Raw genomic sequence first — 115343 nt, 5'->3', positions numbered from 1 at the left:
TTTTTCTGGAAACCAATGAAATCCAATTCGCTTAAAGAGAAGTAAGCATAAATTTCACTGATGTCTGATAACATCGTCAACGGATTGGCATCTGTTCTTGAGATCAGACTTCCTTTTTTGTAAGGAATTCTTCCGATGTAACCGCTTACTGGTGCTGTGATTGTTGTAAATCCTACATTGATTCTGGCTCCGCCAACTGAAGCTTTTGCCTGTGATCCTGCTGCAACAGCTGCTGCATAATTAGCTTTTGCAGTTCTTAATTGTACATCAGAAACTACTTTTGCAGCAACTAACGGCTGAAGTCTGTCAACCTCAACTTTCGCTTTTTGGATGTTGGCATTGGCAACCTGTAAATTAGCGTTTGCCATATTCATTTGCTCTCCGTAAGCTCTTGAATCTATTTTGAATAATGCTTGTCCGGCTCTCACATAAGCACCTTCTTCTACATAAATTCTATCTAAATATCCATCAACCTGTGAACGGATTTCTACATTATTTTTTCCTTCCAATGCGGTTGGGAATTCTTGGTAAATAGTTGCTGGTGAAGTAGTAACGGTAAATACCGGTAATTCTGGAGCGGGTGGAGCAGCATTAGTGCCTTCTGCCGCTTTTGTGCAACTTTGTAAAAAAATGATACTCGATATAAGTACGATTAATTTTGCTTTTGCGGTTGTTTTCATTTTAAGTTTTATTTTTTTAATGAAGTGTTAGATTAAGTAATGTTGTTTTAATTTTAAATTATGTTATCTTTTCTAACGGTGTTAATTAACAGAGCAAAAAAATAACATCATTTGAGTGGCAGATTATTTTGCTATTTCCATAATTACATTTTTAATGTTGATTTTAAATATAAATGAGGTTTTCGGTGTTATTTTTCTTAACGGTGTTAATGATAAGGAAAAAAAATTGCCAGAAATAATGTAAAAAAGTTATGTTTCATATTAATCGGTTTTTTCTTTTTTAATTTATAATAATTGAATAATGTTAATTATTCCGTGTTACTTTTCCTAACGGTGTTAATTTTTAGTTCAAAAAAAATTTACAATGATTTAATAAAAGCCGAAACCGTTTCGTCTAATGTTGTTTTATTCATTGTTGAAGGGATGTCATCATTTCTCATCATCATAATCGAAATCAATCCGTGAACTGCTGAAAACAGAGCATGAGAAGAGTGACAAGCATTGTTCTCATTTGAACCTTTCTTCTTTATAATTTCAAAAGTACAGTCGTAAAGCATATCCTGGAAAGACGAAAATTCTTCTTTCATCAAACCTTTTCCGCTACACTGCATTCCAAGACCGAACATCAATTGATAATATTCTTTATTCTTAAAAGCAAAATTCCAGTAAGCATCTACAATTGCTGTCAATTGATCTTCGGGAGTTTCGTGTTTTTTCTGAGCTTTCAGTAATTCTATCTGCAAACAGTGAAACCCATTGATAGAGATTTCATATAAAATCGCTTCTTTGTTTTCAAAGTGATCGTAAACAACCGGAGCGCTATACTCAATTGCATCAGCTATTTTACGGATAGAAAGCGAAGCCCAACCGTCAGCTTTAGCCAAAGTGAATGCAGCCTGCAAAATATTTGCACGGATAGATTCTTTTTCTCTTTGACGACGTTCATGTAAACCCATGATTTTTATTTTACTAACAGTGTTAGCAAAACTACAAACATTTAACCATACCAACCAAATGATTTTGACATTTAACTTCTAACGAAAGACTTTGAAGAACTTTTATAATTGGCAGATGCTGACAGAATGGGAGTTGGAGTAAGTAATTTTTTAATTATTGTAAAAATTAATAGATTAAATAGCCTAACTCAATTAGATTATTGTTTTAGCAACTACTAAAAGAAATCTTTATCTTTGTAGACAAATAAAAAGATATGAATACTCCCTCAAATATGTTGGCATTAGGCACAAAAGCCCCGTTTTTTGAACTTCCTAATCCTTCAAAAAGCAATGAAATTCAGTCATTAGATGATTTGAAAGGTGAAAAAGGTACATTGGTAATTTTTATGTGCAACCATTGTCCGTTTGTGCTTCATGTTATCGATAAGTTGACAGAATTGTATGAAGATTATAATGAGGCGGGAATTGAATTTATTGCGATCAACTCAAATAATGTTGAAAAGTATCCTGCAGATTCTCCGGAGAAAATGATTGAATTCCAAATTGAGAGAAATTTTGATTTTCCTTATTTATATGACGAAAGTCAAGCGATTGCGAAAGCTTATGATGCAGCTTGTACTCCGGATTTCTTTTTCTTTGATGATAAATTAGATCTTGTTTACAGAGGTCAGATGGATGATTCAAGACCAGGAAATCATAAAGAAGTGACTGGTGAAGATTTGATTATTGCTTTTGAAAACCTTTTGATTGGCGAGCCACAGGAAGAAATTCAACGTCCAAGCATGGGTTGTAATATTAAATGGAAATAATTAAAGTTGATGGTTGCAGGTTGTCAGTTGATGATTTGCAATTCAATAATATATAAGCTGTTCTTTTGAACGGCTTTTTTTCTTTTATATTCTCGAAGATTTGACATAATACAGATTTTTATTTACCAGAGAAACTATTAAAACGAAGCTTTAACCTCAGCTTCAATCTTCAAATCTACATTGACTTTATTGTGCGAGAAATTCTTCATAAACTCTGAAGGTGTTTTTTCTGTATATTTTTTAAACATTCGATTGAAGTAAGTTACATTGTTAAAGCCACAACTGTAGCTGCATTCTGAAATGCTTTTATCCTGCGCCATTAATAAACAAGCTTTGTTAATGCGGTATCGATTTACGAATTCTGTAAACGTGATTTGTGTTGCTTTTTAAAAAAATTACAGAAAGCGGGAAGCGTAAGATTTGCCAATTTTGCTACATCTTCAATATTAATTTCTTTGTCGTAGTTGTGTTCTACAAACGTGAAAATATTTTCCAGTCTTGTTTTGTTTTTTGAAATGATGGTGTAAGGCATAATTTCGTTATTCAAAAGCTCATAATCTTTAGATTTTGAAAGTTCAAAAAGGATTTCAAGCAGCAGTAAATATCTTTTATAACCTTCAGATTCCAGCATCAGCCTTAGTTTTGGAATCATGATTTTTTTTATTTTTCTGTGAAATTTTATGCCATATTTCGAAAGTTCTAATAAATCTTTAATAGATTTTGCTTCAACTTCCTGATCCGGAAACTGCAAAATTTCCTGCTTGAATTGTAAAACAATTTCTTCATGTGGATCAATCGAATTCAAACCAAATCCTGAATGTGGAATATTTGAGCCGATTAATACCAAATCACCACTCGTATAATTGCTTTTATGATAACCAACGTGTCGCGTCCCGCTCCCGGAAATTACACACACGAGCTCAATTTCCGGGTGATAATGATATTCCCATTTGAATTCGGAGATGGGCGAGTTGTTGTGAATCGTGCGAAAAGAGCTCTTTTCATCGGGGATTACTCGTTCAAATGTAACTTTCATTTAATTAATGGTATTTCGTTGTCTAAAATAGGAATTATATTAATATAGTTCAAATATTCATTTACTATGTTAAATTAACGTTAACCGAAATGCTTCTATCTTAGCCACCAAGAAATTAATTAATGAAAAATTTCAACATCAAGGCGGTTCTATTTTTAAACTATTTCGTTTTTGCGATTCTTTTGAATTCGGTAGGAACGGTGATTTTACAAATGCAGCAAAATTTCGGAATTTCAAAATCTTCTGCAAGTGTTTTGGAAGGTTTTAAAGATTTACCGATTGCAATTTGCTCATTTATCTTAGCATCATTTTTACCAAAAATAGGAATTAAAAAATCGATGTTAATTGCATTGTTTCTGGTAAGCTGTATGTGTTTTGTGATGCCGTTTGCTAATGACTTCTGGTTTTTCAAATTATTATTTACCATTGTTGGGATTTCTTTTGCTTTAATTAAGATTTCGGTTTTCACCTCTATCGGATTGGTCACAAATACAGATAAAGAGCACTCAAGCTTTATGGGCTATCTGGAAGGCTTTTTTATGATTGGAGTTTTAGTGGGAAATGTTTTGTTCAGTCTGTTTATTGACGATATTAATCCAAAATCTACGCATTGGCTCAAGGTATATTGGGTTTTAGGTGGACTTTCAACCTTGTCTTTTTTGTTTTTATTCTTCACAAAACTGAATGAAACTGAAGCAAAAAGTGAGAAAACAGACTTGCTGGGAGATTTAAAAAACAGCATTAGTTTATTCAGTTACAAAAAAGTATTGTTCTTTTTACTGTGTGCTTTTCTTTTTGTTTTGGTAGAGCAGAGTTTCCAGACCTGGACTCCGACTTTTTATAAAGAAATTTTAAAAGTTCCGACTTCAATGTCTATTCAGGCGGGAGCTGTTTTGGCGGGAGCTTTTGCGTTGGGAAGATTTTTATCAGGCTTTTTCTCTAAGAAATTCAGCTGGATTTATGTGGTTTCTTTCTGTGTGGTTGGCTTCGCAATAAGTATCCTATTGGTTTTACCACTAACTCATAATATTCATATTACCACCAATACCAATTGGTTAAAAGCTCCGCTTGTGGTATATCTATTTCCATTAATGGGCGGATTGTTGGCACCGATTTATCCGAGTATCAACTCTGTAATTTTAGCATCAATTCCTAAATATTTACACAGTGCAATGGCTGGTTTGATAGTAGTTTTTTCTGCAATCGGAGGAACAGTAGGTTCTATCATAACTGGTTTTGTATTTCAGGAATTCAGCGGGCAGCAGGCGTTTTACCTTTCATTAATACCGCTTTCGTTATTGATTGTTTCCGCAATGATCATGAATAAATTAAAAATAAATCCTAAAAAATAAAGATGAATAATCAACTATATATCAACGAAATTCAGACTCTTTTTGATGAGGTTCAAAGGTCTCAGATTTTTGAAGACCAAAAAACAATGACGGATGCTGTTCCATTATTTTCTATTGTTGAAATTAATTCTAAATATGAAAATGAAAAAAATGAAGAAGGCTTTGATTTAAAACAATTTGTACTATCAAATTTCGATTTTTTAGGAGCTAAAATTTCAATTACTAGAGAAACTCAATTGCCAATTGATGATCATATCGAAAAACTTTGGGATGAATTGACAAGAACAGCTTATGAAGAAAAAGGAACTTTATTGAAACTTCCAAAACCGTATGTCGTTCCAGGAGGTCGTTTTAACGAATTTTTCTATTGGGACAGCTATTTTATCATGTTGGGTCTGCAGGTTTCAGGAAGGGTGGAAATGATGGAAAATATTATTGAAAACTGTTCTTATTTAATTCAAACTGTTGGATTTGTGCCGAATGCGAGCAGAACTCATTTCCTAAGCCGTTCTCAACCGCCCTATTTTTCATTAATGGTTGATTTGCTTTTTGAAACAACAAAAGACGAAAATATTTACATCAAATATCACGACACTTTAGAAAAAGAATATATTTTTTGGATGAATGGCGAAGCAGATTTAGAGAATGGTTCAAGTATAAAAAGAGTAGTAAAAACCAATAATGGAGATATTTTAAACAGATATTACGACGCAGAAAACGAACCACGTCCTGAAAGTTATTTAATTGATATTGAGGACAGTGAAAATGCTGGCGAAGAATTTTACAGAAATATAAGAAGCGCCTGCGAATCAGGGTGGGATTTTTCCAGCAGATGGTTTGCAGACGGAGATACAATTCAGACAATTGAAACTTTAAATCTTGCTCAGGTTGATTTGAATTGTCTTTTATGGCATTTAGAAAACACTTTAGCAAAATCTTCATCACTTCAAAATTTAGCTGAAAAAGAAGCCTATTATTCAGGAAGTGCAGCAAACAGAAAAGAGATGATCGACAAATATTTCTGGGACGAAAATTCAGGAACTTATAAAGATTATCACACGAAAAAAAATGCACAAACATCGTCCGAACATATTGCGGCTCTTTATCCTTTATTTCTTGGTTTAGCGAGCGAAAATCAGGCAAAATCGGTTGCTAAAAATATAGAAGAAAAATTTCTTTATCAAGGCGGATTGGTTACTACGACCAAAAAATCAGGTCAGCAATGGGATTTTCCAAACGCTTGGGCACCTTATCAATGGTTAGGTTTTAAATCAATGAAAAATTACGGTTTTGATGATTTAGCCGAAAAAATTAAAAAGAATTGGTCTTCAAATGTTGAAAGAGTCTATAGAAACACCGGAAAATTGATGGAGAAATACAACGCTTTAGATATAGAAATTGTCGCAGGAGGAGGGGAATATCCTAATCAGGACGGCTTTGGGTGGACGAATGGTGTTTATCTAAAATTAAAAAATAATTAAACAAACTATATAAAAACAATTTGGCTATGAAAAACAAATCAATCTTTTTGCTTGCCGGAATTGCTACGCTTTATTTCAATAATACGTATGCACAAGAAACTCCACAGGATTCTACAAGAACTGCATCTATTGACCAGGTGGTCATCACAGGTAACTCCAGACCGAAACCAAAAATCGAATCGAGTACGGCGATTTCTACGTTCAGTGCAAAGGAAATTCAGAAACAAAACCCGATCAGTGCTGCTGCTTTATTGCAGAGAGTTCCCGGTTTTGCGGTTGAAACTTCAGGTGGTGAAGTAGGAAATAACCTTTTCGCAAGAGGTATTCCTTCTGCCGGAGCTTATGAATTTGTACAGGTTCAGGAAGATGGTCTTCCGGTTTTTGAAGACGGAGCTTTGCAGTTTGCGAATGCAGATAATTTCTTCAGAGTAGATAATTCTGTGAGCAGATTAGAAGCTTTGAGAGGAGGTTCAGGATCTATTTTTGCGACCAATTCTCCGGGAGGTTTAATCAACTTTATTACAAAAGAAGGTGGAAACGATTTCAAAGGAACTGCAAAATTAGAAACAAGTACTTACGGTTTGATGCGTACAGACGTCAATGTTGGCGGAGCTTTGGTTCAGGATAAATTATTCTTTAACGTTGGTGGTTTTTACAGAACGGATGACGGAATCAGAAAAACTGGTTTTAAAGCAAATCAGGGCGGACAGATCAGAATGAATCTGAAATATGTTTTCGATAAAGGTTATGCTAAAGTTTATTATAAAAAACTTGATGACAGAAATACTTTTTACCTTCCGATTCCTTTGGTGCAAAATGGAAATGATTTAAAAGAATTTAACGGATTTGATGCTAATTACGGAACGTACAGCTACAGAAATATCAGTCAGTTAAACATTCCACAAGCGGGTGGAGGGTTTTTCAGCAGAAATTTAGAAGACGGAATTCATCCGAAAGTTGATGTTTTGGGGGCTGAATTTAAATATGATTTAGGTGGAAATTTCTCTGTTTTAAATAAAACAAGGTATACTAATATCGACATGAATTACACCGGAATTTTCCCGGCAGGAGGACCGCAAACAGCAGCAGAGTTTGCTAATTCCAATGGAATTACAGGTAATAATTTCCAGTATTCATCAGTAAGTTCTGGTGCAATTATGAATCCGGCGTATGTTCAGAAATTAGGTTTCTGGGCAATCGACAAGCAGATGAATAATTTTGTGAATGACTTACAGTTCAGTTATAAATTTGATAAAGGAAATGTAACGGCAGGTTTCTACAAATCAAACTGGAAATCTCATCAAAACTGGAACTGGAGCAATATTTTAGCAACGGCTTCAGATAAACCTGAGTTATTAAATTTAGTTGATACTTCTCTTGCGCCAACAAGTACAGGTTATTCTAAAACTTACAATGGAGTTACGGAAATGTCTTTCTTGTTGAGAGATTCTCAGGTTCAGGGAAGTTTGAATGATCTTTATGCAAATTTAGACTTCAATATTACAGATGATTTAAGCTTCAACGGAGGAATTCGTTACAGCCGTGATTTCTACAAAGGGTATGGTGTAAACACAACTTCCGGAAACTTAAATAATTCTGGCCTGACAACAGACGGAACACACAGTTTCTTAACGACAACTGCGGATGATAATATGTCTGTTTTGGGGAATAAATTCACTTATTGGAAATACGATGTCAACAGAGTATCTTTCACTACGGCCTTAAATTATAAAATTAATTCAGAAAATGCAGTCTATGCACGTTTTTCTAATGGTTTCAGATCTCCGAATGAAGAAGCGTATTACAATAATATGATGGATCTTTCAGCAATAAAACCTGTTACGACTAATCAGTTGGAAGTTGGATATAAATATTACTCAAGAACTTTTGATATAGCAGTGATTCCGTTCTATTCAACATTGAAAAACTTATCTTTTACCGATGTTTTCTCTGACGGAACCTCGGAAAATAAATTTGCCAACACGACCAATTTTGGGGTAGAGTTAGAGGGTTATGCGAGATTATTTAATAATTTATTGGAAGTAACTTTCAACGGAACCATTCAAAATCCTAAATACAAAGATTTTACAGGAAATAATGCGGACGGATCTACATTTAATTATGATGACAACACCGTAAGAAGAATGCCTAAGTTTTACTTCAATATCGCTCCGGCTGTGAATATCACAAAACAATGGAGAGCGTATGCAAGTGTGAATTATTACGGAAAACGTTTCCAGGACGAGAAAAATGCACAGACATTGCCGTCATTCTCAGAGGTAGGAGCGGGGACTTCTTATCAGTTGGGGAAAATTAGATTTGCAGTTGACGGAACTAATATCTTCAATACCATCGGAATTACAGAAGGTGACCCAAGAGCAGGATCTCCATCTGGAGACGGAACGATTATGGCAAGACCAATTATGGGTGCAGCTGTAAGAGCTTCGATTACTTTAGATTTCTAAACAATTAGTCGTTATATTAAATTGAAAACCGTCGGAATTTTTTCTGACGGTTTTTATTTTTATTTAAAGAAAGTTTTTTGAATTTTTTTTCTAATCTAAATTTCAATCCGAGGGATTAATAACTGAAGTTTCAGTTATAATGTTTTTTTCTACAGACTTATGGGGGATTTTAGTTCCGAAATTCTTTTTGTAACTGTTATTTTCAACTGTTATTTTAGTATCCTCAATTTTCTTCATTGTTTCAGATGCCGTCAATTCTTTCTGTTTAATGTATCTATCAACACCAATATAATAACCGTTACTATATTTTGTGAGCTTTAAGGTCACAGGTTGTAGAATAGAATCTATATTTTCTATGATATAATAGTAATTATACTTTTTATCCATTGGAAATGTATAACTGACAGCATCGAAAGGATAGCTAATTTCATATTTTACTTTATTTTTATCATAAGGGATACTAAATGTAAGCCAATTATACTCTTCATTTTTTTTCGTAATTACATAATTATTTTCTCTTAATTTTTCATCAACATTAAAAACAGGCTGAAATTTTTTCGAAAAAATAAGGTCTTTTGAAAAGTTGATGAAAGCATAGGTTTTAAGAAAGCCACCCAAATAACTCACTAAATTGACTGTAATTTCCTTTATATTTTGATCAAATTTTCCATAAATCTCAATAGGGATGTTTTCAGTTTTAATTTCAGTTAACTGTATGTTGTCTTTGTCAACTTCATTCCATTTTCCGGTTTTCCAGCTACCAGATTCGAAAAAATAAAATTTATTGTCAGGTAATATGAATAATGAATAAGTTGGAATGTCTAAACCTTCGTCGTCTAACTTATAATATCCTACAAACTGTGCATTTACTTTTGTTATGAAAAAAACGAAGAGGAAAAGTAAATAATATACTTTTTTTGATGTCATTTTAATACTTATGAGTTTTTTTATGATTAAGGCTAAAGGTATCTATTTTATAATGTGGTAAATTTTTGGTATTATTTCCAAATTAACCAACTTTAGGATATATTTTAGTTTTTTTTATTGCACTTTTCAACTTTTCTAATTCATATATCCCATATTTTTGCCTACCAGATAAGTTTATTTCTTTTAAATTATTAGGAAATAACTCTGAATTCAGATATGTTAAATCCGTGTCACTAAGCCCTAAAATTCTTAAGTTTTGCATTTGATTCAATGTTGTAGGTAATTTATTCAGCCTACAGTTTTCAACACGCAGCGTTTTTAAATTGTCTAATTGACATATTGAATCAGGAATTGAATCTATTTCATTTCCTCTAATCATTAAATATTTTAATGATTTTATATTAGTTATCCATTCAGGAAAGGTTTTGAACGGAAGGTTTAGAAGTGAAATCTTTTTTAATTTTTTTAAGCTGGCAATTTCTTTCGGGAGTTCAAAATCATTCAAATCATAAATGGTTGGATCAGCTTGAATCTCTAATATTTTTAAGTTTATGAATTTTGAAAAGATAACACCTTCATCCTTTAAGTTACGATCAATAAATGATAGGCTTAATTTTTTACAATTCTTTGGATTTTGAATTGCATCACTTAATGATGAAAATTTAGTTTCTTTAAAGAGATACATCTTTCTGGAAATATTGGTCGTAATTTTACTTCAAGAACGGATTATACTGCTTCTCAAAACCAATCGTTGTAGGATTTCCGTGCCCAGAGAAAACCTGCGTTTCATCATCCAGAACAAAAAGTTTAGTTTTAATTCCTTCAATCAATTGCTCGTAATTTCCCTTGTATAAATCTGTTCTTCCAATGCTTCCTTCAAATAAAACATCACCGGAAATGATGAATTTCTGAGTTTCATTATGGTAAACTACACTTCCCGGAGAATGTCCCGGAACGTGATAGATTTTAAATTTCTCGCCGTCGAAATCCAATTCGTCACCTTCGTTTACATATTCTATATCAACATTTACTGCAGGAATCTGAAAACCAAATCTTATTCCGCTTGCCTGAAGCATATCCAAAACTTCTTTATCATCTTCATGCATTGTTACAGGAATTTTATACGTGTCAAATGCCCATTGCAAACCCAAAACATGATCAATGTGAGCATGAGTTAAAATGATTTTTTCAATCTTTAATCCATTTTCTATGATGAAACCTTCAATTGCTTTGGTTTCCTGCTCGTTCATATTTCCTGGGTCAATCAACCATGCATTTTTGTTTTCATTAAAAAGAACGTAAGTATTTTCACTTGCAAAATTGAACACGAAGGCCTGTATTTGAAACATATTCTGAATATTTTTTTATCAAAAATACAATATTCTTTATAGATTCGTTATCTTCGTCATAATGAAAACGTTGCAGATATTTTTACTCAGTTTAGGTTCTTTAGCTTTCGGGCAGAACATTCAAAGTATTCAGTTGTTTAATCCTCAGACGAATGACGAAACGCCGGTCATCAATATGAATCAGCAATTGGTGTTGAGCTTTGATGATTTGACTAATTCAAGTACAATTTACAGATACACCATCAAGCATTACGACAGAAACTGGCAGGATGATAATCTTTTCTTCACGGAAATTGCCAATGGAAGCATAAATGCGTTGCTAGATCAATTTGAATATTCTTTCAATACAATACAACCTTACACGCATTATAAACTGAATTTTCCAAACGATAAGATCAGACCGAAAATATCCGGAAATTTTGAAATCGTCGTTTACAAAGACTCTGCAGACAAACCACTTTTTACCAAAAGATTTTCTTTGGTGGAAGATCAGGCGAATTTAGCTCTGAATATTTCAAGAATTGCAGATGCCAGAAATCCGAATATCAATCAAAGGGTAGAGGTGCAGGTGACTTCAAAAGGTGGAGATCTGTCAGGAAATGTGAATTCTATGACATTGAATGTGATGCAGAATAACAATCAGAATATGACGATTACTAATCTTAAACCGAGTTCTACTTTGGGAAGTCAGATTTTGTTTCAGCAGATGAGTATTGTATTTCCTGGAAACAACGAATTTTATTATTTCGATAATAAAAACATGAATATGCCTGCAGATATGGTGCAGGAAACGGGTTTGAAAGATGGCGTCAATCAGACTTATCTTCATCCGGTTTGGGCATATCCTTTAAATTATCAATATCAGCCAGATGTCAACGGAGCATTTTATTACAGAAGAAATGATTTAGGTTTAGAAAGAAATGCAGAAAGAGAAGCGGATTACGCTTGGGTTCATTTTTCGCTAGATTCTGATCCGATGGATAAGGAACTTTATATTGTGGGAGGTTTTAATAATTTTAAAGCAAACAAAGAATCCCAAATGATTTATAATGCAGAAAAGAAACAGTATGTCGCAAAAATTTTCCTGAAACAAGGTTTTTATAATTATATTCTCGCAACCAAAGAAGCCAACGGTTCTTTGAATTTGGGGGAAATCAACGGAAATTTCTGGCAGACAGAAAATCTTTATCAGGCATTTTTGTACTATAAACCTTTCGGAAGAAATTATGACGGATTGTTGGGGTATGGGGAATTTAGAACGCCTGTGAGATAATTTGAAATTTCACAAATGACAAAAATTCTTTGAAATAAAAAACCTTACAAATTTCCATTTGTAAGGTTGCTGTTTTAAGGTGTACAAGACCTTTACAGATAAAATCAAACTATATAATAATGTCAAAAAAAGTCGTCAATTAAATATCTTTTTTTTAATTCTTAAAAATGGCAGTGATAAAAAGGCTGTCGTTGTCTTCAAACAAATAATGAATGTCGACAGGAAAATTTTCGGTTTTGTAAACCTGAATTTCTTTGCTTTTTATATCTAATTTCTCGTAGTTACTCAAAATTGTATTGATGGATTCTTTTAAATCATCCAAAAAATACTTGTCTTTATTGTGTTCCTCGGCATTAAAAACCCTCATCAGCATCCGAATGTCATTCTTTGCAATTGATGACAATAAAACTTTCATTACGCACAGATTTTTTCTAATTCTGAAATGCTTTCAAAGAAATCAAGTTTAGTCTTGTTATTTTCAGAATGAAACTGAATTCTTTGAGAAACTTCCTCCAATTGAAACTGCGGAACATTAGATTTTGGAGTTGTATCTAAATTTTCCACGATTCTAATGAACGCTTCTGCAAGTTCCGGAGTGAAACTTTCAATTTTTCTTTTTAGAATTTCTATACTTGAGTCCATTATTTCTAAATTTTTAAATTGTCCTTATCTTTTGATAGGGTAAAAGTACAAAAAAATATTAAAAAACAAAACTTACCCCTATTAAATTTTAAATTATTTTAAAATAAATGTATTTTTAATTAAAAGGGGTATCTTTTTTAGGGGGTGTTGCTGAAATAAATAAAAAAAGGACATCTGATTGCTCAAATGTCCCATATATTTTTTAAATTAAATTTAAACGAAATAAAACTCGTTCAGTTTTTCGTCGCAGAGCGTTTTTACCACGTCAATCCATCGGTCTTCGTCATTTAAACAAGGAATGTAATGGAAATTTTCACCGCCACCATGCTCAAATTGATGTTTTCCTTCGACTGAAATCTCTTCCAAAGTTTCAAGACAGTCAGAAACGAAAGCCGGGCAAACAATCGCAAGGTTTTTAATTCCTTTTTTGCCGATGGTTTCCAAAGTTTCATCGGTATAAGGTTCCATCCATTTATCTTTACCCAATCTTGATTGAAAAGTCACCATTACTTTTTCTTTTGGTAAACCTAATTTTTTAATCACAGAATTGGTCACATCAAAACATTGGTGACGATAACAAAACTGGTGACTTGGATTATTCTCACGAGAACAGCAATCGTTCAGATTACAGGTGTTTGTAGGGTCTGTCTTATATATATGTCTCTCAGGAACTCCGTGATAAGAAAATTGTAACGCATCGAAATTTTCAGGAAGCTTTTCTCTGATGCTTTCTGCAAGACAGTCGATGTAAATTTCTCTGTTGTAAAAAGGCTGGATGTAATTGATTTTAATTCCCGGAAATTTCTTTTTTCTTACTTCTTCTGCTTTTTCAATCACCGTTTCAGTTGTACTCATCGCATATTGCGGGTACAATGGAAATAAAACAATTTCCGTTACACCTTGGTCAACTAACTTCTGAATTCCGGCTTCAATGCTCGGCTGAGCATATCTCATCCCGATTTCTACCGGAACATCGACTAGCTTCTGAAGTTTTTTTTGAATTTTCTGAGTGATGACAATCAAAGGCGAACCTTCATCTGTCCATACTGTTTTGTAAGCTTCCGCAGATTTTGCAGGTCTTGTATTTAAAATAATTCCCTGAACCAAAAGTGCACGGAAAAACCATCGGTAATCAATCACTTTTTCGTCCATCAAAAATTCATCAAGATATTCTCGTACATCAGGTACAGAGGTTGATCTTGGTGAACCAAGATTGACTAATAATATTCCTTTCATTCTAAATAGGTAATAATTAATGGGTAATGAGTAATATGATTTAGGTAAAATATATTACTCATATTTATCCGTTTACTGCCTCTACTCGTTCTACTAAATCCGGTAAAAATTGTTTCAGAATATTTTCTATACCGCCTTTCAGTGTAGCTGTAGAACTTGGGCATCCAGAACAAGCACCCTGTAAAAGCATTTTTGCTGTTTTTGAAGATTCGTCATATTCCATTAAAGATATTTTCCCTCCGTCATTTTCTACTGCAGGAGCAACATATTCATTTAAAATATCAGAAATTTTCTGTTCGTTGTCTGTATAATCTCTGTTGATGATATTCTCAACCGGACTTTCATGTTTCTGAGCGACAATATTTGAAATTTCTCCACCACTTTGAAGATATTCAGCGATAAAACCACGTACAGCCATCATTACCTGATGCCATTCCACAGAATTGTCTCTTGTGACAGCCACAAAATTGTCTGAAATGAAAACTTCTTTAGCAAAATCAAAATCTTTGAAAATCGCCTGAGCCAAGGGAACTCCCTCTGAAGTTTCTCTTGATTTTACTTCCACAAAACCTTCCATCAGCACTTTGCTGGAAACGAACTTCATCACATTAGGATTTGGAGTCATTTCAGCATAAATCTGAATCATTTCTTTTTTCTTTTGAAGGTAAATTCTTGGGTTAGCTAAAAGTTCGTCCTCAATTACATTTTTTAAGTTTTCGGCAATGTGTTCCCATTCTACAGTATCTTGTTTTGCAATCGCAACAAAATTAGCAGTAATGAAAATTCTTTCCACAAAAGGATAATTGAAAACTTCCTGTGCTAAAGGTATTTCTGATATATCTGAATTTCTGTCCAATTCTAAAGACCCTGGAATCAAATTGTAATCAGCTACAAATTTCATCACTTTTGGGTTTTCTGTTGGCTCTATAAGAATAGTATGCATTTTTTCTTTAAATTTGAGATACAAAAATACGGATTTAGAAGTTAGAAGCCAGAAGATGGGAGTTAGATTTTAGCTATCAGTTTAATTTAGGTATTATGGGATTGAATTATTCTTTTGGAATTACTTTTACTGATAATGAAGATGCAGAATTGTGTCGCAAAGATTTCGTCAATCAAAAAATTATACTGTCTCCAGAGAAAAATGTAAATCTTGGCTCTTTTGTATGTGAGCACGCAGATAATAAAATCTTGGAAGAAAAACTTTATGTTTTATCGGTTTCTATTGATAATTTAGGTATTTCATGTAAAGATTTGAGTTTATTTGAAAGATCAAATTTTTATACAATCAGGGATTTTTTCTACGAATATTTGAGAGACATGAAAGTGGGTTTTGAATTTGCACATTTTGAGCTTGAAGCGGCAGATTATTTAATGTGTGCGACAGATATGACAGATGATATCGGTTGGCTTCTAAAAAATAAATCTGAAGGAGATGAAAACGCTGCAAAAGCTTCTGGGATTGATAAATTTTATTTTTTATCTAAAAGATACATAGATGGAATTGTGGTGTCTTCAAAAAAACTCAAAAAAATTTCTAAGTACAACGTAGAATTTCAACCTTTTAAGCCTGAATATTATTGGCTTCCAGTTACAGAATTTAAATTATCAAAATAAAAATATGGCACTTGTAAAAGAACTTTTAGGAAAAGCACCGCAAATCGGAGAAAATACTTTTTTGGCAGAAACCGCAACGATCATTGGAGATGTTGTCATGGGAAAAGACTGTAGTATCTGGTATAATGCGGTCATCAGAGGTGATGTGAATTACATCAAAATGGGAGACAAAGTCAATGTACAGGATAACGCCATGCTACATTGCACTTTCGAAAAATTTCCTTTGGAAATCGGAAATAATGTTTCTATCGGTCATAACGCCATCGTTCACGGATGCAGAATTAAAGACAATGTTTTAATCGGAATGGGTTCTATCGTGATGGATGACTGTCTGGTTGAGGAAAACTCTATCGTTGGAGCAGGTTCTGTAGTGACGCAAGGAACACATATCAAATCCGGTGAAGTTTGGGGCGGAGTTCCGGCAAGAAAGATAAAAGATATTTCTTCAGCTTTATTAGAAGGAGAAGTGAATAGGATTGCAGATAATTATGTGAAGTATTCTTCTTGGTATAAAGAATAATTTATTCAATTCTTATAAATAAATACAAAAGCTCTGAACTAAATTTTAGTCAGAGCTTTTATTGTATTTAAAACTAATTAGTTACGGATAAATCAAAACCGCTTTTTCGGCTTGGCATTTCACGCCCGTAGGTTCTGCAGCCAGCATACAATCTGAAGTAATGCTGTATTTCTTATTAAATTCAGACATCTTCTGGGTGTATTCTTCAATTTTAGGAAGAATGGTTGCTTCATTTTTCTTTGGATAAGCAATATATGAAACCGGTCCGCCACAAGCTTTTGTTCCTAAGGGTGAGAAAGCCCAATCTGCAGCATTCGTACATTTTTCCTTAGTAACCATTGATTCTATAGAAGCTTTTAATTTATCTAATTGCGCTTCATCATATTTCTGAGAACTCTCATCTGCAGGTCTTTCTGAAATATCTTTAGGCATTTCCGCTGGATCATTATTTTGTGCAGATTTACACGAAAAGATCGTAAGACTTGCAAACAATACAAGTGTAGGGATTTTGATTAACCAGTTTTTCATAGTTAGATTTTTATTTTTTTAAGGTCATCAAATTTCGTTCCTTATTTTCATTTTTCGTAATTTTGCAGCGATGAATAATCATTTTTTTGACTTAATAGAACATACCAACCGAAGCGTTTTTCTTACCGGAAAAGCAGGAACGGGAAAGACAACATTCCTTAACGAATTTGTAAAAAAAACCAGAAAAAAACACATTGTCGTAGCTCCTACCGGGATTGCTGCAATCAATGCTGGTGGCGTAACCATTCATTCAATGTTTGGTTTGCCATTGCGTACTTTTTTGCCTACAACAGACAGAATTGATGGAAGTTTGGGAAATAATATTGCTGACCTTCAACAACATTTTAAATACAGAAAAGATAAACTTAAGCTTTTGCGTGAGGTAGAGGTTCTGATTATTGATGAGGTTTCGATGTTGCGTGCTGATGTTTTGGATATGATGGATTTTTCGCTTCGTTTTATCCGACGAAATAATCAGCGTTTTGGAGGTGTTCAGATGTTATTTATCGGAGATTTGTATCAGCTTCCGCCGGTGGTGAGAGATGAGCACATTTTAAAAATGTTCTATAATTCTCCTTTCTTTTTTGACAGTCTTGCGATAAAAGATATTCCTTTGCTTACAATTGAACTGACGAAAGTTTACCGTCAGACTGATGAAAATTTTCTTGAAATTTTAAATTCAATCCGTGACGGAGATGTTGCGAATATCGATTTTGAACATTTAAATGAAAGATATAACCCTGATTTTAATGCAGGTGAAGATTCTTACATTTATCTCTGTTCGCACAACAAATTGGCGGACGACATTAATCAGCAGAAATTGGCTGAAATTAAAGTGAGTCCTGCTACTTTTGAAGCGAAACTTTTTGGTGAGTTTAAAGAAAACCAATATCCGAACGAGCAGTTTTTAGAATTAAAAATTGGTGCTCAGGTCATGTTTATCAGGAATGATATTTCCGGTGAAAAGAAGTATTTTAACGGAAAAATTGGTGAAATTTCTGCCTTAGACGAAAAGGAAATTAAGGTTGTTCTTGAAGGGAGTGAAAGAGAAATTACCGTAAAAAGAGAGGTCTGGGAACAGAAAAAGTATTCTTTAGACGGCGAAAAAAATATCAAAGAAGAAGTTTTAGGCAGCTTCGAGCAGTTTCCAATTAAATTGGCTTGGGCGGTCACGATTCATAAAAGTCAGGGTTTGACGTTTGATAAAGTAATTATTGATGCCGGAAAAAGTTTCACAGCGGGTCAGGTGTATGTAGCTTTATCACGTTGTCGAACTTTAGAAGGAATTGTTTTAAAATCTAAAATTACTCCCGAAGTTATCTTTAAAGACAACAGAATTCTGCAGTTTCAGGGTGATACTTTTGCCAATGACAATGTTGAGGAAATTCTGAATAGAGAAAAATATGATTACAGCATCAGAAAAGTGCTTCGTTCGGTAGATTCTCAGTGGCTTTTAAAAGAAGTAGAACTGTGGAATAACCTTTCAATTACTACAAAAAGTATCGACCACGCAAAATCCAAACAATTGTATCTCCAATTGAAGCGTGATGTTCTTAATTTGGGTAAAATTTTTGAAAAACTTGAAAGAATTATTTTCCAGAAAGTCAATAATTTCATCAACCAAACGGAAGAATGGAGCGAGATTGAAAGTAAAACCAAAGGTGCCGTTAATTTCTTTTTCAGCGAAGTGAAAGACAAAATTTTCAGTCCGTTGAAAGAATTTTATTCTGAAATAAAAGGAGTAAAAGGTCTGAAAAATTATAATGAAGAATTGAGAAGCTGGCTGGAAGATATTGAAGAATATCTGAATAGTTTAAAAACCGCTCATCTTTTGGAAACGAAACTTTTAGACGAAAAAAACGATAAGGAAGTCAGCATGAAAATTGCGAAAGTTCCTTCTCAGGTTCTGACTTTTCAATTGTTTGAACAGGGAAAAACCATTTCGGAAATCGCTTTGGAAAGGGGTTTGGTCAAAGAAACGGTTTTAGGTCATTTGGCAAGATTTGCCGAACAGGGTTTGCTTGATTTGTCGAGAGTGATTACTTCTGATAAAATTAAAACGTTCGAAAAAGCTTTTAAAACTGATCCCAAAGAAACTTTAAACGAATGGAAAACTGCGTTGCCTAATGATTTTGATTTTAATGAAATCAGGATTTTGATTAATCATTATAATTTTTTGAAGGAAAAAGGGAAATAATTTATTGGAACTCTTTAGCTTTGAGTCATTTTTTCAAAATACGATTAATTCGATAACCTACAATCTTTATAATTCCATTTTCTTTATGCATAGAAAATATTTCTTCTGTTTTGCCGGATTCTCTGGTAACTTCATAGACTAAGAGATATTGGCTTTTTTCATCTGAACCCTTTACAACCAAAGTCTCCCAATGTTTTATGTTATATTCTTTGATTACGCCATTTTCCTGCTGTGCAGTAAGTATCAATTCATCTAATTGATCTTTGTTTGTGATTTCGAAAAACACATCGCTGAATAAGTCGTAGATTTTGTCTTTATTTGAACCATATAATATTTCCCAATATAATTTGCTGGTAATTTCTTGTGCATCATTTTTATCTGATTCTCTGTTTGAGAATGTTTGATTAAAAGAGCAACTTACTAATGTTGCTAAAATAAAAAATAGTAGAATTTTTTTCATAAAGTATTTTTAAGATTTCAAGCTTTTCTTAGGGTAATTAAAGTTCCTCACTAAGATAATCATAATCTTCAAAATTCAATAATAATTCAGATTCTGCTTCATTAGTAATTACTTGATTGGAATAACAAGATGTGCAAACTTTTATAACCTTGAGGATTTTATTTTGTTGTTTAAAAATAATAAGATCTCTAAAAACTTTTTTGCAGGCAGTTTCATAATTGTTTACACCTTCCTTTTTTGTGGTTAAAAACATTGAGATTTCTAAAATTCTGTCATTCTCCAAGTTGATTTTTTTATATCCTGCCTTTTTTAGTTTTAAAATAAATTCTGGATTAATTTCAGAACTTTTAGTTTGTCCAAAAATTAGGTGATGCTCAAAATCCGAAGTTTTTCTATTATTTGATTTTTTATTCTTTTTTAGTTTATAAATCTCAACGATAACAGGAGTTTGAATTTTATCAGTCTTATCAAAATTTAAGAAAACCGCGGAAACAATTGCCAAGAGAATTTTAAGCTTAAAAAACTTCATTGAATTAAGATTTAAATAGATTGGTTAAATTAAGAAATTAAAATGATGATATTTCTATTATAAATAGAGAAATCATTCTTCAATAGCTTTTTCCCTAGCACGCTCATAATTCCTATCAATTACAAAAAGTAACTAATACGACTTAATAGCTTTAAATTTGTATTTCATTTTCCTAAAAGAAAAATGTTTAAATATGAAAAACTTTGAAATATCTGTTTTAGACCTTGCTCCCGTAAAGCAAGGAAAAAGTATTCACGATACTTTTCAGGACAGTCTGTCTTTAGCAAACTTTGCTGAAAATTTAAATTATAAAAGATTCTGGCTTGCCGAACATCATAACATGGAAAGCATTGCCAGTTCTGCAACCTCAGTTCTGATTGGTTTTATTGCCAACGGAACGAAAAAAATCAGAGTAGGCTCCGGTGGAATTATGCTTCCGAATCACAGTTCATTAATTATCGCCGAACAATTCGGAACTTTAGAATCACTTTTCCCTGGAAGAATAGATTTAGGTTTAGGAAGAGCTCCGGGAACAGATGGCTTAACGGCTCAAGCTTTGGGAAGAAATCCAGCCATCATCAATGAACAGTTTCCGAGACAGATTTTAGAATTACAAAAATATTTTTCTAAAGAAAACTCAAATGCTTTGGTTCGTGCGATTCCTGGTGAGGGTTTAGATATTCCGATGTATATGTTGGGTTCAAGTACAGACAGCGCTTGGTTGGCTGCAGAATTAGGATTGCCTTATGCTTTTGCAGGACATTTTGCTCCCGAACAAATGGAAATGGCTTTTAAAATTTACAGAGAACATTTTGAGCCTTCAAAACATTTAGACAAACCTTACATTATTGCCTGTGTGAATGGAGTAGCCGCAGAAACTTCTGAAGAAGCGCATTTACTTTCCACGACATTGTTTCAGGCATTTATCAACATCATCAGAAACGACAGAAAACCTTTTCCAGCTCCCGTAGAAGATATGGATACAATCTGGTCAGCAATGGAAAAATCGATGGTTTTACAAAAACTGAAATTCAGTTTTATCGGTAATCAGGATGAAATTGCTGCACAGCTTAAAACCTTTCAGGAAAGGTATCAGGTGGATGAATTAATGATCAATTCTCACATCTACGATCACTCAAAAAGGCTAGAATCTTATGAGATTATTAAAAGAGCGGTAGACTCGTTATTCTAAGCTTAACAAACCATCCATATTAATTGTTGATGCTTATTTTTATGAGTATCTTTGCGAAAATTAAAGTAAAAATGTCAGATTTGAAGTTAAATACTATTCCAGAGGCTATTGAAGACCTTAAAAATGGTAAAATAATTATAGTGGTAGACGATGAAGACAGAGAAAATGAAGGAGATTTTCTTTGTGCTGCCGAATTGACGACTCCTGAGCTCATCAATTTTATGGCGTACCACGGCAGAGGGCTGATCTGTATGCCACTTCCTGAAAAAAGATGTGACGAACTTGGTTTGGATATCATGGTAAGCAGAAGCAGCGACCCTAAAGAGACTGCGTTTACGGTATCTGTTGACCTTTTAGGTGACGGTACTTCTACCGGAATCTCTGCAGGTGACAGAGCTAAAACAATTTTGGCTTTGATGGATGAAAAGGCTAAACCAACAGATTTCATGCGTCCAGGACATATTTTCCCGCTTCGTGCAAAGAAGGGTGGAGTTTTGAAAAGAGCAGGACACACAGAAGCTGCAATTGATCTGACTTGCCTTGCAGGTTTGAAAGAGGGCGGTGTGATCTGTGAGATTATGAATGAGGATGGAAGCATGTCTCGTTTACCGGAATTGTATGCTTTTGCACAAAAGCATGATATGAAAATTGTTTCTATTGAAGACTTGATTCATTACCAGCTTAAAAAAGGAAACCTTATCGAAAGAATCGAGGAAAGAGAAGTGAAAACCGCTTATGGTGATTTTGATTTCTTAGCTTTCAGAGAAACTTCTAACGACCAGATCCATTTTGCTTTGACGAAAGGTTCTTGGACCGTTGATGAGCCTGTTTTGGTAAGAGTACAATCTTCAGATTCTTATTTTGACGTTTTGACGAGATTGAATAACGGTGAAAAACCTCAATTGGAGAAAGTAACCAGCATGATCAATGAAGCTGGTAAAGGAGCGATTATTTTCATTAATAACGTATCTAATTCTGAAAATACACTGAGAAAATTGCAACAGTTCTTAAACTATCAGGATGGTCAGCAAAAACATCCGACTGCCGCTTTCAATTATAGAGATTACGGTATAGGAACTCAGATTTTAAAGAATTTAGGAATCAATAAATTTAAAGTGATTACTCAGAATCCTAACGTAAAACCTCAGGTTGGAGGTTATGATGTTGAGGTGACAGAGATGGTTCAGCTTTAAAAATGAATTGACTTCGAATAAAATTCACAATTAAAACATATAAAAAATGGCTTGAGTACATCAAGCCATTTTTATTTCGTCGAAATTCCTAAATCCGTTGAGGAAATCTTTGACGTTCATTCTTTTCTTTCCTTCTAACTGGAGTTCTGAAGGATAATAAATTCCGTCTTTTGTGTAAATTTTAAATTCACTTTTAGAAATATCTGAAGTTCCGGAAGTTTTCCCATGATCAACAATTTCAAATTTCCCACCGTAAATTTTTAGGCCTTTTTCTTCTTCTCCGATTTTCAAAGTAGTGAAAGCTGCTGGATAAGGTGACATTCCTAAAATAAACTGATGAACTTCCTTTGAATTTTTACTAAAGTCAATTCTTGTATCTTCTTTAAAAATTTTAAAGGCATTTTTAGGCTGTTCAACGTGGGGTTGAGGTTTTTCTGTGATTGAATTTTCAGATAAACCGTCTAGCGTTTTTACAATTAATTTTGCGCCCATTTCCATGAGTCTATCGTGGAGATTTCCAGCGTTTTCATCTGGCAAAATTTCAATCTCCTCTTGTAAAAGAATATTTCCTTCATCAATTTTTTCGTTGATGAAAAATGTAGTTGCTCCTGTTTTTTCTTCTCCGTTAATTACAGCATAATTGATGGGTGCAGCACCACGATAATCAGGGAGTAATGAAGCATGAAGATTGAAAGTTCCCAGTTCAGGCATTTCAAACAAGATTTTCGGCATCATTCTGAACGCAACGACAACGAAAACATCCGCATTTAAACATTTAATTTCTTCTAAAAATTCAGGATTTCTTAATTTTTCGGGCTGCAAAACATGCAGATTATTTTCGACAGCGTAAATTTTTACTGCAGATTGATTGATTTTCTGTCCACGCCCGCTCGCTTTGTCAGCAACGGTCACTACGCCTATAACTTCATGATTTGATTGATGAATGGCTGCCAAAGCAGTTTTTGCAAACTCAGGTGTACCAAAAAAAACGACTTTCAATGATTTCATAATGCAAAGATAAAGGTCTTTGATTTATTTAAAAAATTAAAAGGTTTAAAGATTAAAAATGAGAAGTCTTTAATTTTACCTATTACCTATTACCTATTACCTATTTAAGGGCGTACGTTCTAAAGTTCAGCATTTTTACTTTTCCTGAATCGAGAAGAAATATGAGGTTTTCTAAAATATCTTCCTTTGAATGAAAATTTAACTGAATCGAAAGTTCTTCGATTGTAGCTGGTTTTTTAGCCAATAAGCCTGTGATTTCTGAAGATATACTTTTCCCAAATATGGAACGTTTATTTTTTTCGCAAACCGTGCACTGTCCACAGTTTTTTGAATTTTTCTCTCCAAAATAGGCAAGAATCAGTTTCATTTTACAGTAGGTAGAATCTTCGATGTAGAATTTCATCTCTTCCCACTTCTGAATTTTATTTTTTTGAATTTGTTCAAAAAGTTTCCAATAGATACTGTTAGTCACTCTTTCATCTCTTGGCTTAAGAAATTTAACACTTGCCAAGGCTCCGTCGATATATTCAAGATAATTTTTCTGTTGGAGCTCTTTCAATCGTTCTTTGATTAAATGAATACTTACTCCGATTTTATCGCTCACTTTTTGTTCGCTGAACATTACTTTGTGCGTTGTAATTCCTGAGATTGAGCGAAGGAGAAGTTCAATAAAATAAGCATCTTTTTGAGGTATCTGATCAATTTCTTCAGCTTTTATTGAAAGTTCTAACGATGATAAACTCTTGTTGCTGTTGTAATAAATAATCTCCTGAGTATGAAGGAAATTTAAAACGTTTTTAATTTTAGCTGTTGAAAGTTTTGTAAAATTTTGAATACCTGAAATATTTAATTGAAAAACTTTTTCGGGAAGTTCAAATTCAGCCACCTGAAACTTAGAATATAGAAAGGAAATAATTTTCAAAAACTCAGCTTTATTCGGAATTTGATTTCTTAAAATCTGATCAAAATTTAAAATTTCCTGTTGATCCCAAAGCATGAACGCAAAACTTTTCTTGCCATCTCTTCCGGCACGTCCAATTTCCTGATAATAATTTTCTATCGACTGAGAAGGGGAAAAGTGAATAACGAAGCGCACATTGTCTTTATCAATTCCCATCCCGAATGCGTTGGTGGATATCAGTACATTTTGATCACTATTATTCCAGGAATTTTGTCTTTCGTTTTTTTCTTTCGTCGTTAATCCCGCATGGTAGTAATCTACGTTGCTTATTTTATTTCTGTGAAGATATTCTGTGAGGAGCTCAGCATCTTTTCTGGTTCTTACATAGATAATTCCAGATTCTTTAGCATATTTTAGTATGTTAAAAATCCTTTGATATTTATCTGAAATTTCTTCCGAAAAAATTTTAATATTATCTCTTTTAAAACTTTTCTGAAAAACGTTCGGTTTTTTTAATTCAAGCTTATTTTTTATCTCTTCTAAAACTTTTGGAGTTGCTGTCGCTGTTAAAGCAAGACAAGCTATCTCAGGATTGTTTTTTCTGAAATCTTTAATGTTTTGATAACTAGGTCTGAAATCTTGTCCCCATTCTGAAATACAGTGTGCCTCATCTACTGCAATAAATGAAAGCTGTATCTCTTCTATTTGCTGAATAAAATGAAAGTTAGTCAATCTTTCCGGTGAAACGTAAAGGAGTTTCGTTAAACCGTCTTTACAGCGGTTATAAATAACTTCCGCATCAAAATCATCGAGTTCTGAAGAAAGATATTCAGCTTCAATTCCTCTAAATTTTAACTGATTGACCTGATCTTTCATCAAAGCTAATAATGGGGAAATCACCAAACAGACACCTTCTCTCAATAAAGCAGGAAGCTGGTAACAAAGAGATTTTCCTGCACCGGTAGGTAAAAGAACCAAGGTGTCATTTCCAGTAATCACAGAATCGATGATTTCACCTTGAGAATCTCTAAAGGTATTGTAACCCCAAAAATGCTTAAGGGTTTTATTTTTCAGTTCCTGAAAATCGTGAGAAGAAATCATACTGTAAAAATATAGAAACTAATTTAACAAAAAAAGTCACGCAATGCGTGACTTTTAAAATATATAAGAAGTTTATTATTTAGCTTCGAAATAAACTCTTCTGTTTGCTCTGTTTTTCCATTCAGGACATTTAGTAGCAGGATCACACTCAGGGTATTTAAGGTCTTTTTCACCTCTACCTACAGCGTTGATCTTAGAAGAATCTACACCATTTTTAATCAAATAGTTTTTCACACTGTTTGCTCTTCTTTCAGATAACTTTTGGTTATAAGCATCAGTAGCTCTTGTATCAGTTGCTCCAATTACAGTATAAGCACCGTTAGAAGAATTGATATAGCTAACAGCATTGTTAAGGATTGGTGTGTTTGAAGGTAAAATTCTGTCAGAATTTAAATCAAACTCAATTCCGGTCATTTCTCTTTCTTCTACAACTACTTTTCCTGGTACTTCTGTAGGAGTAAGAGGACATCCGTCGTTTTCAACAGGTCCAGGTACTGTAACACACTTATCGTGAAGATCAATAACACCATCTAAATCTGCATCAAGAGCAACACCTGCACCATCTACTCTTGCACCGGCAGGAGTATCAAGTTGTCTGTCCCAATCGTCACAAACTCCGTCGTTATCTGCATCACCTTTCTTACAAACTTCGATATCTTGGTTTTTATCAGCCAACACATCTAATTTATAATAAATCTCTTGCAATGGGTCATGCCACATTAAGTGAGATTCGTGTTTTCCTAATTTTAAAGATAAACCTACAGTAGCATTGAAGAAGTTGTCTGAGATCTGATCTTCTCTTTTGTTGATAGTGCTGTACTGTGCACCTCCACCGTCGAATTCATCATCACCTGTGTAAACATACATCAATCTTGTTTCAAGATCTAATCTTCTGTTTACTTTAAATTTAAGTCCTGCACCGGCTTGACCGAAGAATGAACCAAATTTAAAAGGCTTAACCTCTGTCATTAATCTCTGACCAGATAAATCTTTTTGATAAGCTCTGTATGCTAATGTACCAACACCAGCATAACCGTGTAATGCCCATCTGAAAGTAGATTTGTTATCAACTCTTCTTAAAAGATTTGAGAAATTAATATCTCCCAATATTGAGATTGCATCGTATTGAGTTCTGGCACCTACTTGCTGATATGTTGAACCTGCAGGAGCAGAATCTTTAGTATTGAACCAACCTTGTCTTGTTTCACCTCTATCATACTGTAAATTAAGACCAAAAGCATGAGTAATCGCTTTGTCAATACTTACATAAGCAGAATAACCAAAAAGGTTTTTTCCGTTACCATTTTTTATCGATGTTAAATCTGCAGCCTGTACTAATGGTACACCTGCACCAAATGAGATAGCCCAATCATTGAATCTTTTAGATTTTTGGGTAAATGGGGATACATTAGCAGACCCAGATGAGAATGTATTTGGATATCCTTCATTTGAAACTACCGCTATTGAATCTTGTGCAAACGCTACAGTAGGGACTGCAAACGCAAATGCAACAATTGCTAAACTTAATTTCATAGTGTATTTTTTATTTAGTTAATTAAATGATTTGTTATTATTTGATAATATGATTATTTAGGACAACCATTATTATCAGCAGGTCCTGCTACTGTAACACACTTATCGTATAAGTCGATTACACCATCAAGATCTAAATCTAATGCAACACCAGAACCGTCAACTCTCGCTCCGGCAGGTGTATTCAATTCTCTGTCCCAGTCATCACAAACACCGTCGTTGTCATTATCACCTTTTTCACATACTACAAGTTCATTTGAAGTGTTTTCTAACACATGAGTTCTGTAATATATTTCTTGTAAAGGATCATGCCACGATAAATGAGTTTGATGCTTACCTAATTTAAATGATAAACCTAAATTAAATGTCATCATAGCATCTGAATAAGAATCATTAATCAAGTTATAATTGATTCTGTCACCAGTTGGTGTTTCAAGCGCTCTACCTTCTCCACCGCCATCGAATTCTTCATCTCCACTGTTGATGTACATCATTCTCGCTTCGATGTCAATTAGTTTAGAAACATTATATTTCAAACCAAGACCAGCTTGTACGAAAAATGATTCAATTCCTAATTTCTGATCAATTGCAATTGGAATTCTTGGTGGGCTAGTGCTCCATCTGGAAGCATCGCTGTCTATCAATTCAGTTTTATATCCCATGAAACCAGCTCCCAAATATCCATGAAGAGCCCATCTATAAGGAGAATGATTGTCAACTCTTCTTAATAAATTAGATAAGTTAACATCTCCTAAAAGGGAAACCTGATTAAATTCAGTCCAAGCAGTACCAACTCCTGCAGCAGGATTGTTTGGTAATTTAGCTTGTTGGTTTGTTTTACCCATTGAGTATAACAAACTAAGACCAAAAGTATGCGAGATCTGTTTATTGATACTTGCATATCCATTCCATCCCCAATTTACTTTTCCATCATAAAAAGATGTAACGTCTGCAAATGTCATAAATGCAGGACCTCCACCGATTGATACAGACCAATCGTTGAACTTTCTTGCTTTATTGTCAAATTTTTGAATATTCGCAGAACCAGAAGAGAAAGTATTGGGATACTGGTCTGTGGTATTAACCGCGATACTGTCTTGAGCATAAGTAGCAATGGGCAATGTGGCCAATAGTAGTAAACCTAATTTCATACAATATGTTTTATGTTTTTTATTAAATAAATTTTTTTAATAATATTTTAGAAAATTCCCTTTCAAAAAGATGTTTCTTATGAGGGATTTCTAACCTTTCTGAAGTGAATTTTAACTCATTATATTTAATGATGTCAATATCGATAATTCTATCTGTGTAGCCTCCTGATATTTTCGAATCATTAAGTCTCCCCATTTCAATTTCAATTTTCTTTATCTTATTAAGTAATTGAATTGGTGAAAAATGAGTAAATATTATTGTTGCAATATTACAAAAATTATTGGAACTAACAAACTCTACAGCCTCGGATGTTAAATATTCACTATTTTGTAATATATCACCTACCTCTTTTAGCCTTTCTAAAGCAGTATCTAGATTATTTTTTTTATCACCAATGTTACTTCCCAGTAACAAAACGACCTTATGTTGCGACATATTGAAAAATGATTATTTATGAAGAGTTTCTTTAAAAATGTATTGGCAAATATAGTAGCAATTATGATACTATGTGCTGTGTTTTTCTTCTTTTTTATCATCATGATTGCCTTTGGATCGATGAGTAACGAGCAATCTGTGAGTGTAAAAAAGAATTCTGTTTTAACGATTAATCTTAAAACAGATATCATAGACAGTCCTACAGAAGAGCAGCAAAGTATTTTCAATATGAACAAAAAAAATACAAGCGTCCTTATATATGATGCATTGGAAGCGGTAAGAAAAGCGAAAGATGATGATAATATTAAAGGTATTAGTATAGAGGTTGATAATTTGAATGCAGGAATTACACAAATTGATGATCTGAGAGCTGCTATTCAGGATTTTAAAAAGAGTGGAAAATTTGTATATGCTTACGGTAATACAGTTTCACAGTCTTCTTATTATTTAGGGTCGGTTGCTGATCAGTATTATTTGAATCCATCTGGTGGAATTGAGCTTAAAGGTCTTGCTACTGAAGTAACATTCTTTAAAGATTTTGCTGAAAAATATGGAATCGGAATTGAAGTAATCCGTCACGGAAAATTCAAGTCTGCGGTTGAACCATTCTTAAGAAATGATATTTCACCCGAAAACAAAGAGCAACTGAGTACGCTTCTTAATGATATTTGGGATAATACTTCTTCCAAAATTGCAGCTTCAAGAAAAATGGATGTAAGCCAATTCAAAACTGTTGTCGATAGTTTATACGGAATGATTCCTGACTTAAGCTTGCAACATAAATTGGCCGACAAACTAATTCAGAAGGCTGAGTATGATGATATCATTAAAGGAAAATTAAGCTTAAAAGGAGATGATAAATTAAATAAGATCTCTTTAACAAAATATATCGATTCTTACTCTGATAAAGATAAATCAGGAGAAAAAATTGCAATATTATACGCATCTGGTTCTATCAATAATGGTGATGAATACAGTGATATTTATTCTGAAAAATATATTAAATACATTAAAGAACTTCAGGATGACGACAAAATCAAAGCAGTTGTTTTGAGAATTAATTCTCCTGGTGGAAGTGCAAATGCTTCAGACGAAATTTTATTTGAACTTCAACAATTAAAAAAGAAAAAGCCACTGATTGTGTCTTTCGGAGACTATGCGGCTTCGGGCGGATATTATATTGCAATGGCAGCTGATAAAATCTATTCAGAACCTAATACGCTTACAGGATCAATTGGGGTGTTTGGAGTGATGCCTTACTTTAAAGATTTGGCCAACAGAAACGGTGTGCGTTCTGATATTGTTGCAACCAATGCCAATTCTGCATATTATTCTTCATTAAACGGATTGACGCCTTACGGAGTAAACCTGATGACCAGAAGTGTAGAAGGAACTTACAAGAGATTTGTGCATTTTGTAACTCAAAACAGAAAAAAATCTTTTGAAGATATCGATGCAGTAGGAGGTGGTAGAGTGTGGAGTGGTACTCGTGCAAAGCAAATAGGGTTAGTGGACGAATTGGGAAGTTTGGAAGATGCTGTGAAATTTGCAGCACAAAAAGCAAATTTGAAATCATACAACGTTTCTTCTTATCCTAAAAGGATGACCGCATTTGAGCAGATTTTTTCAGATTTAAATGAAGATGACATCTCTGCAAGAGTAATTAAAAATAAAATTGGTAAAGCAAACTATGAAATTTTAGAGCAGATTACAGATAAGAAACTTAAGTCTGAGGTGAAAATGGAAATGCCTTATCAAATTAAAATAGACTAAATTATATTGTTCATAAAAAACCCCGATTTGAAATTTTCAAATCGGGGTTTTTGTTTTTTTTAATGAAAGTTTTATTTCTTAGTAGCCATTCCGTAAAGCCAAAGAACAAGGATTGCACCACCAATAGCTAATGCCCAGCTTCTGAAATCCCAAAAAGTTCCAATGTCTCCCCAATGTAAAATATAAACGCCGATAAGGCCCCCAACGAATGCGCCTACGATACCTAAAATAATCGTAATAAGCCATCCGCCACCTTGTTTGCCTGGCATAATCAATTTAGCAAGTGCTCCTGCTATCAGACCGAAAATAATCCATGTAATGAATCCCATAGTTTTAATTTTTTTTAATGTTAGTAAGTGTGTTTATTATTCAAAAGATATTAAATTATCTCTTCTTGAAAAATGAATCTACAAACTCTGTACCATTAAATAATTGAAGGTCCTGCATTTTTTCGCCAACACCAATGTATTTCACAGGAATCTGAAACTGATCAGAAATTCCGATTACTACACCTCCTTTTGCCGTTCCGTCTAATTTCGTTACTGCCAAAGCATTGACTTCAGTTGCAGCAGTAAACTGTTTTGCCTGCTCAAAGGCGTTCTGACCTGTAGAACCATCTAATACTAATAAAATCTCATGTGGAGCGTCAGGAATTACTTTCTGCATTACTCTTTTGATTTTAGAAAGCTCATTCATCAAATTGATTTTATTGTGAAGTCTTCCTGCGGTATCAATGATTACCACGTCTGCATCTTGAGCAACTGCACTTTGTACGGTATCAAAAGCAACAGACGCCGGGTCTGAACCCATTTCCTGCTTTACAATGGTTACTCCGGCTCTTTCACTCCAAATCGTAAGCTGATCTACGGCCGCAGCACGGAAGGTGTCTCCTGCACCCAAAATTACTTTTTTTCCGTCAGCTTTAAACTGATGGGCTAATTTACCGATTGTTGTGGTTTTTCCTACACCATTTACCCCGACAACCATGATGACATAAGGTTTTTTTGAAGTGTCGATGTTTCCGGTATTTGCCTGTGGATTTTCTAGAAGCAATCCTGAGATTTCCTCACGAAGAATACGATCCAATTCGCTTGTATTGACGTACTTGTCTCTTGCGATACGTTCTTCTATTCTCTGGATGATTTTGATGGTGGTAGACGCACCTACATCGGAAGCGATAAGTATTTCTTCAAGATCATCAAGTACCTCGTCATCTACTTTGCTTTTGCCGACTACGGCTTTAGTCATTTTTTCAAAGAACCCCTGATTAGATTTTTCTAAACCTTTATCTAAAGTTTCTTTTTCTTCTTTTTAAAAATATTTTTAAACCAACTCATCTTAGAATTTTGATTTTTATAAGCTTACTTTGTCTTGTACAAACAAAGATAACAAAAAAACTACCCAAAATATGAGTAGTTTTTGTATTGTAAATAAAGTAACTGATTATTTTTTCAAATAAGCATCAACTTCGTCTGCATTCATTACTTTTTCTTCGAAAACGTAAGCTTCTGATTTAGAAGACTTCACCATTTTCACAACTTTAGTCATTTTTTTTGACTGTCCGCTTTGTAGGGTTGCTACTACTTTCTTTGCCATGGTAAATTATATTTATAAATTACTTGATTTCTTTGTGAAGGGTAGATCTCTTAAGAACAGGATTGTATTTTTTCAATTCCAATCTTTCTGTAGTGTTCTTTTTATTTTTTGTAGAAATGTATCTAGACATTCCTGGCATACCACTTTCTTTGTGCTCTGTACATTCAAGAATTACTTGAACTCTATTTCCTTTTTTTGCCATGATTTAGTTCTTTTTAATCAATCCTTCTCTGATGCCTCTTTCGATAGCTTCTTCGATTCCAATCTTGTTAATGATTCTCAATCCATGAGCTGAAACTTTTAGCGTAACGTGCTTGTCTTGCTCTGGAAGGTAAAATTTCTTTTCCAATAAGTTAATTTCAAAACGACGCTTCGTTTTGTTATTAGCGTGGGAAACGTTGTTACCAACCATTGCACGCTTTCCTGTTATCTGGCAAATTCTTGACATATCTCGATGTTCTTATTTGTATAATATTTGAGGTTGCAAAATAACGAATAATTTTTTAGACAGACAAGTTTTATGCAAAACTTTTATAATAAATATTTGTCTTTTATTTTTATTTTGAGCCAAATTAAATTTAATAATTCCTTAATAAAGCACTTTTAACGCATTTCCAAAATAAATTGATATGAAAAATTAGGCGTTATAATTCTTATTTGAAGAGAGGTAAAAATAAAGCTTTAATTATATTGAATGAAATTCTTGGTTTGAACTTCGATTATATTACAAAAGATAATTATATACAATTTTACACTAATCCTGCAATCTTTATTATTATGACTCTGTCATTCTGAATGTAACGCAGTGAAATGAAGAATCTAAGCTATATATGAGATACTTCCTTCGTCAGAAGGACAATGGTATAAAATTGTATATAGTCGCCTTACTTTTTTTATCAATAGCATAAACCAACCATTGCGGGTTTGATTTTTTTCTGATGAAAAATCTCATTTCATCGAGCTCATAAGATTGATACTTACAAATGGTAGGTTGATTTATATTATCTGCAATCTTAGTAATTCTTCTAAGTAAAGTTGTGGTAGAAATGTTTAAAACTCTGGCTGTACTTCTGATTCCTAAACCTTCTTTTGTCAGTTGAATTATTTGTGAATTGATATTCTTATAATAAGCCTTATAACTATAAAACTCTATAAATCTTTTATTGCAGCTCTTACAAATGTATTGTTGTTTTTTAGTTTTTGTAGTTCCGTTTTTAATAATGTTTTTTGAATAACAATTTTTGCAAATTCCTGTATCACTAACTCTGATACATGAGGAATGATCTTCAGTCATTTAGATCTGTTTTTATCACCAAAAATAAACAAGAGTAGGGAATGCCTACTCTTGTTTTGATTATTTTATTTTTAATTGGTGTTGAAATTCAATGATTTAAATTTCTAAAAATTGTCATCACTAACTCTGATACATTACCAAATTGCGAGGTTTTTATTTATCCGCCACACGATAAAATCGTGCGGGAGCGAGGGAGATTTAATTATTATTCTATTCTACTAATGTCTATAGCACTATTAATATTATCTGGATATTTAGTCTTTATAAGAATATCTAATATATTTTGAGATAAATCTTTTAGAGTTAAAGGTTTCATAGGACTTGCTACTAAATGATAATCATAATCAAGAAAATTATTCAGGTTAGTTTTATCAAAAGAATATAAGCCTTTTTTTGTCATAGATACAAAATCTTGTAAATATCTTTCATCAGCACCACTTCCAAATATTTTAACTAACAAAGAATCTAATTCAGGATTAATTACCACATCTGATATTTCAGGTAAATCTCTAAAATAAGATATTAATTTTTCATTGTTTTCTGATGATTGAGCTACTGTTTCAGGCAATTTACCTGCTCCAGATGCTACAAAACCTATATGATTTTCATCTGTAAAAAACCAATCAATATCTAAAGTTTGCTGTTCTATTTCTGTATACATAATCATTTTTATTTTCCAAAAGTTGTTTTACAATTATCACACATTGGAACAACCTTGCCTGTTCTTGGTCTTATTGCATCAGTAAAATTAATTTGTGATGGAATAGCTGAAGGATTGTTCAATAATAAATTATTTCCGGCATTAAATTCAGCACAACATCCAACTGGATTCCCAGAAGCTGTTCTTGTTCCAAGGCCTCCTAATTCATTTACTACTCCTTCTAATTGTGGCGCAACAATAGACGGTGGAGCTCCACTTACACCAATAGATGTTTGTCCATTCAATTCTGCCCCAACTACAGCTGCAGGCGCCTTTTTAGAAGCGTGCATTTCAGCTGCAGTGCTTTTGACAGAGTTTGTTAGCTCACTCATATTCGCAGTTCCTTTTGAGCCTGCAATTTTATGGGTTAATATTGCTGCACCACCAAGAGCAACAGCAGACCCGATAGATTCCATATCTCCTTTTGCTACGCCTTTAGCTGTTTGTACTAAAGCTTTCGCACCACTTGTTTCATACAAAGAATTTACATATTGATTGCCTGCAGCTTTTGCTCCTCCTTTTTCATATGCATTATAAACCTTAGTCCATTCTTTTTTAGCATTAATCATTACTGAAGCTGTATTGGATTGAACCAAACCTGTTGCTAAACCTTTAGTTCCGCTCCACAGTCCTCTACCAAAACCCTTAACGTCATTCCAACTACAGCATCTTTCCGCTTCTCTACCATCAGGATCAACAAACATGATCGGATTATCAAGAGCATACGTATAAGTAGAAAATCTTGTTGATTTTTCTGCGAGTTCGTCCACCACACCCCATCGTCCAATATCGGGCATATAAAATCTTGCGCCGTAATCATACATACCAGACTCTTGCAGCTCCTTTCCGTTGTACTTATACTGATAAGTAATCTCGCAATTTGCGAGGGTTTTTTTATTATCTGCCACACGATAAAATCGTGCGGTAGCGAAGATAAAATCGTGCGGTAGCGAGGGTTTTTATAATTATATTTCAAAATCTTTTAATTGAGAATCATACTCTGTTATTTTAGCATAAATTAATTCTTCCATATTAATTTATAATATTTCCTTCCTCACCAACTTCACTTTCTAAATACCCGATAACTTTATCCCAATCTTCACTTAGATAAAATGTTCCATAGTATTTTTGACCTAATATACTTACAAATCTTAGTTGTTCTTTAGAATAATTTTCCAAGCCTACTATTAGAGTGTTTATTTGTTGTGATAATTTATTGTTACCCTCCCTTGTAGCGGTATATTGTCTAATCTTATACACTCCTATTAAGTTTTCCCTTTTAAAATTATTACTATGACTTATTTTAATTTTATATTCTTCAATATTGCCTAGAGAATTTCTTTCTTTTTTAATTAATTTAAAAATATTTTCTGATGTTAACATAATAGATTACTTTTTTATTTTGATCATGGTGAAACATATTGAACTTTAGCACCATATGTAATTCCTGGCACTAACCACTCTGATTCTGCCGGATTAAAAGGGTTTGGAGTGGCTTGTCCTGTCCTAAATGTTTTAGACATAATAATTCCAGGAACCCCGTTTGTATAAATTGCAGTACCTGTAGCAAAATCTCTTGCAGTATTTATATTACTTGTCCAACTAGTCCAAATGCTAAGATTATCTCCTCCAGCATGTAATTCCATGTCACTATGAGGTCCCCATGTAGCAGCAACCTGTCTAAAGCCATTTGGTATTGCAATTCCTTGCATTGCTTCAAAATACATTGAACCTTTTGCTTTTGATGATATACCTCTATACAAAGTTATTGTTTGTGGTTGACTAGTTGTTGTTATTGGTTCATCTATAGTAAGAGGTTTCGAATTGGGAGCAAAACCACTATCTCCCGTCAACAATAATGGCGCTCCCCAAAGACCTCTACCAAGTACACCTGCAGCAGCTGCAACTTCCTCCCAAGTCAAAGCTGCTTCCACACCTTCAGGAATAAATTCAGCAGAAGTTACCACCCATCTTCCCGTAGTACTCGCAGCTATTGGTAAGGTATTCGCATTTTTACTTTTTCCTCCAAAAAGATTTCGGAAGAAGTTTTTAACAGACTGCCAAGTTGAAGGACCCGGATTTCCGCTATTTCCTCCACCTTCGCCATCATTTCCTATGGCTTCGTTGACAATCATCATCCCGGCATCATCTCTGTAGAACATTGGTAAGTAATCATCACCAAATCCATTTTTATTTATAAAGTCCGCTACTGCGCTTCCCGGGTTATAGGTCGTAAGATTATCCCAAGATTGTCTTCCATCAGGATCAATAAATCTTACAGGATTATTGTTTCCGTAATGATAAGGTGTAAATCTTCTCGATGATTCTGCCAGTGGATCTACAACGCCCCATCTACCAATATCAGGCATATACATTCTCGCCCCATAATCATGCATTCCGGTCTCTTGAAGTTCCTTTCCGTTGTACTTATCTTTTATAAAATTAGGATATTGAGATTTCAATACCCTAATTTTTCAACGTTACTTCAATTTAGTAGTATAAGAAGTATAAACTTTTTGTCCTAAAAAAGATAGCAACTCCAACTAATTCTTGATCGGCTCCTTAATACATTTTAAGAACATATTTTTGTAATAAAAAAGCGGAGACAAAAAAGTTAATAATAATAAAAGCAATTATTGACCAAACTATTATTCCTCCTTTTTTATTTATATCTTTTGGCAGTTTATCAAATTCTCTATTATATTCTTTCCAAATATTTGTATGGACAAATGAAAAATAATTTAGAATGCAAAAAATAATAAGAAAAATTAATAAAATAGGGCTAATTGCGTCTATATTTAGTTTTTCATTATTAATAATAGAATAATAATTCAAAAAGGAGCCGATAATCCAAAGCTCAAGAGTCAGTAATACAATTCCAGCTTTAAAATCACTCCAAAATTCACCACCTAACATTTCAGAAGTATATATTATTGACTTATAAATCTTATAAAATAAATAATAATATACTCTTTTTATTTTTTCCATAATTATTTATTTGGGTTCATGAGCTCCAAAAACATTAATTCTATAGGGTCCTGCCTGATTAAATCCTTCATCAAGTTTTCCCTGAACCATATTACCATCATCAAAAAGTTGCGGCCAGCCTCCATTGTAAAAATTATCTACTCCGAAATAAACTGTACTAAGAGAAGCCCCAATTGATCCTCCCCAGTTTCCTGCGACTCCAAACCCTGTATTTAAAATAGCTTTTCCGAATGAAACTTTACCTGTCATTATCCCTCCCACATCAGTTATAACACCTAAGCCAAAAGAAAAATGCCCTGCTATTTTTGCACCTCTTGCGAGTTTAGAAATTGGTGCAGTTGCACTTGTCATCGGCATTTTACCAAACTGGCTAAGGTTTCTGCCTGTTAATTGATAATTTCCAGATAATCCTCTTCTATATCCTTGTGTATACATCGATTGAGATTGTACAATCCCTGCAAAACCCGTTAGAACTGCGCCTGTTCCATAGAACCAGTTACCTTTTCCAGCTAGTCCATACCAATTATCAGATAATCCTTGCGAAAGTTTTAAAGCATTAAATTGCCCATATTGCGCACCATCAGAATCTGTCCACCAGCTTACAGTTCCTCTTTTATAATTGGCAAATAGAAAATCAACAGAATCATTATTAATTCCGTTTTTATTAAAATAATTCATTAATGAACGAATGCTACCATTTGTCGCTGTTAATCCAGCGCCCCCGCCTTGTCCATCATCTCCAATGGCAGAAGTCATCATCATTCCGGCATCATCTCTGAATACCAACGGCATATAATCATCACCAAACCCATTTCTATTCATAAAAGAAGCTACTGCGCTTCCAGGGTTATAGGTCGTAAGATTATCCCAGGATTGTCTTCCATCCGGATCAGTAAATCTCACAGGATTATTATTGCCATAATGATAAGAAGATAAATGCGGTGTCATTTCCGCCAGCGGATCAACGACTCCCCATCTTCCAATATCGGGCATATAGAACCTTGCGCCGTAGTCATACATTCCTGTCTCCTGCAGCTCCTTCCCATTGTATTTGTTTTGGTATGCATTGTCGAAATTATTGTACTCATTATTGTGGATCATTCCAAAAGGGTAGTAGTTGGTAACCCCTTCTGCTTCGCCCGAGATAATATAATTATTGCAAAACTGTCCGTCGGGAGTATCGACACAATTGTTAACCACAATATCACCCGTCACTTCATTATTACCATCTCTGTCGCTGTAACTTAATCTTACATTCCCTAAATGATCGGTATAATTGTAAAAATAAGTATTCCTCAAAGCATCAAAATATCCTTCTGATGTCGGGATGATTCTCAGTTTCATCTCATCACTGGCCATCGTTCCAGAAGGAGCTTCCCATGTATGGGTAAATTTATACTGAAAACCGTCCAGATAATCTGTTTCTAAACCGTTAAAGAGCTTCTTCACTTTTACTCCGTCTGCTCTGTAGGTGTAATTGGTTACTACTGAGTTTTGGGTAATCTGTTTCGGTAAATTTAAATAATTGGATTAAAAATCAGAACAAAAAATTACATAAATTTTGTTATCACTAACTTTGATACATTACCCATTACCGACTTTGCGCAGCGGGGGTGATTATTTTTCATCTTCTCCGTATATTTTCTTAAGCTTTTCTATTTGCTTGGCTTTCTGCAAAGAATCTTCTCTTCTTTCTTGTGCTACTATTTCTGGTGCATAAGGTCCCGTTTGGTCTTTTCTTGCTTTCCAGTCTAGGCAATAAAATGAAAAAATAAAGTTCATAATTATTATTAAAACAATTCCAAATGCTATCCAACTCCCAATTATATTCTTTTTCTTGGGTAATTGATCAAACTCTTGATTATAGTTTTTCCATATGTCTAAATAATCTAAGGTGTAATAATTAAAACCAATAGTAAAAATTAAAGGAATATATACTACAGGTTTAAAAATAGATAAATCTACTTTACTTCCTGTTATCACTGTATAATAATTTATTATTGATAAAAAATCCAAATTTGTAAAACTATTAAAACTAAACCAGCCTTAAAACTACTTAAAAAATCTCCAAATGGAGCAGAAGTATATATGATTGCTTTGTATATTTTATAAAAAAAATAATAATATAATTTTTTAATTGACATAGTTTAAAATTTTTGAGAACCATAAGGCGCTGTTATAAATCCAGGAACAATGGCTGCGTTAGATCTTTGTAAATCGTCATAATCTTCTCCATAAGCTTCCCATCCTGTATGCCCATTCTGATTTTCAGGATAAAAAGCATCAACTCCAAAATATAAAATAGCAGGTATAGTACCGGCTCCTGTTAAACCATAAGCTCCCATTGCTGTATTTAACCCCGCTTTTGCTGGATGAACGATATTTTTAGAGGTTGGATTATTATAATAATTATAAACACCAACACCATCCATTGCAACACCAAATCCAAAACTTGCTTTTCCTGCAATACCCGCCCATCTTCCAACATTAGAAATAGGTACTGTAGCACTAGTCATCGGTGCAGTTCTAAATTGGCTAAGGTTTCTACCTGTTAAAACGTAGTTTCCTGATAGTCCTCTTCTAATACCTTCTCCATACATTCTTTCAGAATTTAATGTACCTTTTACACCAGATAATGCTGCTCCAGCTCCAAATAGCCAGTTGGCTTGCCCTCCAGGTCCATACCAATTTCCTGAAAGTTTTAAAGTATTAAATTGCCCATATTGCGCACCCTCAGAATCTGTCCACCAGCTTACAGTTCCCCTCTTATAATTGGCAAAAAGAAAATCAATAGAATTACTGTTAATTCCGTTTCTATCAAAATAATTCCTTAATGCACGAATACTGCCATTTGTAGCTGTTAATCCACCACCGCCTTGACCATCATTTCCAAGAGCAGAAGTCATCATCATTCCGGCATCATCTCTGAATACCATCGGCATATAATCATCACCAAACCCATTTCTATTCATAAAAGAAGCTACTGCACTTCCAGGGTTATAGGTCGTAAGATTATCCCAGGATTGTCTTCCATCAGGATCAGTAAACCTCACAGGATTATTATTTCCGTAATGATAAGGTGTAAATCTTCTCGATGATTCTGCCAGTGGATCTACAACTCCCCATCTACCAATATCCGACATATACATCCTTGCTCCATAGTCATACATTCCGGTCTCTTGCAGCTCTTTTCCGTTGTACTTGTTCTGATAAGCATTCTCTGTAGTACCGCTGTAATTATGCAGTAAACCAAAAGGGTAATAGGTATTATTAGATACAATCTCTCCCGGCATAAACTCGTCATAACATGCCTGATTACCATTTCCCATGTCCGTACAATGTTTAATCATCATATCCTTTGCTCGTATATTTCCGTTATGATCAGAATCTGCATAGCTTATACGCACATTGCCTAAATGATCCGTATAATTATATACATAGATATTAAGTAACGAATCATAATAACCTTCTGAAGTAGGAATGATTCTTAATTTCATCCCGTGATTCGTAATCGTTCCCGAAGGAGCTTCCCAGGTGTAAGTAAATTTATACTGAAAACCGTCCAGATAATCTGTTTCTAAACCATTAAAGAGCTTCTTCACTTTTACTCCGTCTGCTCTGTAGGTATATCCGGTAACTTCAGAATTTTGGGTAATCTGTTTCGGTAAATTTAAATATTTGGATTAAAAATCAAGACAAAAAATTACATAAATTTTCTCATCACTAACCTCTGATACATTACCTACTTCAGGTACTAATTGTTTAAACACATTTATCTTATTTTGATTTATTTAAATAAATATACTCCTAATAAATCAGCAATATCTTCGTCTTCAATATCAAAATAGATATCATCCAATTCTTCTAATGGATCAAACAAATCATCTTCAATAAACAATTTCTTAAGGGTTTTATTCATTAATACTTTTCTAAATTCTTCATCAGCCATATTTTTGTCTTGCACAATTTTTAAAGCTTTATCTAAGAGATTTGATTTTTAAAAGCACCTATTTCAATTAAAGCATCTATTGTTTCCTTTGCAAACTGTCCGTAAGAATTTGCAAAGTATTGATGAAACCCACCATTTAATACTTGATTTTCCAATACCACAGTTAAATATGTTACTTGAAGATGTTTAGATAGGTTTACTACATAACTGTACCAATATGGTATATCACTGAAAAACCAATCTTCTTTTATTCCTTTCGTTGCTTCTAAATATGTTTTTTCTATTAATTCTTGATTATTCATAAGATTATTTTATAAAAGCTCCTGGGTACATTGTTTTATTCATTTGGATTAATTCTTGAAGAGCACTATTGGGTATTCCATCAATACCATAAACTCTTCTCAATTCAAAAATATCTCTCGCCAATACTTGACGTGCGCTGGTAAATCCCTTTGTTGATCGAGAGACAATTCCAGTACCTCCAGTATGTCCTAGTTTTGGAACTAGAATAGATGGAGCGGTACTGCGTTTGTAACCTTCCACAAGTTTACTCATAATAGCAGTTTGTCCAACATGATGCGCATCCAATCCTCTCTCTAGTCCTTGTATTTCTTTATAAGCTCCTACTTTCCATAAGCTACTTTCTTCTTTAAGAGCTAATCCTGGTTTTTTCAACGTTATAGCAGCAATAATACCAGCCGCCATTGCCAAATGTTGATTTTCAGGCTCCCAGTTGCTTATAATTTGTCCTCCTACATCAAAAATTCCTGAAGGATCTCCCATTCCTCCAATCATCTTTACAGGTCCGTCATTTCTTACCCATGCCATCGAATCAAAACCTTGTTGCCAAATTCCTAAATGAGTAGAAAGATGCTGCTGGAATCCCATACTAAAGGAAATCATAGTTAGAGCTTTATTTCCTTTATAGCTTTCAGGTAGATTGATGACAAGCGGAGCTAATAATCTCTCACCGGCAACATCACCACCACCACTACCCATTGGTCCCAAACCTACACTCATCATAAGCATATCTGTATAGTCTGAACCCCAACTTATTTTGTTACCATCATAATCCATAGAGCCTCCTGCATCACTTGTAAAGCCGATTCCCGTATTGTACCATGTTGTTCCGGAAGCTGAACCCATCAGATTGTTTAATACAGACATTGAGAGCATTCCGGTAGGATCGTTAAACATCAACGGATTATTATTCCCGTAATGATAAGGAGATAAATGTGTTGCAGCTTCTGCCAATGGATCTACTACTCCCCATCTTCCAATATCAGACATATACATTCTTGCACCATAATCATACATTCCGGTCTCCTGCAATTCCTTACCATTGTACTTGTTTTGATAAGCATTGTCAGACGTGTTATACTCACTATTGTGCATCATTCCGAAAGGATAGTAGTTGGTAACCCCTTCTGCTTCTCCCGAGATAATGTAATTGTTGCAAAACTGTCCGTCGGGAGTATCGACACAATTGTTAACTACAATATCACCTGTCACTTCTCCGTTTTCGTCTCTATCGCTGTAGCTTAATCTTACATTCCCCAAATGATCGGTATAATTGTAAAAATAAGCATTCCTCAAAGCATCAAAATATCCTTCCGATGTGGGGATGATTCTCAGTTTTATCTCATCATTCGTCATTGTTCCCGAAGGAACTTCCCATGTATGGGTAAATTTATACTGAAAACCGTCCAGATAATCTGTTTCTAAACCATTAAAGAGCTTCTTCACTTTTACTCCGTCTGCTCTGTAAGTATAATTCGTTACTTCAGAGTTTTGGATAATATTTTTCGGCAAATCTAAATAATTATATTGAATGGAAGAAATCCCTTTATCAGGAAAAGTGGTTGTATTTCCGTTCGCATCATATCCTATATCGGTAGGCGCAGCCTGATAAGGATAACCATAATTTAGGGTCACGTTTTCAGATATTTTCTGAAGACGGTTGCTCGCACCGGAGTTTTCATACTGATAAGAAAGATTGTCAATCAATAAGGCAGTGCCACCCATTTTTTGGGCAGTTCTTTTCATCGTATTGATATTTCCATTGATATCATACGTTGCTTTCTCAAAATATTCCCTCAGTGAAGGATTGGTAGAATTCTGATAAAATCCTGCCGAAAGGCGGTTCATATTATCATACACATAGCCGTATCTTTTCAGGGATTCGTTGGCTGTAACCCCTGTTTTCCAGTCAACTTCCGCAATATTACCGTTGTACTTCGGGAGTACTTTCAGCGTAGGATCAGACGTGTCGGGTGTTTCAAGACCTTCTACCTGATTGTACTTGATTTTGTACCCGAAGAGATCACCGCCCAGATTTGCAGGATCATTGATCTGCGTCATCCAGCCTCTGATGTTGTAGGTATAATCTACATTTTGAAGACCGTTTCCTACAATTTTACCGCCCACTTTTTTGCTTCTCAACTGAGAAAGCTCATTATAATCATTCTGAGTAAGAATTTCTTCCGCATTGTTATCGACTTTGTGTTTATGTACCAACAATCTGTTCTGATGATCGTAGGTGAACGTTTGTGTAATGATCTTTTCTGCATCAGAGCCGAGCCTTTTATGAAAAGTTTTAGACTGAAGAAGCATCCCCGCAAAATCAAGATCAGATTCGGTACGGGTATAACCGCCCAAATGATTGATCGAATGACTTCCGATGGCTCTTGCCTGATTGTCGTAGTACACATAGCCTTTGGTCCAGCCATTGTCTTCAATATTTTTTACCAGTTTCATCACTGGTAAAGTGCGGGTGCTTACATTGGCAGAAGACTGATCGGTCAATACAGATTTGCCGTAAATAGCTGAAGGAAATGCAGGATTGAAGCTGTATGCAGGGTACGTGTCATAATAATTGACACTCATAATCGTCATACTGCCTGTAGGAAAAGCATTTTTGGTATAGTAAACATCCATACCATTTTGCGTGATCGCAGTAGTGCTTTTTTCTTCATTGTTTCCAAAGTTCGCAGTCATACTGTTAATTGCATTCTGCATCGCTGCTCTACTGCCGGTATTGGAGAAGAATCCTGTATACACCACTCTTCCGAAACGGTCATATTTGGTAAACATCCAGCCTTTGGCATTGAAGCTATTGTTGGTCGTTCTCAATATTGCATCCTGAGAAAGTACCAGTCTGTTTTGCTTATCGTAGACCATATATTCCCATCCTTTTCCGGGAAGCTTCTTTTCTACCAGTCTTGCTCTGTTATCATATTTGTATTGGTAGCAGAGATCATCCAGAATCTGCTGGGTTACCGTATTTCCACCGTTAGAGATCAGCATCTCTGCTTTCGGAGAGATCACATAGACCAGATTACCGTAATCGTTATAGATATAGTAAGTGTCTGCATTTTGAGAAGCAGTCATTACTTTTCTTACAAGAACGGTTTGTCCGAGACTGTTTTTAAACTCAATGGTCTTGTTTCCGTCTTCATCTGTTGCGGTATTTTTAGTCAGCACCTTTTCGCTGTACAACGAAACGGCAGAAAGAGAAGAAACGGCTGTAGCACTTTGCCACGAATGGGTAACGGCATATTTCTTTACCTGATCTGCATTTTTGTTGAGTGCGTAGTCGATTTTCTGGGTATGTCCGGATCCCATTGCCCATTCGGCTCCGGGATGGGCAACTTCAAGAGGTCTTGCGAGAGGAGAGGCTTCCAGCTTCTGCAAAGAATAAGCATTGGCTACTCCGTAATAGGTATTGGCTGTATTTTCGGATACTGCCTGTATTCCAAGATTTGCCGTAGGCATCGGGACAGGCAGAATGCTTTGCGTCTGCCTCCCCAATTGATCGTAGACAACAGGAACGACAAGATCCTGACCGAGAGGAGTGGCCTTTACCTGCACACTCTGTTTAGGTCTTCCCAACTCATCAAAATACTGTACCGATTCAGACTTTTTACTCCCGTCTTCAGACAGATAAATTTTGGTATAGGTATAATTTTCTGAAGGGGTAGGGGTTGTTTGGGCAGTTCCAAAAAACGGAAAGCCCAAGGCAAACATCAGAAGAAACCTGCTCACTTTCAGTTTTCCCGGTCTGATTATGTTTTTATATTTTTTCATCATTAGTTTTTATAATTGTATTTGTATTCTTTTACGGTAACTCCATTGGTATTGATCACTTTCTGCAGTCTGTTGAAAGAATCGTATCTGTATTTCTCGGTCAGTCCTCCCGGAGAGATCATGGTCGTCATTCCCACCAGTGGGTCATACGTATATCCAGTGATGATAAAGCTCTTCAATGCAGTATCATTTCTGAAAGTGTTCAGCGCAGCGATCAGATCATTCTCTTTTGCTGCTTCTGTTGCAGGCAATGCGTCGGCATCAGCATTCGATGCATTCACAATAGCATCAATAAGATATGAAGGGATATCTGAAAGCTTTGCTCCCTCTATTTTGGCAATCGGCATGGTTTTGTGATATCCCCAGATCATCGTCACCGGAAATCCTGCAGAGTCTGTTGCGTCCGGAAATGTTCTGTACTGTACCATATTTCCTTTGTCATCGTAGATGTCGTAAATGGTATTTTTAACAGTTTTGGTGAGATCATCCGGAAGATAGCCCAACTGTGAAGTAGGATAGTAATGGGCGGTATCATCATATAGAGTCTGGCTTTTGGAAAGGATTACTCCGTTTTTCTTAGTTTCGGTGGTCAACAGATGATCTTTGATTCCTACCATCCACAGTCTTATAGATCCGTCGCGTGGATACGTATATTTTTCTTCAATAATGTCTCCCTCTGCAGTAATATTTTTTTTGCTCATGATATTCAGATCCAGAGGACGGCGTACAGATTCTGTGGTAGCAGATATTGCATCAGATCCTATAAAAGATGTTGAAATATTGGTCTGTTTTGTAATCACCGAGTTTTTGTTGTAGCTTCCAATTGTAGATGCATCTATCTGATAAAGACCTCCTATCGGTTGAAACTCATATATATTTTCTTCTTTTGCGACCATGGTATTGGCAGCATCAAAAATTTCTTTTTTATCAAGTAACCCATTTCTCAGGAGATTGTAATGCATTTTGCTGATCAGATTTCCTTCTGCATCTAGATTATCAGGACTATCTTCAAATGTTTTAAAATAATATTTTACATATCCTTTATTCTGACCTATAGTTTCTTTTACATTCCTGTAAACAATGGGATCATTATCAATCAATCCGTGATAAATCCCGCTGGTTAAGGTATTATCGTTAAATTTCTGATACGAGTAAGAACGTGTTTCAGAATCTACCACAACATCATTCGCAAGAAATTCTATTTTTTTGATTCTTACCCCATTTCCTGTAGTATAATTAGGAAGTGGAAGAGATTTATAGCGGATTCTTTTTACATTCACAGTTCCTGCTCCGCCAGTTCCCAATACTTGAAATGTATTTGTACCGGGTACAAATATTTCATTCCCCCAATTGTCATATCCTCCGGAAATCAATTTCACATCAGCAGTAGGAGTTATCCCCGGACCCCATATAGGACCATCGGTATAAAGTACATCAACATTCACACAATACAGCAAATAGCTGTTGCCCTGTGCATCATCAGGATTGGCACTCAACTGGAAAGTACCGGTATTCGCATTATGACTGTCGAAGCTGAAAGTTCCTATATCCTCCAGAATTTGCGCATCGCGGTCTTCTAAAAGATAAGGTGTGATATAGGCATCTGTACTAAATGAGCCTAGGGAGGGTAATACATGCGTTTTTTTTACAAAATAAGCATTGGGTTCAAATTCATACCTTGTTTTTCCTCCTGTAGGATATTGAATGGTGTTTAGTAAGCCTATCCCCCAATATTTTGGATTGTCTGGTTCATTATACATACACTGACATTTTAAATATGCCCAGTAGTTCTCATCAAACGGGGTGGTTTTATACTCAAAAGAGGTCTGTTCAAAATCCGTAGAATTACCATATTTTCTGACAGAGCGGAGAACTCTTTTTTCATATAATGAATTGTCCCAGCTGTCCGGTCCGCATGATGAGATATTGGTGTCATGATAGGTATATGGCCACAATTCGTTTTGTAGCGTATATTTCTGGATTGTTTTCCCGGCTTTGCTTTTCAATTCTACAGTGTGAAGCTGAAAAGGATCTGACATCTTATTAAAAAGTGCAGTATTAAAATCATAGTTAAAATCTAAAGATCCGATATCTGGAGAAGTTACTTTAATAAGCTTAAAACTGGTGACATATTGATTACTTCCACCTGGGATCATATAGGTTTCTATACGGTAATTGAAAAGTAAGAGATCATTTTGAAGCACATCTTTCACTTTAGAAAGATAATAGCATGAGGTGTATCCAGTGTTATTATAAACAGCCATATCCTTGACGTCAAAAAAATAGGTATTTCCTGATTCGTCAATGATCTGAAAGCTATTCTCGGTTTCATTGTAGGATATCCTGAGTTTACTTTGCGTTAGAGGAATAATATATTTTCCTCCTGAATCACTTGTTTTTAATAAAAATTTACCGTTTTTACCCAGAAAATTATAGTTATAGAAATCTGTTGGCTGTCCAAAGGTCGCTGTTTCTCTGTAGATGATACATGTTGATCCATACAGTGACCATCCGGCTCCTACATCTGAAGCCCTTTGTTTTTTGCCGGAATTATTGGGATGGTAAGAGATCCCTATATTTAAGCCTACTTCAGAATTTCTTGTTGATAAGGAAAAGAAAGGTGCCGTAATATCTGGAACACCTGTAGATAAAGCAATCGGAGCATCAATAAAACTGGCTACCGATGATGCGGACGGTGCTGAAACATAACTTCCATCTGCGACTTGCGAAAACAGGGAGCCTGAAAAAAATGTCAGCAGGAATACGATAAGACAATTTAATTTATTCATATATTTTGTGTTTTATTTTTTAATGATTTTAGCATTCGCCGTTTTATTCGTATCAGTTTTTATAGTCACCAAATAAGCCCCTTGAATCAAATTCTGAGTATTGATTTTAGTCACCTTATTTTTGGTTTTAAGACTTTGTAGCTGCCTTCCGCCCATATCATACAACGTAATATCCGCTTCCTTGAATTCAAACCCAATCTCCACATAACAGTACTCAGAAACAGGATTCGGATAAATCTTAATGTCAAGTTTTTCAATCAATTGATCCAGTTGTTTGTCACCTAGCTTTACGATTTTCCAGTTCTCTTTTCCTAACTCTTCAGCACTCGTTCCTGCCAAAATAATCGAACCGTCTCTGTTTAATTTAATGTCAGATAATCTTTCCTCTTTTTTCTGGATTCACCCTTCACATGCTTTCTCCATTGCTCGTTGCCTTCAGAATTTAAATAAAGCATCCAAAATGTTTCATCATCAGATTCTATTCTCCCTTCTGCCTGAGTATAACCGCCAAGCAAAATTCCTTTCGAGCTTTTATCGTCTCCGGTTTTTATCACATTCATCCCCATCAGAACATCTCTGTTCTTAAAATTGTAAGATTTCTGCCAAAGTTCTTCACCTCGATCATTTAGAGAAATCAACCATATATCAGTACCTTCTTCAATGCCCACAGATTTATTTCCGGATCTCTCTGATCTCGATTCTCCGCCAACGATAAATCCTGTGGAAGTCATTGCAAGAGTTCTTAAGTGATCATCTCCTTTACCTCCAAAGTTCTTTTCCCATTCTACTTTTCCGTCTTTGCTCAGCTTCACCACCCAAAAATCTCCTTCCCCGAAGTTTTCGGTTTTCTTTGAACCGCCAACATTACTTCTAGAATAAATTCCGAGCAAAGCACCGCCATCAATAGTTGGAATCATCTTCTCCACTTCATCTAATCCTTTTCCTCCTAAAATAATCTGAGATAGTTCTTTTCCGTTCTTATCGATTCTTGAGATCAGGACATCTTTAGACCCAAAACCTTTCGGTGCATTCTGTACATTCCCTGCAACAAAAAATCCAAAGTCAGTAGTCTGAACCACCGCTCTGGCTTCCTCATCCTGTAAAGTTCCCAAAGTTTTCTGCCACAGCTCGTCACCAAACTCGTTGATTCTTACCAACCAGATATCTGAGCCGCCGTTAGCATCATCCTTTTTATCCAAACCTTTTCCGGAGTAAGAAGTTCCAGCCAACAGAAAACCACCTTCCTGAGTAGTGACCGTTGCCGAGAGAAAATCATGGTTTTGTCCCGAGAAATATTTTTCCCAGACTTCTTCACCTTGTTGATTCAATTTAACGATATGAAAATCGTAACCGTTATTTTGTTTGTTTTCGGAAGTAAGTTTTTTCGATTGAATAGAACTTCCTGTAATGAGGTATTGCTGATCGATTGTTGTGGTGACTTGCGAAAGAAAATCCTGAGTAGAAGATTTAATATCTTTTTGCCATACCACATCCTGAGCATACAACACTGTGACAGTGCATAGTAGAACTGCACTCGTGTAGAGTTTTTTCATGATTTATGTTTTTATTTTAAGTTATTTTTTGCTAAGATAAAAATATATTGAACTCCTGCTATAGGGAAAACCTTAAAAGAAGTAAATATTGATTATAATTTAATTTCTGATGTTTTTTCATATCATTTATTGTTTTTAAATTCTTTAGAGCAAATATCAATATCTAATGCGACAGAAGGTGACGTATTATTTTAATTGACTTTTACTAATTTCCGAAAATAAGAAAGGCGCAGAGCAGTAGCCAATCAGTTAAAGAGGTACCGCGAAGAACCCAAAGACCAGAAAGACTACGCCCGCGCCCATTTAGGAACATGGGCGTAAGCCTATCAAAATTTGGTCTTTTTAAGAAAGTTCGCGGTTTTCTTTAACCAATATGATAGCTTACGCTTTTATATTTTTTCGTTAAAATCTGATGCGAATATAAAAATATTTTTTAAAATCGTGAAATTTATTTTAATTTTCAGCCAAATAACTGTTTAAACTTACGCTTTCATCAGATAAATTTTAAGTACGCTTAATCTTATTAAATCTTATTATTTACTCACGAATTATAGCCTCTGTCATGTTGAGCGCAGCCGAAGCATCTCGTCCCTTAAAATTCTAAAATTTCTAAAATGCCTAATGTTTTAAAAATTAATTAGATAAAAAAACACGTAGTATAAAAACTGTCATGCTGAGCGTAGTCGAAGCATCTCCGTTTTAACACCTCAAGATCATTTATATGTAAAAACCAAAAGTAAATTATCCTAGAAATATCAGTTTCATGTAATTTTTATCCATTTATTTCGTTTATTTCAAATATTTTTTAAATTTGTTTTACAATTATAAATGAAACACAATATGACAACACCCATTAAAAAATCTGTCAGTGAAACTGGTCATGCTAAAAATGTAGCCAACTTTCAGTCACTTATTTCCTTTTGTACAGGCTTCGGAGAAGTTTACAATCCCTCCAAAGAATCCCTTAAAATTCCTCAGTTGCAAATGCTTTTACAGCAAGCACAGGAAAAAATGAATGCTACAATTACCCAAAAAACTTCATTTGACAATGCAACTAACAGCAGGAGAAATTCTTTTTCAGACCTTAAGCCTCTTTCTACAAAAATCTCAAACGCATTTTCTGTGGCGGGAGTAGAACAGCTAGGGATTAATAATTTGAAAAATATGAACAAAAAACTGCAGGGGACAACGGCAAAAAAGGCATCGGCTTCAGCAGAAGATTCACAGCCTGAGACAGCAAAAACAATCTCTACCTCTCAGCAGTCGTATGATAAAATGGTAGAACATTTTTCGTCGATCATTGAGATTTTGGTACAGAGCTCATCTTACAATCCTAATGAGAATCATTTGAAAGTAAAGTCACTGCAAGACAAACTTTCTGATATGCAGACCAAAAACCAGGAACTGATAGACTCTTACACACAGTACAGCAATGCAATGCTTGAAAGAAATCAGTTTTTGTACAATCCGCTTTCAGGATTGGTGCAAACTTCCAAAGAAATAAAGCAGTATGTGAAAAGTATCTTCGGTGCTTCAAGCCCGCAATACAAACAAATTAACGGGATCGAGTTTAAAGTAATCAAAGGTGGTTAATATTTAAGCGGTCTCTTTCATAAAACGACTGATGGTATTCATAAAATAACCGATTGCTTTGATAGAATTAGCAATGTGAGCGATAATATTGTCATTGTCTTTCATAATGTAAGAGATGTGACCGATAAAGTAAGCGATGTCTTTGATGAGATAGGCAATGCAAATGATAAAGTAAGCGATGTGAATAATGATATAAGCATTATATCTGTTAGAGCAAAAAAGACAAGTAGTAATGTCATAAAAAAACCTTCCACTTAATTGGAAGGTTTTATAGTATATAATGTAAATCTTATTTTATAATCCGAACTGTTTTGCAAACAAATCAGGGAAAACTCCTAAAGCAACCAACGATACGATAATCGCTACTGCAACGATATTATAAGTAACCGTTACTTTTTCTGAAGTTTTGAAAGTGGTTTCTTTAAAGAAGAACATCGCAATAATCAGTCTTAAATAATAAGCAATTGAAATTGCCGACCCTAAAACTGCTACGATTACCAGGAAGGTGTTGTCATCTTTTGTCAACGCCTGAGCAAACAATGAGAATTTACCCATAAACCCTGCCGTCAAAGGAATTCCCGCCATTGATAATAAAGAGATGGTTGCAACAACAGCCAGTAAAGGTTCTGTTTTTGCCAATCCTTTGAAAGCTCCGAAAGAAGTTTCTCTTTTCACTTTTTCTACCCAGATCAGACACATAAAAACTCCAACGGTAGAAAGAGAGTAGGCGAATAAGTAGAATGCTAAAGTATATGTAGAAAGCGCATTCATGCCGAAGAAAACCAAACCGATATATCCTGCATGAGAAACTGACGAGTATGCCAACATTCTTTTTGCATTGGTTTGTGCAAGTCCCATTACATTGGCAAGAACCAAAGTGATAATCAAGAAAACTCCAAGAATATTAATCCATTCAGCGGTTACGCCAGAGAATCCGATAGTCATTAATCTGAACAAAGCAAAGAAACCTGAGATTTTAACAACACTTGCCATGAAAGCCGTAATCAATGAAGGCGAACCAGCGTAAACATCAGGACTCCACATGTGGAACGGGGCCAAAGCAACTTTGAATGACATTGCACAAAGCATTAGGATCACTCCTAAAATCAACATGATATTTTTAGGATTCGTGATGGTGAATTCCTGAATTCTATATAAATCGAAAGTTCCTGTACTTCCGTAGATAAATGCAATACCAAACAACAGAAAACCTGTCGCAAATGCACCCATCAGGAAATATTTAATAGAAGCTTCGTTTGATCTTAAATCTGTCTTGTTCGCTCCCGCCATTACGTACAACGGAATAGAAAGAATCTCAACCCCTAAGAATAAAGTCACTAAGTTTTGGAAACCGAAAAGGATGATTCCGCCACAAAGCGCAAACAACATTAATGCATACAATTCTGACTGATGGCTTCTGTGATTGCTGAATGCAAAACCTCCCAGAAAGAATAACAGTAAAGTCGTTACAATAGAAATCTTTGTGAATAAAGCTGCATTTGCGCTGAATTCATACATGTGTCTGTACTGCTCAAAGAATGAAGCTTCCGGTAAAAAGCTCACATACAAGGCAATGATTAATCCAAAAATCCCAATGTATCTTGCGAATTTTCCATGCTCAAAAACTCCCGAAAATAACGCAGCAACTGCAGTTAGGAAAACAATAATTAAAACACTCATAATTTATATTTGAGATGAGAAGGTTTAAAGTTTTTTAGTTTAAAGTTTTCAGTTCAATGTTGAACTTTTTACCCTGCTCTTTTTACTTTTTACCTCTTAATTCTTTAATCTTTTACTATTTAAATTTTAGTTAATCATTGAAGTATAAATAAACTTCAGTGAACTACTTACCATATCAATGACCGGCTGAGGAAAAACTCCCAATACAATTACAAATACTGCAATACTTGCCAATACCGAAAATTCTACTGCTGATAAATCTTTTGCTGTGCTTAAGACTGCATCGTCTCCCTGTCCGAACATTGCTTTTCCGTAGAATCTCAACAGATACACTGCACAAAGAATAACGGTAAGACCAGCGATAACTGAAGCCAATACGTTAAAATCAAAAATCGATTTAATCAAAATAAATTCTCCGATAAAACCATTCGTCAATGGAACGCCCATTGAACCTAATATGATAATCAGAAACAAAACGGCAAACTTCGGAGCAACTTTCGCCAAACCTCCCATCTGTCTGATGTCTCTTGATTTAAATCTTTTGTATAAAATATCAGCACAGAAGAATAAACCTGCCACGTTAATACCGTGAGCAAATGTCTGTACCAAAGCTCCTTCCGCTCCTTCAATCGTAAATGTTCCTCTTAAAGTAAGCACTGCTGATGAGAAAATACCTGCCACCATCAATCCAACGTGAGAGAAAGAAGAATATGCAATGATTCTCTTCATATCAGTCTGGATAATCGCAATCAATGCTCCGTGAACAATTCCTACAATCGCTAAAATAATTACAATCTGTCCGGAAATTCCGAAGATTGCGGTTGGCGTAATTGGAAGAAGATAACGAAGTACACCATAGATCGCCATTTTAAGCATAATCCCTGATAACAACATCGATCCCTGAGTAGGAGAGTAGGTATAAGTATCCGGCTGCCAAGTATGGAAAGGGAAAACCGGAAGTTTTACTGCAAATGCAAAGAAAATAAACCAGAAAACAACAATTTGCTGAGTCTCGCCAAGGTCTGCATTATACAAATCCGTCAAAGCAAATGATGCTGAATGTGTGTAAACGTAGATTAAACCTGCCAACATAAACAATGATCCTACGAATGTATACACGAAGAATTTTGTTGTGAACTCCAGTCTTTTGTTTTCCTGACCCCAAAGTGCGGCGATAAACCAGATCGGAATCAAAGTTACTTCCCAGAAAATGTAGAACAACAATCCGTCTAAAGCGGTGAAAACACCAACCAATCCGAACTGCATCAGCAAAATCAGACCGTAGAAAGAATTTTTATAACTTACATTTTCGTTAAAAGATGATAAAATAATGATCGGCATCAAAATATTGGTCAGCAACAAAAGAAGCAAGCTCATCCCGTCAATTCCGAAATGAAGGTTACTTTTTATAAACTGTGACCAAGGATAGTTGATCTCGTACTGCAATACGCTGTCTACGGTTGGATTAAAATCAAAATCCGAAACAACGTAAAATGTAAGCAGCATTTGAACCAAAGCAATTCCTAATGCCAGGTATTTGCTGGAAGTATTCTTCCATGCAAAGACCAATCCCGAACCTACTAGAGGTAAAAGTAATAATGTTAATAGTAAATAAGACATTATTGTAATATAAAGTTAACAATCAGTATAATTCCCACAGCTAAAGACATGATCAGAATGTAGTTTTCTACATTTCCGTTCTGTATACGCTTCATCGATCTTCCGCTGTCTTCAGCGCCTTCTCCGATGTAGTCTACAAAACGATCCAGAACGCCTTTGTCAAACATTTTTCCGCCACGTCCCAGTCCTTCAACGGTTTTTACAATCAATGCATTGTAAAGTTCGTCAACGTACAGTTTCTTAGCAGAAAGTTTTTCCCATCCTGTATAATCGTCTTCAGCGATAGCTCTTTTTTTCTTATTTACATAAGTATTTTTCACGATAAGCCAAACGGCAAAAAACATTGCAACAGTTGCTCCTAAAAGAATAAATTCAGTGCTTTCTGCTACGCCTGTAAGGGTAGTTTCCATTTGCTTAAAGCTTTCCGGTGTTAATACCGGTTTCAGCCATTCCATTAATTTAGCATAATGACCGTGACCGATAAAGTGAGGAAGGTTAATGAAACCTCCAACCACTGAAAGGATTGCCAAAACAATTAATGGTAAAGTCATACTTGTAGGACTTTCGTGTAAATGATGTTTCTGCTCTTCTGTACCTCTGAAATCTCCATGGAAAGTTAAGTAGTATAGTCTGAACATATAGGTTGCAGTAACAGCTGCTAAGATAAATAGCATTACCCAGTAAATTGGGTTTTTAGCATAAGCTGCTACTAAAATTTCGTCTTTTGAAATCATCCCTGATAATAAAGGGAATCCCGAGATGGCTAAAGTTCCAATCAGGAAAGTTGCGTGAGTGATAGGAATGTATTTTTTCAAACCTCCCATGAAACGCATATCCTGTTCGTTGCTCATTGCGTGAATGACAGAACCTGCACCTAAGAATAACAAAGCTTTAAAGAAAGCGTGCGTCATTACGTGGAACATTGCTGTTGTATAAGCTCCCAAACCTAAAGCAATGAACATGAAACCAAGCTGTGAAACTGTAGAGTATGCCAATACTTTTTTGATGTCGTTCTGACGAAGTGCATAGAACCCTGCTAATGCTGCAGTTAAGAATCCGATTAATAAAATTCCGTCTTGTACGGTTGGAGCTAAAGTAAATAAGAAATTAGATCTCACTACCAAATAAATACCTGCCGTTACCATCGTCGCAGCGTGAATCAAGGCAGAAACGGGAGTCGGACCTGCCATTGCGTCTGGTAACCATGTATATAAAGGAACCTGAGCAGATTTTCCTGTAGCACCAATAAATAAACTCGCTGTGATAAATATAATGATGGTTCCGTCTAATTCAAATTTCCCTGCGTTTTGAGCAACCGTTAAGTAATCAACAGCATTTGTCTGAGAAGCAATCATAAAGATACCGATTAACAAAGCAAGGTCACCAATTCTATTCATGATGAAAGCTTTTCTTGCTGCTTTCCCATATTCTTCGTTCGTGTACCAGAAACCGATTAGTAAATAAGAACACAAACCTACACCTTCCCATCCGATGAATAAGATTAAGTAGTTGCTTCCCATTACCAAAAGTAACATTGAGAAGATAAATAAATTTAAATAAGTAAAAAACTTATAGAAACCTTTATCATGACTCATATATCCGATAGAGTAGAGGTGAATCAAAGATCCGATTCCTGTGATAATCATGACCATCATTAATGATAGCTGATCAATCTGGAAACCGAAGTTGATTTGAATTCCGTTGACTCTGAACCATTCAAAAGCTCTTACGATTACGGGCTGGCTTTCAGAATCGAAATTCATGAAAATGCTTACTGCAATACAGAACGGAATAAAAACCATTGCTGTAGCTAGAGAACCAACCACTATTTTTGGAAGATTTTTTCCGAATAAACCGTTAATAAGAAAACCTAAAAGTGGTAAAAGTATTATTGCATAGACTAAATTCTCCATTCTTTATCCTCTTAATTTATTAAATATACTTACATCTACAGAACGGGTATTTCTATATAGCATCGCAATAATTGCCAAACCTACAGCAACTTCTGCAGCAGCAACCACCATAATGAAGAAAACTAAAAGTTGTCCGTCACTGTTCCCGTTGTACGCTGAAAATGCAGCCAGCAAAAGGTTTACAGAATTAAGCATAAGCTCCACACAACCCAAAATTACAATCGCGTTTTTTCTAAGCAATACTCCCAAAACCCCAAGACAGAATAATACTGACGACAGGATGATGAAGTATTCCAAAGGGACGCTTTGCATAAAAGTATTTACTTCTCCCATAATTTATAAATCTTTTTACCGATTAATACCGCACCTACAATCCCTGCTAAAATCAGGATGGAAGCAAGCTCAAACGGCAAAACATATTCGTTGAATAAAAGTCTTCCCAGATTCTTTGTAAGACCAACACCTTTGTCTACGTTTTCTACGACTACATGTTGCTCCTGAACTCCTCTGAAAACACCTAAAACCCCAATTAATAAAAGACCTGCTGTAAAAACTCCAACAAACTTTAAAGTATTGTTCTTCTTACTTTCGTCTTCTTTATTAAGGTTAAGCATCATTAAGATATAAAGGAATAAAACCATGATTGCACCTGCGTAAACGATGATCTGTATGATGGCCAAAAACTGAGCATTCAGAAGAATGTACATTCCGGCAATTGAAAACATTGTAACAATTAATGACAGAATAGCGTAGAGAGGATTTCTCGCAAATACGAAGTAAACCGCACTTGACACTGCTAAAAACGCCACCAAGAAAAATAAAAACTGATCCATTATTTTACCGCATTTTTTTGTTTCTCGGACTGTCTTTCTGTGATGTCAATCCTTTCATTAATTTTTTCAACCAATTTATCTTTTCCATAAATGAAAGAACCTCTGTTGGTTTCTACATCTACCAAACGGTCTGTAAGATAAATTGCAGATTTCGGACAAGCCTCTTCACACATACCGCAGAAAATACATCTCAACATATTGATTTCATATACTGACGCATATTTTTCTTCTCTGTAAAGATCTTTTTCTTCTCTTGTTCTTTCTGAAGCCGTCATTGTAATTGCTTCGGCAGGACATGCCACCGCACACAAACCACAAGCTGTACATCTTTCTCTGCCTTCTTCATCTCTTTTCAGAACGTGCTGACCTCTCCAGATATCTGCTCTCGGTTTTTGTACTTCCGGATAAGAATAAACATTCGGAGCACGTTTTACAACGGTTCTCACAGCATGCTTAAAAGTAATCCCCATTCCCTTGAAAATCGCCGGAAGGTAGATTTTCTCAGAAAAGGTCATTTCTTTATTCGAAACAACTTTTGATCTGTTTGTAAGTTTCATTTATTTATAGATATTAGATGTTAGACATTAGATTTTAGACCAATCTTGCCCGTTATCTTAATTTATATTCAATTTATTTAATTTCCAAAAGCTAAAATTACAGCTCCTGTAATCATCAAGTTGACCAATGCCAACGGAATCAATGTTTTCCATCCTAAGTGCATCAATTGGTCGTATCTGAATCTTGGTAATGTCCATCTGATCCACATAAAGATCAAAATTCCGACTATAGTTTTCGTTAAAAATGCTACAATACTTAAAATTCCCGCTGCATTTTCTCCCCAGTTCTGAGTTACCCACTCAATTCCAGGATAATTGTAACCTCCGAAGAAAAGAACAACGATAAATGCATTTGAAATAAACATGTTTACATATTCACCAAACATATACAATCCTAACTTCATTGAAGAATATTCTGTTGAATATCCTGTTACCAATTCAGATTCACATTCTGGTAAATCGAAAGGGTGACGGTTGGTTTCTGCCAAAGCCGATACAAAGAAAATTAAAAATGCTAAAGGTTGGTAAAGTATATTCCAGTTTAATCCGTCTATCTCAAAAAGACCCCAGATTTTCCCTGAAGTCTGAGTCTCAGTAATTACTTTTAAATCTAAACTTCCTGACATCATGATGATAGAAAGTAACGCAAGACCCATCGCCAATTCGTAAGAAATCATCTGCGAAGAAGCACGGATTGCACCCAATAATGAATACTTATTGTTGGAAGCCCAGCCTCCAATCATAATTCCGTAAACTCCGATAGAAGCCATACCGATAATGAATAGTACACCTACATCAATATTAGCAACCTGTAAATCGAAAGATTCACCACCAATATTCAAAGTTTTACCCCAAGGAATCACCGCTCCGGTAATCAATGAAATAAACATCACCAATGCAGGTCCCAATACAAAAAGGAATCTTTCTGCATTTTGCGGAGTAAAATCTTCTTTAAAGAAAAATTTTCCACCATCTGCAAGAGGCTGCAGCAAACCGAATGGTCCAGATCTGTTAGGTCCGATTCTGTCCTGCATGATTGCCGCCACTTTTCTTTCTGCCCAGGTAGAGTAGGCGGCTATCGTCAATGATAACAGGAAAAGCGCTAGTACAAGTATTAATTTAAATGTAAGTAAATCCATTTTTTATTTTAGATATTAGAAATTAGATGTTAGAAATTAGAGGCTAGATTAAATCTGTTATCTAATATCTGAAATCTGATGTCTTTAAAATTATTTTTCGTCTTTTTCACTGATTTCTTTCGCCATCGGATTGTCTAAAACTCTCAATTCGTCTTTAGGTTTCTCGTAATGGTTCAATGAAATAACTGAATGTCTGTCAATATGTCTCGGACCTTCAATGTTCCAGTCGGATAAATTTTTTCTTTCAAAACGACAAGTGTCACAGATAAATTCTTCAACTTCTCCCCACTGATCTTTTCTTGCAGTAACTCTTACAATCTCGTCACCTTTCATGTAAACAGTAGCTTTTCCAGAACATTTATCACATTTACAAGAAGCATTCATTGGCTTTGTAAACCAAACTCTGCTTGCAAAACGTGCAGTTCTGTCAGTTAATGCTCCAACAGGACAAACGTCGATTACGTTTCCGATGAAGTCATTATCTAAAGCTTTATTTAAATAAGTAGAAATTTCAGCATGATCTCCTCTGAACAAAATTCCGTGCTCACGCTCACCAGTCAATTGATTCGCCGCCAAAACGCATCTTGCGCACAAGATACAACGGTTCATATTTAACTTGATGTGTGGGCCTAAATCGTCTGCTTCGTAAGTATTTCTCTTAAATTCCGTTCTTGTTTCAAGATTTCCGTGTTCGTAACCTAAATCCTGAAGATGACATTCTCCTGCCTGATCGCAAACCGGACAATCTAAAGGGTGATTCACCAACAAAAATTCAGTAACGGCTTTACGACCTTCCTGTGCTTTATCGGAAGAAAGATTTTTCACCTCCATTCCGTCCATTACATTCGTTCTGCAGCTTGCTACCAATTTCGGCATCGGTCGCGGATCTGCTTCCGAGCCTTTAGAAACCTCTACCAAACATGTTCTACATCTTCCTCCACTGGCTTCCAATTTGCTGTAATAGCACATTGCTGGTGGTACAGATTTTCCACCGATTTGTCTTGCTGCTTCCAAAATGGAAGTTCCAGGCAAAACTTCAGCAGTCTGTCCGTCTATCGTTATTTTAAATTTCTTAACCTCTTCGCTCATATTCTTTCGCTTTATAATGCGCTAAGCAATAGTTCTATTTATTAATTAAAATCAAATTACTTTGACTTTTTTGCTGTATTAAAAGTATATCCGATTCCAAAATTGACTTGTGCAAAAGTGAAATCCTGACTTGCTTTATCTGAAAATCCGCTTAATCTTGTTTTAACATCCGGAAGATTAATGTAGCCATATTTTACTTCTACTCTTGCTACAATGTGTCTCCACAAAATAAAATTAAGGTTGGTTCTTGCATCTAATCCGAAACCTGCTACATGAAATCTGTCGCTTCTTTCGTAACCAAATAATTTAGCATTGGTCTTCGGAAATAAAACTCCTGCACCTGCACCATAACCCCAATTGATATCAAAATTCTTCGTATGTAATAGATTTTTATATTTTTCTAAACCGAAGTTGATATAATTTAAACCATCGGTATGCTCATATGTTAAAAACTGCTCATCAGATAAATCAATCTGACCATTTTTTACCATTTTAGCAAATTCTGGGTTGTCTATACGTCCTGAAAAATCTACCGTCTGATCTTGATCCATCACATATTTCATGTGGTCTAATCCTCCCACAATTGCCAAATTATCTTTAATAAAATATGCAATTCTTACATTCGTCTGAGGAATTGTAATTCTTCCCGGATTAAAATAAGTTCCCCAATCAAACTTTGTCTGTCTGTCGTGAGCAACCACATTATTCAACTGAAAATCATATCCATCTCCTTTAAACCTAATGTCAGATTTGCTGTACTTAGCAAAATTCCAACCCCAAAAAACGAGCATTGCACCTTTTTGAAAGTTTCACTTTTAGTACCTACAATAAGCCCATCATCATGTTCTAGTGTTTCTATTGTGTCTTTTTCTATTCTTTGCCCAAAAACAAAATTCGACATCAATAATCCAACAATAATTATCTTCTTCAAAACTTCAATCTCTATTAATTACTTGCTGCAACTGGAATCGGGTCTGCATAATTGGCTAAACCGTAATTCTGAGTTTGACTTAATTCAGGATTTTTCACATGCCACTCAAATTCATCTCTGAAATGACGAATCGCTGCTGCTACAGGCCATGCTGCCGCATCACCCAACGGACAAATGGTGTTTCCTTCGATTTTTCTCTGGATATCCCAAAGCAAATCGATGTCTTCCATTTTTCCTTCTCCTTTTTCTATTTTCTTTAAAATCTTGTGCATCCATCCCGTTCCTTCGCGGCAAGGAGTACACTGTCCGCAACTTTCGTGGTGATAAAATCTCGCCAAAGTCATGGTATGTTCTACAACACACTGGTCTTCATCCAAAACAATAAAACCTCCTGAACCCATCATCGTTCCGGTAGCAAAACCACCGTCAGCAAGAGATTCATAGTTCATATATCTTGGTTCACCGTTTACGGTTTTCAATAATAAGTTTGCCGGAACAATCGGAACTGAACTTCCTCCAGGAATACAAGCTTTAAGCTTTTTCCCATTTGGAATTCCGCCACAATATTCGTCAGAATAAATGAATTCTTCAACCGTAATGGTCATGTCGATTTCGTAAACTCCCGGCTTATTGATATTTCCGCAAGCAGAAATTAATTTAGTACCTGTAGATCTTCCAACACCGATTTTAGCATATTCTGCTCCTGTAATATCGATGATCGGAACAATTGCTGCAATAGATTCAACGTTATTAACAACGGTTGGTCTTTCCCAAAGTCCTTTTACAGCCGGGAAAGGTGGTTTTAATCTTGGGTTTCCTCTTTTTCCTTCAAGAGATTCAAGTAAAGCCGTTTCTTCACCACAGATATAAGCTCCACCACCTCTCTGAACATAAATTTCACAATCGAAACCTGTTCCTAAGATGTTTTTACCTAAAAATCCTGCTGCTTTAGCTTCTTCAATTGCCTCTTCCAAAATATCCGGAATCCATGAATACTCTCCACGGATGTAGATATAAGAAACATTCGAACCTAAAGTGTAGGACGAAATCAACATTCCCTCAATCAAAAGATGAGGAAGAAATTCCATCAAATATCTGTCTTTGAAAGTTCCCGGTTCAGATTCGTCTGCATTCACTACCAAGTGTCTTGGTACACCTTCCGGTTTTGCCAGAAAGCTCCACTTCATTCCCGTGGGGAAACCTGCACCACCACGACCACGAAGACCTGAAACTTTTACTTCTTCAAGAATTTCTTCGGGTGTCATTTTCAAGGCTTTTTCTGCTGCAGTGTAACCTCCCTGTTTACGGTAAGTTTCATAATAGCGGATGCCTTCGATGTGTGCGTCTTTAAGTAAAAGTTTTTTACTCATTTTAATATGCTTATTGCAATTGGCTTTTGGCTTCTTGCATTTAATTGTTAAAAATGAAATTTATATTAGCCCAAATCAACTTGTCCTTCTCTGCAAAGATCAATGATTTCGTCAACTTTTTCTATGGTTAAATTTTCGTGATAGAACTTTCCTAACTGCAACATTGGAGCATATCCACAAGCACCCAAACATTCAGCTGGCTTTAATGTAAACATGCCGTCTGCGGTAGTTTCGCCGTCTTTAATGTTCAGCTTTGTTCTGATGTGGTCTAGTATTTTTTCGCTTCCACAAACCATACAAGGTCCGGTTCTGCATACTTCTAAAACATATTTACCCACCGGTTTCATATTGAACATGGTATAGAAAGTTGCCACTTCATACACTTCAATCGGCTTAATACTCAATAATTCAGCAACATAATCCATTACAGGAACGTCTAACCATCCTCCAAATTCTTTCTGTGCAATATGCAACACAGGAAGGAGAGCCGATTTTTGTTTTCCTTCAGGATATCTAGCGATAATTTTATCTACCTGCTGTAAACTTTCCGGTTTAAAAGCTATTGTTTCGCTCATTTCTTATCTAAGATTTCAGATGCCAGATTTCAGACATCAGATTTTAAATTTATATATAAAGCGAAGAGTCTAACATCTTAAGTCTGATGTCTGACGTCTTCTTTTTATGCGTCTAATTCTCCCGCAATGATATTCATACTACACATCGTAACGATGGCGTCTGAAATAACAGAACCTGTAATCATCTCAGGATAAGCCTGATAATAAATGAAACAAGGTCTTCTGAAGTGCAATCTGTAAGGTGTTCTACCACCGTCACTCACTAAATAGAATCCTAATTCTCCGTTTCCGCCTTCTACTGCATGGTAAACTTCTCCTTTCGGAACATCAGTTTCTCCCATTACAATTTTGAAGTGATAGATCAAAGCTTCCATTTTCTGATAAACATCCGCCTTTTCAGGAAGATAGAAATCAGGAACATCTGCGTGGAAAGGTCCTTCAGGAAGATTATCGTAAGCTTGATTAATTATTTTTAATGATTCCCAGATTTCCTGCTGACGAACCATAAATCTATCGTATGTGTCACCTGCAGTTCCTACAGGAATAATAAAGTCAAAATCTTCGTAAGAAGAGTAAGGTTCTGCAACTCTTACATCATAATCTACACCTGCTGCACGTAAGTTCGGACCTGTAAAACCATAGCTTAAAGCTCTTTCAGCAGAAATTGCTCCTGCACCAATGGTTCTGTCCATAAAAATTCTGTTTCTTTCTAACAACTGACCAAATTCGGCAAATCTTGCAGGGAAAGTTTTTAAGAAGTCTTTCAGCAATTCATGGAATTTTGGAGTGAAATCTCTTTCAAAACCTCCGATTCTTCCCATATTGGTCGTCATTCTGGCACCGCAAATCTGCTCGTACATATCATAAATACGTTCTCTTTCTATGAACATATAAGTCAATCCTGTAATTGCACCTGCATCCATTCCGGTTACCCCGTTACAAATCAAGTGGTCACCGATTCTTGCCAATTCCATCAAAATAACACGCATATAATCTACACGCTTTGGAACTTTGATACCGATTAGCTTTTCAACCGTCATGTGCCATCCTAAGTTATTGATAGGAGCTGAACAATAGTTCATACGGTCAGTAAGGGTAGTGATTTGAGAATAGTTTCTTCTTTCAGAAATTTTCTCAAAAGCTCTGTGAATATAACCAACCGTTTGCTCAGCATGAAGAATTCTCTCTCCATCCATTGTCAACACGTTCTGGAAAATTCCGTGTGTTGCAGGGTGTGTAGGACCAAGATTCAGGGTATAAAGCTGCCCGTCAATCTGTTCTTTACTTTCGTGTTGGTTAAGTATATTAGATAATGAGTTATCTTTCATAATATATAATTGATAATTGATAGGAGATAATTGATCATACATCAATCATCATTAATCATTTATATTTTTTTATCTTCCGAACATTGCATCGTCCTTGTCGGTTCTTGTCCCGTCTTCAAGACGATATTCTTTCAACATAGGGTGGTATCCAAGATCTTCCATATTTAAAATTGGTCTTAAATCCGGATGTCCTTTAAATTTAATTCCGTAGAAATCAAAAGTTTCTCTTTCCATCCAGTTAGCTCCAGCATATAATTCAGTCAAAGAATCTACTTCGATATTTTCTCTTGACATGAAAATCTTCAAACGCAGTCTGAAGTTGGTCATCATATTTTGTAAATGATACACTACACCAATTTCTTTCTCAGGAAATTCTGGGTAATGGATTCCACAAACATCGGTAAGGAAATTAATTTCTAAAGAAGAGTCTTTCAAATAATGAATGACTTTTTTAATGTCTTCCTTTTTAATTTCAATTGTCAGCATTCCGTAAGGTTCTGAACTTGAAATTACAGTTTCCGGAAATTCTCTCGTAATTGCTTCTAATACAAATTCGTTCGTCATTTCTCTTAGTTGCTAATGTTATAAGAGTCTAGTAAATGCTGATATTCCGGCGTATCTCTTCTTCTGATGCTTTCGCTTTCTGCCAAAGCCTGAACCTGCATTACGCCTTCAATAATCTGCTCCGGTCTTGGCGGGCATCCTGGAACATAAACGTCTACCGGAATAATTTTATCAATTCCCTGTAAAACAGAATAACTGTCAAAAATGCCACCACTTGACGCACATGCTCCAACAGCTACAACCCATTTTGGCTCAGCCATTTGAGTGTAAACTTCTTTTAAAACAGGTCCTAATTTTTTAGAGATAGTTCCGCAAACCATCAGCATATCTGCCTGTCTTGGTGAGAAAGAGTTTCTTTCCATACCAAATCTTGAAGCATCATATGTAGGGTTTAGCGTCGCCATAAATTCGATACCACAACAAGAAGTTGCAAAAGGTAGAGGCCAAAGTGAAAACTTTCTAGCCATACCGATTACGCTACTCAGTTTTGTTGCGAAAAAACCTTCTCCTTCAAATCCTTCGGGAGCTGGTGCATCTGTTCTTATAATTGGTTTTTGATCTGACATTTTGTTGATTTTAATATTCTAATTTAGATTCCAAATTACGGTTAATGTTAACCTTAGTTCGATTGTGCTTATCTAAATCTCTTATTTAAAATGATGATGAATTTATTTATCCCAGTCTAGCGCACCACGTTTCCAAACATAGAAAAATGCAAGGAAGAAAATCGCTACGAACATTAGCACTGCAAAAAAACCTTCAACTCCAAACTCTCTGAAGTTGACAGCATACGGATAAAAGAATACGATTTCGATATCAAACAATACGAAAAGTACTGCCGTTAAGAAATATTTAATGGAGAATGGAGTTCTTGCATTCCCTTCAACAGGAATACCACATTCCCAGCTTGAGTTCTTTACAGAATTCCCTTTTTTCTGCTGTGGACCCAAAAAATGAGCGCCTAATAAAGAAATGGCAACAAAACCAATGGCTACACCGGCTTGTATGAGTATTGGAATATAACTTTCAGGTAAATTCATTTTTACATTATTATCTCAAGTTGCAAATTTAGGCAATAAACAATAAAGCATGAAATTAATCAACTTAAAAGTCTGATGAAAATAGGAAAAACCGATAATTTAGAATCAATAAAAATAGCAGTTACTTCTTCAGTTTTTTGAGGAGAGAGAACGCCATAAATGAAATGTAACCAAAAAGCACACTCGCATATAAAATGTTGATGATGGTATTTGTGCGGTCATCTTCAGACTGTAAAAAGAGATTGTAAGAGACGAAACCGGCAATTAAAATAGCAAATAGGATGAGGTGTGTTTTCATATCAGAATTTTAAAGAATAAGTTCTTCTTCTTTTATGATTAACTGGGTTGTAATCTTGCCAAAGTACCTGCACGCTTTTGTTTTCTTCTAGTTCTGGGTTGGTTTCGGCGAAATCGATCCCCATGTTATTGAAACGAACAAAAATTTCTTTAAAAATAATTGCCGTCACGCCACGCCTTTGATATTCTGGATGAATTCCAATCAGATAAAAATTAGCACGATCATTTTTCTTTTGAGCCTGCATAAAATGCCACCAGCCAAATGGTAGAAGTTTTCCTTTAGCTTTCTGTAATGCTTTAGAATACGAAGGCATCGTCACTGCAAAAGAAACCAGTTCATCATGTTCATCAACTACACAAATCACATAGTTTTTAGCAATCATCGGGAAGAACTTTTCTTTGTAAGTCTTAATTTGTTCCTCGGAAATCGGGGTGTAGGTCGAAAGATGTTTGTAGGTTTCGTCAAGCAACTTAAACATAGGTTTCACATATGGTAAAATCTCTTCTTTGCTTTGGAAATCTAGAACTCTTAATTTATATTTTTCAGCAATCAGTTTGCTGAATTTCTCTACTTTCGGAGGAAGAATTTTCGGGAAGTTCATCTCGAATTCTACCCATTCCTTTTCTTTTACAAGTCCAAGATTTTCAATGTGCTGAGGGTAATATTCATGATTGTAAATTCCAATCATTGTGGCGATTTTCTCAAAACCGAAAGTCAGCATTCCTGCTTTGTCAAGATTGGTGAAACCCATAGGGCCTTCAATATTGTCAATCTGATGTGACTTGGCATAGTTGATCACGGTATCTATCAATGCTTTTGAAACTTCTTTATCATCAATAAAATCAATCCATCCGAAACGAACTTTTCTGATACCGAGTTCTTTTTCTTCTTTATGATTGATGATTACGGCAATTCTTCCAACTATTTTCTTGTCTTTCCATGCCAAAAACTGCTTTGCTTCAGAATACTGCAACGCAGGATTTTCCTGAGAATTCCACACGTTCAACTCGTCTTTCACAAAAGAAGGAACGTAATATGGGTTGTTTTTGTACAAGTCCATCGGGAATTTTACAAATTGTTTTAATTCGTTAGGTGTTTTTACTTCAAGAATTGAAACTTCTGACATAGTATTTTAGGGTAATTTCTACCACAAATATAATTAATAATTGTTAATACTTTGGCACAATTATTACATCTCATATTAGAATTATTATTTATTAAATATCAGAAAAAATGACAGGTTATTATCTTATTATAGGAATCTCAATGCTCTTAAGCTGGCTGGTTTCCTCAAGATTGAAATCTAAATTCGAGTATTACTCAAATGTACATCTTAGAAATGGACTTTCAGGAAAAGAAGTGGCAGAAAAAATGTTGAGAGATAACGGAATCAACGATGTTCAGGTAATATCGGTTCCGGGGCAACTCACAGATCATTATAATCCAGCAGACAAAACAGTGAACCTTTCAGAAGGTGTTTATATGCAGAGAAATGCAGCGGCAGCGGCGGTTGCAGCTCATGAATGTGGTCATGCGGTACAACATGCAGTTGGTTATTCGATGTTGCAGTTGAGATCCAAATTAGTTCCGGTAGTAAGTATCAGTTCTAATTTAATGCAATTTGTTCTGATGGGAGGCATCGTTGTAATGGCGATGAGCGGAAACAAAATAGTACTTCTGATTGGAGTCATTATGTTTGCATTGACAACACTTTTTGCATTCGTAACACTTCCGGTGGAATATGATGCAAGTAACAGAGCGATGAAATGGTTGAAAGATACAGGAACAGTAACTGCCGAAGAATTTGTTGGTGTGAAAGACAGTCTTACTTGGGCGGCGAGAACATACCTTGTTGCGGCTCTTGGTTCTTTAGCACAGCTTCTTTACTTTGCTTCCCTTTTGATGGGAGGCAGAAGAGATTAGAATTTAGTCTTTAAAATCAAAAGAAATATGTTGCATCTCAGAAAGTTTTTCTGAGATGCTTTCTTTTTGCGCTGTTTTTAAAGTAGCGGTAAGAATACAGTTTTCATCAGCATCAAAATTCAAAACTTTTGCGTCAAACTTTGAAAGTAAAGTGAAAATTACATTTTGCTGATTGAAGTTAAACTGAATTTCAATCTCGATTTCTAATTCTTTAGTGATGATTTTAGCTTCTTCTAAAGTGATTTTAGCAGATTCTTTATACGCTTTTACCAAGCCTGAAACTCCCAGTTTTGTACCACCATAATAACGCACGCTGATGACCAAAATATTGGTGATTTCATTTGCTAAAAGTTGATTGTAAATGGGTAGGCCTGCACTTCCAGAGGGTTCTCCATCATCATTTGCGCGATAATTTTCTCCATTCAAACCCATTCGGAAAGCATAACAATGATGAGTCGCTTTTGGATGTTCTGATTTTACTTTTTCTAAAGCATTTTTAAGTTCAGTTTCATTATTTACCGGAAAAGCAAAACCTATAAATTTGCTTCCCTTTTCTTTGAGAAGTATGTTTTCAATAGGTTTATCAATGGTTTTATATTCGTGTATCATTTCCTTAAAATTCTAATTTGAATTTTCATGAAATTCCATAAGATTATCTCTGAATTGTTTAATTTCAAAAGGTTCATGCTGAAATCTTGGTGCTTTAGTTCCGTTTTCAATCTGGAGATTTTCATTTTTAATAACAATGGTTTCGGCCCACAAATTAGCATCTATAAATTGTTGTAAAACTAAATTTCCACCTTCAACAATTACTGATTGAATCTGTAATTCATATAATTTTTTAATCAACTTTTCAATAAATCCTTCTCTCTCGGTTTTAATGAATTTAATATTTCCTTCATCGGAATTTTTTATAGAATTAAATACCAAAGTTTCCGCTTCATTGTTATAAATGTGATAATCACTCGGAACTTTGAGATCAATATCAATCAAGATTCTTATAGGATTTCTTCCCGTCATTTCTCTTGTGGTCAAACTGGGATTATCGCGCAGAGCTGTCATTGTTCCAATCAAAATGGCATGTTCGTTATTTCTTAATTCATGAACATATTGTTTCGTTAAAGAATTGCTGATCTGTGTGGGTTTAAAATCTTTATCTATAAATCCGTTTACTGATTGTGCCCATTTTAGAACGATAAAAGGACGCTTTTTCTCATGATAGGCGAAGAATCTTTTATTTAAATCAATACATTCTTTTTCCAAAACTCCGGATAGCACTTCAATCCCTGCATCCTGAATAATTTTTTTCCCTTTTCCGTTCACTTTATCATGAGAATCCATTGCGCCGATAACGACTTTTTTAAATCCTAATTCCACGATTTTTAAAGCACATGGCGGTGTTTTTCCAAAGTGAGCACAAGGCTCCAGTGAAACATAGATGGTAGATTCTGGGATTAGGCTTTTATCATCAACAGAATTGATGGCGTTGATTTCCGCATGGTTTTCTCCTGCTTTATGATGATAACCCTCACCAATAATCTTTCCGCTGTGAACAATCACGCTGCCTACCAAAGGATTTGGGTAGGTGTCTCCCGTAGCTTTTTTAGCTAGCTCGATGCATCTTTTTATATAAAATTCGTCTTGCATAATATGAAAAAGCGAAGACAAATTTCTTTGCTTCGCCTATGTAAATTGTATTAAATATTTTAATCTCCAGAAATGATATTGTGCAGATTCTGCTTCAAAGTTTCTAGGTGACCTTTTTTATTGTCAATCGTATTATATGTTTCTGTAAGCATCGGGTTTTCTCTCGATGGTTTTTTGAAGAAAGATAAATTATTTTCCAGTTTTACGATTTCAGCTTCAAGATCAGAAATCTGGCTCTTAATTTTTCTCGCTTTGTCTGTCAATTGGTTTTCAGATAAACCTTCTTCTTTCAGCTCCAATTCATTGATTTTATTCAGCTTTAATTTTTCTCTTAAAGTCTTATTGAATTCAGAGTTGATGCCAATTTTATCTCTTGGAACTTTTCCGATATTATTCCACGCAGTTTTGATGTTTTCAATTTTCTCAATGCTTCCTTCATCATCAGAAATGGTTTTAAGCTCTTCAAGAATCTCTTTTTTCTGCTTATAATTTTCTTTCCAATTGTCGGTAGAAGCACTGCTTTTTTCTCTGTAATTATTAAAAAATGTGTTACAAGCCTCACGGAACTCATCCCAGATTTTATTGGTCATGCTTTTTGGTACGTGACCGATTTTTTTCCAGTCTTCCTGAAGTTTTTTGAAAAGTGCAACGGCAATATCCCAATCTTCAGAAAGCATATTGTCTTTTGCAGTCTGAATTAGTTTTAATTTTTCATCTAAATTCTCTTGTTGAGAACCTTTCAATGATTTATAGTAATTGTTTTTTGTAGTATTAAAACTTCTCAGCGTAGATTTAAAATCATTCCAGTTGTTGTTGGATAATTTTCTAGGAACACTTCCTGTTTTTAGAAATTCTGAACGAAGCTCTTCTACTCTTTTGATAGAATTCTGCCAATAATTGTGGTTTGGAGTATCTTTGGGTTCAGATAATTTCTTGATTTCAGCAATGATTTCGTTTTTCTTCTCGAAATTGGCATTTTGCTCAGTTTCAATCGCTGCAGAAAGTTCAGATTTTCTTTCGTGAATTTTGTTTGAAATTTCTTTAAACTCATCCCAGGTTTTCTCACGGAATTCTTCAGCAACAGGCTCAGCTTCTTCTTTCCAAAGCTTATGAAGATATTGCAATTCATTTAAAGCTTTTTGTACAACAGGCTCGTTTTCCAACTCTTTTGCACGGGCAATAATGTGTTGTCTTTTTTCAAGATTGTGGCTGTATTCCTGCTCAAGAAATTCTTTATTAAGATCCAACATCTGATAAAACTGATTCAAATGATGGAAATAATTATTGTTGAGGATTTTAAATTCAGATTTTGCAACCTGTCCGGCTTTTGACCATTCTTCTTTAATCTCACGAATTGATTTGAAAAGATTAACTCCAGGCTCAGAATTGGTATATAGATTTTTTAATCTGTCAATTAAATTTTGACGGTGATCTAGGTTTTTTTTCTGTTCCTCTTCCTGACCTTTTTGAAAAGCGTCGTGCTTTTCTTTGTAAATATGAATCAGTGCAGAGAGTTTAGATTGCGCAGGATGCTCATAGCTGAAATTTTCAGGTGCATTTCCTGCATCTGCATATTCGTGCTTTTTGTCTTCAATCTCATCGTGAATGGCGTGATTTGCTTTTTCTTTCAATGCATTAAACTGTCTGAAGTTTTCTCCTGCAGTGGTAGAATTGATGATTTTTTCCATTTCTTTCAGGGCATCAGCCAGAGAAATATCTGCATCTACATGTTCTTCTGTATGTTCAGCTTCTTCTTCGTGGGGCGTTTCTTCAGAAGAAACTGTAATTTCAGATGTTTCCTGTTGAGTTTCCTCGGTAGAAATTTTATTTTCTTCGTTTTCAGAAAGGTTGTTTTCTGTAGTCATAGCAAATCTTTTATGTGAGTGGCGTTATTTCTCTATATGTAGTAAAAGCCTAATAAAGTACTAATTTATGTTATTTTTTTTTATTATTCCAAATTTCCCATGCTTTTTCTGCTTGTTGCTCAAGCATGTAATATCCGTTCACCGTTTTTGCTTCATTTTCAGCGGATTTAATGATGAATTTTGAATAATTTGGATTGTAAATTAAGTCAATCACCAAGTGATCTTTTGAAAGTCCGTCAAAAGGAAAATCCAGGCAATCTTCAATATTTGGAAATGTTCCGACAGGGGTGCATTGCACGATAATTTTATGATTTTCTACGGTTTCTTTATCTAAATTTTCAAAATTTAAATCTGAATTTCTCGAAACTATTTTTGATGAAATTCCATTTTTAGTTAAAACATATTGAATTGCTTTTGCAGCGCCGCCATTTCCTAAAATCAAAGCCGTATTTTGATGTGCTTTTCTGTGAATTTTTAATGTTTTTTCAAAACCAAATACATCGGTGTTGTAACCTGTTTTTTTTCCGTCATGAATCAAGACACAGTTCACTGCTCCAATTTCTCTGGCCTCATCACTTAAATCATCCAGATAATCAATGATTTTTTCTTTGTAAGGAATTGTTACGTTAAAGCCTAAAAGCTCAGAATCTTTCAATAAATTTTTAACCTCGTCAATTTCCTGAAGATCAAAAATCTGATATGAAAAATGAGTGAGCATCTGCTTTTGAAATTTTTCTTCAAAAAAATTCTTAGAAAAAGAATACGAAATGTTTCTCCCGATGAGACCTAGTTTTTTATTGGAATCCATAATTCAAAAATAAAAAAAAGACCGAAAAAATCGGTCTTTTAGTTGAATAATATTTAGTTTAATTAATCTACGATGAATTTTGAAGTACTGTTGTCTGTTTTCAGGATGTAAACTCCTTTGGTAATTCCGTGAAGATTGATTTTGTTTGAGTTTTTAAAAGGATTTTCAATCGACCTGATTAATTTTCCTGATAAGTCATAAATTTCAGCTTTTACAATTTTGTTTAAGTTTTCACCTTTTACAAAAACCTCATTGTTTTTTACCGGGTTAGGGTAGATGCTGAAAGATTTTTCTTTTGATGTTTCAGAAGTTGATAGTGCGCTAAAACACGTCCAGCTAAGATCGTCTAACGCAACTCTATTGCCATTATTACTGCTAGGCGGGTTAACTATTTTAATCACAACATTTCCTGAGATATTGATATTATTAATTGTGGCAATTGTCATGCTTTTATCTGCTGTATAAGGAATTGTCCCTACAAGGTTGCCATTTATTAAAACATTGAGTGTACCAGCAGTACTTCCGTATTTTAATTGTGTTTTTATTTGCAAGTTTTGAATTCCACCAGAAAGAGTAGTGCTTGTGAGTTCGCTATCTCTAAGTGTTATAGCCTTACCATTAATTACTTCATCTACTCTAGAATCAGTTGATGTCCATGTGATGCCGTTGTTAGTCCAAGTTCTGGTAGCATAAGCAGGATTTGTAGAGGTCGGAATGTTTGTAAAGTCTTCTGTTCCACAGCTGCTGCCTCCAGGTTGTCCTGCTAATGTAGTTTCATTTGCAATATTGCTTTGAGGAGATGGGTTTCCTGCTGCATCTTTAGCAATTACATAAAAGTTGTAAGCCGTTAAAGGAGCTAGCCCCTGAACAGTTGCTGTTGTTCCTGATACTGTAGCTTTAAATACTGAATTTGCATAGATGTCATATCCCGCTACTCCTACATTGTCGGTTGAAGCTGTCCAGCTCAATGCAACAGTGTTTGATGTCGGATTATTTGCAACTAAATTAGTTGGAGCGGTCGGAGCTTGTGTGTCAATAACAGGTGTTCCCCAGACAGCAGTTACGTATGATGGGTTGTCGATGTAAGGGTTTCTGTTTCCTTGATAAACATAAGATGCGTTGTTTCTGCTAATTTCTAGCTGAGATACTGGATCCTGCGTATGCCAAGCCAATAATTGGTTCAGTTGCCATTGTTGTAATCCCGGATAAGGAGAGTTCCCAAGCATATTTCCAGAACTAAAATTTGATAGTTGACTTTCATATCTTGTTACAAAATAAAAAATCATTCTTGCTACATCACCTTTAAATTCGTTGATAGGTTCAAATACAGTTCCGGTATATCCTGCAGATACAGAGCTTCCTCTTTTAGAACCGTTATCGGAAATGTAATTTGTAACACCTACCATACCAAAAGGTAAACTACCTCTAATATTGTTTACGTAACCATCTGTAGCACGGATGAAATGTATATCTGATACCATCGGTGATGCTTCGTTAAATAAACTTTGCGGAATGATATGCTCTCTGTTGTAGCAATCTCCTTCACCTCCGTAGCCATTGGATCCACATTGATTGGTGCTTCCTACTGTGTAATTGTATGGATCTGAATTGGTTGGATTTTCCGAATAAATATCAAGAACCGACCCGTCATTTTCGTAAAAATTATCGATATCAGTAGTTTGATAAGCTATCCATAAACCACCATAAGAACCGGGATTATGTCCGGCAGTTATAATTGTTTTAAGCTGAGTTTTCAAAGCTGCTCCGGTACCGGTTGCGTTGTCGTAATATCCAGTCGGAATTTGTGCAAAAGCATTAATAAAAAGAATACTTAATACAAAAGAAAATAAAATTCGCTTCATTTTTTTAAATTGGAAGGCAAATCTACGAAAAATATTAACCGTAATATGTTAATTTTTAGTAATGTAATCTTTACTGATCTTTGAGAAAAACCAAGAAATAGAAATTCCGAATATAGAAGCGGTTGCAGCAACTATTAAATAATTTTCTGCCACAATTTTCACAGGGAAAGGTAAGGTTTCAACAGCTTTGAAAAACTCAGTTTTCAATTGAAAAAAACATAATGCTGTTCCCAAAAGTAAGCCTGAAATAACGCCTAAGACAACAATTAAAATTCCCGTATAGAAATATGTTTTCCTTAAATGACTTAAAGGAAATCCTAAAGATATTAATGATTTTGCCTGTTGCTTTTTGTCGAGTTGTAAGATGATAATTGCTCCGGCCAAATTGAATGTTGTAATGAAAATTACCAAAGCGAATATTAAATAAATGAAAAGTTTTTCTGTATTAATCATCTTCCAGAAAGCTGCGTTCTCTTCTTGCTTGGTTTTAATTTCAACTCCTTTGCCGATTGATGAAAGTAAATCCTTTTTTACCTGATTAATTTTGTCAGGGTTTTTAAGTTTAATTACAATTTGGTAAGCCGAGTTTTTTGGAAGATCAAGAAGTTCTTCAGACAACTCAATCGGTGCAATGATGTAATTGTTTAATTGATCATTTCCCGGAAAAATACCGGTAACCAGAATATTCTTTTTGTTGTAAATATCTTCTTCTTTATTGATAATTCCGGTTCCGGATTTTGGCATAAAAACCGTAGCGAAATTATTCAAAGTATCAACAGGAATCGAAAGTCGCATTTCGAGACCGTGTTCCATAATAACTTCATTGGAATATTGAAAGCTGGGATATTTACCAAAAAAAATGGTATTGTCAATCGGGTTTACTTTAATATAAGAAGAATCTACACCTCGTAAATACCCAATGTCACCTTTTCCGTTATAATTGAGATAAACTTTTTCCTCAATCACACGCGAGAAATTCAGAATTTCTGTATTCTTTTTTAAAATACCTTTAATCTTATCAAAATCTTTTATGGTTTTCCCCGATGTACTTTTAATCGTTAAATCGGCATGAAGATTTGAAATCAAATTCTGATTAAATACCTCTAAACCTGAAAACACAGAGATAATGACAAACATTGCAGCGACGGCAACCGTCATAGCGCCCACCGCCAGCCACGTAATGAATGTGACTGCCGTACTTCCTTTTTTAGATAAAAGGTAGCGTGAAGCTATATAAAATGCAATGTTTTTCAAGATGGTTTACAATACAGGATTGTCGCCTTCGCCTCTCAGTTCTTTTTCTATTTTTTCTACATCATCAAGAGCGGTATCCAGATAAAAGCTGAGCTGAGGAATTACACGAACTTGCTTAGCCATCTTTTGACCCAAGAAATTTCTGTACTGTGCTTTGTTAGTTTCAATCTCTTTCATGATTGAAGCTCTGAATTCCTGCGGGAAAATGCTTAAATAAATTTTTGCAACCCCCAAATCCGGAGAAATTTTGACATCAGAAACCGAAACTAAAAAACTTTGTTTGCTTTCTGCTGACTGTTTGCGGAACAATTCTGCGAAATCTTCCTGTATAATTTGTGCTACTTTTCTTTGTCTGTTACTTTCCATAAGTTCTGCAAATTTACTATTTTTGTTTGAATTGCTTATTTGAAAATAAACGAAACCATCAAATTTTCGATTAATTAAGCCAAAACGGTCTTGAAATCATCTTCAGCTCAATTTTCTGTAAGTGAAAACTGATGATATGATGATTTCAGTAGACTTTAAAACAATATAAAATTTATGAAATTAGAACATATCGGTATTGCGGTAAAAACTTTAGGTTTTTCTGACGAGCTTTTTGAAAAGCTTTTAGGAAAAAAATCATATAAAAATGAAACGGTGGAAAGGGAAGGAGTGACCACCTCTTTTTATCAAACCGGTGAAAGTAAAATAGAGTTGTTGGAAGCTACCAATCCTGAAAGTCCGATTTCTAAATTCATCGAAAAAAAAGGCGAGGGGATTCATCATTTGGCTTTTGGAGTAGAAAACATCATTGAAGAAGTGGAAAGATTAAAAAAGAAGGTTTTCAATTTATCTCCGAAGAACCAAAAGAAGGTGCTGATAACAAATTAGTTGTCTTCCTTCATCCAAAATCTACGAACGGAGTATTGATAGAACTTTGCCAAGAAAAACCATAAAAAATTTTGTAGTGAAAGAAATTTTACTATTTTTGCAAACACAAAATTTAACCAAATTTTGAGGTCCTATAGCTCAGTTGGTTAGAGCACCTGACTCATAATCAGGTGGTCCCTGGTTCGAGCCCAGGTGGGACCACAGATGTGAAGAACGATTTTCTTCCAAATTTTTAAAAACCCCTATTTTAGGGGTTTTTTTATGGTTTACAACTAGGTTTTGTAGTCATTTATACCCATCGTTCACTAATTGAGTTTCCCCTCACGTTTCCCCCTTAGATTTTTTCGTCATTTTATAATAAAATTGAATACTACCTAATTTTGGTTAGATATGACTAGTGGTAAAAAAAATATTTTCAATAAATAATTTATTTAAATTACTGGTAATCAGGTAATTAATTTTTTTTATTCAGAAAGTTATTCTTAAATTAGCTGATTTTTCTCTTTCTAAATCACTACTATAGTTATTGAAAGTATAACCTAAAATTGTTATACAATGAATAAATGTTCAATAAAGATTGTCAGAAGAACTGATAAGAGAAATGTGAAAGGAGAGAACCCTTTAATTTTACAAGTGATAATTAATTCTCGCTCAAAAAAAATAAGCTTAAAAGAATCAATCGACCCAAATCATTGGGATGATAAAAATTCAAAGGCAATTGGAAAAGGATTTAAACTATTGAATGTTAAGCTTGATAAAATTAAATCTGATTTACAAACTTTCTGTAGTTTGAAAGAAGCTGGTGGAGTTTCTGTTACATTTGATTTAATTGATAGATTTTTGAAGGGAAAAAAAGATAATGATTTCTACCAGCTATTCGATGAAATTGTTATCGGAAAAGGGCTTAAAGAAGCTACTTTGTATAAGTACTCACTTTTAAGAAGGAGACTTAAAAGTTATAAATCAAATATATGCACGTCAGATATTAATTATAGTTTCGTGAAAGGGTTCGATTTATACTTGAGAAAGTTAAATCTAAAGGAAGGCGGTGCAATCTATAATATGCATAAGTGCCTTAAAGCTATTATCCAAGAAATTTATCTAAAGGAAATGATTAAATTTTCTCCTTACAATAATTTTAAATTTCAAGGTCCCAAAGAGAATGAAGATTTTTTAGATGAGGCGGAAGTAGTAAGTTTGAGAAATTTTAAACTAGATGTAGATCAAAGCAAAAAATATCAATTAACAAAGGATATGTTTCTTTTCGCTTGTTATACTGGATTGAGGTTTAGTGATTGTGAAAATTTATTAGTTAAAAACGTAGATCTTCAAACTTCTGTCCTTTCTTTTACGCAACAAAAAACTGATGATGATATAAAAATTCCGTTCACCTCAGAAGCTAGAGCGATTTTGAGCGGTTATATGGTAGGAAAGAAAAAAGATGAAAAAATTTTTCCTTTCATTACTAACCAGACTGTTAATAATAAATTGAAAGACTTAGCAACTTTGGCAAAGATTAATAAAAGAGTACATTTTCATCTTGCAAGGCATACTTTCGCAAGCAGCTTAGTATATAAGTTTAATATTCCTTTATCTATAGTAAGTAAATTGTTAGGGCACAAAAAGATTGCAAGTACATTAGTTTATACAAATTCTAATTTTTCTTTACTTCAGAATGCAGTAAAAGACTTTAATTATGGTAAAAAATCGTAATTTCGTAAAAGAATAAAATATAATTTTAATACAAAAGCGTAAGCTATCGTATTGGTTACTGAAAACTAGGAATCTTCAAGACAACCAAATCCGATCGATTTACGCTCACGCTAGGCGTGGGCTAAGTCTTTCTGGTTGTCAGGTATCCTAGTACCTCAGTAACGGATTGGCTTCAGTTCCACGCTTTTTCTATGAATTTAAGCGACTGTATGGAACTTTTACAGTCAAAAAATTAATCATGGGGAACTTTTCTTATATGGTTCAGAAAAAATATCGAGATCTAAATTCTGAACAACAACGTATTTTTATTGGAGAATTTGAAAGACGCAAAAAATCACTAGGAGTAGCTTATTTACTTTGGATTTTGGGCGGTTGGTATTACGCTTATCTTAAAAAATTAGGATGGCTTATATTATTTTTACTAACCGCAGGAGGATTATTTATTTGGGCAATAATTGATCTCTTCAGAATTCCGAAGCTCATAGAAGATTATAATAATGATCTTGCATTGGAAATATTAAGAGATATTTCAATTATGTTTCCTGCTCAGGAGAATCAAAACTTAGATCAAATTGTATCTAAAAAGAGTGTAAACGATCATTACATAACTCAAAAAACGCAATCAGGAGAAAGTTATTCTTTTTTTATTATCGTTGGTTTAATTATCTTGTTTAGTATTTCAGCATTCTATTTTAAACCTGATCGAAATCAAATGCAAAATAAAATTGTTGATGATGTGATGCTTCATCAACCTCAGCTTATTAAAATAATGAAAAATTTCTTTATTGGTGAAGAGCTGAACGAGAAATATTCTGAGACTTTTATTACATTTTTCTTGTCTCAGAACGGATATAAGAATGTAGGTATTTACGAGGAAGATCTTGTTTTAGTTAGGAAGCTAACTTTTAAAGATGAAAATTCAAAAGAGAATTTACTCACCGCTTATGGTTTTTTAGGTTTAACCAAAATTTCTTATGATAATAATGGTTTACAAGAGAAAAATATATTTGATCACCGAAAAAAAATAATAGCGTAGATATACGAAATACAAATTACGATGTAATTGAACCAGAAAAATATAATGGTGATAGTGAGATCGACGAAAGGGAATTTGATGGGGGTAATTCAGGCAATAGCTATCAAAACTCCAATGAAAAAAATAAACTTTCTGAACCTCAAGAAGATTCAATTAAAATTTGATTATGAGAAGAATATTATTCCTTATCTTGATTTCAATTTTCAGTTTTGCATGTTCACAGAATAAAACTGCTGGTTACAAAGATGAAGTTAAAGAATTACAAAAATTTGTGGATTATACTTACAAAAAAGATTCTACAAAGGTAGAAACTTATGCAAGGAAAAGCGAAAATGGAAAAATATTTCGCATAAAATCAAATGATATTCTTACAGAATTTAACTTTGAAGTATCTGATGTTTATTCATTTTTAAAAATTAATAGTAAAATAGTTTTTATCAGAAAAGAGCCAATTAGCCAAAGTGGTGATTCATTTTATTTTTACGAATATTATTTCAATGAAAACGGAAGATTGATTGGCGCTGAAAAATCTGTAAGCACTTTCTACGGTGAGGACAGTGATATTATCCGTTATAAAGTTGAATATTTATTAAATAGTAAAACGGATAAGCTAGAAAGAGTAAACGAATATTATTCCGATGTTGACGGAAAAAAGATTGATCCAAAATTAAAAAAATATAAAGAAGCTTTTGGAGGGGCGGGATTAATTGAAAATTATATTGAATATTTAGATAAAATTACTTTTAGAGATTTGGAAGGTTTTATGAGGGTTGAGAAAATTAAATATTATAAGTAAATTGGTTGATAAAAATAATAATCAATTGTCATGAAATTTAAACATTCGTTAATATTAGATAAATATGATGAGTACTATCTCGAAGAAGAAGGTATTATAAAATCTTTGGAGTATTTACCAAACATTAATAAAATTAATATTTTTATAGGTACTAATAATAGTGGTAAAAGCAAATTCATGAGAAGCTTAATGGTCTTAGATTCTCTATTAGTTTTAGATGAGCGAACTTTTGATTATGCGAATAAGAGGATAATAGAGTTTGCTAAAGAATATAGACCTAGTCCTCATAGACCATTAAAAAGACGATGAGTATTCAACGTGATTTTAATGCTATTGCTACAAGTGGTCACCTAGATGAATTCCAAGGTCATACAATCGCAAAGGAGTTTAAAAGTCCTAAATTTATTTATTTACCTACTTTAAGAACCGCTCATTCTTTGTATAAACAAATTGATCAGAAAACTGATTCTTCGGGAAATATTTCAGAATATATATACAATAAGATAGAGGATGATATTTTTGTAGATACAGTAAGAAAGAATTATGAGTTATACGAGGACATAGATATATTTACTGGGGTTCATCTTTATAATGAAATCTTAGATGCAAGAAATTCGAAGAAAGAAAAAAGAAGCCGATTTGAGACTTTTGAAAAATTTATAAGTCAATATTTTTTTGACGGAAAAGCCATTGAAATCATTGCAGAGTTTAATAAAGGAGCAAATAAAAAAGGTGATAATACAAGTGAAATTATTAGCATACACATTGAAGGAGAAAAACATTCACGCAATTTGTATCATTTAGGAGACGGTGTTCAAGCATTAATTCTTCTCATGTATAAGATTTTTATGGCTGATAATGATAGTCACATATTTATTGACGAACCTGAGATTAACCTTCATCCTGGTATGCAAAGGTTGTTCTTAGAGCAAATAACATCTAATCAGTATCTAATAGATAAAAATATCACTTATTTTATTTCAACTCATTCAAATCATTTTTTGGATCTAACTTTAGAAGAAGAGAATATTTCTATTTATTCATTTTATGCTGATTTAGATGAAGAAGGTGAAAAAAAACTTATAATAAAAAATGTAAATGCTGGGGATAATGAAGTTTTAAAGAGTATAGGAGTAAACAATTCTTCTGTATTTATGGCTAATTGTAGTATTTGGGTAGAAGGTATTTCAGATAGGCTATACATCCGTGCATTTTTAAAATCATATTGTTTTTTTATAGGTGAGAATTATCCAAAAGAGGATATTGACTTTGCTTTTTTGAATATGCAGGTAGCAATTTGGATCATTATCTTTTGATGATGGCATTGAAGAGAATGCAGAAGATGAAATTTTAAATGATATTAAAGCTATGTCTTTATCAAATAGAATTTTTTATTAGCAGATAGCGATAATAGTGTTGCTGATTCTGCAAAAGGTATAAGACTTTCAAAAATAGAAGCTGCAAGATCTAAAAATTTTATTCCCAAAATTATTAGATCACACCGAGAGGTTGAAAATTTATTAACTAATGTTGTTTGGGAAAAATTATTATTAGGATTATGTCATAAAACTTTGCTAACTACTAAAAAACCTGAAATCACAGAGAAAATTCGAATGTCATTAAATAAGATCGATAGTCAAACATTTAATGATCGTTATATTGGAGATTTTTTAAATGCCTTAAGAAACGATTTGGGAGAAATTGATCATAAGTACATTTTGAATAAATCAGAATACAAAAATAATAATGATGGTAGTTTCGGAACTTTGGAAAATAAAAGAGCATTAGCAGAAGCTTTTGCTAAAGAAGAGTTTTCTTGGGAAGTATTAAAAAGTAATCCACACATTGAAGAACTAACAATTGAGATTTATAAATTTATAAAAAACAAGTAATACCTGATTTAGGTATAGTATGACAAAGCGATCTTCTGATCGCTTTTTTTGTTTGAAATTTTTAAAGCTGAAAATCAATGCTTTCCATTTTAGGTATCATATTACTCCATGTAATAGTCAACACTTTTAATGTCACTATAGTTAATTAAAATAAATATTGTTAAACAAATAAATTAAAGCAATGAACAAGAAATTAGTATTATACATTATCAAAGAAACAGAAAACTAAGAAGAGAAATTAAAGAACTTAAAAAACTAATCAATGAAAAGTGTAATTTTAAAGAATTATTGACCGTCAAAGAAGCCTGTGATTATTTCGGATTTAGTGAGAAAACCTTTTACCGATACCGAGAAATGGGATTAACTGTAATTCAGAAAGGTCGTAATTCAAAAGTATTTGTTAGAAAAATTGATGTTGAAAAATTCTTATGTAAATAAAAAATGATTGATAGAATAAAATTTGTCGTTGATAACGCAGACTTAAGTGAAGAGATTTTAAATAGAAAATTCTTCAAGAATAAACCCAATAAAGAAGGAACTATTATTTATACATATCGAAATAATTATATTCAGGATGAAGATCCTACTGATGACGAAGCGGATGATCGAAAGAACAAATTGGAGAGTAAGTATAGTAAATATTTATACATCCAATATGTACTTTATAAAAAATCAAAAAATTGCCGAATGTAGATTATGACGTAAAGAATAAATTGATCATCCATAGAAATGTAAGAAAAGATTGGTATGATGTTGGAAGAATCGGAGACTTGGGATATAAATCTTTGAGAAAATGATTAACCGTTACGGTGATGAATTTCAGGTAGATAGTAAATTATTGTGGAAAGCTAGAGTGACGAAAGTTGAATTAGGACTTACTTTAAGATTACCCATCAAAATGAGGGGTATTTTGAGTTGTTTTAATAGTTTCAGTGGATTATCAGATAAAAATATTTATGGGAAGGATGGAGTAAGCTTTATTGGGACTAATTTCTCAGTTTCATTTTATGACAAGATAGAAAAAATGAGAGTTAATGATGAACTCTTCATCAAATCAAAAAATAAGAAAAAACTTGTTGAGAGGGTAACTAAGAAAAACTATTTTTTACGCTTTGAGCTTAAAGTAGAAAAGGTAAGTGGTTTCTATAACAGTATTTTTGATGGAAAGATTAATCATTTATTTAAGATCAGAGATAATTGGAATTATTTACTTCGTTCTCTAGGAAGCTTATATCAACAAGTAAATTTTATTGATGTTATATCTCCAGAGGTTGTGGATTTAATTGTTGGAGAGGAGTCAACACCAATGGATAATTTGTTAAAATTCCAAGCTATAAAAAATATCACTCCAGACGTTTTTTTTAATAATCTAGTACCTCTTATGAAAAAAGCAAACAATCATATCTAAAGAGGAAGTACAGAAATTTTTATAATGATTATGAGCGAAATTTCAGGTATAGCTTCAAAGAAGAATTTCGTGCTAAATTAGATGAAAAGATAGATGCACTAACTATCGGTAAGTATAAAGAGTAATATAATACCTAGATTAAGTATATAAAACTTAAGTATAATAACTATAGAAGTAAAAGCATAAGGAATGCAAGTTGATAGCCTCTTGTCTAACATATAAAACTGTTAAGTAGATGCAAGTAAAGAAACAAGTGAGCTGGCAATCGATCGTATATTGAAAATTATGATGCTTCTAGATTGAAAGTAGGACTTTAATCAGATAATGCGAGAGAGGTTTATTAATAAAGCAAATTTTGATGTTCTTTTATAACTGATACATCTTATCAGGTTTTATAGAATTGAGATTTTTAGGCACATCTAGTCAAGTGAATCATTATTGAATTTGAAACGTCATAGCAATTAATTTTGTTATGACGTTATTATTCTTAAATCGTTTATTGAAATTTATTTGATTATTGCAATACTATTTCAATTAGTGATGTAGTGATAACTCAGGATTGTTCTTGAGTCTTATTTTCTTGAAGCTTCTTTTTTATTTCTTCGCTATAAAAATTTGCCTTTTCTTGATCTTCGGAAAGCAAATCCATGAATAGCCTGTAAATCATTTCTCCTCCAGTAGTTATATTATTATCGGTAAGCTCGGAAGCTTTTTCAATATCCATAAAATCTAATTCAAAATTAAAAAACCAATATCTCTCGATCTTGATTCTCAAGGAAAAAAGTCCACTAAGTTTTTGGCTGAAATCATTTTGATCTAATCCTTCATCTAGAAGAATTTTGGGTAGTTCATGCGTCAATTTATTCCTATATCTTCTTAAGATACCGAATTGTAAAATATCGTCAGCGGAAATGCCGTTTAGATTTTTAAACCATAATAAACTTGCATTTATTGGGTTCTTGGGATCTAAATCTAAAACATTTGTTTTGTATTCTGAAGTTGGTACAAATCCTTTTTCGCTATCATAGTGATCTGAAAAAAAAGTCTTAGGCTGATCTATAATATAATCACATGTGTTTTCGAAATATGCTATAAAAACTGAAATCAACATCAAGTTTGATTTAAAAATTTCAGGCTTTAGTAATTCCGATATTTTTTTTAAATTTTCATTCTGGTCAAAAGTTGTCATCTGTTCAAATTCTAAAAAGTTTGTAAATACTATTTATTCTTTGCCTCATTTATTTTCTAATCTATTACCCATTTGAAATTTGAAACCTTTGTATTAATATCTTAAAGATGCTAATTCAGTAATATTTAAAAGTTTTACTTTTCTATTCGACTATTTTTACTACTGTCGTATTTTCAATTTTCCAAGCTGATATAGGATCTGTCTGTCCTTTGGCATCTTTAGGATCAATTACTATCTCTTCAAACTGAATTTTATTGATCAAATCTGAGTCACTATCAGCTAGTTTATGATAAAATTTATTGCTCAACAAAATTCCGTTTACTTCACAATTTTTTTCTAATCTGGCAGCTAAATTTATTTTGTCACCAATGAATGTGACCTCATATTCTTCTGTGCTAATGTTAAGTGGATATATTGTTCCAGTTGCAATTCCTACACGAGTGCCAGTTTCAATTTTTTGATCTAATTTTCTTTGAAATTCATTTAAAATATTATTTCCCATTAGAATTAATTCTGCACAAAATTTTGTTGCTTTTGAAAAAGAGTTTGGATCTTTAAAAGGGTAGTTAAAGATTGCTAATACAGCATCTCCAATGAATTTATCTAATATTCCTCCATATTTAAATACTAGATCTCTAGCATTCATATAATACTTACTCATTAAGTCATTGAGGTCATCAGGATCAGAAACGGAAACTAAGCTCGAAAAACTTTTAATGTCCGTTAGTACTATTATCGCATCATCGTATTTTTTTCCAAAGCTAAGGATTTGATCTAATTTCGACTCATTTTCTTCTAATTCTTTAATTGTAGAATAAGGGAATTGTCTTCTAAAACCGTATAGAATACTTGTTTTATCAATTGTACCATCTTTTACATTTTCAAAATTCTTTTTTAAGTGTTCAGCTGCAAGATCATTACCAATAAAATCTTTCCCATATGTTTCAAATTTTGATGTTACTGCAGCAATTTGCAGATCTAATAGGGTTGATTTAAAATCTTTTGATAAGTCAATGCCTAATTTTTGAATTTGTATAAATTGATTTATACTCATCCAATGGATTCTGACCGTGGATCGTGAGAAAATATCCTTTGCTAGAGCAGAAGTAGCTTTATTTGGCTCGTCAGGTGTGATAAGATAAAATTCATCTAAATCATCGAATTCTTTTAAAGCAGATTCTATATGTTTTAAAATTCTCGCTGTAACATTTTGTCTTTTAACCTCAACTGCAATCTTTTTTCCATCTTCGTCTATAATAAAGTCAAATTTTGCTCTGTCAGCAGGACTAACAATTATTTTTTTTGTAATGAATCAAAAAGAGCGGATAATACACTTTCAATAAGATGTGGTTCTATCATATGGAATTAGTTTTTATCTAATAATCTGCCTATTAAATTTAGATTGACATAGGCTTAATATTTAATTTCAAAGGTATGGATTCAATTGCAAATGTGATTAAAATATAAAGTTGTTTAAAAAAAATTCTAGACAATTATGTGTAGCTCATTACTTGTAATATATCGGATATTATTTAATACATTAGCAAGTTTAAACTACTTATATAAACATGATAGGAATAGAGGTTTTTTCTGGACCAGGAGGAATGTCTTCAGGAGCAAAATTAGCGGGAATCGATGTTAAGATTGCAGTAGAGAAAGATCGTTACGCTGCACAAACATATGCAAAAAATCATCCTAATACAACTGTAGTTGTCGACGATATATCAAATATAAAAGACTTTGTATTCGACAGACATAATGATCAGGTAGTCCTTTTCGGTGGTCCGCCATGCCAAGGATACTCAAATTCGAATCAAAAAAATAAGTCGAAGGACAATCCTAAAAACTGGCTTTTCAAAGAGTTCGTTAGATGCACAAAATTGATCAAACCAGATTGGATTGTTATTGAAAATGTAAGAGGTCTCTTAAATCTTGAAAAAGGTTTTTTTTAAATGAAATATTTAGAGATTTGAACGAGATAGGATATACTGTAAACTACAAAATTTTAAACTCTTCTGATTTTGGTGTACCTCAGAAGAGAGAGAGAATATTTATAGTAGGTTCATTACATGGTATAGCCTTCGATTTTCCTTTAGCTATGGCAGTAAATGCAGTTACGGTTGGAGACGCATTATCTGATTTACCTATTTTGCAAAATGGGCAAGTATCTGATAAATTAAGCTATTCGGGAAAGCCTTCATCGGATTATGCTAGATTAATGAGGGGAGGTCTGAAAGAAGTTAAAAATAATTATGTTTCTAAAAATTCAGATTTGGTAATAGATAGGTATAGCCATGTTCCTCAAGGAGGTAATTGGAAGAATATTCCCGATAAACTGATGATGAACTATAAAGATCATTCTAGATGTCATGGAGGAATTTATCGCAGATTATCAAACAATATTCCGTCAGTAGTGATAGGTAATTATAGAAAGAATATGTTGATACACCCTACCCAAAATAGAGGCTTATCTGTAAGAGAAGCGGCAAGACTTCAGTCTTTTCCAGATAATTTTGAATTTGTTGGTCCGATAAATCAGCAACAACAACAAGTGGGTGACGCTGTTCCTCCATTGTTAGCAAAAGCAGTTTTTGATAAATTAATGCAGTATACTATATGAGCTGGAATACAACAACTTTTGAGAAGGAGATGTTTAAATACTTTGAAGAAATCAATGGTAAAGAATGTAAATTATATACTGATTATATAAGTATTAGAAGTTCTCTTTTTCACGATAATTTTTTTGATGAAATTAAAGGGCAAGAGCCTAATCTTTCTGATCATAGTGCTAGACATATTCAAGATGTTTTTGAGCGAGCATATAAGATTATTGGTGCAGAACAATTTCGTCAATTTAATGTTACAGAAATTTATTGTTTGTCATTAATGATCTTGTTTCATGATGTTGGAAATATTTTTGGTCGAGTAGGGCACGAATCAAGGACAAACATTGCCAAGGTTTATAATATTTATAGAGCAAATGTGAGCAACTATCACAACGAACGTAGAATCATTACAACAGGAGCTAGTGCTCATGCTGGAAAAACTAAATCTGGAAGTAAAGATACATTAAGAGACTTAAAGGATGATAATTTAGGCTCTGATAAAATAAACTTAAAAGAGTTAGCTTCAATCCTTAGATTTGCAGATGAATTAGCAGAAGGTAAACAAAGAACTTGTTCTTTTTTGATTGATGAAGGAAAATATAAAGAGGATAGTAAAATCTATCATCATTATGCTAGAATAACAGAAATATTTATAGATCAAAAATTAGGTCGAATAGCAATAACTTATAATATTGATATCCCTTTAACTATGGATGAAGAATCTAAAATTAAATTAAAAGATTTATTGTTATTTACATTTCATAGAATACACAAATTAAATGAAGAACGAATATATACAAAATATCATTCCGAATTGCTTAAAGTCTTTAAATCAGTTTCTGTAGTTTATAATTTTACTAAAGATAATTTACCTCTAGATTTTGAATTAAACCAGATTATTTTTGAAGATACATATCCCGTGCCTGGTGAAAAAAAAATTGTGGAAGAATTTGACTTACAAGGTTTATTTACAGCAAAAGATATGAACTACGATATTGATAAAATAATTGAATCACTCTCATAAAATAATATTGAATGGAAAACCCTTTTGTTTTTGATCGACCAAATAATATAAGTGTTGATGATTTCTTAAAATTTTATATAAAAGATAATACTTATACCAGATTTTTAGAATCAACAAGAAATATAATTCTTATTGGAGTAAGAGGAAGTGGAAAAACATCTACTTTACTCTATTATTCATATCCAATTCAATTGAAAAATGATGAAGTTACTGATAAGCAAAAAATTATTGGAATTCACATACCTTGCAAAAACCCACTATTAGGAAAAAGAGAATATTTACTTTATAAAGATGATACAAAGAAATATATTGCAGTAGAGCATTTTTTAACTATAAATATATTATCAAGTATATGTGAAACTTTTTTGAGTACTTATGAGAGTCTTGAAATTGATATCGAAATCGAGAAAGAAATAACAGATTATATTTCCTTTATTCTAAATACTGAATTAAAATTAGGCAAAACAGTATTTGAAAAAGTAAAATTGTTCTTAACAAGAGAATCAATTGAAAGTCAAAGAAAATTGAATAACGATGATTTTGAAAGTTTTATTGATTATTCATTTTCATTTAATAATACAGTAGTACCCATATTGGAGCAATTGAAATCAATTCCTAAGCTTAATGATTCTCATTTTTCTTTATTTTTGATGATGTACAAGACTTAAGTCAAATTCATAAGGAAATTATTAACTCTTGGGTCTCATATAGGGATAATAAACTTTTTAGTTTTAAAATTGCAACCGCAGATATCAAGCCATTTCATTTAACAGCGAATGGAGGAGTAATTCTGGAAGGTCATGATTTTATAAAAATAGACCTTACAAAAAAGCTTTATAGTAAAGATTCAGAGTTTAGTAATTTTGCAAAAGATGTTATTAATAAAAGGCTTAAAATTGCTGGAATAAATACAACCGTTGATAATTTTTTTCCTATAAATAAATCTTTTAAAGAAAGTTTAGAGGTAGGCAAAGTAAAAGCTCGTGAAATTGCACTACAAAAGTTTCCAGAACCTAAAGGAACTCAGATAGCTGATTTTATAGCAAAAAATGGTAGAGCTTTTGCATTTAGAAGAATTCCGAAGGCAAACTTACCCAATTATTCAGGCTTTGATACAATTGTTGATATTTCTACTGGTGTTATAAGAAATCTATTAACTCCGATTTTTTATATGTATGAGAAAGAAGTTTCAAATAGGGCGGGTGAGAAAGTTGAATTTATTCCCGATCCAACTCAGTCCGATATTATTAAACAGTCTAGTCTAGACTTTTGGAATAAACTAAGAAATATAGATTCTGAAATTGAAGATTGCTCCGCAGATTTATCTAAATATATTAATAATTTCTTTAATCAATTAATGATATATTTAAGGAAAAGGCTTGGAGAAGAATCAATTGCTGAGCCGAGAGCTTTAAATTTTATTATATCACAAAGAATAAAGGATCATGACGACAGAGTAAATGAAATAATTGATTTTTGCTTAAGAAGTACATTGCTATATAAGAGAACTGTCAGTCATAAAAATGATGGAACAAAATTGGACTTATATGTGCCAAATAGATTATTGCTACCAACGCATGGACTAGATCCTCATGGTCAATACTCGCATTTTCCAATACCTGCAAAGTCTTTTATCGAAGCAGCTTACAATAATAAGGCTATACCTTTTTTCAAAGATGATGATGATACTAATGTTGAACAATTAGAATTTAACTTTGAATGAAAAAATATAATTTAGTAACAGTATTAGGATGGGAAGAAAGATTCTTATTAGGTTTAAAAACAATTTTAAAGGATTTTGTTCTTGAAAGTATTATATTAATACAGTTTGAAGATTATTTATCGATGGATAATATGAGTAATAATTATGCTGAAATAGTTAACTTATCAAATGAATATAACTTCGAAATAATTGATGTAAAGCTTGAATATAATGATTCAATAAAAAATTGGAATCTTCTAGAATATTTATTTGTTAAATCTGAAACTAACTATCTTTTTAATATAACAACTATTCCACGGGAAACTATATGGACTCTGTTTTTCTTTTTAAAAAGAAAGGTTGAAACTTTAAACTACATTTATTTTAGACCAAAGATTTACTGTAATGATTGGCTGACCAGAAATCATAAATTTCCAAGATTGTTGTTTAAGCATTCTGGTTTATTTGATTTGAATAAAAAATTATCATTATTTGTTATTGCTGGTTTTGATAATTCTAGATTAGAGCAATTAATAGATTACTATGAGCCTTCCAAAATTATTATATTTTATCAAAAAGATAATTTTTTTGAGAATGGAGAGCGGGATTTAACGTTTTACAAATTTGCTAGTAGATTTGATTGTAAAATAATTGAAATAAATACTTATGATGTAGGTAAAACTTCTAATGTTATTTTTGACCAATTTACTGAATATGAAAAAGAATATAACATAATCATTGATTCACAAGGACCAAAAATTTCATCAATGAGTGTATATGAAGTTTACTTAAGATCTAAAGAACAGATGGGCTTGGCTTATGTTGCTGCCAAAGACTTTAATTCAAAATATTCGCAAGGTATAGATGATAAATATGTATTTGGAGAGTTTAGATTTTAATTTGCAACACAAAAATATTTGGAGAAATTTCCCCTATACTTCCCCTTTGTAAATGCCATTGCTATAAACCCCATAAATAAAGGGAAAAATAAAAAATATTCGAGCCCAGGTGGGACCACTTTAAAAAAAGCACTTACATTGTCGTAAGTGCTTTTTTATTTTAATTTAGATAAGTATAATTGTATTTTACAATGTATTGATTTTCAATATGTTTAATGAGGTTTATTTTCCTTTATTAGTAATTTTAATTGTATTAGTCATGCTGCCTCTAGATAATTTCACAGAATTTACCTTCCCATCATTAAATTCAAATTTCAGTAGATTTGGATAATCGATAATTTTGAATAATCCGTTTTTTAAATACACCAATTCATTTTCATTTTTCCCTTTAAAGTGTTGAAGAATCGCAGATTCCACATATAGACGATTATTTTTTTCTACTATTTTGGTTTCCATTTTTTGTCCGTAAAGGAAATCGTCGTAAGTTCCGATGAGCTTTTCTTTTAAGCTTGAAGGTATTTCTTGCGTTTCTTCGTTATGGAAATTTCCTTTCCAGTTCATCAATTTCAGAATTGTTTTCTGTGTTTGTCCCATCACGGGAAAGCGATTCGGTTTTTCGCCATTGGCAAGAAAGGCAAATCCGTTTCCGTCTTTCATAGTTCCCATCACGTTTCCGCCAACCCCTGTGTTTGAGCCGTTGCACGCAAACCAGTCATAATTATTATAACCAAAGGATTTTTGCCAACCGTAACTCCATCCGCCAACAGCATTTTTGAAAGCCGATACTTCGGTCATTTTTTTTGCTACATTGTGGGAAACGACTTTATTGTTTTTGTTGCGCAAAGCATTTTGGATTTCTATAGCAATTTTGGCTAGTTCTGTCGGAGTTGACCATAATCCTGACGGACCAACTTGTGGAGTAATGGGTAAACCGGTTTTAATTACTTTTCCGTCTTTATCGTGAACCATAGCAATATTCGTCAGAAATCCTTTTTCATTTGGCTGAATCATGGATGTGTGTTTTAAACCAAGTGGAGCGAAAATATATTCTTTTGCTAATTCAGCAATCGTTGTATTGAATTTATCTTCCAAAGCCATTTGGATAATTGTGTAACCGCCACCACTGTATTGCCAATTGGTTCCCGGCTCAAAAAGGAATTCGATTTCTTTCTCATATCTCGGGATTTTTCCCAAAAGACTTTCTTCAAGTGTAGGAATTTTTTCACCTTCATAATGGTCCTCAAAACCGTCTTGAGACGTTCCTGCAGTATGATTCAGAAATTGTCTCCAGGTTGGAGCTTGGTTTTCCGTAAACTTACTTTTTGGCAAATGCCATCTTTTTAGAGATTTGTCAATCGGCTCATTGAGATTAATTAAGCCTTTTTCTTCCAGGATAAAACAAAGAAGTGCCGTAATTGGTTTTGAGATAGATGCTGTGGAAAAAGCAGTGTTCTCATCAATCTTTTCAGGCGAATTTGCTGATTTTACACCGAATTGTTTGGAATAAACAATCTTATAATTTTCAAAAACAACTACGCTGAATCCCGGAAGTTTGTATTTTTCTAATTGTTCATCGATTTTTAAACTGTCGGTAAGAAAGCTGTAGTCTTTTTTCTGAGCAAAAGCCTGAAAGCTTGTAAAGAATAATAGAAAAAGACTGATGTAAGAAATTGTTTTCATTGTATCGTTATTTAAGGTTTTGATAAAAATTTATTTCAAGATATTTCTATAGATGACGTTCAGCAGATTCTGTCTCATTTTGAAATCTTGTTGGTTAAAAGAATGATGATTCCCCAATTTTTAGCTCTGTTGTAGCAGATGATGGAGGATTGTCCCAACGAATCTCCGGTTTTTAGATAAATGGTGTCTCCGTCAGTTGTATTGATGTTGAATCCCAATCCCAATTCCCGTTTCTCATCTTTGAAGTAAATTTTTTCGCTTATCAATCCTGCGTTGGATATTGTATTGCCTTTGTCTAAAAGGGTTTTCATATATTTCACCATATCAGAGGCGTTGGATTTTATTAGTCCAGCTGGTGCAGTTACATTCCAGTTGAAAAATTCCTGAATGCCACCTTTTGGATTATAGCCTGTTGTTTTATTTTTCACATCGAAATTTTTCGTCAATGTGCGGTTCATTTTTGTAGGAATCAATATTTTTTCTCGGATGATTTCATCATAAGTTTTGCCATATATTTTTTCCAAAATCTGTCCCAGTAAAGTAAAGCTGGTATTAGAATATCGGAATTTTCCATAATCAATCAGATCTTTGCAATCATTAATTATTTTGGCTAATGATTGTTCTGTAACGCTATCCATTGGCTGTTGTGGATTGTTTTCCAATAATTTCACAAAATCGTAATCAGGCAAACCAGATTGATGTGAAGCCAAATCTGAAATTTTAATTTTATTCTGAAGGTTTTTCTGTAGAACATATTGTTTTGGCAGATAACTATCGATATAATCATCAAGCTTTAATTTATTTTCAAGAGAAGCTTGTGCAATCATATTTCCGGTTAAGATTTTGGTAATAGAAGCAATTTCGAAGATGGAATTTTTATCAATATCCACCTTGCTTTCCTTACTCAGTTTTCCGTAAGAAGTGTAGAATTCTTTATTGTTATGAATGAATCCAACACTGATTCCAACGTCCGGATTTTTAGTGTAATTATCTTGGATGATAGAATCAATTTTTTTGGAAAAGTCTTGTCCGAAAGAAATTTGGCTGATGAATAACAGCGTTGCGAAGATTTTAATTGTTTTCATTGTATCGTTATTTATGAGTTAATCAATATTTCGATACAAAGATGTGGAAGTGCGAAATCCTGTGCGACCGAGTAAAGGTATTCGTCCAGATTTCGTGAAAAGAATTGGTAGGAATGATTAAATCGAGAAGTACGAGTAATTACAACGATTTGTCTTGCAGTGATTTGCGGTATTCGGTTGGTGTGTTTCCCGTGTGTTTTTTAAAGGCCGTATTGAAAGAAGATTTTGAATTAAAACCTACTTCATAAAGAATTTCAAGAATCGTAACCTTCGATTTTGATGGATCTTTCAGAATTTCCATTGCATTTTCGATCCGGTAAGTATTCACAAAATCATAAAAATGTTGTCCCAGCTGATGATTAATCAAAACAGATAATTCCCGAACCGGAACATTCATTTCTTTAGAAATGTCCTGAATCGTCAAAGCCGGATTTAAAAATGGCTTTCATCAATCATATATTTTTTCAACTTTAGAAGATCCTCATTCAATGTTTCCGGCTCGATCTTTTTCTCCTCCAAAATCAAGTCGGAAACGAGTTTCAATTTCGAATCAATATTTCTGAAAAGTCCGGGATTATTCAGCGCTTTGTACAGATACCAGCAAATGATAAAAAGTTGCGATACCAAGATCCCGATTTTGATCCAATCGGAAACGTATGGATAATCGGAAAATTTGAAAATATTTTTAAGAATGACAACCAGATAAAAAACTGTCAAAACACTCGTGAACTGAAATAGCCAATGGTAAGAACTAAGACTTTCTCCCGAATTATTTTCCAGATAAAGTTTCTTCGCCTTTCTCAACAGCAGAAAAACAGCCGTAAAATAAACCACAACCTGAAGATGAAACAGCCAATGAGTGAATTGCAACTCCACCATATTCTGACGGTTGACAATAAAATCAAGCTTCGAAGCCAAATCCACCGAATAAAAACGAGGCACCAAAGCAAGATTCGCAATCAAAAACGGAAGTAAATGAACAAGATATTTTGGTTTCCACTTAAAATCGGAATAACAAACCGACAAAACATACAGATAAAAAGCCGGAATCTGTAAAAAAGCCAACAAAGTTCGAAACATTCCAAGATTCGATGGACCGTCAGTTATTTGGCTGATTAAAGGTTCGCTAATGTCAATAGAAGTAATGATGAGGAAAAAGGCGAAAAGTCGATTGCTGATTTTGTGCTCAGTCTTAACAGTCAATAGAAAAAATGCCAGGAAAAACGAAATGAACAGCGAGATGATTGTCACAATACTTAATAAATTATCCATTCACGCTGATTTGTTGAGGTTGTAGATTTTGTTTTTGTAAATATAGATGAAATACAATTTTCTACCAATTTCAAAATTCAGAAAAGATTGAAAATATAAATCACAACTTATAAATAGTTAAACTGCATAAGAATTTTAAAACTTGCTTTCATTTGTTTAAAAAAAAATCTCCAAAATCTAAAGACTTTGGAGATTATATCGAACCATTTAAATCTAATCTGATTTTAAAAAGTTTTATTTACCAGGCTTTAAAGAAAAATTATCTACATAAACTGCTTGATGTACACCATTCAGCAAAACTTTCAGTCCCAAGTTTGAATCTTTTTTCAGAGAAATGTCATACGCTTTTTTTCCACCCTCAATTTTTGAAGATTTAGCTATTGAAACATATGATTTTGCATCAGAAACATTATTGATTGAGAATAATTCTAATGCAGTTTCTCCACCATTGTCTGAAATATCAAGAGTCAATGTATATTTTCCTGCTTTAATTTTTGGAGTCACCAGATACATATTTTCTCCGGGATTGGTCATCGAATAAAATACGATTTTTTTATCACTTGCGTAAAGCATTGCTTTTCCTTGTTGAGCAGTCCAGCATTTGTTGATCTCTTTCCATGCATCAAAATTTTCTGTAAGGGTAGATACGGTTTTACATTGTGCGTTTGCTGTTGCAAATCCTCCTAAAGCTACTATTCCTGCAAATACGATTTTTTTCATTATAATCATTTATCTATTGTGAGGTAAAAATACTTAAAAAAGGCTATATCAGAAAGGTATTGCTTGATGATGTATGTTAACTCAGACTTTCGAAAGTTTTAAATATTTTTTTTAAATTAAAGCTTTTGAATAATTTATGATAAAAGAGTTTTCATCATTTCCAACCTTTCTCCTAATCATTGCATCAATATATATAATTACATTTGTTAAACTTCAAACGCAGTTGATATGAAAAATTTATGGCTTTTACTTTTAGTATGGTTTCCAATGGTTTGCTTAGCTCAGATTCCGGTGATAGAAACGCCGGATGGAAAAGGTGGTTTCGGGAAGAATAATCAGGTTGTTCTTCAGAAATTGAATATTGAAACCAAAATTACGGGTAGTATTTCAACCAATATCGTGACGATGGTTTTTAGAAATAATTCTAACCGATTGATGGAAGGTAGATTGACTTTTCCACTTCCGGAAGGCGTAAATGTGAGCGGCTATGCAATTGATATCAATGGGAAATTGCGAAATGCAGTTCCGGTAGAAAAAGAAAAAGCAAAAGAAGTTTTTGAAACCATTCAAAAAAGAAATGTAGACCCCGGAATTTTAGAAAAAGTGGAAGGTAATAATTTCAGAACAAGAATTTATCCTATCAACGCCAATGGTGGCGAGAGAACGGTTCAGATTTCTTACAATTATGAATTAAAAAAATTGGCTGACCACTATCAATTCTTTTTGCCGCTGAATTTTGATCATCCTATTCCTGAGTTTACATTGAAAACAATAGTTTTTCAGACTCAGATGACTCCAAAATTAGAAGAAAAACCTGACGGAAGTTTTCAGTTTGTGAAAAATGGAAATGTCTGGATTGCCGAAACACATAAAACCAATTATAAACCAACTCAGAATTTAAGAGTTAACTTTCTACAAAATGATGAGAACGAAAATGTTATGATTCAGAAAGCATCTGATAATTCTTCTTACTTTTTAGCAAATATTATCATCAATTCTAATGAAAGATCTAAAAAATTATCTGCAAAAACTGCAATCGTTTGGGATAATTCTTTGAGTGGTTCTAAGAGAAATCACGTGAAAGAATTTGCTTTGTTGGATGAATATTTTAAAATCAATAAAAATGTTTCGGTCAACATCTATTTCATTAACAATACTTTTGATGAAGGTAAAAGTTTTAAAATTAATGATGGAAATTGGACTGAATTAAAAACTTATTTATCCCAAATTACTTACGACGGCGGAACCGATTTTAGTCAATTGAAACCAATAAAAGAAGATGAAATCTTATTTTTCACAGACGGAATGTCATCTTTCGGAAATCTGAATCTGCCTTGGACAATATCTGTCTATACGATTGCCGCATCCAATAAAGTGAATTTTAATCAGTTGAAATTCATCAGCACAAAAACAGGCGGAGAATTTTTAAATTTAAATGAAAACGATCCCGAAAAAGAGATTCGTAAAATATTGTACCAGCAATTGAAGTTCTTAGGTGTTGAGAGTAACGATTCTTTGTCGGAAATGTATCCTGCTTTACCACAAAGCATTGCTCAGGATTTTGTGCTGACGGGGATCTTAAAAGGAAACCAATCAACTGTAAAAGTTCTGTTCGGATATGGAAATGAAGTGACAGAAACCAAAACAATACATTTAAATACAGAAAAACAATCGGTAAAAGATTGGGAAATCTCAAAATTTTGGGCTCAGAAAAAGCTGAACGAACTGGAAATTTTTGAGCAAAAAAACAAGGACGAAATCAAGAATATCAGCAGACAGTTTGGGTTGGTAAGCAATAATATGAGTCTGATGGTTTTGGAAGACGTTAATGATTATGTGCGATACAAAATTCCTCCACCAGCTGAACTGCAGTCTGAATACAACAAAATTGTAAAAAACAACAGGGAAGAGCGGGAAGAAAGAGTGCAGGATTTGATGTCTGATGCCGAAGAAATGGCAGAAAATCTTAAAGCTTGGTGGAATACGGACTTTAGTGCCCAACAAAAATCTTATCCAAAGCCAAATAGTGCAAATTCTGCAGATGGTGTCAATGATATATCGGAAGAAAAAATAGAGATTATTCAAAATGTAGTTCCCGAGCCAGTTGCTGCTCCAAAAGTTGAAGCTGCTCCGCCAGCATCGCCAGTGGCAACGAGAGAAGTTCAGGCTTCTCAAGTAATATCCGCAAGAGCATTATCAAGTGCTGAAAGAAGTATACCTACAGTTCAGGCGCTTCAAGGGCAAGTTGCAGGAATTAATGTTTCATCAGATTCAGTAAGCATTAAGAAAATTGAGGAAGTTGTTGTGATGGGAATAAAAGCTGGTGGAAAAATTTCAATTGTGGACGTAAAATCTGATGCAAAATACATGAGGTTTTTTGAATCTTTAAAAAAACCTGCAGATATTTATCAAACCTATTTAAAATATAGAAAAGACTATCAGGAAACGCCACAATACTATTTTGATATTGCTCAATTGTTGTTTAAAAATAATGATAAAAAATTGGGATTGAAAGTATTAAGTTCTATTGCAGATCTTGATATTGAAAATGAAGAATTGTACAAATTACTCGCTTACAAACTGAAGCAGGCAGAAGTATTTGATAAGCAACTTTGGATTACCCAAAAGGTTTTAGAATGGCGACCTTTCGACCCGCAAAGTTACCGTGATTACGCATTGGCATTAGAAGACAATAAGCAGTATCAGGCGGCTCTAGATAATTTATACAAAGTGCTCACCCAATCTTATACTCAGGAGTTAGCAAACAGAGATGATGGTATTGAGGAGGTTGTTTTAATGGAAATGAATCAGTTGATTTCAAATCATAAAAATCAACTGGATTTCACGAAAATCAATCCCAAAATTGTGGCAGATTTACCGGTGAATATCCGCGTTGTTATCAATTGGAACAAAGATAATACAGATATTGATCTTTGGGTGACAGATTCTAATGGCGAACGCTGCATGTATTCTAATAACAAAACAAAAATCGGAGGAAGATTAAGTAATGATTTTACCAGCGGTTTCGGTCCTGAACAGTTTTTACTAAAAAAAGCAGTCAAAGGAAAGTATAAAATTGAAACCAATTTTTTTGGTGAAAATCAAGTGAACGTTTCCGGTCCCACGGCGATTATGGCGGAAATTTTCATCAATTACGCTACGGGCAAACAAGAAAGAAAAATTGTGGTTTTCCAGAATAAAACAGAAACAGATCGAGGCGATAAAGAAGGCGTTTTGATTGGAGAATTTGAGTTTTAAACTGAAATAAATTTAGATATAACACTCTCAGAAATGGGAGTGTTTTGTTTTGATAATTGTATTAAACTTGAGGTTTTTATCACCGCAGGAAATCATGAGATTCTGTTTCTTATCAATTGACTTACGCAGCCCTTCCCGGATTAGAATTTTTTATGCATACCAAGCAGTACAGATCCTTTCTCCAAACTCGGTTTACTTTATAATTTAATACTGCATTTATTTCCTGAACGATATTTATATTTTGGTCTGCAATAGATTTTTCAGTGTCAGATTTTGTTTCTGAAGCTTTTTTATGATCCGGACTTTTTATTTTCTTATCATCTGTAAGATTTTTTTCTTTCTTTTCTAATAGTAAAGCAGAATCTGAATTATATGATTGAGATTTTTCATTATTAACATTCAAAATAGTATCTGTTTTAACCTTCACTTTTTGACTTGAAGAATTCAGTTCTTTATTTTGAGCTGAAAAAATGGTAAAACAGAAAATGAACAAAAGGTTTAAATATGATTTCATAATTTGATAATTGAGTCCCAATTTAGTGAAAATTTGAATATTTTTTTATTTCTTCTTTAAACTTTTTAAAACTGGTGAAATTCGGAAGAACCATCTAGCGTTTCGGTGATCAAACTGTTTCCGTTGATTAGATAAAGTATGGGATAAACGTTAATGTCGAATTGTCTTTCAATTTTTTTTCAATCGGCAATTACAAGGGATTTCACTTATTTATTAATGAAATATCTCTTGACATTCGCTGTTGAATCTGAACCAAAAATATTGATGGCTTAAAATGACGAGGCTTTCATATTTTTCGTTAAGGCTGCAGAGAATCTTGTTTTTCAAAATATTTCAGAGTATAATTTTTCGGAAGTAGCACCTTGAGATTCGTTGTTTTGTCATAGAAAATATAATTGCTAAATAAGTAGGTAATAGTTTCTCCGGGCTTTCCGTCTACAAAACTTTTCCTTTCAAATTTGGTCAGGTTGAAATTTTCCGAAATGTAAATATGTAACTCTACTCTTATCTCTTTACCTTCATAATAATTAATGCTCTCAACGTTTGAATAATGAGTATGAATTTTTCCGTCGATTTGCGTCTCATCGATAAAAGTCCATTTCTTTTGAGTAAAGTTGTAGGGCCAAATTGTCTCAGTCGGGAAGAGAAAATCGCAGCGTTTTGATTGTCTTTATTTTCATATTCATAGATGGTTTTTTTAGTGTGATTGACGTGATAATACAAACCATTTTTATAAAACTCTTCTGAACTTTCGTTCTTGCTATAGAATTCAAAATCTTTATTTTGAGGTTTGTAAATGGTATACAAAGCATTGGTAACAGACATTGCATATGTTTCAGGATTTGAATATGATGCAGTTTCTTTATAGCTGATTACATTGGCCTGAAAATATTTCCGTTTGGCTTTTTCGAGATCAGGAACTTGAGCTTGTAAATGATTTGTACAACTACATAAAAGAAAAGTAAAGAAGAATTTTAGCATTTTGTATGATGTCAGTCTAAAATTTTGACTTACATTTTATTTAATCTGTTTTAAATTTTCACCATAAAGCCCTGTCAATAAACTGTTTCCTTCCTTGTCAACTTTGACGGCTCCGTATTTTGCTTTCTCGTATTTTTCGCCTTGTCCTTCCTGAAAAAAGAAAGATTCTGCACCAATGTTGATGTTCCAATTATCGGACGAGGTGTAATTAATCAAATATTCACCATCCTTTAAAGGAGTTTTGTTTTTCTGAAACCGCTGCCTCTGTGCAATACCATTTTTATCTAATGTTACCACGCAATATCCTCGTTTGGGAAGCATTTCAGAATTTAAATCTTGCGATATGCTGTATCTCAGACTCATGTAATCACCCTGCATCAAAGAACGCGGATCAACGGGAGCTAATGATAGTAAAATTAACTTTCCATCTTTTAAAAGCTCTTCTTTTTTTGAAACAGAAAAATTAAAATACACCAAAAGAATCAAAAGGTTCAGAATAATAATCAACCATTTATATTTTTTCATCTGATTTAAGTTTTTTGTGAGTTAAAAAGTACAGTCCTAAAAATAAAATTCCCGAACAAAACATAGCGATCGATTTTGTAAGCAAAGTGTAATGAAGATCGTAATAATATTGAGATACAAAATAAATGAAAGCAACAATTCCGATGATCAGACTCGTTTTGTAATTGACCAGAAAACTTAAAAGTATAATCAGGAGAGCTCCTGAAATTGCCGGAGAAAACAGGGTTGGCAGCAAAATAAAGATTGAGAGTAAATAAATCGCCCATTTTTCTTTACTTTTTTTAATGCTTAGTAAATCAAAAAGATGAGAAATTACATAGAGAATCGCTGCAATAATGCTGACAGAAGACGTCCAGATGTACTCCGGAGAAAGTTCTGCGATGTCCATTTTTCCTATAATAATTAATCCCGCCAAAAAAGAAAATACCAATGCTATTCGTACCGGATTATAAAGTTTTGAAACTGTCTTATTGTTCTTTATCAGTTGAGCTTCTTTTAAATAGACAAAACTGACCAAAAATACCATCACGGAAAGATAGACATGAATAAGATCACCGTAGTCATTCGAAATTAAAAGCGTTAAAAATGCTCCGCTGATAATCAAAACCGAAACAAACGAAATAATGTACGCCTGAACAAGTGATAATGTGCATGCCGCAACAAGAATGAAAGCCAAACTAATTGCGTTTTCGTCTAATTCATTATGAGATAAACCCATTCCTAAAAGTATATACCCAATGATATAGGCCGAAATACTTACGGTGTCAACAATAGTACTGTCAATACTTTTATTGATGAAAATTCCGGAAATAATAAGCAAAACTCCAACAATCAATAAGCCGATCTGAGAATCATACAAACCCGCAATAAAAAGGAAGCCGATAAAAAAACAACTTGCCAATAGTCCTCCAAAAATAGAAAGAATTTTTACAGCCAAAGATTGGTCGCTATTTGTCTTTTCGTAAGCTGAAGCAATTTCTTCTTCGTTAAATTGTATTGCTCGTTCCTGTTTGCCATTAATAAAACTGATGAGCTCCTGTATTTCTTCTTTAGTTTTCATTTTTCCATTTTTTTTGAAGATGAATAAGATTAATGACCACCATTGTTACGCTTCCGATGACGAAAAAAGTAGCAAAGAAAAACATGCTTCCGTCATCAGAAAATTTAAATAACAAAGAGGTAATCATAATGATCATGCTGAACGGAATAACCGACAGATAAAAACCACTCTTTGATTTCAATCCATGCCAGATTCCGAGAGGATAAAGGATTAAAACGATACATAAAAACAAACCGGAAAAAGTTTTAAAATCATCAAAAATAACGATTGTCATTCCTATCGTAGCGCAAACAGCGATTGCCAATGCTAAAATGTGTGTAAACCATAGAGGGATTTTCAGTTTTAGCTTCGGTTTTTGAATGATGAAACTGCCAGTTAAAATTGCTGAATTGAAAGCCAAAAGCAAAGTGGCAATTAGAATTTCATCCCAATCTTTAGCGACCTGTTGTGTGTAGAGAATAAAAGTTGTGTTAACCAAAACAAGAAAAAGCATCCACAATGGCGCAAAATTACTGATGAAAACCCATAAAGCGACGAAAAGAGTCCATGCTAAAAAGAAATCGTAGGCATTGGCTCCGGTTTGGTAAATCTGTCCGAAGACCGCAAACAAAACTCCCACCAGAACCGAAGCCCCTGTGAGAATAATATTCCGGACATTTTCATTGATTTTCGGAATTAATGCAACAATGGTAGTTGTGACCAAAAGTACTTCCACAATGCCGAGTTTGAAAAATTTGTTCAGGTCTGCCCAGTTATAGGCAAAAAAGAATATAATTCCGGCGGTGGCAAAACCAATTCCGAGGGTAATAAAGAAAAGCCGCAGAAATTTTTTCCACATTTCCTTATCATTGTATTCATGATTTTTCAGAAGCCGATTGAGTTCCTGCTCCGTCATGTCGCTGTGACGGCTGAGGATGTGGATGTCTTCTCTTGTTATGTTTTTCATTCAATTGTTTTTAGATCTTTCCCTTTCCCAAACTATTTTTTAACCTCGTAATGACCTCTTGCTGAATTCCATGAAAGTTTGTTTTGATTCTCTTTCCAAAACTTCATCCACCATTCCGCATTTTTTGATTCATCAAAATTTTTATCACCAAAAAGCATTGCCAGATAAGAAAATGTATAAGCGTCTGGATTGCAATATATAGCAGGATTTCCTTTTTCTTTTGGCATTTCATCTAATTTATAGATTCTTTTCAGGCAGCTTGTTGTAATCTGATCTTTTGAGCATTAGGTTGTAGTGAAATGATTAATGCCTTCACAGCCGGTAAACTGCTTATTTCAGGAATTTTAGAATTCTCAAGCTTTATCGGTTTAAATTCCTCAACAGGTTTGTTATTTAAATAATCCTGCCATTTACTTTTGAGTTCCTCAAGTTCTTTTTTGCTGGAATCAATGGTGACGAATCCAAAGTTCTTTTTGGTTAGGCTTTGGAGAATCTGATTTGCTCTTCCAGCGACGGTAAACAAGTCGTTTTGAAATTCCAATCCTTTTCCTTCAAAAATAATGTCGCCGTTTGAAATTCTATCCCAGATAATTAACCGGCTTGTTCCTTTAAGTTTTGTTTCTGAATTATTGGTGAGTTGAAGAGCTATAGATTTTTGATATTCTGTGTTACTGAGGTGGTGATTCGCCGATGCATTTAAAGTTAAAAAAACTTCGCTCCAATATTCATCATGCAAATTTTTTTCAAGAAGCTGAGATGATGAAAGTTTTTGAGCTTCATCGTACATTTCTTTAGTGTAATTCTCAATATTTTGCTGACTCCAGGAAGTTAATAATCTTTGCGAAAAAGATAGATTGAAAGACAGCAAAAGAAGGATATACAGAGTTTTTCTTTTCATCATGGTTAGATTTATTTTATAGTTTATCAAATATACAAATTGTCAGTTTTAGTCAGACTTTAATTTCTACTATTCAAACTTTTCTTCCACATTATAAAGCACTTCACAATCGCAAAAACCACCGTTTTCTTTTAGCCAGTTTTCAACTTCTCCGATATTCGTAATATGATTCGTTTCTAAAAACTGCTTTGACATTTTTAAACTGTCATCACAATCATTATCTTCAAGTTTTTCATCCAGAAAATCAAATAGATTTTGAAAGATTTCATGCGAAATGAGAAGGCTTTTTTCAAATTCAATTTTAGCTTTTTCCTATAATTCTTTTTGAATTTGCTTTCGTCTTGCTTTTTCGGTTTTGTTTGGCATATTTTACTAATTTATCACAATGTTTAAGAGATTAATTGTAAACCTCCGCAATTATTTTTGTCGCTTCATCCTTTGCATGTTCACTATTTTCAAAAGTACGTGAGTAAAAATAAAATAGCGCAACCTGAAATTTTGGCAATTCAATAAAGATAAAATCATTTATGTTATGGAAGAAGTGAAAGTTTTTATTTTTCGTTTTAAAAATTACCAAAGAATTTAAGTTTTTAACTTTGGATTTTATAATAACTCTTTTTGTGCATTTCTTAGTTGAGTAATTGCTTTTTCAGGAGAAAATTCGATTTCTTCTCTCATTATTGCCAAAGGAATATCTTTTAAAAACTCAATGAATTCAGATGATTTTGCTTTCTTAAAGGTTCTTCTAAACTCTAAAAGTTGGAATTTATATTCAATAATTTCTAGCCATCGAATTATGTTTTGTATTTGTTCTAAACTATAAAATGAATCAGTTAAGTTAATATTAGTTAGAATAGAATTAATTTGACTTTCTATATTGGCTAGTAAATTATTATTGCAATCTGCACAAACCGGAATAGTTGTTTTATTATAAGTCTGTTCAATACTATTCATATTATTTGTGAAAAATTTCTTAGTACAGTTTTCAAATACCCAACGTGGAATTACATGTTCTTTAGTTAAATTTGATGTAGTCGCACAAAAAGCACATATTTCTTTTTGCAATTTAAAGTTGTTCTGACTTCTCGAAACATTACGATTTATGACATCATCGATAATTTTCTTTGAATTACGTCTTAATTGGATTCGTAGATTCTCTAGTTTTACATCAATTTCCATAATAGTAAATTTGAGTTCTTACCCCAAAACAATTCTCTCATCAACCTCTTGCAGTAAACCCTTCCCAATTAACTCCTCCACACAAAACTTCACCACCGCATCGATTTGAGAACCCACTTTAGCAAACCCAAAAGTCTTGCAAACCGCACGAATCAATTCCTCTTTATTCAGACTCAAACTCGAATGCATTAATTCCATCATGGCCACCGAAATTTCTTCAGGCGCAATCTCATCAATCAGCCTTTTTTCTGCAGAATTATCTCTGTAAAAATCGAGATTTTGAGGTTGTGAATTTTCGCTCCAGTAAAATTTCTGATAACTTTCTGTCGTTTGAATATTCGGAATTGAATTCAAGGTTTCCAAAAGATACGTATTCAGTTTTCCACCGGCTCTCGAGGTGTTCCAAAGCTTAAGAATCTTCCTAAACAAAGCATTCTGACTGATTGGCGATTCTGTATCAATAATTGTTTTAATCTGACTTAAAAGAATCGGTCTTTTTTCAAAAAGATAAATCGAATCCGAGTTGGCATTGATTGCAGGACTTAAATTTGCTGCAACGTACGGTATCATTTTCGAAGGTTTTTCTGCTTCCGAAACTTCACTCAAATAGATTTTTTCAGCAGTTTTTAGTTCGATGATTTCTTCCTTTTTTTCTTTGACCAGCGTTTTTATTTTTTCCAGTTCAACCTGAATTTTCTCAACGATTTTTTCTTTATTTTTAATCCAGTCCAGCGTCCAGATTCTGAAAACATTCCATCCTAAACCTTTCAACACATTGGGTACAAGCAGTTCGCGGTCATTGGTGGTGTGAATGTTAAAATAATTCTCACTGTCCAGCAAAATAGCCATAAGATATTCACTTTCGTTTTCAGGATCAATGATTCCGATGTCGATTTTATATTCTGAAGTACCAATGTTGGTTTTAATTTTCAAACCGTTTTCTTCAAGCGTTTTCGCAATTGAATTCACCATCAGTTTCTGCTGAGTGACGGTTTGATTTGAGTTTTGATACACCAATCCTTTTTCAGAAAAATTCAGGAAGTTTTTCAATCCCAAAACGCCTTCCGAACTCGTTCTGTTCATGTCGATCTGGTCGCCTTTTAATGAAGAGAAAACCTTCATTTCGTAGCGGGCTCTCGTTACGGCAACATTCAGTCGTCGCCAGCCTCCGTCACGGTTGAGCGGACCAAAATTCATCGAGACTTTTCCTTCCTCATCGGGTCCGTAACCAATTGAGAACAAAATAATATCTCGCTCGTCACCCTGTACATTTTCCAAATTTTTAATGAAAATAGGCTCTTCAGAGTTGATGACAAACTCTTCCAGATGAGGGTTTTCCTGAAATAATTTCTGCTGCAAATCTTCAATCAGACTTTGCTGAGTCTGGCTGAAAGTCACTACGCCAATCGATTTTTTATTCTGGTTTTCGAGATGAATTCTGATGAATTCAATAATCGCTTCTGCCTCATTTTTATTGGTTCTCGTTTTTCCTTTGTCATAAAATCCGTCCACAAATTCAAACGTTACTTTTCGGTTCAAATCATCTGGAGAAGGAAAAGTAAGCAGTTTATTATCATAAAAATGAGCGTTTGAGAAAGAAATCAAACTTTCATGCTTGCTTCGGTAATGTCTCAGTAAATAATTGGAAGGAATCGAAAGCGCCAGACAGTCATCGAGAATACTTTCCAGATCTTCGAGCTCAAAATTTTCTTCATCCACTTTCTGTGATGCAAAGAAACTCGTCGGTGGCATCTGTTTCGGGTCACCTACAATGATCGCCTGTTTTGCCCTTGCCAAAGCACTTACTGCCTCAGAAGTCGGCAACTGTGAAGCCTCATCAAAAATCACTAAATCAAAATGCTCTTCATTCACATCAAAATATTGTGCCACCGAAATGGGACTCATCAACATACAAGGTTTTAATCTTGGAATCAAGGTCGGAATCTGATCAAACAGCTTCCTGATGGATAAACCTCGACCTTTGTTTCGAATCGCTTTCTGTAAAATCCCGATTTCTGAGCTTTGTACAGCTTCCTGAGAAAAATTCGGAATACGGTCGCTGAGCTTCATCGTAAGCTGATTTTTCGTCAGTTCTGTAAATTCTTTGTGTAGATTTTTGTGCTGCTGAATCTGCGATTCGTAAATATTGGCATCAAAACCGTTCAATGTTCCCGAACTGTAAATGGTTTTAATGAATAAATTCAGATGAATGATTTTTTCAAATTCGAGTTCCAAAGATTCTGTGTCGAGCCACCCTTGTTCAAGGAAGTTGATGAACCAATTTAAATTTAAATCTTGTGCTTTTTCTTTTAAGGCATTAAAATTAATCCAGTCTTCCAACTGATGAATATTCTGTACAACCGTCTGCAAATCGGCTTCGTTGGGAATTTCATCCACGTATTCAAGAAGATTGTTTTCTGCGGCTTGAAGTTCTTTCAGTTTTTCAACTTCTTCAGAAAGGTTCTGACTGTTGTTTTGTTTTAATGAAAAATCTTTAAGCCATTCCGGAAAATTTCTAATCGATATTTTTTGGGCTAAATCTTTTGCATTTTCAATGGTTTTTAAATCTTTCTCAATCGCCAAAATATCAAATAAACTTCCGTTAAAATAAAGGTTCTTCACTAATGAAAGTGCGTTGTAATGAAGATTTGAAAGTTGATTCTTAAGCTGCTGATAATTTTCAAGCTTCTCAAAAAGTCCGTCAATCTGCACATCAGATTCAATTCCTGATTTTGCGTAACCGTTCAGTTGTTGTTTTACTTTTCTCTGTTTAAACCATTTCGGAATAAACCACGTATGTTTTGCCTGATTCCACAACAATTTTAATGAAGCAAAATCAATATTTAAAATGGAAGAATTAAAATTGGAAGTAATTTGATTTTCAGTTTGTTGAAACTGAGTCTGCTGAGTCATCCAGTTTTTAAATAAATTCAGTTGACCTTCATTAAAAACCAAATCAACCAAACCCGACTTCACCGGATTATCCTTTAAAAATTCAAGAATTTCCACACTGTCAGCATTGGAAACTTCCTCGAGCTGAAACTGTTTTTTAATCTGCTCCGCCGAATTTTTCTTTTCGTTAAACTGAGAAATCGCTGAAAGAATCAGATTTTTATTTTCAAACTGATGGCTCGCCGTTTTGATCGGTCGCAGAGCATGAAGCGAAGGCTGTCCGATTTTCTGCACAATTGATGCAAACGGAATCAACCAGTCTTTCCACTGATTCCAGTTGAAGACATCGGCACTTTCCAGAGGAAAATTGATGTGGAAACGTTCATCAGCTTGTACGTGATTGGTCTCCAGAAAGGCGATGGTTTCAAACAAACTCCAGCCAATGTTAAATTTCTGATGGAGTTCATTCACATATTTTCCGAGTTCTTTTTTGCGCTCGTCGAGACGTTTTGCCTCTTCGTGATAGTCGGCATTGATTTTATATTTCGGAACTTCCAGCGTTCTTTCAAACTGTTTCAGAACATCCGATTTTTTAGATTTATTGGAATGTAATTCGAGGCAAAATGCACCCAAACCAATATTTTCCAGACGGTGATGAACCACATCCAAAGCGGCCTTTTTAGCAGCCACGAAAAGTACTTTTTTATCATTCGACAAAGCATCGGCGATGATGTTGGTGATCGTCTGTGATTTTCCGGTTCCGGGAGGACCATGGAGAATGAAACTTTTGTTGAGGTTGGCATTTTTCACCGCATTCAACTGAGAATTATCGGTTGAAATGGGCAAAACTAATTCGGATGCTGAAATATTTTCCAAGCTTTCAACATCATTTTCTACACTTTCCAAAGTTCCGATCAGGCGTCCGTCGATTAGACTTTTTACAATCGAGCTTTTCTGAATTTCTTCTGAATATTTTGAAATATCCTGCCAAAGAATCAGCTTGTTAAACGAGAAAATTCCCAAAACCAATTGTTCCAGAACATCCCAGCCTTCCAAATTCAGAACTGCATTTCTGATGATCGCCAAGACTTTTGGAACATTAATTCCCGATTCGTCCATCGGAAGATTTTCGAGGCTGTTGATGTTGAGTTTGAATTCCTGTTTTAAATATTCCAGCAATGTAATGTTAATCATGGTTTCCTCCTCACGGCTTCGAAGCGTAAATTTAGAATTGACCGATTTCCTCGACAGTTCGACAGGAATCAATAAGATCGGAGCCAGCCTCTGGATGTCTTTATTTTTAGGTTCAAACCATTTCAACAATCCGATTCCCAGATACAGTGTGCTTTTTCCGTTCTCTTCTTCGGCGAGTTTTGCGCTTCGGTAAAGGTTCGTGAGAATGTTGTCGAGATCATCCTGATGATAATAGGTAAGCAATTTGTTGTATTTAAACTCATCTTCAGCCAGTTTAAAAAGAGGTTGTGACTGATGCAAAGGTTCGCCATACAAATTGTATTTTCTAAGAACTGCCTGATTGTTATCGGGAAGAATCGTGAATGATTTTCCATCGGCTAAATTATCTTCAAGAACATTTGTTTTAATATCAACCAGCTGCAACATACTTTTGGTAAACCGCAGATTGAGAAGATTGTTTCTGAGCGATAAATCTAATAGTTTCCTTTCCCAGACTTTTTGTTTGGTTAAATTTGAAAAATCAGTCAGTTCGAGATCGTCATATTGAGTTCCCAGATCAAAATCCTGATCCAGTTTCGTTGAGTGTTGAGTGGAATTAAATTCCTGAGTCTGCACCGTTTCATTTTTAAGAAGTGGGAGAGGAGAAATTCCTGCCGATCTTGCATTTTTAATATCCAATGACAACAGAAATCTTGAAGAATCCATCAGTTGAGTTTCCGCAGAATTCATCGCATCTTTGAATGAAATTTGGGTTCCTCTGCATAGGCTGGTCGATTCAATTAAGGCAATTTCTTTAATTCCTGAAGCAATCCTTTTGGAAATCGCCGCCTGATCGAGATTGACCATCCCGTCAAACCGCTGATCATCAAGCCAAACTCCGACAAAGGCGTGACCTTCAGTCACAACGATAATCGGATTTAAATCAATCGCTTCCAGACACGCTGCAAACAAAAGAGAAATATCAATACAGTTCCCGAATTTCGTTTCTAAAATAGTGTCCACAAGTCTAATTCTTTGTCCGCTCTTTTCAAAGCTTGGCGGCATCGAACTGTAGATCAAATCGAGATTCTGAATTGCTTTATAAATAGCCGAAACCATCTGTAAAACTCTTTCTTTGCTTTTCTGCTGGTAGCCTTCAAAGGATGGCGTCAGTTTATTTCTCGCTAAAATATCAATCGCATCGGCTTTCAGTTTGTACAACGTAGTGTTATTGGAAAGAACATACGAAGCCAAAAGTTGCGGATAAGATTGTAGCCCACCGAAATAATCCATCGGCAGAACTTCTATGCTGAAAATTTTCTCGTAAATTGATTCTCCGTCCTTAAAAACCTGGATTTTAATCTGATCTAAATCTTTTTCCGTCAGTCTTTTCAGCAAAGCGTTATTAAAAACAAAGTTGAAAAGCGAGATTTTATACAGCGCATTCGCCTTAATTTTATCAATGTAGACATCATATTTTTCAAACAAACCCAATGAAGATGTAATCTGAAGGTTCAGATTTTCAAAATCTTCAGTCACTTCTTTGAAAGCAATGCACTGCAGAAAAGGATATTGATTTAAGCAAAAAGTATAGTTGAAATAAGGGCTGTGCTGTATCTGTAAGTCAAACGGAATAATCTGATTCATAAATATTTTTTGTGATGGTCACTCTCTTTTTCAGGAGAGAATGCAATTTATAAATAAAACAGATATTGACAAAATGGATTTAGGTAATGGATGTGTTTTTAAGATTCTTAAATTCGATTTTTTTTCATATAATTACCAAAGAATGAAAAGATTAAACAAATTTACAGCAGTCATAGTCATCAGTGTCGTGTGTCAACAAATGGGATATGCTCAAAAAGTACCTGAAACAAAGCAGGTTTCTAATTATACAATAGAAAACTGTGTCAACCAATTCGATTTGTCTAAAGCAAAAAAAACAAATTCAGGTTATCAATATTGGTTTGCCGACAAAAAGTTCACTGAAGAAAACACGTTGAAGATGAGCATCGTGGAACCCGGAAAATCAACACATGCGCCACATCGTCATCCTGAAGAGGAATTTTTTTATATTTTGGAAGGAAAAGCTTCTTTTTATCTTGACGGTAAAACGGTGGAAGCAGGTCCAAATACGAGTTTATATTGTCCACCAAATTCGGAACACGGAATTAGCAATGCAGGAGATAAAGACTTGAAATATCTGGTGATAAAGAAAGATTTACGTTAAAATCGTTGCATTGCGGATTTTCAATGATTAGAATAAAAAGTTTTAAGAAATATTTAAGGCTTAAGATCAAAGAAATATTCAGAATATTTCTACTTTTGAGAAAACAACATTTATGTTCGAACAAAAAATAGTAAAATTGAGTTTTAGTTGTGCAATCGTTTGCACGGTTACAAATTTTATGAATGCGCAAACTTCAATTCAGGTAAAAAATACTCAGAATTTTGCAAGAAATGAAATAGTTTCTGTTTCAACAAAGCAGTTGAAAGCCTATTTAGGGAAAAATAAAGCAGAAGATTTAAGAATAAAAGATTCCCAAAATCAATATCTTCCCATTCAATGGATTGATAATGATGGCGACGGGAAAAATGATGAGCTACTTTTTCAGGCGAAATTAGATGCAAAGAAAATGAATTCATACATGATTGTTGCAGATGCCAATATACCAATTCCAGAAAGTGAGGTAACAACATATTCAAGATTAGTTCCCGAAAGAGTAGATGATTATACCTGGGAAAATGATAAGGTGGCGTTCAGAGTATACGGTCCGAAAGGTCAGGCAGAAGCTTTGGCAAAAGTAAAAGGAAGTACACTTTCCAGCGGTGTCGATATCTGGTTTAAAAGAACCGAAAAATCTATAATTAATGAATGGTATAAGGGCTATCTTACCGATCCGATGTACTATCACAAAGACACTAGAGGCGAAGGGTATGATCCATATCACGTCGGAGACAGCCGTGGAACGGGCGGAATCGGAATTTGGAAGGATGAAAAACTGCAGGTTTCCCAAAACTTTGTAACGTCAAAAACAATTGCTGAAGGTCCGTTGAGAACTGTTTTTGAACTGACGTATGCGCCGTGGAGTGAATTTGGGGTAAAAGAAACCAAAAGAATTTCTCTTGATCTTGGTTCAAATTTTTCTAAGTTCGAGTCAACTTTTGAAACAGAAAAACCTGTTCCGAATTACACCATCGGAATTTCGTTACATAAAAATGAAGGCGAATCTAAGCTGACTGACAAAAACGGATATTACCTGCACTGGGAAAAAATTGATGATGCTTTTGTGGGCGAAGGAATTGTGGTAGATCCGAAAATCGTTCAGAAATCTGTAGCTTTCAAATCTGAAACACCGGATCAGAGTAATCTGCTGGTCGTAACGAAACCTCAGAAAAAACTGACGTATTACGCAGGTTTTGCATGGCAGAAAAGCGGACAGATTCAGACACAGAAAGATTGGGAAAAACTTTTGCAGAAAAAGGCTAAGATGGTTGCCAATCCTTTAATAATTACTATTAAATAACTAATTCAAAATGATTAATTTAAAACTGACTATAGCTTCATTTTGCTTGGTAACATCGGCATTTTCAGCACAGATAAAAGATACTTTAGCAGAAAAAATGATGATGTATCAACTTCCGAACGGCGGTTGGGGAAAACATAACAGCGACAAAAAAATGTAGATTATACTGTAAAAATAGATTCGAAACTTTTAAAAATAATCAAAGCCAACGACAACGATCTTGCAACCATCGACAACAATGCAACGTCAAAAGAAATCAACAGTTTGATAAAGGCTTACAACACGACAAAAAATCCGGTTTATCTGAAATCAGCAGAAAAAGGAATTGAGTATTTGCTTTCGATGCAGTATGAAAATGGCGGATTTCCGCAATATTTTCCAAACTCAGCAATCTACAGAAAGCAGGTGACATACAATGACAACGCGATGATCAATGTACTGACGATTTTGTATAATATTTCAGAGGGAAAAGAAGGTTTTGATGTGGTCAATTCTCAGTTGAAAGAAAAGTCGAAAGTGGCAGTACAAAAAGGTATCGACTGTATATTAAAAACTCAGATTCTGCAAAACGGAAAATTATCGATCTGGGCAGACCAGTACAATGAAGTTACTTTAAAACCTGAAAAGGCCAGAGCTTTTGAACCGATGTCATTGGCAACAGGAGAATCAGTCAATATTGTAAAATTCTTGATGATGCAATCCGTAACTCCGGAGATCGAAAAATCAATAAGATCAGCCATTCAATGGTTTAAAGAAAGTAAAATTGACGGTTACACGTACAATGTTTCGAAAGAAAGTGAAAAAGCAATTCGTACTTTAAGCAAGAAAGAAGGTTCTGCAGTGTGGGCAAGATTTTATGATATTCCGACGAATAAACCTGTTTTTGGAGATCGTGACGGAAGTGTGAAATTTAATTATGAAGACGTTTCTGAAGAGCGCAGAATGGGCTACAGCTGGTACAATGAAGCGGGAATAAAACTGATTGAAAATGAATTTCCGAAATGGCTGAAGAGGAATAAATTAACGCAATAGATTATTAATAACCTAACAGGTTTTCAAAATCTATGAGATTTGATATAAAACGAAATCCTGACGCGAAAAAGTGTCAGGATTTTTTGTATTTATATCCCACAGATCTCACAGATTTACACGGATTTTTATGCGTAATGATCTGTGAAAATATGTGAGATCTGTGGGAAACCTATTTCGCTCCAAAAGTGTAAACTCCACCTTTTTCAGTCTTAAAATCAAATATTTCCGTCTCTGGAACTACAAAACCTTTCAGCTCTGCTTTCGTAGATTTCAAAGGAGTTTTGACAGCATCAATTTGATAATATTCATTTGGATTTTCTCCTTTTGCTGAGATGAAATTTGTTTTAGACTTTAAATTTTTCGCCACTCTGATTCTCGCGTTTCCTCCTAAAGCAGATTTTACAACTAATTTTGTCAGTTTAGAATTTTTCCAATCCATATCAATTTCAAAACCGCCTCTGGCTTTTAATCCTTTTACAGAACCGTTTGACAAAGCATCGGGAAGTGCAGGCAATAGATAAATGTATCCGTCATAACTTTGTAGTAACATCTCAGCGATTCCTGAAGTGCAGCCAAAATTTCCATCGATTTGGAAAGGCGGATGTGCATCCAGAAGATTAGGATATGTTCCGCCGGATTCACCTTTATTATCGGTAGGAGCAGGTGATAATTGATCTGAAATTAATTTAAAAGCACGGTTTCCGTCTAGTAATCTTGCCCACCAGTTCACTTTCCAACCCATCGACCAACCTGTAGATTTGTCGCCACGGTAAATCATTGAATTTTTTGCAGCTTCAGCCAATTCGGCATTTCTTAGCGGTGAAATTTGTCCGGAAGGAAACAATCCGTACAAATGAGAGATATGTCTGTGTTTATCGTCGGTTTTGTCCATATCGGTGAGCCATTCCTGCAGCTGTGCATGTTGCCCGATTTGCATTGGCGGAAGTTTAGATAAAGCTGTTTTTATTTCATCCGAAAGATTTTTGTCCTGATTTAAAATTTTTGAAGCATTGATGAAATTATTAAATACATCAAAAACCAATTGATTATCCATCGTTGTTCCCGCAGTGATGCTTACGTTTTTGAAGTATTTATTTTCAGGCGACATCGATGGGGAAACCACCAGATATTTTTTTGAAGGATCTTGTTGAAGAACGTCTAAGTAGAACAAGGCGCAACCTTTCAAAGCCTCATAATTTTTCTTTAAAAATTCTTTATCTCCGGTGTACAGATAATGATTCCAGATGTGCTGGGTCAACCACGCTCCGCCCATCGGCCACATCCCGTAGAAACCGCCATCCACAATTCCGGTGATTCTCCACAAATCTGTATTGTGATGCATATTCCATCCTCTGGCTTTGTACATTTCTTTTGCAGATTCCTGTCCGGTTACCGACAAATCCTGAATCATATCAAACAAAGGCTCGTGCATTTCGCTGAGGTTGGTATTTTCAGCAGGCCAGTAATTCATTTCTGTATTGATGTTGACCGTGTATTTGCTGTCCCAAGCGGGATTAAGCTGATGATTCCAGATCCCCTGCAAGTTGGCGGGTTGAGTGCCTTGTTGCGATGAGGAAATCAAAAGGTAACGCCCAAACTGGAAATACAAAGCCACCAAATCTGGATCTTGTGAATTTCCGAATTCTTTAATTCTGATATTGGTTGTTTTCTTAGCTTGTTCTGTTGTTCCTAAATTTAAACTTACCCGTTTGAAATATTTTTGGTATTTTTCAATGTGAGCCTTTAATTCAGCATCATATTTTTTGTTTAAAGCCTTATTTAAATATTCCGAAACTCTTGCGTCCGGATTTCCGGAAAGATCATTATATTTTTTGAAATTCGTAGCAATAGAAACGTAAATTACAACTTCATCGGCTCCCGAAATGTTAAGCTGATTTTTTGTTGAGGTCAATTTTCCACCTTTTAAAACGGGGAAAGCGACGGTTTTAAAATTGATCTTCCCGGTTTTATTGTCCAAAGAACCGCTCGTTCCATTAATGACCAATTGATTTTTCTCTGTGAAAATAGAATTGATTTTGTGTGGAGTAGAGGCGTTTACCGAGAAATTTAAACTTCCTTTTTTGCTTGAAGATAATTTAATTATGACCACATTATCGGCAAATGATGAGAAAATTTCACGCTTGAAAGTCACACCATTCACTTTGTAGGAAACTGTGCTGACTGCTTTTTCAATGTCTAAAGTCCGGTTGTAGTTTTTAAAATTTTCATGACCTTTAAAATCTAAAAAAAGATCGCCCATCGTCTGATACGGCA

General features: G+C 34.1%; 112 protein-coding genes, 1 tRNA gene and 3 pseudogenes (2 of these 116 cut by a window edge). 35 read left to right on the top strand and 81 right to left on the bottom strand.

Annotated features, from left to right (window positions below; genetic code table 11):
• Positions 1-680 carry the 5' portion of an efflux RND transporter periplasmic adaptor subunit gene (locus EAG08_RS07315; protein ID WP_129534876.1) on the bottom strand. The gene continues 481 nt to the left of window position 1, outside the view, so 680 of the gene's 1161 nt are visible here — the first part of the coding sequence; the start codon lies at positions 678-680; its stop codon lies off the left edge, out of view.
• A gap of 359 nt (positions 681-1039) precedes the next feature.
• Positions 1040-1636 carry a TetR/AcrR family transcriptional regulator gene (locus EAG08_RS07310; RefSeq protein ID WP_129534875.1) on the bottom strand — a complete coding sequence of 199 codons (597 nt, stop codon included), beginning with the start codon at positions 1634-1636 and terminating at the stop codon, positions 1040-1042.
• Positions 1637-1890: 254 nt separating this feature from the next.
• On the opposite strand from EAG08_RS07310, the gene EAG08_RS07305 reads away from it, so the two are divergent.
• A complete protein-coding gene (locus tag EAG08_RS07305) occupies positions 1891-2445 on the top strand; it encodes a thioredoxin family protein (RefSeq protein WP_129534874.1) in 555 nt (184 codons plus the stop codon).
• A gap of 137 nt (positions 2446-2582) precedes the next feature.
• Here EAG08_RS07305 and EAG08_RS21950 read toward each other — a convergent pair whose 3' ends face one another.
• Both EAG08_RS21950 and EAG08_RS07300 read right to left on the bottom strand, forming a co-directional pair.
• The gene (locus EAG08_RS21950) at positions 2583-2786 is read right to left on the bottom strand and encodes an AraC family transcriptional regulator (protein ID WP_317126326.1); all 204 of its coding nucleotides are present in this window, start codon (positions 2784-2786) and stop codon (positions 2583-2585) included.
• A gap of 11 nt (positions 2787-2797) precedes the next feature.
• Entirely contained in the window at positions 2798-3481 is a 684-nt protein-coding gene (locus tag EAG08_RS07300) for an AraC family ligand binding domain-containing protein (protein ID WP_228446813.1), read from the bottom strand.
• A 122-nt stretch (positions 3482-3603) separates the two neighbouring features.
• On the opposite strand from EAG08_RS07300, the gene EAG08_RS07295 reads away from it, so the two are divergent.
• Genes EAG08_RS07295 through EAG08_RS07285 form a run of 3 tightly spaced genes read left to right on the top strand, consistent with a single transcriptional unit; the run spans position 3604 to position 8779 of the window.
• Positions 3604-4833, top strand: a complete 1230-nt coding sequence (locus tag EAG08_RS07295) for an MFS transporter (RefSeq protein ID WP_129534873.1) — start codon at positions 3604-3606, stop codon at positions 4831-4833.
• Between the two features lie 2 nt (positions 4834-4835).
• Positions 4836-6314, top strand: a complete 1479-nt coding sequence (locus EAG08_RS07290; protein ID WP_129534872.1) for a trehalase family glycosidase — start codon at positions 4836-4838, stop codon at positions 6312-6314.
• A 26-nt stretch (positions 6315-6340) separates the two neighbouring features.
• Positions 6341-8779 (top strand): TonB-dependent receptor, encoded by a 2439-nt coding sequence (locus EAG08_RS07285; protein ID WP_129534871.1) that lies wholly within the window; start codon positions 6341-6343, stop codon positions 8777-8779.
• 102 nt (positions 8780-8881) lie between these two features.
• Here the strand turns inward: EAG08_RS07285 and EAG08_RS07280 are convergent, their stop codons facing one another.
• From EAG08_RS07280 to EAG08_RS07270, 3 genes are all read right to left on the bottom strand, one after another.
• Entirely contained in the window at positions 8882-9706 is an 825-nt protein-coding gene (locus EAG08_RS07280; RefSeq protein WP_129534870.1) for a hypothetical protein, read from the bottom strand.
• 82 nt (positions 9707-9788) lie between these two features.
• Complete coding sequence (locus EAG08_RS07275; RefSeq protein WP_129534869.1) at positions 9789-10391, bottom strand: leucine-rich repeat domain-containing protein; 603 nt, start codon at positions 10389-10391, stop codon at positions 9789-9791.
• Positions 10392-10416: 25 nt separating this feature from the next.
• Positions 10417-11055, bottom strand: coding sequence for an MBL fold metallo-hydrolase (locus EAG08_RS07270; protein ID WP_129534868.1), 639 nt, complete (start codon positions 11053-11055; stop codon positions 10417-10419).
• A gap of 61 nt (positions 11056-11116) precedes the next feature.
• On the opposite strand from EAG08_RS07270, the gene EAG08_RS07265 reads away from it, so the two are divergent.
• Entirely contained in the window at positions 11117-12328 is a 1212-nt protein-coding gene (locus tag EAG08_RS07265) for a type IX secretion system plug protein domain-containing protein (protein WP_129534867.1), read from the top strand.
• A gap of 154 nt (positions 12329-12482) precedes the next feature.
• On the opposite strand, the gene EAG08_RS07260 is transcribed toward EAG08_RS07265, so the two are convergent.
• From EAG08_RS07260 to EAG08_RS07245, 4 genes are all read right to left on the bottom strand, one after another.
• Positions 12483-12743 carry a hypothetical protein gene (locus EAG08_RS07260; RefSeq protein ID WP_129534866.1) on the bottom strand — a complete coding sequence of 87 codons (261 nt, stop codon included), beginning with the start codon at positions 12741-12743 and terminating at the stop codon, positions 12483-12485.
• Positions 12743-12970: a hypothetical protein gene (locus EAG08_RS07255; protein ID WP_129534865.1), complete on the bottom strand. Its 228-nt coding sequence runs from the start codon at positions 12968-12970 to the stop codon at positions 12743-12745. The genes EAG08_RS07260 and EAG08_RS07255 overlap by 1 nt, the downstream gene beginning before the upstream one ends.
• 213 nt (positions 12971-13183) lie before the next feature.
• Positions 13184-14206 (bottom strand): ferrochelatase, encoded by a 1023-nt coding sequence (gene hemH, locus EAG08_RS07250; RefSeq protein ID WP_129534864.1) that lies wholly within the window; start codon positions 14204-14206, stop codon positions 13184-13186.
• 64 nt (positions 14207-14270) lie between these two features.
• Positions 14271-15149 carry a NifU family protein gene (locus EAG08_RS07245; RefSeq protein WP_129534863.1) on the bottom strand — a complete coding sequence of 293 codons (879 nt, stop codon included), beginning with the start codon at positions 15147-15149 and terminating at the stop codon, positions 14271-14273.
• Between the two features lie 95 nt (positions 15150-15244).
• On the opposite strand from EAG08_RS07245, the gene EAG08_RS07240 reads away from it, so the two are divergent.
• Together EAG08_RS07240 and EAG08_RS07235 are read left to right on the top strand one after the other, a co-directional pair.
• Entirely contained in the window at positions 15245-15823 is a 579-nt protein-coding gene (locus tag EAG08_RS07240; RefSeq protein WP_129534862.1) for a hypothetical protein, read from the top strand.
• Between the two features lie 4 nt (positions 15824-15827).
• On the top strand, positions 15828-16343 hold the full coding sequence (locus tag EAG08_RS07235) for a gamma carbonic anhydrase family protein (RefSeq protein ID WP_129534861.1): 516 nt from the start codon (positions 15828-15830) through the stop codon (positions 16341-16343).
• A gap of 81 nt (positions 16344-16424) precedes the next feature.
• Here EAG08_RS07235 and EAG08_RS07230 read toward each other — a convergent pair whose 3' ends face one another.
• A complete protein-coding gene (locus EAG08_RS07230) occupies positions 16425-16871 on the bottom strand; it encodes a hypothetical protein (protein WP_129534860.1) in 447 nt (148 codons plus the stop codon).
• 70 nt (positions 16872-16941) lie between these two features.
• Here EAG08_RS07230 and EAG08_RS07225 point away from each other — a divergent pair, with 70 nt between their 5' ends.
• Positions 16942-19068 (top strand): helix-turn-helix domain-containing protein, encoded by a 2127-nt coding sequence (locus EAG08_RS07225; RefSeq protein ID WP_129534859.1) that lies wholly within the window; start codon positions 16942-16944, stop codon positions 19066-19068.
• Positions 19069-19093: 25 nt separating this feature from the next.
• Here the strand turns inward: EAG08_RS07225 and EAG08_RS07220 are convergent, their stop codons facing one another.
• The gene (locus EAG08_RS07220; protein ID WP_129534858.1) at positions 19094-19528 is read right to left on the bottom strand and encodes a hypothetical protein; all 435 of its coding nucleotides are present in this window, start codon (positions 19526-19528) and stop codon (positions 19094-19096) included.
• A 37-nt stretch (positions 19529-19565) separates the two neighbouring features.
• Complete coding sequence (locus tag EAG08_RS07215) at positions 19566-20057, bottom strand: hypothetical protein (protein ID WP_129534857.1); 492 nt, start codon at positions 20055-20057, stop codon at positions 19566-19568.
• Between the two features lie 193 nt (positions 20058-20250).
• Here EAG08_RS07215 and EAG08_RS07210 point away from each other — a divergent pair, with 193 nt between their 5' ends.
• Positions 20251-21249: an LLM class flavin-dependent oxidoreductase gene (locus EAG08_RS07210; protein ID WP_129534856.1), complete on the top strand. Its 999-nt coding sequence runs from the start codon at positions 20251-20253 to the stop codon at positions 21247-21249.
• A gap of 71 nt (positions 21250-21320) precedes the next feature.
• Positions 21321-22442 carry a 3,4-dihydroxy-2-butanone-4-phosphate synthase gene (gene ribB, locus EAG08_RS07205; protein WP_129534855.1) on the top strand — a complete coding sequence of 374 codons (1122 nt, stop codon included), beginning with the start codon at positions 21321-21323 and terminating at the stop codon, positions 22440-22442.
• A 60-nt stretch (positions 22443-22502) separates the two neighbouring features.
• Here the strand turns inward: ribB and fmt are convergent, their stop codons facing one another.
• The 5 genes from fmt to folK all read right to left on the bottom strand — a co-directional run bounded on the left by fmt (position 22503) and on the right by folK (position 28572).
• Positions 22503-23450, bottom strand: a complete 948-nt coding sequence (gene fmt, locus EAG08_RS07200) for a methionyl-tRNA formyltransferase (RefSeq protein ID WP_129534854.1) — start codon at positions 23448-23450, stop codon at positions 22503-22505.
• Between the two features lie 100 nt (positions 23451-23550).
• Positions 23551-25452 (bottom strand): ATP-dependent DNA helicase RecQ, encoded by a 1902-nt coding sequence (locus EAG08_RS07195; RefSeq protein WP_129534853.1) that lies wholly within the window; start codon positions 25450-25452, stop codon positions 23551-23553.
• Between the two features lie 75 nt (positions 25453-25527).
• Positions 25528-26985 (bottom strand): OmpA family protein, encoded by a 1458-nt coding sequence (locus tag EAG08_RS07190; protein ID WP_129534852.1) that lies wholly within the window; start codon positions 26983-26985, stop codon positions 25528-25530.
• 53 nt (positions 26986-27038) lie between these two features.
• A complete protein-coding gene (locus tag EAG08_RS07185; RefSeq protein WP_129534851.1) occupies positions 27039-28136 on the bottom strand; it encodes an OmpA family protein in 1098 nt (365 codons plus the stop codon).
• 22 nt (positions 28137-28158) lie between these two features.
• A complete protein-coding gene (gene folK / locus EAG08_RS07180) occupies positions 28159-28572 on the bottom strand; it encodes a 2-amino-4-hydroxy-6-hydroxymethyldihydropteridine diphosphokinase (RefSeq protein WP_129534850.1) in 414 nt (137 codons plus the stop codon).
• Between the two features lie 18 nt (positions 28573-28590).
• Here folK and sppA point away from each other — a divergent pair, with 18 nt between their 5' ends.
• Positions 28591-30345 (top strand): signal peptide peptidase SppA, encoded by a 1755-nt coding sequence (gene sppA / locus EAG08_RS07175; protein WP_129534849.1) that lies wholly within the window; start codon positions 28591-28593, stop codon positions 30343-30345.
• 71 nt (positions 30346-30416) lie between these two features.
• Here sppA and EAG08_RS07170 read toward each other — a convergent pair whose 3' ends face one another.
• The 20 genes and pseudogenes from EAG08_RS07170 to EAG08_RS07080 form a co-directional block, all read right to left on the bottom strand.
• Positions 30417-30674, bottom strand: a complete 258-nt coding sequence (locus EAG08_RS07170) for a GlsB/YeaQ/YmgE family stress response membrane protein (protein ID WP_129534848.1) — start codon at positions 30672-30674, stop codon at positions 30417-30419.
• Between the two features lie 55 nt (positions 30675-30729).
• A pseudogene (gene ftsY, locus EAG08_RS07165) lies at positions 30730-31682 on the bottom strand (signal recognition particle-docking protein FtsY).
• 106 nt (positions 31683-31788) lie between these two features.
• The gene (locus tag EAG08_RS07160) at positions 31789-31941 is read right to left on the bottom strand and encodes a DUF4295 family protein (protein WP_082002123.1); all 153 of its coding nucleotides are present in this window, start codon (positions 31939-31941) and stop codon (positions 31789-31791) included.
• Positions 31942-31960: 19 nt separating this feature from the next.
• Positions 31961-32143 (bottom strand): 50S ribosomal protein L33, encoded by a 183-nt coding sequence (gene rpmG / locus EAG08_RS07155; RefSeq protein ID WP_027373683.1) that lies wholly within the window; start codon positions 32141-32143, stop codon positions 31961-31963.
• Positions 32144-32146: 3 nt separating this feature from the next.
• Positions 32147-32389 (bottom strand): 50S ribosomal protein L28, encoded by a 243-nt coding sequence (rpmB, locus tag EAG08_RS07150; protein ID WP_034760742.1) that lies wholly within the window; start codon positions 32387-32389, stop codon positions 32147-32149.
• A 399-nt stretch (positions 32390-32788) separates the two neighbouring features.
• A complete protein-coding gene (locus EAG08_RS07145) occupies positions 32789-33235 on the bottom strand; it encodes an IS1 family transposase (RefSeq protein ID WP_129534847.1) in 447 nt (148 codons plus the stop codon).
• 205 nt (positions 33236-33440) lie between these two features.
• The gene (locus EAG08_RS07140) at positions 33441-33896 is read right to left on the bottom strand and encodes a hypothetical protein (RefSeq protein WP_129534846.1); all 456 of its coding nucleotides are present in this window, start codon (positions 33894-33896) and stop codon (positions 33441-33443) included.
• Between the two features lie 8 nt (positions 33897-33904).
• Complete coding sequence (locus tag EAG08_RS07135; RefSeq protein WP_228446812.1) at positions 33905-34843, bottom strand: RHS repeat-associated core domain-containing protein; 939 nt, start codon at positions 34841-34843, stop codon at positions 33905-33907.
• 124 nt (positions 34844-34967) lie between these two features.
• Positions 34968-35318, bottom strand: a complete 351-nt coding sequence (locus tag EAG08_RS07130; RefSeq protein ID WP_129534844.1) for an enoyl-CoA hydratase — start codon at positions 35316-35318, stop codon at positions 34968-34970.
• A gap of 860 nt (positions 35319-36178) precedes the next feature.
• Positions 36179-36364 (bottom strand): annotated as a pseudogene (locus EAG08_RS23120) (RHS repeat-associated core domain-containing protein); the annotation flags it as partial.
• A 133-nt stretch (positions 36365-36497) separates the two neighbouring features.
• Positions 36498-36923, bottom strand: coding sequence for a hypothetical protein (locus tag EAG08_RS07120; RefSeq protein WP_129534843.1), 426 nt, complete (start codon positions 36921-36923; stop codon positions 36498-36500).
• 6 nt (positions 36924-36929) lie between these two features.
• Positions 36930-38372 carry an RHS repeat-associated core domain-containing protein gene (locus EAG08_RS22915; RefSeq protein WP_317126316.1) on the bottom strand — a complete coding sequence of 481 codons (1443 nt, stop codon included), beginning with the start codon at positions 38370-38372 and terminating at the stop codon, positions 36930-36932.
• A gap of 168 nt (positions 38373-38540) precedes the next feature.
• Positions 38541-38906: a hypothetical protein gene (locus EAG08_RS07110; RefSeq protein ID WP_129534841.1), complete on the bottom strand. Its 366-nt coding sequence runs from the start codon at positions 38904-38906 to the stop codon at positions 38541-38543.
• A 164-nt stretch (positions 38907-39070) separates the two neighbouring features.
• Positions 39071-40525: an RHS repeat-associated core domain-containing protein gene (locus tag EAG08_RS22910; RefSeq protein WP_317126315.1), complete on the bottom strand. Its 1455-nt coding sequence runs from the start codon at positions 40523-40525 to the stop codon at positions 39071-39073.
• A 185-nt stretch (positions 40526-40710) separates the two neighbouring features.
• On the bottom strand, positions 40711-40872 hold the full coding sequence (locus EAG08_RS21330; protein WP_164998539.1) for a hypothetical protein: 162 nt from the start codon (positions 40870-40872) through the stop codon (positions 40711-40713).
• A 32-nt stretch (positions 40873-40904) separates the two neighbouring features.
• Positions 40905-41174 (bottom strand): DUF4375 domain-containing protein, encoded by a 270-nt coding sequence (locus EAG08_RS07095; RefSeq protein WP_129534840.1) that lies wholly within the window; start codon positions 41172-41174, stop codon positions 40905-40907.
• A gap of 4 nt (positions 41175-41178) precedes the next feature.
• Entirely contained in the window at positions 41179-44961 is a 3783-nt protein-coding gene (locus EAG08_RS07090; protein WP_129534839.1) for a DUF6443 domain-containing protein, read from the bottom strand.
• Positions 44961-47747 (bottom strand): hypothetical protein, encoded by a 2787-nt coding sequence (locus EAG08_RS07085; protein WP_129534838.1) that lies wholly within the window; start codon positions 47745-47747, stop codon positions 44961-44963. Before EAG08_RS07085 ends, EAG08_RS07090 begins: the two co-directional genes overlap by 1 nt.
• A 12-nt stretch (positions 47748-47759) precedes the next feature.
• Complete coding sequence (locus EAG08_RS21935; RefSeq protein WP_228446810.1) at positions 47760-48086, bottom strand: T9SS type A sorting domain-containing protein; 327 nt, start codon at positions 48084-48086, stop codon at positions 47760-47762.
• 20 nt (positions 48087-48106) lie between these two features.
• Entirely contained in the window at positions 48107-49300 is a 1194-nt protein-coding gene (locus tag EAG08_RS07080; protein WP_228446809.1) for a T9SS C-terminal target domain-containing protein, read from the bottom strand.
• 840 nt (positions 49301-50140) lie between these two features.
• Between EAG08_RS07080 and EAG08_RS07075 the strand changes: the two genes are divergently transcribed.
• Positions 50141-50893: a hypothetical protein gene (locus EAG08_RS07075; RefSeq protein ID WP_129534837.1), complete on the top strand. Its 753-nt coding sequence runs from the start codon at positions 50141-50143 to the stop codon at positions 50891-50893.
• A gap of 294 nt (positions 50894-51187) precedes the next feature.
• On the opposite strand, the gene EAG08_RS07070 is transcribed toward EAG08_RS07075, so the two are convergent.
• From EAG08_RS07070 to EAG08_RS06995, 17 genes are all read right to left on the bottom strand, one after another.
• Positions 51188-52573, bottom strand: coding sequence for an NADH-quinone oxidoreductase subunit N (locus EAG08_RS07070; RefSeq protein ID WP_129534836.1), 1386 nt, complete (start codon positions 52571-52573; stop codon positions 51188-51190).
• A gap of 126 nt (positions 52574-52699) precedes the next feature.
• Positions 52700-54193 (bottom strand): NuoM family protein, encoded by a 1494-nt coding sequence (locus EAG08_RS07065; protein ID WP_129534835.1) that lies wholly within the window; start codon positions 54191-54193, stop codon positions 52700-52702.
• The gene (gene nuoL / locus EAG08_RS07060; protein WP_129534834.1) at positions 54193-56106 is read right to left on the bottom strand and encodes an NADH-quinone oxidoreductase subunit L; all 1914 of its coding nucleotides are present in this window, start codon (positions 56104-56106) and stop codon (positions 54193-54195) included. Before nuoL ends, EAG08_RS07065 begins: the two co-directional genes overlap by 1 nt.
• 3 nt (positions 56107-56109) lie before the next feature.
• Positions 56110-56439 carry an NADH-quinone oxidoreductase subunit NuoK gene (nuoK, locus tag EAG08_RS07055; RefSeq protein WP_047447237.1) on the bottom strand — a complete coding sequence of 110 codons (330 nt, stop codon included), beginning with the start codon at positions 56437-56439 and terminating at the stop codon, positions 56110-56112.
• Positions 56427-56939, bottom strand: coding sequence for an NADH-quinone oxidoreductase subunit J (locus EAG08_RS07050; protein ID WP_129534833.1), 513 nt, complete (start codon positions 56937-56939; stop codon positions 56427-56429). The genes nuoK and EAG08_RS07050 overlap by 13 nt, the downstream gene beginning before the upstream one ends.
• Positions 56939-57496 (bottom strand): NuoI/complex I 23 kDa subunit family protein, encoded by a 558-nt coding sequence (locus EAG08_RS07045; protein ID WP_076452809.1) that lies wholly within the window; start codon positions 57494-57496, stop codon positions 56939-56941. The genes EAG08_RS07050 and EAG08_RS07045 overlap by 1 nt, the downstream gene beginning before the upstream one ends.
• A gap of 77 nt (positions 57497-57573) precedes the next feature.
• On the bottom strand, positions 57574-58635 hold the full coding sequence (nuoH, locus tag EAG08_RS07040) for an NADH-quinone oxidoreductase subunit NuoH (protein WP_129534832.1): 1062 nt from the start codon (positions 58633-58635) through the stop codon (positions 57574-57576).
• 90 nt (positions 58636-58725) lie between these two features.
• Entirely contained in the window at positions 58726-59724 is a 999-nt protein-coding gene (locus EAG08_RS07035; RefSeq protein ID WP_129534831.1) for a 2Fe-2S iron-sulfur cluster-binding protein, read from the bottom strand.
• A 56-nt stretch (positions 59725-59780) separates the two neighbouring features.
• Positions 59781-60515 (bottom strand): hypothetical protein, encoded by a 735-nt coding sequence (locus tag EAG08_RS07030; RefSeq protein WP_228446808.1) that lies wholly within the window; start codon positions 60513-60515, stop codon positions 59781-59783.
• Between the two features lie 154 nt (positions 60516-60669).
• A complete protein-coding gene (gene nuoF, locus EAG08_RS07025) occupies positions 60670-62025 on the bottom strand; it encodes an NADH-quinone oxidoreductase subunit NuoF (RefSeq protein ID WP_129534830.1) in 1356 nt (451 codons plus the stop codon).
• 65 nt (positions 62026-62090) lie between these two features.
• Positions 62091-62600 (bottom strand): complex I 24 kDa subunit family protein, encoded by a 510-nt coding sequence (gene nuoE, locus EAG08_RS07020; protein ID WP_129534829.1) that lies wholly within the window; start codon positions 62598-62600, stop codon positions 62091-62093.
• Between the two features lie 104 nt (positions 62601-62704).
• Positions 62705-63928: an NADH dehydrogenase (quinone) subunit D gene (nuoD, locus tag EAG08_RS07015; protein ID WP_047447218.1), complete on the bottom strand. Its 1224-nt coding sequence runs from the start codon at positions 63926-63928 to the stop codon at positions 62705-62707.
• Positions 63929-63997: 69 nt separating this feature from the next.
• A complete protein-coding gene (locus EAG08_RS07010) occupies positions 63998-64492 on the bottom strand; it encodes an NADH-quinone oxidoreductase subunit C (RefSeq protein ID WP_129534828.1) in 495 nt (164 codons plus the stop codon).
• 5 nt (positions 64493-64497) lie between these two features.
• Positions 64498-65058, bottom strand: coding sequence for an NADH-quinone oxidoreductase subunit B (locus EAG08_RS07005; RefSeq protein WP_047447216.1), 561 nt, complete (start codon positions 65056-65058; stop codon positions 64498-64500).
• A 102-nt stretch (positions 65059-65160) separates the two neighbouring features.
• Entirely contained in the window at positions 65161-65532 is a 372-nt protein-coding gene (locus EAG08_RS07000; protein ID WP_047447213.1) for an NADH-quinone oxidoreductase subunit A, read from the bottom strand.
• A gap of 121 nt (positions 65533-65653) precedes the next feature.
• The gene (locus tag EAG08_RS21325) at positions 65654-65830 is read right to left on the bottom strand and encodes a hypothetical protein (RefSeq protein WP_164998538.1); all 177 of its coding nucleotides are present in this window, start codon (positions 65828-65830) and stop codon (positions 65654-65656) included.
• Position 65831: 1 nt separating this feature from the next.
• Entirely contained in the window at positions 65832-66956 is a 1125-nt protein-coding gene (locus tag EAG08_RS06995; RefSeq protein ID WP_129534827.1) for a GTP cyclohydrolase, read from the bottom strand.
• 107 nt (positions 66957-67063) lie between these two features.
• Between EAG08_RS06995 and EAG08_RS06990 the strand changes: the two genes are divergently transcribed.
• Positions 67064-67753, top strand: a complete 690-nt coding sequence (locus EAG08_RS06990) for a zinc metallopeptidase (RefSeq protein ID WP_129534826.1) — start codon at positions 67064-67066, stop codon at positions 67751-67753.
• A gap of 3 nt (positions 67754-67756) precedes the next feature.
• On the opposite strand, the gene EAG08_RS06985 is transcribed toward EAG08_RS06990, so the two are convergent.
• The 7 genes from EAG08_RS06985 to rbfA form a co-directional block, all read right to left on the bottom strand.
• A complete protein-coding gene (locus EAG08_RS06985; RefSeq protein ID WP_129534825.1) occupies positions 67757-68362 on the bottom strand; it encodes an IMPACT family protein in 606 nt (201 codons plus the stop codon).
• A gap of 12 nt (positions 68363-68374) precedes the next feature.
• Positions 68375-69400 carry a bifunctional diaminohydroxyphosphoribosylaminopyrimidine deaminase/5-amino-6-(5-phosphoribosylamino)uracil reductase RibD gene (gene ribD / locus EAG08_RS06980; RefSeq protein WP_129534824.1) on the bottom strand — a complete coding sequence of 342 codons (1026 nt, stop codon included), beginning with the start codon at positions 69398-69400 and terminating at the stop codon, positions 68375-68377.
• 59 nt (positions 69401-69459) lie between these two features.
• The gene (locus EAG08_RS06975) at positions 69460-71265 is read right to left on the bottom strand and encodes a DUF349 domain-containing protein (protein ID WP_129534823.1); all 1806 of its coding nucleotides are present in this window, start codon (positions 71263-71265) and stop codon (positions 69460-69462) included.
• Positions 71266-71335: 70 nt separating this feature from the next.
• On the bottom strand, positions 71336-72073 hold the full coding sequence (locus EAG08_RS06970; RefSeq protein WP_129534822.1) for a shikimate dehydrogenase family protein: 738 nt from the start codon (positions 72071-72073) through the stop codon (positions 71336-71338).
• A gap of 62 nt (positions 72074-72135) precedes the next feature.
• Complete coding sequence (locus EAG08_RS06965; RefSeq protein ID WP_129534821.1) at positions 72136-73935, bottom strand: endonuclease; 1800 nt, start codon at positions 73933-73935, stop codon at positions 72136-72138.
• Positions 73936-73983: 48 nt separating this feature from the next.
• Positions 73984-75189, bottom strand: a complete 1206-nt coding sequence (locus tag EAG08_RS06960) for an ABC transporter permease (RefSeq protein WP_129534820.1) — start codon at positions 75187-75189, stop codon at positions 73984-73986.
• A 6-nt stretch (positions 75190-75195) separates the two neighbouring features.
• Positions 75196-75555 carry a 30S ribosome-binding factor RbfA gene (gene rbfA / locus EAG08_RS06955; RefSeq protein WP_129534819.1) on the bottom strand — a complete coding sequence of 120 codons (360 nt, stop codon included), beginning with the start codon at positions 75553-75555 and terminating at the stop codon, positions 75196-75198.
• 174 nt (positions 75556-75729) lie between these two features.
• Between rbfA and mce the strand changes: the two are divergent.
• The 11 genes and pseudogenes from mce to EAG08_RS06900 all read left to right on the top strand — a co-directional run bounded on the left by mce (position 75730) and on the right by EAG08_RS06900 (position 82907).
• A pseudogene (gene mce / locus EAG08_RS06950) lies at positions 75730-76127 on the top strand (methylmalonyl-CoA epimerase).
• 62 nt (positions 76128-76189) lie between these two features.
• A tRNA-Ile gene (locus tag EAG08_RS06945) sits at positions 76190-76263 on the top strand.
• Between the two features lie 354 nt (positions 76264-76617).
• Positions 76618-77775, top strand: coding sequence for a site-specific integrase (locus tag EAG08_RS06940; RefSeq protein WP_129534818.1), 1158 nt, complete (start codon positions 76618-76620; stop codon positions 77773-77775).
• 256 nt (positions 77776-78031) lie between these two features.
• The gene (locus EAG08_RS21510; protein WP_185145186.1) at positions 78032-78811 is read left to right on the top strand and encodes a TM2 domain-containing protein; all 780 of its coding nucleotides are present in this window, start codon (positions 78032-78034) and stop codon (positions 78809-78811) included.
• A 166-nt stretch (positions 78812-78977) separates the two neighbouring features.
• On the top strand, positions 78978-79607 hold the full coding sequence (locus tag EAG08_RS06930; RefSeq protein WP_129534817.1) for a hypothetical protein: 630 nt from the start codon (positions 78978-78980) through the stop codon (positions 79605-79607).
• Between the two features lie 30 nt (positions 79608-79637).
• The gene (locus EAG08_RS06925) at positions 79638-79916 is read left to right on the top strand and encodes a hypothetical protein (RefSeq protein ID WP_129534816.1); all 279 of its coding nucleotides are present in this window, start codon (positions 79638-79640) and stop codon (positions 79914-79916) included.
• Positions 79913-80923: an ATP-dependent nuclease gene (locus EAG08_RS06920; RefSeq protein WP_129534815.1), complete on the top strand. Its 1011-nt coding sequence runs from the start codon at positions 79913-79915 to the stop codon at positions 80921-80923. Before EAG08_RS06925 ends, EAG08_RS06920 begins: the two co-directional genes overlap by 4 nt.
• Positions 80924-81178: 255 nt before the next feature.
• On the top strand, positions 81179-81499 hold the full coding sequence (locus EAG08_RS06915) for a hypothetical protein (RefSeq protein ID WP_129534814.1): 321 nt from the start codon (positions 81179-81181) through the stop codon (positions 81497-81499).
• Positions 81500-81787: 288 nt separating this feature from the next.
• A complete protein-coding gene (locus EAG08_RS23115) occupies positions 81788-81937 on the top strand; it encodes a helix-turn-helix domain-containing protein (protein ID WP_164998537.1) in 150 nt (49 codons plus the stop codon).
• Positions 81938-81940: 3 nt separating this feature from the next.
• A complete protein-coding gene (locus tag EAG08_RS06905; RefSeq protein ID WP_129534813.1) occupies positions 81941-82192 on the top strand; it encodes a hypothetical protein in 252 nt (83 codons plus the stop codon).
• A 100-nt stretch (positions 82193-82292) separates the two neighbouring features.
• Positions 82293-82907: a hypothetical protein gene (locus tag EAG08_RS06900; RefSeq protein WP_129534812.1), complete on the top strand. Its 615-nt coding sequence runs from the start codon at positions 82293-82295 to the stop codon at positions 82905-82907.
• 553 nt (positions 82908-83460) lie between these two features.
• Here the strand turns inward: EAG08_RS06900 and EAG08_RS06895 are convergent.
• Both EAG08_RS06895 and EAG08_RS06890 read right to left on the bottom strand, forming a co-directional pair.
• The gene (locus EAG08_RS06895) at positions 83461-84096 is read right to left on the bottom strand and encodes a hypothetical protein (RefSeq protein ID WP_129534811.1); all 636 of its coding nucleotides are present in this window, start codon (positions 84094-84096) and stop codon (positions 83461-83463) included.
• A gap of 142 nt (positions 84097-84238) precedes the next feature.
• Entirely contained in the window at positions 84239-85150 is a 912-nt protein-coding gene (locus tag EAG08_RS06890) for an adenylate/guanylate cyclase domain-containing protein (RefSeq protein ID WP_129534810.1), read from the bottom strand.
• A gap of 514 nt (positions 85151-85664) precedes the next feature.
• On the opposite strand from EAG08_RS06890, the gene EAG08_RS22615 reads away from it, so the two are divergent.
• From EAG08_RS22615 to EAG08_RS06865, 6 genes are all read left to right on the top strand, one after another.
• Positions 85665-86048 carry a DNA cytosine methyltransferase gene (locus tag EAG08_RS22615; protein WP_262696814.1) on the top strand — a complete coding sequence of 128 codons (384 nt, stop codon included), beginning with the start codon at positions 85665-85667 and terminating at the stop codon, positions 86046-86048.
• A 17-nt stretch (positions 86049-86065) separates the two neighbouring features.
• Positions 86066-86716 carry a DNA cytosine methyltransferase gene (locus tag EAG08_RS22610; protein WP_262696813.1) on the top strand — a complete coding sequence of 217 codons (651 nt, stop codon included), beginning with the start codon at positions 86066-86068 and terminating at the stop codon, positions 86714-86716.
• On the top strand, positions 86713-87726 hold the full coding sequence (locus EAG08_RS06880; protein WP_129534809.1) for a hypothetical protein: 1014 nt from the start codon (positions 86713-86715) through the stop codon (positions 87724-87726). Before EAG08_RS22610 ends, EAG08_RS06880 begins: the two co-directional genes overlap by 4 nt.
• A gap of 11 nt (positions 87727-87737) precedes the next feature.
• Entirely contained in the window at positions 87738-88394 is a 657-nt protein-coding gene (locus tag EAG08_RS06875) for a hypothetical protein (RefSeq protein ID WP_129534808.1), read from the top strand.
• Positions 88395-88897: 503 nt separating this feature from the next.
• Positions 88898-89449 carry a hypothetical protein gene (locus EAG08_RS06870; RefSeq protein WP_129534807.1) on the top strand — a complete coding sequence of 184 codons (552 nt, stop codon included), beginning with the start codon at positions 88898-88900 and terminating at the stop codon, positions 89447-89449.
• Entirely contained in the window at positions 89446-90327 is an 882-nt protein-coding gene (locus tag EAG08_RS06865; RefSeq protein WP_129534806.1) for a hypothetical protein, read from the top strand. Before EAG08_RS06870 ends, EAG08_RS06865 begins: the two co-directional genes overlap by 4 nt.
• Positions 90328-90549: 222 nt before the next feature.
• On the opposite strand, the gene EAG08_RS06860 is transcribed toward EAG08_RS06865, so the two are convergent.
• From EAG08_RS06860 to EAG08_RS06845, 5 genes are all read right to left on the bottom strand, one after another.
• Positions 90550-92007, bottom strand: a complete 1458-nt coding sequence (locus tag EAG08_RS06860; protein ID WP_129534805.1) for a serine hydrolase domain-containing protein — start codon at positions 92005-92007, stop codon at positions 90550-90552.
• Between the two features lie 74 nt (positions 92008-92081).
• Positions 92082-93092 (bottom strand): serine hydrolase domain-containing protein, encoded by a 1011-nt coding sequence (locus EAG08_RS06855; protein WP_228446807.1) that lies wholly within the window; start codon positions 93090-93092, stop codon positions 92082-92084.
• Between the two features lie 139 nt (positions 93093-93231).
• The gene (locus EAG08_RS21930; protein WP_228446806.1) at positions 93232-93516 is read right to left on the bottom strand and encodes a helix-turn-helix domain-containing protein; all 285 of its coding nucleotides are present in this window, start codon (positions 93514-93516) and stop codon (positions 93232-93234) included.
• Positions 93517-93524: 8 nt separating this feature from the next.
• Positions 93525-94364, bottom strand: a complete 840-nt coding sequence (locus tag EAG08_RS06850) for an AraC family transcriptional regulator (protein WP_228446805.1) — start codon at positions 94362-94364, stop codon at positions 93525-93527.
• 234 nt (positions 94365-94598) lie between these two features.
• Positions 94599-95084, bottom strand: a complete 486-nt coding sequence (locus EAG08_RS06845; protein ID WP_129534804.1) for a hypothetical protein — start codon at positions 95082-95084, stop codon at positions 94599-94601.
• A gap of 228 nt (positions 95085-95312) precedes the next feature.
• On the opposite strand from EAG08_RS06845, the gene EAG08_RS06840 reads away from it, so the two are divergent.
• The gene (locus tag EAG08_RS06840) at positions 95313-98342 is read left to right on the top strand and encodes a VIT domain-containing protein (RefSeq protein ID WP_129534803.1); all 3030 of its coding nucleotides are present in this window, start codon (positions 95313-95315) and stop codon (positions 98340-98342) included.
• Between the two features lie 121 nt (positions 98343-98463).
• On the opposite strand, the gene EAG08_RS06835 is transcribed toward EAG08_RS06840, so the two are convergent.
• The 10 genes from EAG08_RS06835 to EAG08_RS06790 form a co-directional block, all read right to left on the bottom strand.
• Complete coding sequence (locus tag EAG08_RS06835) at positions 98464-98856, bottom strand: hypothetical protein (protein ID WP_129534802.1); 393 nt, start codon at positions 98854-98856, stop codon at positions 98464-98466.
• A gap of 504 nt (positions 98857-99360) precedes the next feature.
• Positions 99361-99837, bottom strand: a complete 477-nt coding sequence (locus EAG08_RS06830) for a hypothetical protein (protein ID WP_129534801.1) — start codon at positions 99835-99837, stop codon at positions 99361-99363.
• Between the two features lie 36 nt (positions 99838-99873).
• Positions 99874-100362 (bottom strand): GDYXXLXY domain-containing protein, encoded by a 489-nt coding sequence (locus EAG08_RS06825; RefSeq protein WP_129534800.1) that lies wholly within the window; start codon positions 100360-100362, stop codon positions 99874-99876.
• Positions 100349-101422 carry a DUF4401 domain-containing protein gene (locus EAG08_RS06820; RefSeq protein WP_129534799.1) on the bottom strand — a complete coding sequence of 358 codons (1074 nt, stop codon included), beginning with the start codon at positions 101420-101422 and terminating at the stop codon, positions 100349-100351. Before EAG08_RS06820 ends, EAG08_RS06825 begins: the two co-directional genes overlap by 14 nt.
• Entirely contained in the window at positions 101412-102368 is a 957-nt protein-coding gene (locus tag EAG08_RS06815) for a DUF2157 domain-containing protein (protein ID WP_129534798.1), read from the bottom strand. Before EAG08_RS06815 ends, EAG08_RS06820 begins: the two co-directional genes overlap by 11 nt.
• A 32-nt stretch (positions 102369-102400) precedes the next feature.
• Positions 102401-102595 carry a hypothetical protein gene (locus EAG08_RS06810; protein ID WP_129534797.1) on the bottom strand — a complete coding sequence of 65 codons (195 nt, stop codon included), beginning with the start codon at positions 102593-102595 and terminating at the stop codon, positions 102401-102403.
• Between the two features lie 23 nt (positions 102596-102618).
• Positions 102619-103269, bottom strand: a complete 651-nt coding sequence (locus tag EAG08_RS06805; protein ID WP_129534796.1) for a hypothetical protein — start codon at positions 103267-103269, stop codon at positions 102619-102621.
• A gap of 66 nt (positions 103270-103335) precedes the next feature.
• Positions 103336-103461, bottom strand: coding sequence for a DUF2695 domain-containing protein (locus EAG08_RS21925; RefSeq protein WP_262696812.1), 126 nt, complete (start codon positions 103459-103461; stop codon positions 103336-103338).
• A gap of 408 nt (positions 103462-103869) precedes the next feature.
• Complete coding sequence (locus EAG08_RS06795; RefSeq protein ID WP_129534795.1) at positions 103870-104445, bottom strand: hypothetical protein; 576 nt, start codon at positions 104443-104445, stop codon at positions 103870-103872.
• An 18-nt stretch (positions 104446-104463) separates the two neighbouring features.
• On the bottom strand, positions 104464-110157 hold the full coding sequence (locus EAG08_RS06790; protein ID WP_129534794.1) for a DUF3320 domain-containing protein: 5694 nt from the start codon (positions 110155-110157) through the stop codon (positions 104464-104466).
• A gap of 142 nt (positions 110158-110299) precedes the next feature.
• On the opposite strand from EAG08_RS06790, the gene EAG08_RS06785 reads away from it, so the two are divergent.
• From EAG08_RS06785 to pelA, 4 genes are all read left to right on the top strand, one after another.
• The gene (locus EAG08_RS06785) at positions 110300-110740 is read left to right on the top strand and encodes a cupin domain-containing protein (RefSeq protein ID WP_228446804.1); all 441 of its coding nucleotides are present in this window, start codon (positions 110300-110302) and stop codon (positions 110738-110740) included.
• 112 nt (positions 110741-110852) lie between these two features.
• Positions 110853-112037: a DUF4861 family protein gene (locus tag EAG08_RS06780; protein ID WP_129534793.1), complete on the top strand. Its 1185-nt coding sequence runs from the start codon at positions 110853-110855 to the stop codon at positions 112035-112037.
• A 10-nt stretch (positions 112038-112047) separates the two neighbouring features.
• Positions 112048-112197 (top strand): hypothetical protein, encoded by a 150-nt coding sequence (locus EAG08_RS21920; protein ID WP_228446803.1) that lies wholly within the window; start codon positions 112048-112050, stop codon positions 112195-112197.
• A gap of 14 nt (positions 112198-112211) precedes the next feature.
• Positions 112212-113069, top strand: coding sequence for a pectate lyase (pelA, locus tag EAG08_RS06775; RefSeq protein WP_228446858.1), 858 nt, complete (start codon positions 112212-112214; stop codon positions 113067-113069).
• Between the two features lie 169 nt (positions 113070-113238).
• Here the strand turns inward: pelA and EAG08_RS06770 are convergent, their stop codons facing one another.
• Positions 113239-115343, bottom strand: the 3' portion of a protein-coding gene (locus tag EAG08_RS06770; RefSeq protein WP_129534792.1) for a glycosyl hydrolase family 95 catalytic domain-containing protein. It continues 364 nt past the right edge of the window; the window shows 2105 of its 2469 coding nt (coding positions 365-2469); its start codon lies beyond the right edge, outside the window; its stop codon occupies positions 113239-113241.

The sequence above is a fragment of the Chryseobacterium sp. 3008163 genome (assembly GCF_003669035.1).
GTDB lineage: Bacteria > Bacteroidota > Bacteroidia > Flavobacteriales > Weeksellaceae > Chryseobacterium.
This window is presented reverse-complemented; position numbering and strand designations above follow the sequence as displayed.

Bases quoted from the DNA above. Each gene is read 5' to 3' on its own strand.
- EAG08_RS07310 (WP_129534875.1), bottom strand. From the start codon at position 1,636: ATGGGTTTACATGAACGTCGTCAAAGAGAAAAAGAATCTATCCGTGCA.
- EAG08_RS07305 (WP_129534874.1), top strand. From the start codon at position 1,891: ATGAATACTCCCTCAAATATGTTGGCATTAGGCACAAAAGCCCCGTTT.
- EAG08_RS07300 (WP_228446813.1), bottom strand. From the start codon at position 3,481: ATGAAAGTTACATTTGAACGAGTAATCCCCGATGAAAAGAGCTCTTTT.
- EAG08_RS07295 (WP_129534873.1), top strand. From the start codon at position 3,604: ATGAAAAATTTCAACATCAAGGCGGTTCTATTTTTAAACTATTTCGTT.
- EAG08_RS07290 (WP_129534872.1), top strand. From the start codon at position 4,836: ATGAATAATCAACTATATATCAACGAAATTCAGACTCTTTTTGATGAG.
- EAG08_RS07285 (WP_129534871.1), top strand. From the start codon at position 6,341: ATGAAAAACAAATCAATCTTTTTGCTTGCCGGAATTGCTACGCTTTAT.
- EAG08_RS07280 (WP_129534870.1), bottom strand. From the start codon at position 9,706: ATGACATCAAAAAAAGTATATTATTTACTTTTCCTCTTCGTTTTTTTC.
- EAG08_RS07275 (WP_129534869.1), bottom strand. From the start codon at position 10,391: ATGTATCTCTTTAAAGAAACTAAATTTTCATCATTAAGTGATGCAATT.
- EAG08_RS07270 (WP_129534868.1), bottom strand. From the start codon at position 11,055: ATGTTTCAAATACAGGCCTTCGTGTTCAATTTTGCAAGTGAAAATACT.
- EAG08_RS07265 (WP_129534867.1), top strand. From the start codon at position 11,117: ATGAAAACGTTGCAGATATTTTTACTCAGTTTAGGTTCTTTAGCTTTC.
- EAG08_RS07260 (WP_129534866.1), bottom strand. From the start codon at position 12,743: ATGAAAGTTTTATTGTCATCAATTGCAAAGAATGACATTCGGATGCTG.
- EAG08_RS07255 (WP_129534865.1), bottom strand. From the start codon at position 12,970: ATGGACTCAAGTATAGAAATTCTAAAAAGAAAAATTGAAAGTTTCACT.
- hemH (WP_129534864.1), bottom strand. From the start codon at position 14,206: ATGAAAGGAATATTATTAGTCAATCTTGGTTCACCAAGATCAACCTCT.
- EAG08_RS07245 (WP_129534863.1), bottom strand. From the start codon at position 15,149: ATGCATACTATTCTTATAGAGCCAACAGAAAACCCAAAAGTGATGAAA.
- EAG08_RS07240 (WP_129534862.1), top strand. From the start codon at position 15,245: ATGGGATTGAATTATTCTTTTGGAATTACTTTTACTGATAATGAAGAT.
- EAG08_RS07235 (WP_129534861.1), top strand. From the start codon at position 15,828: ATGGCACTTGTAAAAGAACTTTTAGGAAAAGCACCGCAAATCGGAGAA.
- EAG08_RS07230 (WP_129534860.1), bottom strand. From the start codon at position 16,871: ATGAAAAACTGGTTAATCAAAATCCCTACACTTGTATTGTTTGCAAGT.
- EAG08_RS07225 (WP_129534859.1), top strand. From the start codon at position 16,942: ATGAATAATCATTTTTTTGACTTAATAGAACATACCAACCGAAGCGTT.
- EAG08_RS07220 (WP_129534858.1), bottom strand. From the start codon at position 19,528: ATGAAAAAAATTCTACTATTTTTTATTTTAGCAACATTAGTAAGTTGC.
- EAG08_RS07215 (WP_129534857.1), bottom strand. From the start codon at position 20,057: ATGAAGTTTTTTAAGCTTAAAATTCTCTTGGCAATTGTTTCCGCGGTT.
- EAG08_RS07210 (WP_129534856.1), top strand. From the start codon at position 20,251: ATGAAAAACTTTGAAATATCTGTTTTAGACCTTGCTCCCGTAAAGCAA.
- ribB (WP_129534855.1), top strand. From the start codon at position 21,321: ATGTCAGATTTGAAGTTAAATACTATTCCAGAGGCTATTGAAGACCTT.
- fmt (WP_129534854.1), bottom strand. From the start codon at position 23,450: ATGAAATCATTGAAAGTCGTTTTTTTTGGTACACCTGAGTTTGCAAAA.
- EAG08_RS07195 (WP_129534853.1), bottom strand. From the start codon at position 25,452: ATGATTTCTTCTCACGATTTTCAGGAACTGAAAAATAAAACCCTTAAG.
- EAG08_RS07190 (WP_129534852.1), bottom strand. From the start codon at position 26,985: ATGAAATTAAGTTTAGCAATTGTTGCATTTGCGTTTGCAGTCCCTACT.
- EAG08_RS07185 (WP_129534851.1), bottom strand. From the start codon at position 28,136: ATGAAATTAGGTTTACTACTATTGGCCACATTGCCCATTGCTACTTAT.
- folK (WP_129534850.1), bottom strand. From the start codon at position 28,572: ATGTCGCAACATAAGGTCGTTTTGTTACTGGGAAGTAACATTGGTGAT.
- sppA (WP_129534849.1), top strand. From the start codon at position 28,591: ATGAAGAGTTTCTTTAAAAATGTATTGGCAAATATAGTAGCAATTATG.
- EAG08_RS07170 (WP_129534848.1), bottom strand. From the start codon at position 30,674: ATGGGATTCATTACATGGATTATTTTCGGTCTGATAGCAGGAGCACTT.
- EAG08_RS07160 (WP_082002123.1), bottom strand. From the start codon at position 31,941: ATGGCAAAGAAAGTAGTAGCAACCCTACAAAGCGGACAGTCAAAAAAA.
- rpmG (WP_027373683.1), bottom strand. From the start codon at position 32,143: ATGGCAAAAAAAGGAAATAGAGTTCAAGTAATTCTTGAATGTACAGAG.
- rpmB (WP_034760742.1), bottom strand. From the start codon at position 32,389: ATGTCAAGAATTTGCCAGATAACAGGAAAGCGTGCAATGGTTGGTAAC.
- EAG08_RS07145 (WP_129534847.1), bottom strand. From the start codon at position 33,235: ATGACTGAAGATCATTCCTCATGTATCAGAGTTAGTGATACAGGAATT.
- EAG08_RS07140 (WP_129534846.1), bottom strand. From the start codon at position 33,896: ATGTATACAGAAATAGAACAGCAAACTTTAGATATTGATTGGTTTTTT.
- EAG08_RS07130 (WP_129534844.1), bottom strand. From the start codon at position 35,318: ATGTTAACATCAGAAAATATTTTTAAATTAATTAAAAAAGAAAGAAAT.
- EAG08_RS07120 (WP_129534843.1), bottom strand. From the start codon at position 36,923: ATGGAAAAAATAAAAAGAGTATATTATTATTTATTTTATAAGATTTAT.
- EAG08_RS21330 (WP_164998539.1), bottom strand. From the start codon at position 40,872: ATGGCTGATGAAGAATTTAGAAAAGTATTAATGAATAAAACCCTTAAG.
- EAG08_RS07095 (WP_129534840.1), bottom strand. From the start codon at position 41,174: ATGAATAATCAAGAATTAATAGAAAAAACATATTTAGAAGCAACGAAA.
- EAG08_RS07090 (WP_129534839.1), bottom strand. From the start codon at position 44,961: ATGATGAAAAAATATAAAAACATAATCAGACCGGGAAAACTGAAAGTG.
- EAG08_RS07085 (WP_129534838.1), bottom strand. From the start codon at position 47,747: ATGAATAAATTAAATTGTCTTATCGTATTCCTGCTGACATTTTTTTCA.
- EAG08_RS07080 (WP_228446809.1), bottom strand. From the start codon at position 49,300: ATGAAAAAACTCTACACGAGTGCAGTTCTACTATGCACTGTCACAGTG.
- EAG08_RS07075 (WP_129534837.1), top strand. From the start codon at position 50,141: ATGACAACACCCATTAAAAAATCTGTCAGTGAAACTGGTCATGCTAAA.
- EAG08_RS07070 (WP_129534836.1), bottom strand. From the start codon at position 52,573: ATGAGTGTTTTAATTATTGTTTTCCTAACTGCAGTTGCTGCGTTATTT.
- EAG08_RS07065 (WP_129534835.1), bottom strand. From the start codon at position 54,193: ATGTCTTATTTACTATTAACATTATTACTTTTACCTCTAGTAGGTTCG.
- nuoL (WP_129534834.1), bottom strand. From the start codon at position 56,106: ATGGAGAATTTAGTCTATGCAATAATACTTTTACCACTTTTAGGTTTT.
- nuoK (WP_047447237.1), bottom strand. From the start codon at position 56,439: ATGGGAGAAGTAAATACTTTTATGCAAAGCGTCCCTTTGGAATACTTC.
- EAG08_RS07050 (WP_129534833.1), bottom strand. From the start codon at position 56,939: ATGGATCAGTTTTTATTTTTCTTGGTGGCGTTTTTAGCAGTGTCAAGT.
- EAG08_RS07045 (WP_076452809.1), bottom strand. From the start codon at position 57,496: ATGAAACTTACAAACAGATCAAAAGTTGTTTCGAATAAAGAAATGACC.
- nuoH (WP_129534832.1), bottom strand. From the start codon at position 58,635: ATGGATTTACTTACATTTAAATTAATACTTGTACTAGCGCTTTTCCTG.
- EAG08_RS07035 (WP_129534831.1), bottom strand. From the start codon at position 59,724: ATGAGCGAAGAGGTTAAGAAATTTAAAATAACGATAGACGGACAGACT.
- EAG08_RS07030 (WP_228446808.1), bottom strand. From the start codon at position 60,515: ATGCTCGTTTTTTGGGGTTGGAATTTTGCTAAGTACAGCAAATCTGAC.
- nuoF (WP_129534830.1), bottom strand. From the start codon at position 62,025: ATGAGTAAAAAACTTTTACTTAAAGACGCACACATCGAAGGCATCCGC.
- nuoE (WP_129534829.1), bottom strand. From the start codon at position 62,600: ATGAGCGAAACAATAGCTTTTAAACCGGAAAGTTTACAGCAGGTAGAT.
- nuoD (WP_047447218.1), bottom strand. From the start codon at position 63,928: ATGAAAGATAACTCATTATCTAATATACTTAACCAACACGAAAGTAAA.
- EAG08_RS07010 (WP_129534828.1), bottom strand. From the start codon at position 64,492: ATGACGAACGAATTTGTATTAGAAGCAATTACGAGAGAATTTCCGGAA.
- EAG08_RS07005 (WP_047447216.1), bottom strand. From the start codon at position 65,058: ATGTCAGATCAAAAACCAATTATAAGAACAGATGCACCAGCTCCCGAA.
- EAG08_RS07000 (WP_047447213.1), bottom strand. From the start codon at position 65,532: ATGAATTTACCTGAAAGTTATATTCCAATACTCATACAAGCCGGTGTA.
- EAG08_RS21325 (WP_164998538.1), bottom strand. From the start codon at position 65,830: ATGAAAACACACCTCATCCTATTTGCTATTTTAATTGCCGGTTTCGTC.
- EAG08_RS06995 (WP_129534827.1), bottom strand. From the start codon at position 66,956: ATGTCAGAAGTTTCAATTCTTGAAGTAAAAACACCTAACGAATTAAAA.
- EAG08_RS06990 (WP_129534826.1), top strand. From the start codon at position 67,064: ATGACAGGTTATTATCTTATTATAGGAATCTCAATGCTCTTAAGCTGG.
- EAG08_RS06985 (WP_129534825.1), bottom strand. From the start codon at position 68,362: ATGATACACGAATATAAAACCATTGATAAACCTATTGAAAACATACTT.
- ribD (WP_129534824.1), bottom strand. From the start codon at position 69,400: ATGCAAGACGAATTTTATATAAAAAGATGCATCGAGCTAGCTAAAAAA.
- EAG08_RS06975 (WP_129534823.1), bottom strand. From the start codon at position 71,265: ATGACTACAGAAAACAACCTTTCTGAAAACGAAGAAAATAAAATTTCT.
- EAG08_RS06970 (WP_129534822.1), bottom strand. From the start codon at position 72,073: ATGGATTCCAATAAAAAACTAGGTCTCATCGGGAGAAACATTTCGTAT.
- EAG08_RS06965 (WP_129534821.1), bottom strand. From the start codon at position 73,935: ATGAAGCGAATTTTATTTTCTTTTGTATTAAGTATTCTTTTTATTAAT.
- rbfA (WP_129534819.1), bottom strand. From the start codon at position 75,555: ATGGAAAGTAACAGACAAAGAAAAGTAGCACAAATTATACAGGAAGAT.
- EAG08_RS06940 (WP_129534818.1), top strand. From the start codon at position 76,618: ATGAATAAATGTTCAATAAAGATTGTCAGAAGAACTGATAAGAGAAAT.
- EAG08_RS21510 (WP_185145186.1), top strand. From the start codon at position 78,032: ATGGTTCAGAAAAAATATCGAGATCTAAATTCTGAACAACAACGTATT.
- EAG08_RS06930 (WP_129534817.1), top strand. From the start codon at position 78,978: ATGAGAAGAATATTATTCCTTATCTTGATTTCAATTTTCAGTTTTGCA.
- EAG08_RS06925 (WP_129534816.1), top strand. From the start codon at position 79,638: ATGAAATTTAAACATTCGTTAATATTAGATAAATATGATGAGTACTAT.
- EAG08_RS06920 (WP_129534815.1), top strand. From the start codon at position 79,913: ATGAGTATTCAACGTGATTTTAATGCTATTGCTACAAGTGGTCACCTA.
- EAG08_RS06905 (WP_129534813.1), top strand. From the start codon at position 81,941: ATGATTGATAGAATAAAATTTGTCGTTGATAACGCAGACTTAAGTGAA.
- EAG08_RS06900 (WP_129534812.1), top strand. From the start codon at position 82,293: ATGATTAACCGTTACGGTGATGAATTTCAGGTAGATAGTAAATTATTG.
- EAG08_RS06895 (WP_129534811.1), bottom strand. From the start codon at position 84,096: ATGACAACTTTTGACCAGAATGAAAATTTAAAAAAAATATCGGAATTA.
- EAG08_RS06890 (WP_129534810.1), bottom strand. From the start codon at position 85,150: ATGAGTATAAATCAATTTATACAAATTCAAAAATTAGGCATTGACTTA.
- EAG08_RS22615 (WP_262696814.1), top strand. From the start codon at position 85,665: ATGATAGGAATAGAGGTTTTTTCTGGACCAGGAGGAATGTCTTCAGGA.
- EAG08_RS06880 (WP_129534809.1), top strand. From the start codon at position 86,713: ATGAGCTGGAATACAACAACTTTTGAGAAGGAGATGTTTAAATACTTT.
- EAG08_RS06875 (WP_129534808.1), top strand. From the start codon at position 87,738: ATGGAAAACCCTTTTGTTTTTGATCGACCAAATAATATAAGTGTTGAT.
- EAG08_RS06870 (WP_129534807.1), top strand. From the start codon at position 88,898: ATGTATGAGAAAGAAGTTTCAAATAGGGCGGGTGAGAAAGTTGAATTT.
- EAG08_RS06865 (WP_129534806.1), top strand. From the start codon at position 89,446: ATGAAAAAATATAATTTAGTAACAGTATTAGGATGGGAAGAAAGATTC.
- EAG08_RS06860 (WP_129534805.1), bottom strand. From the start codon at position 92,007: ATGAAAACAATTTCTTACATCAGTCTTTTTCTATTATTCTTTACAAGC.
- EAG08_RS06855 (WP_228446807.1), bottom strand. From the start codon at position 93,092: ATGAAAACAATTAAAATCTTCGCAACGCTGTTATTCATCAGCCAAATT.
- EAG08_RS06850 (WP_228446805.1), bottom strand. From the start codon at position 94,364: ATGGATAATTTATTAAGTATTGTGACAATCATCTCGCTGTTCATTTCG.
- EAG08_RS06845 (WP_129534804.1), bottom strand. From the start codon at position 95,084: ATGAAAAAAATCGTATTTGCAGGAATAGTAGCTTTAGGAGGATTTGCA.
- EAG08_RS06840 (WP_129534803.1), top strand. From the start codon at position 95,313: ATGAAAAATTTATGGCTTTTACTTTTAGTATGGTTTCCAATGGTTTGC.
- EAG08_RS06835 (WP_129534802.1), bottom strand. From the start codon at position 98,856: ATGAAATCATATTTAAACCTTTTGTTCATTTTCTGTTTTACCATTTTT.
- EAG08_RS06830 (WP_129534801.1), bottom strand. From the start codon at position 99,837: ATGCTAAAATTCTTCTTTACTTTTCTTTTATGTAGTTGTACAAATCAT.
- EAG08_RS06825 (WP_129534800.1), bottom strand. From the start codon at position 100,362: ATGAAAAAATATAAATGGTTGATTATTATTCTGAACCTTTTGATTCTT.
- EAG08_RS06820 (WP_129534799.1), bottom strand. From the start codon at position 101,422: ATGAAAACTAAAGAAGAAATACAGGAGCTCATCAGTTTTATTAATGGC.
- EAG08_RS06815 (WP_129534798.1), bottom strand. From the start codon at position 102,368: ATGAAAAACATAACAAGAGAAGACATCCACATCCTCAGCCGTCACAGC.
- EAG08_RS06810 (WP_129534797.1), bottom strand. From the start codon at position 102,595: ATGCCAAAAGAAAAAGGAAATCCTGCTATATATTGCAATCCAGACGCT.
- EAG08_RS06805 (WP_129534796.1), bottom strand. From the start codon at position 103,269: ATGATGAAAAGAAAAACTCTGTATATCCTTCTTTTGCTGTCTTTCAAT.
- EAG08_RS21925 (WP_262696812.1), bottom strand. From the start codon at position 103,461: ATGTCAAAGCAGTTTTTAGAAACGAATCATATTACGAATATCGGAGAA.
- EAG08_RS06795 (WP_129534795.1), bottom strand. From the start codon at position 104,445: ATGGAAATTGATGTAAAACTAGAGAATCTACGAATCCAATTAAGACGT.
- EAG08_RS06790 (WP_129534794.1), bottom strand. From the start codon at position 110,157: ATGAATCAGATTATTCCGTTTGACTTACAGATACAGCACAGCCCTTAT.
- EAG08_RS06785 (WP_228446804.1), top strand. From the start codon at position 110,300: ATGAAAAGATTAAACAAATTTACAGCAGTCATAGTCATCAGTGTCGTG.
- EAG08_RS06780 (WP_129534793.1), top strand. From the start codon at position 110,853: ATGTTCGAACAAAAAATAGTAAAATTGAGTTTTAGTTGTGCAATCGTT.
- EAG08_RS21920 (WP_228446803.1), top strand. From the start codon at position 112,048: ATGATTAATTTAAAACTGACTATAGCTTCATTTTGCTTGGTAACATCG.